The sequence below is a fragment of the Yunchengibacter salinarum genome (assembly GCF_037658235.1).
GTDB classification, from domain to species: Bacteria; Pseudomonadota; Alphaproteobacteria; order Sphingomonadales; family Kordiimonadaceae; genus Yunchengibacter; species Yunchengibacter salinarum.
Genome location: NZ_JBBJLN010000005.1, coordinates 168,266 through 282,160, shown reverse-complemented (window position 1 = coordinate 282,160; position 113,895 = coordinate 168,266). Strand labels below are relative to the sequence as shown.

Annotated in this window: 102 protein-coding genes (2 of these 102 only partly in view); 79 read left to right on the top strand and 23 right to left on the bottom strand. The window is 64.5% G+C overall.

Annotated features, from left to right (window positions below; all coding sequences use genetic code 11):
- Nucleotides 1-280, bottom strand: the 5' end (the start) of a protein-coding gene (locus tag WGH93_RS07735; protein WP_374764297.1) for a TonB-dependent receptor family protein. The gene continues 2,027 nt to the left of window position 1, outside the view; 280 of the gene's 2,307 nt are visible here — the first part of the coding sequence; its start codon is at nt 278-280; its stop codon lies off the left edge, out of view.
- Nucleotides 281-651: 371 nt separating this feature from the next.
- Here WGH93_RS07735 and WGH93_RS07730 point away from each other — a divergent pair, with 371 nt between their 5' ends.
- Nucleotides 652-2,640: a BCCT family transporter gene (locus WGH93_RS07730; RefSeq protein WP_374764296.1), complete on the top strand. Its 1,989-nt coding sequence runs from the start codon at nt 652-654 to the stop codon at nt 2,638-2,640.
- A 179-nt stretch (nt 2,641-2,819) separates the two neighbouring features.
- A complete protein-coding gene (locus WGH93_RS07725; protein WP_374764295.1) occupies nt 2,820-3,602 on the top strand; it encodes an alpha/beta hydrolase family protein in 783 nt (260 codons plus the stop codon).
- Between the two features lie 104 nt (nt 3,603-3,706).
- On the opposite strand, the gene WGH93_RS07720 is transcribed toward WGH93_RS07725, so the two are convergent.
- Nucleotides 3,707-3,832, bottom strand: a complete 126-nt coding sequence (locus WGH93_RS07720) for a hypothetical protein (RefSeq protein ID WP_374764294.1) — start codon at nt 3,830-3,832, stop codon at nt 3,707-3,709.
- 182 nt (nt 3,833-4,014) lie between these two features.
- Here WGH93_RS07720 and WGH93_RS07715 point away from each other — a divergent pair, with 182 nt between their 5' ends.
- On the top strand, nt 4,015-5,199 hold the full coding sequence (locus WGH93_RS07715; RefSeq protein ID WP_374764293.1) for an LL-diaminopimelate aminotransferase: 1,185 nt from the start codon (nt 4,015-4,017) through the stop codon (nt 5,197-5,199).
- Nucleotides 5,200-5,327: 128 nt separating this feature from the next.
- On the opposite strand, the gene WGH93_RS07710 is transcribed toward WGH93_RS07715, so the two are convergent.
- The 6 genes from WGH93_RS07710 to WGH93_RS07685 all read right to left on the bottom strand — a co-directional run bounded on the left by WGH93_RS07710 (nt 5,328) and on the right by WGH93_RS07685 (nt 10,216).
- Nucleotides 5,328-5,873, bottom strand: a complete 546-nt coding sequence (locus WGH93_RS07710) for a carboxymuconolactone decarboxylase family protein (RefSeq protein ID WP_374764292.1) — start codon at nt 5,871-5,873, stop codon at nt 5,328-5,330.
- A gap of 107 nt (nt 5,874-5,980) precedes the next feature.
- On the bottom strand, nt 5,981-6,628 hold the full coding sequence (locus WGH93_RS07705; RefSeq protein WP_374764291.1) for a TetR/AcrR family transcriptional regulator: 648 nt from the start codon (nt 6,626-6,628) through the stop codon (nt 5,981-5,983).
- Between the two features lie 66 nt (nt 6,629-6,694).
- Complete coding sequence (locus WGH93_RS07700) at nt 6,695-7,774, bottom strand: succinylglutamate desuccinylase/aspartoacylase family protein (protein WP_374764290.1); 1,080 nt, start codon at nt 7,772-7,774, stop codon at nt 6,695-6,697.
- Nucleotides 7,775-7,838: 64 nt separating this feature from the next.
- Nucleotides 7,839-8,744, bottom strand: a complete 906-nt coding sequence (rimK, locus tag WGH93_RS07695; protein ID WP_374764289.1) for a 30S ribosomal protein S6--L-glutamate ligase — start codon at nt 8,742-8,744, stop codon at nt 7,839-7,841.
- Complete coding sequence (locus tag WGH93_RS07690; protein WP_374764313.1) at nt 8,741-9,214, bottom strand: ATP-dependent zinc protease family protein; 474 nt, start codon at nt 9,212-9,214, stop codon at nt 8,741-8,743. The genes rimK and WGH93_RS07690 overlap by 4 nt, the downstream gene beginning before the upstream one ends.
- 99 nt (nt 9,215-9,313) lie before the next feature.
- Nucleotides 9,314-10,216, bottom strand: a complete 903-nt coding sequence (locus WGH93_RS07685) for a mechanosensitive ion channel family protein (protein WP_374764288.1) — start codon at nt 10,214-10,216, stop codon at nt 9,314-9,316.
- Nucleotides 10,217-10,407: 191 nt separating this feature from the next.
- On the opposite strand from WGH93_RS07685, the gene WGH93_RS07680 reads away from it, so the two are divergent.
- The 5 genes from WGH93_RS07680 (at nt 10,408) to WGH93_RS07660 (ending at nt 17,332) form a co-directional block, all read left to right on the top strand.
- Complete coding sequence (locus WGH93_RS07680) at nt 10,408-11,688, top strand: NADH:flavin oxidoreductase/NADH oxidase family protein (protein ID WP_374764287.1); 1,281 nt, start codon at nt 10,408-10,410, stop codon at nt 11,686-11,688.
- 56 nt (nt 11,689-11,744) lie between these two features.
- Entirely contained in the window at nt 11,745-12,314 is a 570-nt protein-coding gene (locus WGH93_RS07675; RefSeq protein WP_374764286.1) for a thioredoxin family protein, read from the top strand.
- Nucleotides 12,315-12,750: 436 nt separating this feature from the next.
- Nucleotides 12,751-15,240, top strand: a complete 2,490-nt coding sequence (locus tag WGH93_RS07670; protein ID WP_374764285.1) for a TonB-dependent receptor — start codon at nt 12,751-12,753, stop codon at nt 15,238-15,240.
- A 102-nt stretch (nt 15,241-15,342) separates the two neighbouring features.
- Nucleotides 15,343-16,338, top strand: coding sequence for a calcium-binding protein (locus tag WGH93_RS07665; protein ID WP_374764284.1), 996 nt, complete (start codon nt 15,343-15,345; stop codon nt 16,336-16,338).
- Between the two features lie 40 nt (nt 16,339-16,378).
- Nucleotides 16,379-17,332: an ROK family protein gene (locus tag WGH93_RS07660; RefSeq protein ID WP_374764283.1), complete on the top strand. Its 954-nt coding sequence runs from the start codon at nt 16,379-16,381 to the stop codon at nt 17,330-17,332.
- Here WGH93_RS07660 and WGH93_RS07655 read toward each other — a convergent pair whose 3' ends face one another.
- Nucleotides 17,333-17,641 carry a dATP/dGTP pyrophosphohydrolase domain-containing protein gene (locus WGH93_RS07655; RefSeq protein ID WP_374764282.1) on the bottom strand — a complete coding sequence of 103 codons (309 nt, stop codon included), beginning with the start codon at nt 17,639-17,641 and terminating at the stop codon, nt 17,333-17,335.
- Nucleotides 17,642-17,826: 185 nt separating this feature from the next.
- On the opposite strand from WGH93_RS07655, the gene WGH93_RS07650 reads away from it, so the two are divergent.
- Both WGH93_RS07650 and WGH93_RS07645 read left to right on the top strand, forming a co-directional pair.
- The gene (locus tag WGH93_RS07650; RefSeq protein WP_374764281.1) at nt 17,827-19,458 is read left to right on the top strand and encodes a sodium:solute symporter; all 1,632 of its coding nucleotides are present in this window, start codon (nt 17,827-17,829) and stop codon (nt 19,456-19,458) included.
- Nucleotides 19,459-19,516: 58 nt separating this feature from the next.
- Entirely contained in the window at nt 19,517-19,885 is a 369-nt protein-coding gene (locus tag WGH93_RS07645; protein WP_374764280.1) for a phosphomannose isomerase type II C-terminal cupin domain, read from the top strand.
- 457 nt (nt 19,886-20,342) lie between these two features.
- Here WGH93_RS07645 and WGH93_RS07640 read toward each other — a convergent pair whose 3' ends face one another.
- Entirely contained in the window at nt 20,343-21,083 is a 741-nt protein-coding gene (locus WGH93_RS07640) for an XRE family transcriptional regulator (RefSeq protein WP_374764279.1), read from the bottom strand.
- 98 nt (nt 21,084-21,181) lie between these two features.
- On the opposite strand from WGH93_RS07640, the gene WGH93_RS07635 reads away from it, so the two are divergent.
- The 42 genes from WGH93_RS07635 to WGH93_RS07430 all read left to right on the top strand — a co-directional run bounded on the left by WGH93_RS07635 (nt 21,182) and on the right by WGH93_RS07430 (nt 57,933).
- Nucleotides 21,182-21,763, top strand: a complete 582-nt coding sequence (locus tag WGH93_RS07635) for a hypothetical protein (protein ID WP_374764278.1) — start codon at nt 21,182-21,184, stop codon at nt 21,761-21,763.
- Between the two features lie 152 nt (nt 21,764-21,915).
- Nucleotides 21,916-22,416, top strand: coding sequence for a helix-turn-helix domain-containing protein (locus WGH93_RS07630; protein WP_374764277.1), 501 nt, complete (start codon nt 21,916-21,918; stop codon nt 22,414-22,416).
- Nucleotides 22,373-23,605, top strand: coding sequence for a DNA-packaging protein (locus tag WGH93_RS07625; RefSeq protein WP_374764276.1), 1,233 nt, complete (start codon nt 22,373-22,375; stop codon nt 23,603-23,605). Before WGH93_RS07630 ends, WGH93_RS07625 begins: the two co-directional genes overlap by 44 nt.
- Nucleotides 23,606-24,114: 509 nt before the next feature.
- A complete protein-coding gene (locus WGH93_RS07620) occupies nt 24,115-25,299 on the top strand; it encodes a phage portal protein (RefSeq protein WP_374764275.1) in 1,185 nt (394 codons plus the stop codon).
- Between the two features lie 38 nt (nt 25,300-25,337).
- A complete protein-coding gene (locus tag WGH93_RS07615; RefSeq protein WP_374764274.1) occupies nt 25,338-26,054 on the top strand; it encodes an HK97 family phage prohead protease in 717 nt (238 codons plus the stop codon).
- Nucleotides 26,055-26,195: 141 nt separating this feature from the next.
- On the top strand, nt 26,196-27,329 hold the full coding sequence (locus WGH93_RS07610; protein WP_374764273.1) for a phage major capsid protein: 1,134 nt from the start codon (nt 26,196-26,198) through the stop codon (nt 27,327-27,329).
- Between the two features lie 77 nt (nt 27,330-27,406).
- Nucleotides 27,407-28,999, top strand: coding sequence for a phage head spike fiber domain-containing protein (locus WGH93_RS07605; protein ID WP_374764272.1), 1,593 nt, complete (start codon nt 27,407-27,409; stop codon nt 28,997-28,999).
- Nucleotides 28,999-29,310: a hypothetical protein gene (locus WGH93_RS07600; protein WP_374764271.1), complete on the top strand. Its 312-nt coding sequence runs from the start codon at nt 28,999-29,001 to the stop codon at nt 29,308-29,310. The genes WGH93_RS07605 and WGH93_RS07600 overlap by 1 nt, the downstream gene beginning before the upstream one ends.
- Nucleotides 29,307-29,651, top strand: a complete 345-nt coding sequence (locus tag WGH93_RS07595) for a hypothetical protein (RefSeq protein ID WP_374764270.1) — start codon at nt 29,307-29,309, stop codon at nt 29,649-29,651. The genes WGH93_RS07600 and WGH93_RS07595 overlap by 4 nt, the downstream gene beginning before the upstream one ends.
- Before the next feature lie 83 nt (nt 29,652-29,734).
- Nucleotides 29,735-30,199, top strand: a complete 465-nt coding sequence (locus WGH93_RS07590; protein WP_374764269.1) for a hypothetical protein — start codon at nt 29,735-29,737, stop codon at nt 30,197-30,199.
- On the top strand, nt 30,196-30,480 hold the full coding sequence (locus WGH93_RS07585) for a phage fiber-tail adaptor protein (RefSeq protein ID WP_374764268.1): 285 nt from the start codon (nt 30,196-30,198) through the stop codon (nt 30,478-30,480). Before WGH93_RS07590 ends, WGH93_RS07585 begins: the two co-directional genes overlap by 4 nt.
- Before the next feature lie 4 nt (nt 30,481-30,484).
- Nucleotides 30,485-31,105: a head-tail connector protein gene (locus WGH93_RS07580; protein WP_374764267.1), complete on the top strand. Its 621-nt coding sequence runs from the start codon at nt 30,485-30,487 to the stop codon at nt 31,103-31,105.
- Nucleotides 31,102-31,440, top strand: a complete 339-nt coding sequence (locus WGH93_RS07575) for a phage head completion protein (RefSeq protein WP_374764266.1) — start codon at nt 31,102-31,104, stop codon at nt 31,438-31,440. The genes WGH93_RS07580 and WGH93_RS07575 overlap by 4 nt, the downstream gene beginning before the upstream one ends.
- A gap of 67 nt (nt 31,441-31,507) precedes the next feature.
- Nucleotides 31,508-31,945, top strand: coding sequence for a tail completion protein gp17 (gene gp17, locus WGH93_RS07570; RefSeq protein WP_374764265.1), 438 nt, complete (start codon nt 31,508-31,510; stop codon nt 31,943-31,945).
- 101 nt (nt 31,946-32,046) lie between these two features.
- A complete protein-coding gene (locus WGH93_RS07565) occupies nt 32,047-32,466 on the top strand; it encodes a phage major tail protein, TP901-1 family (protein WP_374764264.1) in 420 nt (139 codons plus the stop codon).
- A gap of 53 nt (nt 32,467-32,519) precedes the next feature.
- Nucleotides 32,520-32,864 carry a hypothetical protein gene (locus WGH93_RS07560; protein WP_374764263.1) on the top strand — a complete coding sequence of 115 codons (345 nt, stop codon included), beginning with the start codon at nt 32,520-32,522 and terminating at the stop codon, nt 32,862-32,864.
- Complete coding sequence (locus WGH93_RS07555) at nt 32,861-33,205, top strand: phage tail assembly chaperone (RefSeq protein ID WP_374764262.1); 345 nt, start codon at nt 32,861-32,863, stop codon at nt 33,203-33,205. Before WGH93_RS07560 ends, WGH93_RS07555 begins: the two co-directional genes overlap by 4 nt.
- Nucleotides 33,102-33,806, top strand: coding sequence for a hypothetical protein (locus WGH93_RS07550; RefSeq protein ID WP_374764261.1), 705 nt, complete (start codon nt 33,102-33,104; stop codon nt 33,804-33,806). Before WGH93_RS07555 ends, WGH93_RS07550 begins: the two co-directional genes overlap by 104 nt.
- A gap of 52 nt (nt 33,807-33,858) precedes the next feature.
- Nucleotides 33,859-34,464 (top strand): hypothetical protein, encoded by a 606-nt coding sequence (locus WGH93_RS07545; protein ID WP_374764260.1) that lies wholly within the window; start codon nt 33,859-33,861, stop codon nt 34,462-34,464.
- Nucleotides 34,461-35,102, top strand: coding sequence for a hypothetical protein (locus WGH93_RS07540; RefSeq protein WP_374764259.1), 642 nt, complete (start codon nt 34,461-34,463; stop codon nt 35,100-35,102). Before WGH93_RS07545 ends, WGH93_RS07540 begins: the two co-directional genes overlap by 4 nt.
- 50 nt (nt 35,103-35,152) lie before the next feature.
- Nucleotides 35,153-35,644 carry a DUF6950 family protein gene (locus tag WGH93_RS07535; protein ID WP_374764258.1) on the top strand — a complete coding sequence of 164 codons (492 nt, stop codon included), beginning with the start codon at nt 35,153-35,155 and terminating at the stop codon, nt 35,642-35,644.
- Nucleotides 35,637-38,018 carry a phage tail protein gene (locus WGH93_RS07530; RefSeq protein WP_374764257.1) on the top strand — a complete coding sequence of 794 codons (2,382 nt, stop codon included), beginning with the start codon at nt 35,637-35,639 and terminating at the stop codon, nt 38,016-38,018. The genes WGH93_RS07535 and WGH93_RS07530 overlap by 8 nt, the downstream gene beginning before the upstream one ends.
- A complete protein-coding gene (locus tag WGH93_RS07525; RefSeq protein WP_374764256.1) occupies nt 38,015-38,422 on the top strand; it encodes a hypothetical protein in 408 nt (135 codons plus the stop codon). The genes WGH93_RS07530 and WGH93_RS07525 overlap by 4 nt, the downstream gene beginning before the upstream one ends.
- An 89-nt stretch (nt 38,423-38,511) precedes the next feature.
- On the top strand, nt 38,512-38,709 hold the full coding sequence (locus WGH93_RS07520) for a hypothetical protein (RefSeq protein WP_374764255.1): 198 nt from the start codon (nt 38,512-38,514) through the stop codon (nt 38,707-38,709).
- Complete coding sequence (locus WGH93_RS07515) at nt 38,706-39,218, top strand: D-Ala-D-Ala carboxypeptidase family metallohydrolase (protein WP_374764254.1); 513 nt, start codon at nt 38,706-38,708, stop codon at nt 39,216-39,218. Before WGH93_RS07520 ends, WGH93_RS07515 begins: the two co-directional genes overlap by 4 nt.
- Nucleotides 39,219-39,278: 60 nt before the next feature.
- Entirely contained in the window at nt 39,279-39,680 is a 402-nt protein-coding gene (locus tag WGH93_RS07510) for a 3TM-type holin (protein WP_374764253.1), read from the top strand.
- Nucleotides 39,681-39,851: 171 nt separating this feature from the next.
- Nucleotides 39,852-40,382, top strand: a complete 531-nt coding sequence (locus tag WGH93_RS07505; RefSeq protein WP_374764252.1) for a hypothetical protein — start codon at nt 39,852-39,854, stop codon at nt 40,380-40,382.
- A 115-nt stretch (nt 40,383-40,497) separates the two neighbouring features.
- A complete protein-coding gene (locus WGH93_RS07500; RefSeq protein ID WP_374764251.1) occupies nt 40,498-41,286 on the top strand; it encodes a 4'-phosphopantetheinyl transferase family protein in 789 nt (262 codons plus the stop codon).
- 59 nt (nt 41,287-41,345) lie between these two features.
- Nucleotides 41,346-42,188, top strand: a complete 843-nt coding sequence (kdsA, locus tag WGH93_RS07495) for a 3-deoxy-8-phosphooctulonate synthase (protein ID WP_374764250.1) — start codon at nt 41,346-41,348, stop codon at nt 42,186-42,188.
- Nucleotides 42,185-42,775 (top strand): KdsC family phosphatase, encoded by a 591-nt coding sequence (locus WGH93_RS07490; protein WP_374764249.1) that lies wholly within the window; start codon nt 42,185-42,187, stop codon nt 42,773-42,775. Before kdsA ends, WGH93_RS07490 begins: the two co-directional genes overlap by 4 nt.
- On the top strand, nt 42,772-43,512 hold the full coding sequence (gene kdsB, locus WGH93_RS07485; RefSeq protein ID WP_374764248.1) for a 3-deoxy-manno-octulosonate cytidylyltransferase: 741 nt from the start codon (nt 42,772-42,774) through the stop codon (nt 43,510-43,512). The genes WGH93_RS07490 and kdsB overlap by 4 nt, the downstream gene beginning before the upstream one ends.
- The gene (locus WGH93_RS07480; protein ID WP_374764247.1) at nt 43,509-45,620 is read left to right on the top strand and encodes a capsule polysaccharide biogenesis protein; all 2,112 of its coding nucleotides are present in this window, start codon (nt 43,509-43,511) and stop codon (nt 45,618-45,620) included. Before kdsB ends, WGH93_RS07480 begins: the two co-directional genes overlap by 4 nt.
- Before the next feature lie 91 nt (nt 45,621-45,711).
- A complete protein-coding gene (gene cysD, locus WGH93_RS07475) occupies nt 45,712-46,614 on the top strand; it encodes a sulfate adenylyltransferase subunit CysD (RefSeq protein WP_374764246.1) in 903 nt (300 codons plus the stop codon).
- The gene (gene cysN / locus WGH93_RS07470) at nt 46,614-48,524 is read left to right on the top strand and encodes a sulfate adenylyltransferase subunit CysN (protein WP_374764245.1); all 1,911 of its coding nucleotides are present in this window, start codon (nt 46,614-46,616) and stop codon (nt 48,522-48,524) included. Before cysD ends, cysN begins: the two co-directional genes overlap by 1 nt.
- Nucleotides 48,521-49,777, top strand: a complete 1,257-nt coding sequence (locus WGH93_RS07465) for a capsular polysaccharide export protein, LipB/KpsS family (RefSeq protein ID WP_374764244.1) — start codon at nt 48,521-48,523, stop codon at nt 49,775-49,777. The genes cysN and WGH93_RS07465 overlap by 4 nt, the downstream gene beginning before the upstream one ends.
- Nucleotides 49,778-50,220: 443 nt before the next feature.
- Nucleotides 50,221-51,237 carry a KpsF/GutQ family sugar-phosphate isomerase gene (locus WGH93_RS07460; RefSeq protein ID WP_374764243.1) on the top strand — a complete coding sequence of 339 codons (1,017 nt, stop codon included), beginning with the start codon at nt 50,221-50,223 and terminating at the stop codon, nt 51,235-51,237.
- 42 nt (nt 51,238-51,279) lie between these two features.
- Nucleotides 51,280-52,062 carry an ABC transporter permease gene (locus WGH93_RS07455; protein ID WP_374764242.1) on the top strand — a complete coding sequence of 261 codons (783 nt, stop codon included), beginning with the start codon at nt 51,280-51,282 and terminating at the stop codon, nt 52,060-52,062.
- On the top strand, nt 52,059-52,709 hold the full coding sequence (locus WGH93_RS07450; RefSeq protein WP_374764241.1) for an ABC transporter ATP-binding protein: 651 nt from the start codon (nt 52,059-52,061) through the stop codon (nt 52,707-52,709). The genes WGH93_RS07455 and WGH93_RS07450 overlap by 4 nt, the downstream gene beginning before the upstream one ends.
- A 96-nt stretch (nt 52,710-52,805) precedes the next feature.
- Nucleotides 52,806-54,008 (top strand): KpsE/RkpR family capsule polysaccharide export protein, encoded by a 1,203-nt coding sequence (locus WGH93_RS07445; protein WP_374764240.1) that lies wholly within the window; start codon nt 52,806-52,808, stop codon nt 54,006-54,008.
- Nucleotides 54,001-55,665, top strand: a complete 1,665-nt coding sequence (locus WGH93_RS07440; protein ID WP_374764239.1) for a polysaccharide biosynthesis/export family protein — start codon at nt 54,001-54,003, stop codon at nt 55,663-55,665. The genes WGH93_RS07445 and WGH93_RS07440 overlap by 8 nt, the downstream gene beginning before the upstream one ends.
- Before the next feature lie 31 nt (nt 55,666-55,696).
- The gene (locus WGH93_RS07435) at nt 55,697-56,722 is read left to right on the top strand and encodes a glycosyltransferase family 2 protein (protein WP_374764238.1); all 1,026 of its coding nucleotides are present in this window, start codon (nt 55,697-55,699) and stop codon (nt 56,720-56,722) included.
- Nucleotides 56,719-57,933, top strand: coding sequence for a hypothetical protein (locus tag WGH93_RS07430; RefSeq protein WP_374764237.1), 1,215 nt, complete (start codon nt 56,719-56,721; stop codon nt 57,931-57,933). The genes WGH93_RS07435 and WGH93_RS07430 overlap by 4 nt, the downstream gene beginning before the upstream one ends.
- A 292-nt stretch (nt 57,934-58,225) precedes the next feature.
- On the opposite strand, the gene WGH93_RS07425 is transcribed toward WGH93_RS07430, so the two are convergent.
- Genes WGH93_RS07425 through WGH93_RS07415 form a run of 3 tightly spaced genes read right to left on the bottom strand, consistent with a single transcriptional unit; the run spans nt 58,226 to nt 62,008 of the window.
- Nucleotides 58,226-58,837, bottom strand: coding sequence for a hypothetical protein (locus WGH93_RS07425; protein ID WP_374764236.1), 612 nt, complete (start codon nt 58,835-58,837; stop codon nt 58,226-58,228).
- A gap of 1 nt (nt 58,838) precedes the next feature.
- The gene (locus tag WGH93_RS07420; protein WP_374764235.1) at nt 58,839-60,842 is read right to left on the bottom strand and encodes a hypothetical protein; all 2,004 of its coding nucleotides are present in this window, start codon (nt 60,840-60,842) and stop codon (nt 58,839-58,841) included.
- Nucleotides 60,839-62,008 (bottom strand): glycosyltransferase, encoded by a 1,170-nt coding sequence (locus tag WGH93_RS07415; RefSeq protein ID WP_374764234.1) that lies wholly within the window; start codon nt 62,006-62,008, stop codon nt 60,839-60,841. The genes WGH93_RS07420 and WGH93_RS07415 overlap by 4 nt, the downstream gene beginning before the upstream one ends.
- A 135-nt stretch (nt 62,009-62,143) precedes the next feature.
- Between WGH93_RS07415 and WGH93_RS07410 the strand changes: the two genes are divergently transcribed.
- Complete coding sequence (locus WGH93_RS07410) at nt 62,144-63,088, top strand: glycosyltransferase family A protein (protein ID WP_374764233.1); 945 nt, start codon at nt 62,144-62,146, stop codon at nt 63,086-63,088.
- Between the two features lie 47 nt (nt 63,089-63,135).
- Here the strand turns inward: WGH93_RS07410 and WGH93_RS07405 are convergent, their stop codons facing one another.
- From WGH93_RS07405 to galE, 3 genes are read right to left on the bottom strand one after another with little or no spacing between them, the layout of a single operon-like run.
- On the bottom strand, nt 63,136-63,963 hold the full coding sequence (locus tag WGH93_RS07405) for a sulfotransferase family protein (RefSeq protein ID WP_374764232.1): 828 nt from the start codon (nt 63,961-63,963) through the stop codon (nt 63,136-63,138).
- Nucleotides 63,960-65,600: a hypothetical protein gene (locus WGH93_RS07400; RefSeq protein ID WP_374764231.1), complete on the bottom strand. Its 1,641-nt coding sequence runs from the start codon at nt 65,598-65,600 to the stop codon at nt 63,960-63,962. The genes WGH93_RS07405 and WGH93_RS07400 overlap by 4 nt, the downstream gene beginning before the upstream one ends.
- A gap of 3 nt (nt 65,601-65,603) precedes the next feature.
- Nucleotides 65,604-66,623 carry a UDP-glucose 4-epimerase GalE gene (galE, locus tag WGH93_RS07395; RefSeq protein WP_374764230.1) on the bottom strand — a complete coding sequence of 340 codons (1,020 nt, stop codon included), beginning with the start codon at nt 66,621-66,623 and terminating at the stop codon, nt 65,604-65,606.
- A 155-nt stretch (nt 66,624-66,778) separates the two neighbouring features.
- Here galE and WGH93_RS07390 point away from each other — a divergent pair, with 155 nt between their 5' ends.
- From WGH93_RS07390 to WGH93_RS07345, 10 genes are all read left to right on the top strand, one after another.
- Nucleotides 66,779-68,419: a hypothetical protein gene (locus tag WGH93_RS07390; protein WP_374764229.1), complete on the top strand. Its 1,641-nt coding sequence runs from the start codon at nt 66,779-66,781 to the stop codon at nt 68,417-68,419.
- Nucleotides 68,416-69,660, top strand: coding sequence for a glycosyltransferase (locus tag WGH93_RS07385; protein WP_374764228.1), 1,245 nt, complete (start codon nt 68,416-68,418; stop codon nt 69,658-69,660). Before WGH93_RS07390 ends, WGH93_RS07385 begins: the two co-directional genes overlap by 4 nt.
- A gap of 238 nt (nt 69,661-69,898) precedes the next feature.
- On the top strand, nt 69,899-72,847 hold the full coding sequence (locus WGH93_RS07380; RefSeq protein ID WP_374764227.1) for a beta strand repeat-containing protein: 2,949 nt from the start codon (nt 69,899-69,901) through the stop codon (nt 72,845-72,847).
- Nucleotides 72,848-73,100: 253 nt separating this feature from the next.
- Nucleotides 73,101-74,984, top strand: a complete 1,884-nt coding sequence (locus WGH93_RS07375; protein ID WP_374764226.1) for a type I secretion system permease/ATPase — start codon at nt 73,101-73,103, stop codon at nt 74,982-74,984.
- A complete protein-coding gene (locus WGH93_RS07370) occupies nt 74,981-76,357 on the top strand; it encodes an HlyD family type I secretion periplasmic adaptor subunit (protein WP_374764225.1) in 1,377 nt (458 codons plus the stop codon). Before WGH93_RS07375 ends, WGH93_RS07370 begins: the two co-directional genes overlap by 4 nt.
- Before the next feature lie 36 nt (nt 76,358-76,393).
- Entirely contained in the window at nt 76,394-77,542 is a 1,149-nt protein-coding gene (locus tag WGH93_RS07365; protein WP_374764224.1) for a DegT/DnrJ/EryC1/StrS family aminotransferase, read from the top strand.
- A gap of 8 nt (nt 77,543-77,550) precedes the next feature.
- Entirely contained in the window at nt 77,551-79,461 is a 1,911-nt protein-coding gene (locus WGH93_RS07360; protein ID WP_374764223.1) for a hypothetical protein, read from the top strand.
- Between the two features lie 29 nt (nt 79,462-79,490).
- Nucleotides 79,491-81,734, top strand: a complete 2,244-nt coding sequence (locus WGH93_RS07355) for a methyltransferase domain-containing protein (protein ID WP_374764222.1) — start codon at nt 79,491-79,493, stop codon at nt 81,732-81,734.
- 6 nt (nt 81,735-81,740) lie between these two features.
- Nucleotides 81,741-83,234, top strand: coding sequence for a class I SAM-dependent methyltransferase (locus tag WGH93_RS07350; RefSeq protein ID WP_374764221.1), 1,494 nt, complete (start codon nt 81,741-81,743; stop codon nt 83,232-83,234).
- Entirely contained in the window at nt 83,227-85,041 is a 1,815-nt protein-coding gene (locus tag WGH93_RS07345; protein WP_374764220.1) for a glycosyltransferase 61 family protein, read from the top strand. Before WGH93_RS07350 ends, WGH93_RS07345 begins: the two co-directional genes overlap by 8 nt.
- Here WGH93_RS07345 and WGH93_RS07340 read toward each other — a convergent pair.
- The 3 genes from WGH93_RS07340 to WGH93_RS07330 form a co-directional block, all read right to left on the bottom strand.
- Nucleotides 85,017-85,640, bottom strand: coding sequence for a sulfotransferase family 2 domain-containing protein (locus WGH93_RS07340; RefSeq protein ID WP_374764219.1), 624 nt, complete (start codon nt 85,638-85,640; stop codon nt 85,017-85,019). The two genes, WGH93_RS07345 and WGH93_RS07340, sit on opposite strands and share 25 nt — an antisense overlap.
- A complete protein-coding gene (locus tag WGH93_RS07335; protein WP_374764218.1) occupies nt 85,640-86,539 on the bottom strand; it encodes a sulfotransferase in 900 nt (299 codons plus the stop codon). Before WGH93_RS07335 ends, WGH93_RS07340 begins: the two co-directional genes overlap by 1 nt.
- An 86-nt stretch (nt 86,540-86,625) precedes the next feature.
- Nucleotides 86,626-88,770 (bottom strand): SAM-dependent methyltransferase, encoded by a 2,145-nt coding sequence (locus WGH93_RS07330; RefSeq protein WP_374764217.1) that lies wholly within the window; start codon nt 88,768-88,770, stop codon nt 86,626-86,628.
- Between the two features lie 207 nt (nt 88,771-88,977).
- Here WGH93_RS07330 and WGH93_RS07325 point away from each other — a divergent pair, with 207 nt between their 5' ends.
- A complete protein-coding gene (locus tag WGH93_RS07325) occupies nt 88,978-90,534 on the top strand; it encodes a methyltransferase regulatory domain-containing protein (protein ID WP_374764216.1) in 1,557 nt (518 codons plus the stop codon).
- A gap of 6 nt (nt 90,535-90,540) precedes the next feature.
- On the opposite strand, the gene WGH93_RS07320 is transcribed toward WGH93_RS07325, so the two are convergent.
- Both WGH93_RS07320 and WGH93_RS07315 read right to left on the bottom strand, forming a co-directional pair.
- Nucleotides 90,541-92,649: a glycosyltransferase gene (locus WGH93_RS07320; protein WP_374764215.1), complete on the bottom strand. Its 2,109-nt coding sequence runs from the start codon at nt 92,647-92,649 to the stop codon at nt 90,541-90,543.
- Nucleotides 92,646-93,278, bottom strand: a complete 633-nt coding sequence (locus WGH93_RS07315) for a TetR/AcrR family transcriptional regulator (RefSeq protein WP_374764214.1) — start codon at nt 93,276-93,278, stop codon at nt 92,646-92,648. Before WGH93_RS07315 ends, WGH93_RS07320 begins: the two co-directional genes overlap by 4 nt.
- 286 nt (nt 93,279-93,564) lie before the next feature.
- Here WGH93_RS07315 and paaZ point away from each other — a divergent pair, with 286 nt between their 5' ends.
- Together paaZ and WGH93_RS07305 are read left to right on the top strand one after the other, a co-directional pair.
- The gene (gene paaZ / locus WGH93_RS07310; protein WP_374764213.1) at nt 93,565-95,607 is read left to right on the top strand and encodes a phenylacetic acid degradation bifunctional protein PaaZ; all 2,043 of its coding nucleotides are present in this window, start codon (nt 93,565-93,567) and stop codon (nt 95,605-95,607) included.
- Between the two features lie 362 nt (nt 95,608-95,969).
- Nucleotides 95,970-97,859: a methyl-accepting chemotaxis protein gene (locus WGH93_RS07305; RefSeq protein WP_374764212.1), complete on the top strand. Its 1,890-nt coding sequence runs from the start codon at nt 95,970-95,972 to the stop codon at nt 97,857-97,859.
- A gap of 99 nt (nt 97,860-97,958) precedes the next feature.
- Here the strand turns inward: WGH93_RS07305 and WGH93_RS07300 are convergent, their stop codons facing one another.
- Both WGH93_RS07300 and WGH93_RS07295 read right to left on the bottom strand, forming a co-directional pair.
- Entirely contained in the window at nt 97,959-100,040 is a 2,082-nt protein-coding gene (locus WGH93_RS07300; protein WP_374764211.1) for a 3-hydroxyacyl-CoA dehydrogenase NAD-binding domain-containing protein, read from the bottom strand.
- A gap of 5 nt (nt 100,041-100,045) precedes the next feature.
- Entirely contained in the window at nt 100,046-100,537 is a 492-nt protein-coding gene (locus WGH93_RS07295) for a PaaI family thioesterase (RefSeq protein ID WP_374764210.1), read from the bottom strand.
- A 234-nt stretch (nt 100,538-100,771) separates the two neighbouring features.
- Between WGH93_RS07295 and WGH93_RS07290 the strand changes: the two genes are divergently transcribed.
- From WGH93_RS07290 to WGH93_RS07230, 13 genes are all read left to right on the top strand, one after another.
- The gene (locus WGH93_RS07290; protein ID WP_374764209.1) at nt 100,772-101,563 is read left to right on the top strand and encodes an enoyl-CoA hydratase-related protein; all 792 of its coding nucleotides are present in this window, start codon (nt 100,772-100,774) and stop codon (nt 101,561-101,563) included.
- A 2-nt stretch (nt 101,564-101,565) separates the two neighbouring features.
- Nucleotides 101,566-102,048 (top strand): hydroxyphenylacetyl-CoA thioesterase PaaI, encoded by a 483-nt coding sequence (gene paaI, locus WGH93_RS07285; RefSeq protein WP_374764208.1) that lies wholly within the window; start codon nt 101,566-101,568, stop codon nt 102,046-102,048.
- On the top strand, nt 102,045-103,250 hold the full coding sequence (pcaF, locus tag WGH93_RS07280) for a 3-oxoadipyl-CoA thiolase (RefSeq protein WP_374764207.1): 1,206 nt from the start codon (nt 102,045-102,047) through the stop codon (nt 103,248-103,250). The genes paaI and pcaF overlap by 4 nt, the downstream gene beginning before the upstream one ends.
- 425 nt (nt 103,251-103,675) lie before the next feature.
- Nucleotides 103,676-104,983 carry a phenylacetate--CoA ligase PaaK gene (paaK, locus tag WGH93_RS07275; protein WP_374764206.1) on the top strand — a complete coding sequence of 436 codons (1,308 nt, stop codon included), beginning with the start codon at nt 103,676-103,678 and terminating at the stop codon, nt 104,981-104,983.
- A gap of 146 nt (nt 104,984-105,129) precedes the next feature.
- Nucleotides 105,130-106,023: a glycoside hydrolase family 16 protein gene (locus tag WGH93_RS07270; RefSeq protein WP_374764205.1), complete on the top strand. Its 894-nt coding sequence runs from the start codon at nt 105,130-105,132 to the stop codon at nt 106,021-106,023.
- Between the two features lie 235 nt (nt 106,024-106,258).
- Entirely contained in the window at nt 106,259-107,257 is a 999-nt protein-coding gene (gene paaA, locus WGH93_RS07265) for a 1,2-phenylacetyl-CoA epoxidase subunit PaaA (RefSeq protein WP_374764204.1), read from the top strand.
- Between the two features lie 53 nt (nt 107,258-107,310).
- Entirely contained in the window at nt 107,311-107,595 is a 285-nt protein-coding gene (gene paaB / locus WGH93_RS07260; protein ID WP_374764203.1) for a 1,2-phenylacetyl-CoA epoxidase subunit PaaB, read from the top strand.
- Nucleotides 107,595-108,380: a 1,2-phenylacetyl-CoA epoxidase subunit PaaC gene (gene paaC / locus WGH93_RS07255; RefSeq protein ID WP_374764202.1), complete on the top strand. Its 786-nt coding sequence runs from the start codon at nt 107,595-107,597 to the stop codon at nt 108,378-108,380. Before paaB ends, paaC begins: the two co-directional genes overlap by 1 nt.
- Nucleotides 108,380-108,916, top strand: a complete 537-nt coding sequence (gene paaD, locus WGH93_RS07250) for a 1,2-phenylacetyl-CoA epoxidase subunit PaaD (RefSeq protein ID WP_374764201.1) — start codon at nt 108,380-108,382, stop codon at nt 108,914-108,916. The genes paaC and paaD overlap by 1 nt, the downstream gene beginning before the upstream one ends.
- Before the next feature lie 37 nt (nt 108,917-108,953).
- Complete coding sequence (gene paaE / locus WGH93_RS07245; protein WP_374764200.1) at nt 108,954-110,027, top strand: 1,2-phenylacetyl-CoA epoxidase subunit PaaE; 1,074 nt, start codon at nt 108,954-108,956, stop codon at nt 110,025-110,027.
- Nucleotides 110,028-110,249: 222 nt separating this feature from the next.
- A complete protein-coding gene (locus WGH93_RS07240; protein ID WP_374764199.1) occupies nt 110,250-112,586 on the top strand; it encodes a TonB-dependent receptor in 2,337 nt (778 codons plus the stop codon).
- A 134-nt stretch (nt 112,587-112,720) separates the two neighbouring features.
- Nucleotides 112,721-113,035 carry a DUF485 domain-containing protein gene (locus tag WGH93_RS07235; protein WP_374764198.1) on the top strand — a complete coding sequence of 105 codons (315 nt, stop codon included), beginning with the start codon at nt 112,721-112,723 and terminating at the stop codon, nt 113,033-113,035.
- A protein-coding gene (locus WGH93_RS07230) for a sodium:solute symporter family transporter (protein WP_374764197.1) crosses the window boundary here: on the top strand, nt 113,032-113,895 show its 5' portion. It continues 789 nt past the right edge of the window; only the first 864 of its 1,653 coding nucleotides appear in the window; the start codon lies at nt 113,032-113,034; its stop codon lies beyond the right edge, outside the window. Before WGH93_RS07235 ends, WGH93_RS07230 begins: the two co-directional genes overlap by 4 nt.

Sequence of the window (113,895 nt, the reverse complement as noted above, 5' to 3'; positions counted from 1 at the left end):
CTTCCTGGATGTTTACGCCGGGCGCCAGCCGCAGGATGCGATGGATGTCGTCATATTCGTACTGGGCCAGCATTTCCTTATCGAGAAAGGTGGCACTGCCGGGGATGGACGCGCGCTCATCCTTCGAGCCGATGATGACGAGACGTTCGATCGGTTGATCGGATTCATAACTGCTGGTCGCTACCGGGGCCACGGCCGAGTCCGCGACGGCAGGCATGGCGGCGACAAGGGCGATCAGGGACGGCGCGAGGGTGAGGGCGGGCGTGCGACGGGGTTTCATTGGTCGTACTTCCTCCTGGTTCTTTTATTAATAGTGATTTGCATTTTCGGTGGTTTATTGGGCACACAGGAGCAAGTCAACCTTGAATTTCAGGATTGGCGATATTTTTGGCTGCGGGCACCGGTTTTCCCTTTTGTCGGGCGCGGTTGCGGCGCATTGCCTCTGCGGGGTGGGCAAACCGTATTTTGTGTTGTTATAGTGCCGCTACTTTCATCATGGGCCCGGACCCGGTTTTCCCCGAAACGTGATATGGCGGCGCGGGGTGCCGCGTGTCTTGCCGGCTCGGTTCCGGCGGTGTTGCCGGGGCCTGTGTTGCCGGTGCCCGCCGGGTTCGTTTGCTCGAAAATAAGGCAAGGCAGTCGTTCGTCCTTATGTTTGTTTCAAAGCCGAAAGCCCCGAAACAGAGCCGTTCGGGCATTTTGCCGCCGGTGTTCTACCCGGCGGCCATTCTCATAGGCGTGGTGGTGATCGTCACCATGCTGTTTCATCAGCGGGCGGATACCTTTTTCAGCGCGTTGCAGGGCTGGGTGGGCCAGACTTTTGGCTGGCTGTATATCCTGTCCGTCGCCCTGTATCTGGTCTTTGCGCTCTGGCTGGCGTTTTCCCGGTTCGGGGATATCAAGCTGGGCCCGGATCATGCCACGCCGGATTACAGCTTCACCGCCTGGTTTGCCATGCTGTTTTCCGCCGGCATGGGCATCGGGCTGATGTTCTATTCGGTGGCCGAGCCCATCATGCACTTCACCAATCCCCCCGTGGGCGAGCCGGAGACCCTGGAAACCGCCGCTGAGGCGATGAAGATCACCTATTTCCACTGGGGCATTCACGCCTGGGCGATCTATGCGGTGGTGGGCATGGCGCTGGCCTATTTCGGGTTCCGTCACAAGATGCCGCTGACCCTGTCGTCCGCGCTTTACCCGCTGGTGGGGGACCGGATTTACGGGCCGCTCGGCCATGTGATCGATGTGTTTGCCGTGCTGGGCACCATGTTCGGCGTGGCCACGTCGCTGGGTGTGGGGGTCACGCAGGTCAATGGCGGTCTCAATTTCCTTTTGGGCGTGCCCATTGATGAAAGCGTGCAGGTTCTGCTGATCGCCCTGATCACCATGGCCGCCACGGCCAGCGTTGTGGCCGGGCTGGATGCGGGCATCCGGCGGCTGTCGGAACTGAACCTGATCCTGGCCGGGTTGCTGCTGCTGTTCGTCATTTCCGTGGGGCCGACCCTGGTGATCCTGGATGCCTATGTGGAAAACACCGGCAATTATCTGAGCGCCATTGTGGAGCGCACGTTCCGCCTGTCCACCTATGACGATGCGGACCAGTGGATGTCGGACTGGACCCTGTTCTATTGGGGCTGGTGGATAAGCTGGTCGCCCTTTGTGGGCATGTTCATCGCGCGAGTGTCCCGCGGGCGGACCATTCGGGAATTCGTGACCGGTGTGCTGGTGGTGCCGCCCGTGCTCACCTTCCTGTGGATGACCACATTCGGCAATTCGGCCCTTCATATGGAGATGTCCGGCATGGGCGCCGGGATCATTGACGCGGTGGATGAAAACGTGGCGCTGGCGCTGTTCCAGTTCCTTGATCAATTGCCGCTCAGCAGCATCACATCCGTTCTCGCCATGATCCTGGTGATGACCTTTTTCGTGACATCCAGCGACAGCGGGTCGCTGGTGATCGATACCATCACATCGGGCGGCGCGCTGCACCCGCCGGTCTGGCAACGGGTATTCTGGGCCGTTTCGGAAGGCGCCGTGGCGGCGGCGCTGCTGCTCGGCGGCGGGCTTGGTGCCTTGCAGGCGGCGGCCATCACCACGGCGCTGCCTTTTACCATTGTGGTGGCCCTGGCCGGGTTTGGTGTGATTCGCGGCCTGAAGATGGAAGCCTATCGGGACCTGGGGGACGAGGTGGCGCCAAGGCTGAATCTGTTCGGCGGTACGGTGTCCTGGCGCCATCGCTTGCGATCGATTCTGGCCCATCCCAAGCGCGCGGATGTGCTGACATTCATGAACGAAACGGTGGAACCGGCCCTGAAGCAGGTGGCGGAAGAAATCCAGCAACATGGCTGGACCACCCGTGTGAACCTGTCGGAAAAAGAGGTGGAACTGGTGGTGGAGCATGGCGGTGAAGTGGATTTCCGCTACGCCATTCTGCTGCGGGCCTGCCTGTCGCCGGATTTCGCCTTTCCTGAGATGGACCCGGACATGGATGACGCGCCCAGCCGCTATTACCGGGCGGAAGTGCATCTGCTCACCGGTGGCCAGCAATACAATATCTATGGCTATACCAAGGAAGAGGTGATCACCGACGTGCTGACCCAGTACAACAAGCACATGCACTTCCTGCATCTGGCACGCTGAGAAAGCGCGCCCGCCATCTGACCGGGCCATGGGCCATGCCGTGCCGGGCAGGTGGCGGGCCTTTCACGATATCCTGATGGCTTGTGGCTGGACAGAACCGCGCCCGGTGCTGTTCCATATGCGGGTATTGGCGCGGTCGCGCCGTCTTTGCATTTTGCTGATGAAAGGGAGTGCGCCGCATGTTCGGACGTGACAGGACTTTGAGCGCGGATTCCGTGCGGATCAATGTGAACGCTGATCACAGCCTTGATGCCATACTGGATCGCCCGGCCAAAGGCACGCCCCGTCATTATGCGGTCTTCGCCCATTGCTTCACCTGCTCCAAAAGCTTCAAGACCACGGCGCATCTGTCAAAGGCGCTGGCGGGGCAGGGGCTGGGTGTATTGCGGCTGGACTTCAGCGGCCTGGGCAAAAGCGACGGCGATTTTGCCGATACCAATTTCACTACCAATGTGCGGGATCTGCTGGCCGCGGTGGATTGGTTGCGCACCCATTATCGGGCACCGGCCCTGATTTTCGGGCACAGCTTTGGCGGCACGGTGGCCATGGCCGCGGCGGCGGATGTGCCCGAAGCAGTGGGCGTGGCCAGCATCAATGCCCCGTTCGAGCCGGAGCATGTGGCCCATGTGTTCGGCGACCGGCTGGATGACATTGTGGAAAAAGGCTCGGCGCAGGTGGACCTGGCGGGCCGATCCTTCCAGATCAAGAAGCAGTTTCTGGAAGATATCGAAAATCAGCGCATGGGTCAGCGCGTGCGTGATCTGGATGCCCATGTGCTGATCTTCCATGCGCCCATGGATGCCACGGTCGGCGTGGAAAATGCCCGCTATATCTATGAGGCGGCAAAGCACCCCAAAAGCTTTCTGTCGCTGGACGGGGCCGATCATTTCCTGCGCGACAGCCGGGATGCCGATTATGTGGGGGAGGTGCTGGGCGCGTGGGTGCGCCGCCATCTGGACTGAGCCGCGCCAGTTACGGGATCACGGAGTCACAGGGTTACGGGCGCCAAAGGATGGGCCGGTCAGCATGAGCCTTGCAGGTCAGCCGGAGCCTGACAGTGTGACCCCTACAGGCCGCCGCCACGGCTGATCAGCGCGATCGCCATGACCAGTGGCGCTATGGCCGCATAGATCATCAGGGATTTCTTCCAGCAGGCTGTGCACGCACCCGTGGCGTTGCCATATTGTCTCATTACTCAGCACCCTTCGTTTCCACCTTTTGTCACCCTAGACGATTTATGTAAAATTTATATTAAAATTATGCCAAGGGTCGGCTGCTGCGTAAAAATGGCCCGGATCGGCCCCTTTGTTGACCCGGCGGGGCTGTCGGGCCAGTGTGTTCCGCCGTCAGTGGCCCGGTTCAGAGGGAACGTCCATGGAAAACGAATTTTACCGCATCAAGCGCCTGCCCCCCTATGTGTTCGCCGAGGTGAACCAGATGCGCCACGAAGCGCGGCAGGCCGGCGCGGACATCATCGATCTGGGCATGGGCAACCCGGACCTGCCCACCCCGCAGCATATTGTGGACAAGCTGAAGGAGGCGGTGGACGACCCCAAGACGCACCGTTATTCCCAGTCAAAAGGCATTCCGGGGCTGCGCAAGGCGCAGGCCGCTTATTATGAGCGGCGCTTCGGCGTGACTCTCGACCCGGATCGGGAGGTGATCGTGACTCTCGGCTCGAAAGAGGGGCTGGCCAATCTGGCGCAGGCGATCACCGCGCCGGGGGATGTGATCCTGTCGCCCAATCCCAGCTATCCGATTCACAGCTTCGGTTTCATGATCGCGGGCGCCAGCGTGCGCAATGTGCCGGTGCTGCCGCTGGATAATTTCCTGAAGGAACTGGATCACGCGGCCCGCCATACGGTGCCCAAGCCGCGCGCCATGATCGTCAATTTTCCGTCCAACCCCACGGCGGAAACCGTATCGCTCGATTTTTACAAGGATCTGGTGGCGCTGGCGAAAAAGCACGATATCTATGTGCTGTCCGATATCGCCTATGCGGAAATCTATTTCGACGGGGAGGCGCCGCCCTCCATCCTTCAGGTGCCGGGCGCCAGGGATGTGGCGGTGGAATTCTCGTCCCTGTCCAAGACCTATTCCATGGCGGGCTGGCGGATCGGATTCGCGGCGGGCAATGAGCGGCTGATCGCGGCACTGGCGCGGGTGAAGAGCTATCTGGATTATGGCGCCTTCACCCCCATTCAGGTGGCGGCCACCGCAGCTCTCAACGGCCCGCAGGACTGTGTGGCCGAACACCGCGCCATTCTGGAAAAGCGCCGCAATGTGCTGATCGACGGCCTGAACGCCGCCGGCTGGCCCGCGCCCAGCCCAAAGGCCACCATGTTCGCCTGGCTGCCGCTGCCGGAAAGTTACCGGAACAAGGGGTCGCTCGCTTTTTCCAAGGATTTGCTCAGCCAGGCCAGGGTGGCGGTGTCGCCGGGCATCGGGTTCGGTGAATATGGCGATGGCCATGTGCGGGTGGCGCTGGTGGAAAACGAGCAGCGCATCCGTCAGGCGGTGCGCAATATCAAGCGCTTCCTGGCCGACAAGGGCGCCTAGGGCCCCCGGTGCGCCGTTTCGGGCGGGCCCTGACATGGCTGGCGCAAAAAAGCGGCGGCGCCTTCCGGGTGGGGCAGAAGGCGCCGCCTATTAAGTCGGCTAGTCCAAGTTGCGTGGGATCCAGGGTGCTATTTGGACCATTCCGCCGACTTAAATGCGCTGTCAACCGGTGTGTGCGCCACATGGTTGGTGTAGTTGGACAGGGTCTTGAACGTGACCCCCAGATTCACTTCCAGAACCTGCTGATTGCCATAGCCGGCATCGAAAAAGGCTTTCACGTCGGCGTCTGACGGGTTGCCGCGGCTTTCCACCACGGCCCGCGTGTAGCGGCGCAGGGCTTCCAGCTTTTCATCCTGAATCGGCGTGTCGTTGCGCAGGGCGTCAACCACGTCATCGGGCACATCCTGCATCCCCGCGATCACGGTGTGGGCGGCCATGCAGTATGTGCACACATTTTCCCGCGAAACCGTCAGCAGCACCACCTGGCGTTCCGTGGGGCTGAAGGATGTCTTGTCGAAGATGCCGCCAAGGGTGGCGTATGCTTCCACCACGGCCGGCGCTTCCGCCATGGTTGCCAGCAGGTTCGGCACGAAGCCGTATTTCTTTTCGGCACCTTCGAGGATGTCCTTCGCCCCTGCGGGAGCGGTGTCCTTGGTGTGCAGCTTGAAATCCATTCGGATATCTCCTTGGCGTTTTCCTGAACGGTTTTGACCGTTCGTTCCATATTCAACAAAATGCGCAACCGGCGCCCGATTTCAAGGGGCGTTGCGATCTGCGATCATCACAACTGCGTGTGTGCCGCTGTTTGCGGCTCGCCTTGCGGCTGTCCCGCGTCCAGCGTCGGCTCCGGCCCCAGAAGGGCAATGGTGCTTTCGGCAATGGTCTCCAGCAGATGCCGCTCCGGGCGGCTTTTCACAAGCACCAGCATACCCAGGAGGCCCGCCAGCAGATGTGCAGCGGTGGTCTCGGCGTCAAGGGCGGGGTCGATGGTTCCTTCCGCCTGGGCTGCCAGAATCATGTGGTGGAAGAAGCGTTCCACTTCCCGCTGGCTGTCGCCCACAATGGCGGCCATGTCCACGTCCCGGCCCGCCAGCTCGGTGGCGGTATTGGTCATGAAGCAGCCGCGCGCGCGGTGGTCGTCCGTCAGTCGGGCGGCGGTGCCGCGCAGCAGCGCCTTGATGCTTTCACGGGGGGAAAGCTGATCGCGCAGCTCGCGCAGATGGCGGGCGCGCACCGACTGATCATACCGGCGCAGGCAGGCCGTGAAGGTGGCCCGCTTGTCGCCAAATGTATCATACAGGCTGGCCCGGTTGATTCCGGCGGCATTGACCAGATCCTGGATCGCGGTGCCATGATAGCCCTGCGCCCAGAACACCGCCATCATGCGGTCCAGCACGTCATTCTGATCGAAGCGTTTTTTCCACGGCATGGTGCATGTCTCCCATGCCCTTCATATGCCTGTTATGGAACGATCGTTCAAGGGGTGGGGTCAAGATCAGTCGGGAAAGCCGCTGTCCGGGTAGTCGCCTTCGCCCAGACCTTCCAGCGTTTCCGAGAAGGTTTCAACAGAGCGTTCGGCCCGTGCCGCATTGCTGAATTCGGCGATGTGGAAGCAGGCGTCACCCTCATTGACCATGGGCATCAGGTTCTGGCCGATCACCACCCCTTCGCGCACCGCTTCCATGGTCACGTCGCCGCTGCCCATCAGATCCCCCAGATGGGCCAGCGTGTCGCCCGGCTGTACGCGTGTGCCCGGCTGCACGCTGGGGCGCAATATGCCGGTCTGCGGTGCCCGCAGCCAATGGCTGCTTCTGGCTTCGATCGGTGCGTGATGGCGGCCCCGCGGCCCCCGGCTGCGTGGCAGCATATCCAGTTCCACCATCACATTGAGCACGCCCCGCACGCCGCCGCGTATGGCCAGTGGATCAAAGCGCAGCGATTCGCCCGCTTCATAGAGCAGGGTGGGAATCTGCCGCTCATTGGCGTAACCCCTGAGAGAGCCGTCCCTGAGCTTGGCATCCACCACCACCGGCGCACCGAAGGCGCGGGCCAGCCGCGCGGCGTCCGCGTCGTCCATATTGGCGCGGATATGGGGCAGGTTGGTCCGGTGGTTGGACCCGGTGTGGAGGTCGATCCCCACATCGGCCCGGTCAACGATGCGGGTGCGGAAGGTATAGGCCATGCGCGAGGCGAGCGACCCGTGCTCGCTGCCCGGAAAAGCGCGGTTCAGGTCGCGCCGGTCAGGCAGATAGCGTTCATGATTGTAAAAGCCGTGCACATTGACCACGGGAATGCAGATCAGCGTGCCGCGCAGCCGCCCCAGCGTTTTCATGCGCAGAAGCTGGCGGATGATGTCGATTCCGTTGATCTCGTCCCCGTGGATGGCGGCGGACACCCACAGCACCGGGCCGTCCTTTCGGCCATGGACCACATGCACGGGCATGGACAGCGGCGTGTGCTGGGACATGCCCGGCAGGTCCAGGGTCAGGCTGCGATGGGTGCCGGGCGGGATGGATTCGCCTTCGATCTCGAACGGCGCACGGGCGCGGCGCCCGCCTTTTCCTGTGTTTGTCATGATGGTCCGGGTGTCTCCCCTGATGGGTGCCGGGGGCCGTCGGCGGATCGATTTGTGGCGCCGGTCACCCCTTGCCGCGGGTGCGTGTTTTCCCCGGCCCCGCGTGTTTCTCGATGAATTCGATGATCTTGCCCGCCACGTCATAGCCGGTGGCGTTCTCGATACCCTCAAGGCCGGGGGATGAGTTCACTTCCATGATGACCGGGCCGTGATTGGACCGCAGCAGGTCCACCCCGGCCACGTTCAGCCCCATGGCCCGCGCCGCGCGCACGGCGGTGGAGCGCTCTTCCGGTGTGATCTTGACCCGCCGGGCATTGCCGCCCCGATGCAGGTTGGAGCGGAAGTCCCCCTCCGCGCCCTGGCGCTTCATGGAAGCCACCACCTTGCCGCCCACCACGAAGCAGCGTATGTCCGATCCGCCGGCTTCCTCGATGAATTCCTGCACCAGAATGTTGGCTTCCAGATTGCCGAACGCCTGAATCATGGACCGGGCCGCGTTGCGGGTGTCCGCCAGCACCACGCCCACGCCCTGGGTGCCTTCCAGCAGCTTGATGATCAGCGGCGGGCCGCCCACCATGTCGATCGCCACATCGGGATCATTGGTGGTGTGGGCAAAGGCCGTCACAGGCAACCCCAGCCCCTTGCGGGAGAAAAGCTGGAAGCTGCGCAGCTTGTCCCGGCTGCGGGATATGGCCACCGATTCGTTCAGCGGATAAACGCCCATCATCTCGAACTGGCGCAGCACCGCCGTGCCGAAAAAGGTGATGGAGGCCCCGATGCGCGGGATCACCGCGTCATAGCCTTGCAGCACCTCCCCCTTATAGCGCATTTCCGGGCGGTGGGCGGCAATGTCGATGACCACCTTCAGGGCGTCGATCACATCCATTTCGTGACCGCGCGCCCTGGCCGCCTCGATCAGGCGCTTGTGGGAATACAGATTGGGGTTCCGGGCCAGCAGGGCGATTTTCATGGGGCCTGTCCTTCCAGCGTGCTCACGTCAACAAACGGGGTTTTGCGAGGCTTTTCCCCAAGCCCGTACGACAGGGCGCTATCCACGATAAAGCGCCGTTTCAGGGCTTCCCGGCCTATCAACATGCGAAAGCCCATTTCATCCCGGTTGGTTAAGGTCAACAGCACCGTCTGCTCCATCGGCCCCAACTTCAGGCGCGTCCGCACAACGGGGCGCTTTTCCACCTTGCCGTTGGAGCTTTTCACCGACCGCCATTCCACCACCGGCGCGGTCACCGCCACTTCGGGTGCGCGGTGCCGCTGCCTAGGGTGCAGGCGAAACGAGACATGTGCCTGCTGTTCGCTATCATACCAGCAATGCAGGTGAAAGGCGTGTATGGCCGATGTGCGCGCGCCGGTGTCGATCTTGGCCTTGATCGCATTGACGCCGAAAGCCGGCAGGCTGGCCCATTCCCGCCAGCCAATGATCATTCTGGATTTCACATGGCCCCCATCGGTCGCCTGTCAGCAGACGGGAACCTTAAACCAAGCCCGCCCCGGCTGAAAGACCTGTAACGCGCCGTCCCGTTCTTATGGTTTCCGGGTGGCGTTGCCGGCGCGTTCAGGAGCCGGGGCCCTGTTGGCATTCCGTCCAAGATCGGATGAGGCGGCGCCGCGCTCCGGGAATGCGGCTTCCGTCACCTTTTGATTGATTTCGTTCTCCAGGTCGGTCATGTCGTCCAGCGGCAGGAAAACCGACGCTCGCAGCACCAGCCAGCCATCCCGCGTGGGCGCTATCCCCGTATAGGGGCGGATCGCGGCCCGCTCGATATCCAGTGACCGTTCCATTCCCTTGTAAAAGCGCTGGAAACGCGGACTGGTGCGGTCCACCACGTCATCGATGGCCTGTTGCAGGGTGGCCTGCGCGGCGCGCCACTGGCAGTCCACCGGCAGGACGAATTCCAGGAAGTGGCGCACATATTCCCCGGTGCCGGTTTCGTTCACCAGTGTGTGCGTCAGCATCATGGCATTGGGCATGAACAGTCGGCGCCCGGTATAGCGTGACCCTTCCAGTTCCTCGATCTCGGTGGTCATGAAGCGGGTTTCCACCACTTCGCCGCGGGTGTCGCCCACGCGTATCCAGTCCCCGGTGTGGAAAGCGCGCCCCGTCACGCGATAGAAGCCGCCCAGCATGTTCAGGATCAGTTCCTTGGAGGCCAGCACGATGGCAACGGCAAAGGCGGCCAGCGACAGGGCGAAGGTCTGCAATTGCGGCGCCCAGAGAAGCACCAGCCCGATCAGGATGATTGCGGTGGCGCTGGCGCGGGTGGTCAGTCGGCTGCGCCGCCGGGCGGCCACGGTGGGTTGAACCCGGTTCACCCATACCCGATGAAACAGGCTGCGGACCAGGATCACCAGAACGATGAGTGCGGCCGATGCGCCAATGGTATCCCAGGGCAGGCGGGTCTGTGTCAGTATGGCAAGCTCCGGCATGGCGCGGCCTCTTTCTCCATCGGTCGTCGGTCGGGCAGTCTCCCTTGACAGCGGGCCTGCCCGCCCCTCTGCTGAACGTGACTGTCGCTTATCATGGCGCGGGGGTCTTGAACAGTCGGCAGTGCTCCCTAGTAGTGTATCGCCGGGGCCGCCCCGTGGCCAACCGCGCCCGTCATTCAGGGAGGTCGTGTATGACCAGAACCGCGCCCGGCTTCGTGCCGTCACCAGACCAGACCGCGCCCGATCATGCGCCCAATCTGTACAGCCCGCTGGACCTGCCCGGCGGCGGGCGATTGGCGAACCGGTTTCTCAAATCCGCCATGAGCGAGGTGCTGGCCGGGCCCGACGGCCTGCCGAACACGGGGCATATGCGCGTCTATGACCGCTGGGCGGCGGGCGGTACGGGCCTGCTGGTGAGCGGCAATGTGATGGTGGACCCGTCGGCGCTGGGGGAGCCGGGCAATCTGATTCTTGAGGCAGACACCGACCTGGACCCTTACAAACGGCTGGTGGCAGCCGTGCGGGACCGCCCCGACGCGCCCGAATTCTGGATGCAGATCAATCATCCGGGCAAGCAGAGCCCCAAATTCCTCACATCCGAGCCCGTGGCCCCCAGCGCGGTGCCGCTCGGCAAGGGGCTGGAAGCCAGCTTCAGGCCACCGCGTGCATTGCGGGGCGATGAAATCCGCGCCCTGGTGGACCGCTTCGCCATCACCGCCGAGCTGGCCGGGCAGGCGGGCTTTACCGGCGTGCAGATTCATGGTGCCCACGGCTATCTGGTCAGCCAGTTCCTGTCCCCGCATCATAACCGACGAGAAGATGAGTGGGGTGGAAGCCGGGAAAACAGGCGCCGTTTCGTTGTCGAAATAGTCCGGGCGGTGCGCCAGCGTCTGGGCGATGACTTTCCGGTCGGGATCAAGATGAACTCGGCTGATTTCCAGCGTGGCGGCTTTGGCGGTGATGAGGCCATCGATCTGATCCGGGTGCTGAGCGCGGAGGGTATCAGCTTGTTCGAGATATCGGGCGGCACCTATGAAGCACCGGCCATGACCGGTGCGAAGCAGTCCACGCGAGAGCGCGAGGCCTATTTTCTCGACTTTGCCGAATCGGCACGCGGTGCCACGGATCGCCCCATCGCCGTGACGGGCGGTTTCCGATCCGTGGCGGCGATGGAACGGGCGGTGGCCAGCGGCGCCACGGACATGGTGGGGTTGGCCCGTGGCCTGTGCATCGACCCGGAACTGCCGCGCCATGCCGCCGAAGACCCGGCCTATTGCATCGATATCGGCCATCCTGGCACGGGGTTCCGCGTGCTTGACAAGATGTTCATGCTGGCCGTGGCCTATTATGAAACGCAGATCGGGCGCATGGCGAAGAACAAGCACCCCGATCCGCGGCTGAGCGCCTGGCGCACCGTGTTGAGCAATGGCCTGGCGCTGGGGCGGGCGGCGTTCCGGCGGCGTCGCGCCTGAAGGGTGCCGCGCCCGGTGCCCGCTATATGTCTGTGATTCCTTGAGGGAGGCTGACCATGGCTCTGACCCAATCGACCCAACCCGCGCTGGGCACGCCGGTGCCGGATTTTGCCCTGCCGGCTCCCGACGGCACCCGGTACAGCCGGGATGACCTGATGGGGCAGGCGGGGTTGCTGGTAATGGTGATCTGCAATCATTGCCCCTTCGTCAAGGCGCTGAAACCGGCCCTGGCGGCCCATGCCCGCACCTATATGGATCAGGGGGTGGGTGTGGTGGCCATCAATGGCAATGATGTGGACAGCCACCCGGATGATGCGCCGGACAGAATGGCCGAAGACGCGGAACGGTTCGATTATCCCTTTCCCTATCTGTTCGACGCCGATCAGCATGTCCTGCGCGCTCTCGGCGCGGCGTGCACGCCCGATTTCTTTCTTTACGATGCTTCGGGAAAGCTTTTCTATCGTGGCCAGTTCGATGCCAGCCGTCCGGGCAACAATATCGCGCCGGATGGCGCCCATATGGATCAGGCCGTGAAGGCCCTCGTGGCCGGGGCGCCGCCCCCTTCGCGGCAAATCCCCTGCATTGGTTGCAATGTGAAATGGCGGCCCGGCACGGCAGTGCAATAAAGCGGGATTCCATTCCTGAATCTGTGCATTTTTTCGGCTCGGTATGCGGAATAAATGGCATGTTTGCACTGCGGAATATAACTTTTTGTTACTTGATGCATTCATGCAACAGGGGCCGGTGGCGTGCTGTGGGGAACCCACTAATCTATTGTTTTCATTGAATTATAAGTTATGACGCCGTGGTTGGATTTGGTCCGATTGCTATTGTGCACCGCAAAATTGTGGACAAATTTTAAGCACATGATGCGGATTTCGCGGGCAGGCCGGGATTCCCCAATTGCAATCGTTTGCACGTTGCAATAAATCTCAGAATGAGGCCGGGTCCGGTGGTGTGGTCAAGGTGTTGCCGCCGGTTTTGGCGCTTCGGTGCGTTTGCCCGTGATCTGGTCGGCGGGCAGACGTTTTTTGAGTAACTTTTTCTTCTTGGGGAGGAACCATGATGAATTCCGTTCGCAAGCGGCTGTTGTGTTCAGTCGCCCTGGGCGCCGTCGCCTCTACCGGCGCGCTCGCTCAGCAGGAAACCAATACGGCTGAAGATTCCGGTGGCAGTCTTCGGCTTGAAGAGGTGGTGGTCACCGGTCGCGTGGGCGGCGCGGAGATCACCAAGCTCGGCTCGTCCGTCGCCATTTCCACCTTTGGCGCACAGGAACTGGATCAGAAAGCGCCGCTCAGCGCCGCGGACCTGATGCAGGACATTCCCGGCTTCTGGGTTGAGGCGTCCGGTGGTGTGGGCGGCAACAACCTGTTCGCCCGTGGCATCCCGGCGGATGGCAGCTTCCGCTATACCGCCCTGCACGTGGATGGCCTGCCGGTGTTCGAAGCACCGGAAATTGCATTCGGCAACGCCGACCAGTTCGTGCGCACCGATGCCATGACCGATCGTGTTGAAGCCGTTCGTGGCGGCACATCCGCCATTTTCGCATCCAACGCACCGGGTGGTATCGTCAACTATATCACCAAGCGCGGCACGCCGGACCCCGAAGGGGAATTCAAGGTCACCTATGGCGACTTCGACCTCTTCCGCACGGATTTTGCCTATAGCGGGCCGGTCAGCGAAAACCTGATGATGTCCTTTGGCGGCTTCTATCGCCGGGACGACGGCGTGCGCGATCCGGGCTTCACCGCCAACCAGGGCGGTCAGTTCCAGATCGGCGCCACCTATCTGCTGGATAAGGGTGAAGTCAGCGTTTATGCCCGTCATCTGAACGACAAGAACGTGTTCTATCTGCCGATCCCGCTTCAGAACCCGGAAAGCCCGGAAGGCATTCCCGGCCTTGATGCCAACACCGGCACGCTGACTTCCGCCGATGTGCGCATTGGCAATTTCGTACGCCCCGGCGGCATCCAGACCGAGGACATGCAGGACGGCATCCACCCGGAAATCACCACCATCGGCGGTACGTTCGATTATGAAATCGGCGGTGGCTGGCGCGTGAAGGACAACTGGCGCTTCGTGGATGGCAACCAGACCTTCAACGCCCTGTTCTCGCTCAGCGCGCCGCAGGATGCGGAAGTGTTCCTGGATGGGGCCGAGCAGCAGCTTCAGGATGCCTTCGGGTCTGACGTGAGCGCCCGGATCAGCTTCGCCAATTCCGGTTCGCCGTTCGATGTTCAGAACGCCAATGGCAACGGTCTGGTGATCAACAGCGGCTGGTGGTCCGTGACCAACCAGTTCGAGAACTTCCAGAACGACCTTCAGTTCTTCAAGGAAGTTGGGAGTCACAACCTGACGCTGGGCGCCTACTTCTCCACCTATTCGCTGGACAGTGAGTGGCTGTTCAACGATGTGCTTCAGGAAGTGCGCGACCAGGCCCGCCTGCTGGATGTGGACGGGGTGGACGCACAGGGCAATGTGGTTGGCTCGCTGACCCAGAACGGCTTTACCCGCTTCGGCTCGCTGTTCGTGAACGCCCAGAACGACGCCACCGTGATTGCGGGCTATGTTTCTGATGAATGGAACGTGACCGACCGCTTGCGGATCGACCTGGGTGCCCGCTGGGAGCGCATGGAAATCGACGGCGCGGTGGAAAACACCACCAACTTCAACCTGTCGGATTCCAATGCTCTGCTGGCGGACGGTGCGGCGCCCACGCTGGCGGACGATGCCGTGGGTGGCGGCACCGGCAGCTTCACGCCCTATGATCAGGAATATGACAGCTTCTCCTGGTCCGTTGGCGCCAACTACTTCGTCAATGATGATCTGGCCGTTTATGCGCGGGTGTCGGATGCATTCCGTATGCCTGACTTCGACCAGTTCTTCTTCGCGCCGGACAGCCGCCCCGAAATCGAGGACGTGCAGCAGGCCGAAGTGGGTGTGAAATACAACAGCGACTGGCTGTCCGTATTTGCCACCGGCTTCTTCTCGAAGTTCAACGATCTGCCGATCACGCAGCTCACCACCGACGGGCGGCAGCTTCAGCTTTTCGCGGACACCGAGACGCTGGGTATCGAATCCGAGATCGTGGCCAAGTTCGGCCATGGCTTCGAGTTCGGCTTCCAGGGCACGCTGCAAAATCCCGAGCTGAAGAGCGTGGCGTCTGATGATGTGCAACTGGCAAGCGACCCCAGCGGCAACCGCATCCGTCGCCTGCCGTCGCTGCTGATGGCCTTCAAGCCGGCTTACAACTTCGAGCTCGACGGCGTGACCGGTCGCCTGTCCGGTGATCTGCGGTTTAACGATGACCGCTGGGTCGATGTGGCCAACACGGTCAGCCTGCCCAGCTACTGGACGCTGGATATCGACCTGACCGTGGACCTGACCAACAACATCACGCTGGCGGCTCATGGTAACAACCTCACCAACGCGGTGGGTCTGACCGAGGGCAACCCGCGTACCGGCGTGGTTGAGGGCGTGCAGGGCGACATCTTCTCCGCCCGCCCGATCCTGGGCCGGTCCTTCATCTTCTCCGCTGCCTACAAGTTCTAGGCCGGGAAGACATGACCTCATGCGACCGGGCGTCTGCCCGGTCGCAGCGACGCCCGGCGACCCCCTTCGCCGGGCGTTCTTTGTTATGATAGTCCGTCGCCCATGCGGGGCGCGGGATACAGGATCGAGGAATGGAAACGCATGGAACAGGCGCTCAGAAAGCGCGGCGGTTCGGGCAATGACACGCTGACCGGCGGCGCCGGCAACGATACCCTGGTGGGCGGCGCGGGCGATGACCTGATGCGCGCGGGCGCCGGGGCGGATCGGCTCTGGGCCGGGCCGGCTGATATGGGCGCTGACCGGCTGTTCGGCGCGGACGGCGCGGATATTCTGGCCGGGGGCGCCGGTAACGACACATTGGTGGGCGGCAATTCCGGGCAATCCGACGGCGCGGCGGATACCCTGTTTGGCGGCGCCGGGGATGATCTGGCCTTTGCCGGTGGCGTGGCCGATCCGGCGACGATGGCGGGGGCTCCATCCCCGCTGGAAGCACCTTCCGCGAGCGGCAATGCGCTCTGGCTGGGGCCGGGGCAGGATACAGGCTATGGCGATTCCGGGCCCGACCGTCTGGGCGGTGGTGCCGGGGATGATACGCTGTTCGGTCTGGGCGGTGACGATATACTCTTTGGCGGCGGCCCGGCGGCGGGCCCCAGTGCGGACAGTATGTGGGGCGGCGCCGGGGATGACACCCTGTTCGGCGGCACCGGAGACGACACCCTTGCGGGCGGCGATGGCAGTGACGTGTTGTTCAATGGCACCGGCAACGACCATGTGTTGGGCGGCGCCGGGGCGGATCGGCTCTGGGCCGGGCCGGGGGATGATACGATCACTGGCGGCGCCGGGGCGGATCGTTTCCTGTTCCCGGCGGGCGGTGGCCGGGACGTGATCACCGACTTTGACCCGGATGCGGACCTTCTGGACCTGGTGATCCTGACGCCCGATCCTTTTCTGATCGAAACCATCGGCCTGGTGGATTATATCGCCATGGACATGACCCAGACCGCCGAGGGTGTTCTTTTCGATTTCGGGAATGACAGTATTTTGCTGTCGGGCACCCGGATCGAGGACTTTAATGAGACCAACATGACAATCAGTTAACCGCGCAAAGCGCCGGTTCGTAATCCGCAGGAGATGCCCCATGCCAGACGACAGCCGGACAGACGCCCCCCTCATGGCCGGGATCGAGGCCGGGGGTACAAAATTTGTCTGCGGGCTTGGTTACGGGCCGGGCCGGGTGGTGGCCGAAACCAGCTTCCCCACCACCACGCCCGATGAGACCCTGGGCCGCGCCATCGCTTTTTTCCGTGAGGCTTTCGCCGCCCATGGCCGCCCCGCAGCCATCGGGGTGGCGGCTTTCGGGCCGGTGGACCTGCATCCCGGTTCCGACACCTGGGGTCATGTAACCTCCACCCCCAAGCCGCACTGGCAGGGCGCGGACATGGCCGGGCCGATCGGCCGGGCGCTGGACCTGCCGGTAGCCTTCGAGACGGATGTGAACGGGGCGGCCTTCGGCGAAGGGCTTTGGGGGGCCGGGCGCGGCCTTGGCACTTTTGTCTATGTGACCATCGGCACCGGTGTGGGTGGCGGCATCATCGTCAACCGGCAAATCCTGCGGGGGCTGGTTCACCCGGAAGTGGGGCACATGACCTTTGCCCGTGAAAGCGACGATACCGGCTTTGACGGCATCTGCCCCTATCACGGGGATTGCCTTGAGGGGCTGGCCAGCGGCCCCGCCCTCGCGCGGCGCTGGGGCGTGGAAGGCAAGGATCTGGACGAAGGCCATGAAGCCTGGACCCTTCAGGCCCGGTATCTGGCGCGCATGTGCACCAATCTGACCCTTGTTCTGTCCCCGGAACGGATCATCCTTGGCGGTGGCGTGATGAAGCAGGCGCATCTGTTCCCCCGTGTGCGCGAGGCGACAAAGGCCATGCTGAACGGCTATGTGGACAGCCCGGACATTCTGGACCGTGTGGACCGGTTCATCGTGCCGCCAGCCCTGGGGGACCATGCCGGGCTGATGGGAGCCATGGCGCTGGGTCAGGCACGGGCCGAGGGGCAGACCCGCTTTCACCTGCCGGAAACGCGCGCCTGATCAGGCCAGGTGTGAGCCGGTGCCATCGCCCGCGGGTACCCACTGGCGCTGGCGGTTGATGGCCATTTTCCGGTCCAGCGCGTCATGCAGGCTGACGCCCGCCTCTTCCGCGATGCGATAGAGCAGGATCAGGCAGTCCGCCGCTTCCAGGGCGACGGCCTCGCTGCTTTCATTCCTGATGGCGGCGTGCAGTTCCCGCACTTCCGTTTCCAGCCGCTTTGCCAGTCGCTCCGGTGGCCGGGCCGGGCCGAAGGTGTCTCGCGCCCATTCGGCGCAGCTTGACTGGGTTTCCGGGTCACGTTCGGTCATGAGGTTTTCCTTTGTCCATGAACGGCGGTCTGGGCTCTTGCAATCCTTTGCAGGGAAGCTACGGTGGACCTTGAGAGGGTTCGGGGCTGTCCCGCGCTCCGGTAACAGACCCATCGAGAGGGCGATGGGTAGCCGGGCCAGTACCGAAGCGGTCGTGCAACCGTCAAGGGGCTTCAGAGGGTATCATGCAACAAGTGGATTTTTCCGTTCACCCCGTGGATATCGGGATCATCGTTCTTTATTTTCTTTTCGCCATCTGGCTCGGCTTTTATTTTTCCAAAAAGCACGACACGGCGGAAGACTATTTCCTGGCCGGGCGATCCATGCTGTGGCCCTTTATCGGTTTTTCGCTTTATGCGTCCAACATGTCGTCCACATCGCTGGTGGGGTTGGCCGGTGCCGCTTATGACAAGGGCATCAGCTTCTTCAACTTCGAATGGATGGCGGCCATTGTCCTGATCTTTTTCGCCATATTCATTCTGCCCTTCATTCTGCGAGCGGGCATCTATACCATGCCGGAATTTCTGGAGAAGCGCTTTGATCGGCGCGCCCGCAACTATTTCTCCGGCCTGACCCTGTTTCTCAATATCGTGGTGGATACGGCGGGCAGCCTGTATGCGGGCGGTCTGCTGCTGCAACTGATCTTTCCCGAAATATCCATGGAGGTCACCATTGCGCTTCTGGCGGTGGCAGCGGGCGCCTATACCATTGCGGGCGGTCTGTCGGCGGTGATCTATACGGATACCGCACAGGCTATCCTGCTCACCATTGGCAGCACGCTGATCGCCATTTTCGCCTATGAGCAGGTGGGCGGTTGGAGCGCCATTACCGATATGGTGCCGGAAGAAAAGCTCAGCCTGATGCAGCCCATTGGCGGCGAGGGCGTGTCCTGGCTCGCCACGATTACCGGCGTGCCGCTGCTCGGCTTCTATTTCTGGTGTACCAACCAGTTCATGGTGCAGCGGGTGCTGTCGGCCAAGAATGCCCATCACGGGCGGCTGGGCAGTCTGTTCGCGGGGCTTTTGAAGCTGCCGCCGCTGTTCATCATGGTGCTGCCGGGGACCATGGCGCTGGTGCTGTACCAGGGGGATATTGCCTCGGTCCTGCCGCCGGAAGCGCTGGAAAGCGGCCTGAACGTGCATGACATGGTGTTCCCGGTGCTGATGTTCGACCTGCTGCCGGTGGGGATTCTGGGCATCGTGCTGGCGGGTTTCGTGGCGGCGCTCATGTCGCAGATCGACAGCACGCTGAACTCCGCCTCCACCCTTGTAACCATGGATTTCGTGCGGGAAGCCCGGCCCGATCTGGACCAGCACCAGCTTATGAAAGTGGGGCGTTTCGTCACCTTCGGCTTCATGCTGCTGGCCGTGCTCTGGGCGCCGCAGATTCAGCATTTCGAAGGTTTGTTCGAATATCTGCAAAAGGTTCTGGCCTATACGGTTTCGCCCGTGGTGGCGCTGTTCATTGTCGGCATTTTCTGGAAGCGGGCCAATGCCTTTGCCGCCTTCGGCACGCTGATGGTGGGGCTTCTGGTGGGCGCGGGGCTGTTCATCAGCATCGAGGTGATGGACGTGGTCAGCCTGAACTTCCTGTATGTGGCGCCGATCCTGTTCCTGCTGGCGGTCTTTACCCTGGTGGTGCTGTCGCTGGTTACCGCCCCTCCGCCGCAGGCCCTTGTGGAAAACACCACCTGGTCGCCCGCCTTCTTCCGGGCGGAGACCATCACACTGCGGGAAGTGCCCTGGTATGCCAATTATCGCATCCTGTCGGTGATGCTGCTGGCATTGACCGCGGTGGTCGTGGGGGCCTTCCTGTAACGGGGTGAAGCCCGTTCCGGTGGGCCAGTGTGTCAGCCCTGCATGAAGGAGAAACGCCATGACGACGGTACAATATGCCGTGGGTGACGCGGACGAGCGGCCCTGGGGCCGCTGGGAAGTGGTCGCCGTGGGGCCGGGGCACGTGGTCAAGCGGATCACGGTCAAGCCCGGACAGATCCTGTCCCTGCAATTGCACCACCACCGGGGGGAGCACTGGGTGATCACGCAGGGCACGGCCCGCGTCACGCTGGGCGGTGACCTGCTGGTGCGCGGTGTGGACGAGGCGGTCTATATCCCCGTGGAAACCCCCCACCGGATCGAGAATGTGGGCGACGGTGACCTTCAGTTCATCGAGGTGCAGACCGGCGCCCATCTGGACGAGAACGATATCGTCCGGCTGGAAGACAAATATGGCCGTCAGGGCTGAGGCTCAGCCCTTGACCCCCGTGTCTTGAAGTCTGATGACTTGCGGGGTCATTCCGCGCCAGTCACAGGGCCGCTCCGCCTCGGCGGGGCGGTTTTTTGTTTGAGCGCCTGTGGCCTCGCCCCACTTGTCAGCCATCCCTGCCCTCTGCTGAAAAACGTAACCATGACAGGGCTTTGTTGGCCGCCCGCATATACTACCCTATATAGTAAGACAATTGACGACCGCTATCTAGGGGTGTATATCCCGGATTGGAAACATGTGGCCCTCACTTGCCCATGGTTCCGCAGTCAGGCTTGTGGCGCGGCGTGTGCCCGGAATATTGGTATGGAGTTTTGGGGATTCAGTATGCGTACCGGGGAATCAGCAGAGCCGCGCCAGTCCACCATCCATGTGGAAGATCAGCCCCCTGGCCGTTCGTATGCCGCGCCGGGCGGAACGGGGTGGCGCCAGACACGCCTTATCCGGGCATGTGCCGATGATGAACCCAAACGACGCCCGCAAAAATGTTCCGGCTGTTTAAGGGCGCGGGTGTCGGCCTTTCCGTGTCCGATTCGGGCCGCGTACCTTCGCCGGATCGGCGCGCCGCCGCCTGCCCGCTGAGCACGAGCCGGTAACTTTCAAATGCCGGATTGGGGCGTTTGGGCGTGGGCACCAGCCAGTCTTCCCCATTGTCCAGCCGCAGATATTGCCGGGGTGCCAGGCGCCCATCCGGCAGGGACATCAGGAAAATTGCGCCCGGCACCATGGGGAAAAAGTGCTGGCGCGGGTCCGCCGCGATGATCAGGCTGCCTTTGGGAATCTCCTGAGCCATGGAATCGTCGCCCATCACATAGCAGAACAGGCCGTCGCGCCCCGGCGCATCGGGCGGGATCGGTACGGTCTGGAAGCCCAGGGCATCATCCAGCGGTTCCACCATTCCGGTACCGGTCAGAATGCCGAGCACCGGGATGGCGGGATAGTCATTCGCGGCGGCGCGCGGCAGATCCACCTTGCGCTGTCGGCTCAGGCTTTCCAGCAGGGCCTGGGCGCTCATGCCCAGCATGTCCGCCAAGGGCAATATTTCGTCGCTTTGCACGTCACGCGCGCCACGCAGGATCTCACTTACCCGCGGGGGTGTGATTCCTAGCCTGTCCGCCACATCCTTGAGCTTGTATCCCCGTTCACGGAGGGCGCCCTTGATCCATTCCTGTGTTTTCATACCCTAATATTACGAAAACCATAAAGAATGTCACTTTCAAAGATCGTAAAAAAGTGCTAGCAAAAATATCGTTTAACGTAATTTTAGAGGAGACATTGATGACGGCAACCCCCCATTCAGGCCGCGAAACCGTAACCGATCGCTTCAGGGTTTTCGCGGATCATCACACCGTGCCATCCCCGGAAACACCCATGGAGGAGCGCGCCCGCGTGATCGAGTCCGCCCTGATCACAGCCGTATGGACCCTGCGCCGTCTGCCCGACAGGGACCGCGCCTTTCTGTTCGCCCGGCAGGTCATGTGGCCGGAAATAGGGGCCGGCGAGACTGGCGCCGAAGCGGGGGGCCGTGCGCCTGTCGGTTCCGTCATACCGCTTGCACCCCAGGGAAAGCGCGGTGTTTATGGCCGTCAGGCGCGCCCCGATGCGAAACAGATTGATGCTATGCAGCCCGCGCTGGATCTGCTGGCGCTGGTGCCGGATCAGGATGATCGCCAGATTCTGTTCTGGGCCGCCTGGCATCAGAACGGCGCACCGCAAAGCCGGATTCCCTGGGCCAGGGTGGCGCAAAGCGTGGGTCTTGACCTCAGCCGCTGGACCTATAAGCGCCGTTATGGTCAGGGGCTGGACTGGCTGGCCCGGCTGTGCGGACGGGCGCCCGCTAAAAAAATACAAAATTCGTAAAAAAAGACTTGCACCCTCTCCCCCTTTCATGCACCTTAGGGACAGTCACGGTAGAGACAGTGCGGGCGCCGCGGACCTGAACAGGGTCGGCGGCGCCTTTTTTCATGAACAGAACCATACGGAACCACGGGGTTTAACGGAGGTGGACAGGCATGACCGCACGCACCACGCAAAAACTCACGTCGCGCCGCCGCCAGCGGTTTCTGGATGCGCTCGCCAATGGCCTGTCGGTCAGCGGCGCGGCGCGCATGGCGGGGGTGTCCCGCCAGGCGCTTTACCGCCTGCGGGCGCGGGACGATGCCTTTCGGGCAGCCTGGGCCGACGGCCTGGCCAGCGGCGCCGACCGGATCGAGGACGAGGCCGTTCGCCGCGCCGTGGACGGGGTGGAAAAGCCGGTGTTCCGGGGCGGCCAGATCGTCGGGCATGTGCGGGATTATTCCGACACCATGCTGATGTTTCTTCTAAAGGCCCGCCGCCCGGATCGGTATCAGGCCAAAGCCGCCGACACGGGCAAGACGGATGCCACCCCCGACCCGCTGGAAGGAAGCCGCGATGCGCTTTACGCCAAACTCGCTGACAGACTTGAGCGCATCAGAACTGAAGCGCCTGATGGCAAGCCTGACGGAGAGGGAGGCGGCCACACTGCTGTATGACTGGCGCTTCTGGGCACGGCCCAACCAGCTTGCCCCGGCGGGTGATTGGGTACACTGGCTGGTGATGGCGGGGCGGGGCTTTGGCAAGACACGCACCGGCGCGGAATGGGTGCGCGATCTGGTTATCAGCGGCCAGGCCCGGCGCATTGCTTTGGTGGCCCCCACCGCCGTTGACGCGCGCCAGACCATGGTGGAGGGCGAAAGCGGCCTGATGGCCATTTCCCCGCCATGGGAAAAACCGGTTTTCAACCCCAGCCGCCGACAGGTTTCGTGGCCCGGCGGCGCCGTGGCGACCCTGTTCAGCGCCGAGGAGCCGGAGCGCCTGCGCGGGCCGCAGCATGACGCCGCCTGGTGCGATGAAGTATGCGTCTGGCGGCGGGACCGGGAAACCTGGGACATGCTGATGTTCGGCCTTCGACTGGGGCGCCAGCCGCGCACCTGCATCACCACAACGCCCCGGCCAACGGCGCTGATCCGAATGCTGCTGGCCCATGAGGGGGTGGCGGTGACCCGTGGCTCCACCTTTGACAATATGGCCAATCTGGCGCCCACATTCCGGCGCGAAATCCTGGCCCGTTATGAGGGCACCCGCCTGGGGCGGCAGGAACTGAACGCCGAACTGCTGGATGATGTGCCCGGCGCGCTCTGGTCCCGCGCTTTGCTGGAAAGCAGCCGCCGCTCGGTGCCCGAACGGCTCGACCGGGTGGTGATCGCGCTGGACCCGCCCGCAAGCGCTGGCGAACAAAGCGATGAAGCGGGGCTGGTGGCGGTGGGCCGTGCCGGTGATCACGCCTTTGTGCTGGCGGACGAGTCCAGCCGGGGCCAATCGCCGCTGGGCTGGGCGAAAAGGGCGGTGGACCTGTATCATGCCCAGGCCGCTGATCGGCTGGTGGTGGAAGTGAATCAGGGCGGCGCCATGGTCACCAGCCTGATTCATCAGGTGGACGGCACCATCCCCGTTTATCCGGTGCACGCTACCCGTGGCAAGGTGGTGCGGGCCGAGCCGGTGGCCGCGCTTTATGAACGCGGCCTTGCGCACCATGTGCGGCCTTTCCCGGAACTGGAGGATCAGATGTGCCGTTATACCGGTGCCGCCGGACAGCCCAGCCCCGACCGGCTGGACGCGCTGGTCTGGGCCATGACCCATCTGATGCTGGCCGCCCGCCCCCCGCGCCTGCGGCGGCTCTGATCCCGCCGCACGAACACGGACTCATCCAACACGGCCCCACCCAAACACAGATCTAACCGACGGGCGCGACCGCGCCCCGCCGCTTATGCGGCGCCCCCGCGGAGCCGGGCCGCGTAAGCGGCCAAGGCGTGAGCGATAAACCACGGGCGCGACCGCGCCCCGCCGCATGTGCGGCGCCCTCGCGGAGCCGGGCCGCGTAAGCGGCCAAGGCGTGAGCGAAAAAGAGCCTCTACCGGTGCTGCCCCACGGCAGCGCCGGAGGTCACAAGCGTGGCCCGCCGCCCCTGCGGCGCCCCCGCGGAGCGCGTGCGAGAGCACGCTTGCGTGAGCGAAAAGGAGTCTCTACCGCCATCCCGCCACCGCGCGGGATGAGCGGAGGGCGCGACCGCGCCCCGCCGCCCATGCGGCGCCCATTTGGAGCGGGGTGCGCAGCACCCAAGCGTGAAATCAAACAAAATCTTGGCGCGACGCGCCAAGGGACATCCCGAACAATCTTGGAAGGATATGCCCATGGGTTGGAAATTCTGGCAGAATGCTGCCCGCGGCCGCTCCGGCGCGCGGCGGGCGACCGGCGGGGCGGAGACCGTCAAGGCTTCGGCCATGCGGCCCGCCATGGCGCGGGTGGGGCCGGATTCGGCGTTGGCCACGCCGCGTCGGCTGGATTCCCTGGCGCGGGAGGGGTTTCAGGGCAATGTGGTGGCGTACCGGGCCGTGATGCTGGTGGCCCGTGGGGTGGCCAGTGTGCCGCTGCGCCTGATGCGCGGTGACCATCCCGTGACTGCTCATCCCCTTCTGGCCCTGCTGGATCAGCCCAATCCGCGCATGGATCGGCAGGCGTTTCTGACCACGCTGGCCGGGCATCACCTGATCGCGGGCAATGGCTATGCGTTGGCCGTGGGGCCGCATCGGGCGCGGCCTCATGAATTGTGGACCCTGCGCCCCGACAGCATGAAGGTCATCCCCGGCGCGGGCGGTATTCCGGCGGGCTATGAGCAGACGGTGGCGGCGGCCCGTCGCCGTTTCGCGCCTGGTGATGTGCTGCATTGGCGCACGTTCAATCCGCTGTCGGACTGGTACGGGCTGGCGCCGCTGGAACCGGCGGCGGGCAGCATTGATGTGCACAATGAAGGCGGGCGCTGGAACCTGGCCCTGATTCAGAATGGCGGCACGCCGTCCGGGGTGCTCTATCAGGCGGGGCAGGAAGCGGGCCTGAGCGCCGAGCAGGTGGCCGATCTGCGCCAGCAGGTGGAAGACAGGGTCAGCGGGCCGGACAATGCGGGCCGTCCGCTTTTGCTGGAAGGCGGGCTGCAATGGCAGGAAACCGGCCTGTCACCCAAGGATATGGACTGGCAGGGCGCCAAGACCATGGCGGCACGGGAAATCGCCATGGCATTCGGTGTGCCGCCGCAGGTGCTGGGCCTGCCCGACAGCCAGACCTTTTCCAATTATGCCCAGGCCCGCCAGAGCCTGTGGGAAGACACCATATTGCCGCTGGCGGGTGATATGGTGAGCCAGTTGAATCGCTGGCTCGTGCCCCGTTTTGACGGCGATCTGCGGCTGGAAGCCGACACCGACGCCATTCCCGCGCTTGAACCGCGCCGGGGCGACCGGTTCAAGCGCATCGCCGAGGCGGATTTCCTGACCGATCGGGAAAAGCGCGTGGCGCTTGGCTATCCGCCAGAGCCGCTGGACTGAACCCTTTTTCATGGCCTTTTACCCCAGGGAGTCCCTTCATGCACGATCAGGAGATGCGGATGGCACCGTATGAGACGATGGATCTGGCGCTGTCATTGGAAACACGCGCGCGCGATGATGGTGCGCGCTGTTTTGAGGGATATGGCGCCGTTTTCGACCGGCAGGATCGGGACGGCGACATCATCCGCCCCGGCGCTTTTTCCCACAGCCTGAAAACCGGCCTGCCGAAACTTTTATGGCAGCATAATATGCGCGACCCCATTGGCCGCTTCGACCGGGTGGCGGAAGATGCCCATGGCCTTGGCGTGCAGGGGCGGCTTGCCCGCTCCGGGCGGGGCGCGGAAGCCTGGGATCTGCTGTGCATGGGCGCGCTGGACGGGCTCAGCGTGGGCTTCATCACCCGTGAGGCCGAGCGGGACAGCGAAACCGGCGCGCGCTGCATCATCAGAGCGGATCTGATGGAAATTTCGCTGGTCACTTTTCCCGCCAATGATCTGGCCCGCGTGGCAGCGCTGAAAGCGGCCCATATGGCGCCGCCTGCCGATGGGGCGGATGCGGTTCCCACGGACCCGCGCGGGCTGGAACGTATTCTGCGCCAGGCCGGATTTTCCCGCCGTCAGGCCCGTGCGGTGACCGCGAAGGGCGCGCGCGGACTTGTGGATATGCCGGACAGGGACGGCACCGCGCTTGCGGGTCTGACCGACCGGCTGCGCACGGAGCGGGACACGCTCCGCCGACGGATTTTCCAGGGCTGACACATTTTTCAGGGCTGACACAGACAGCCCCCGATTTCGGCGCCCGCGTGAGGCGAGGCGCCCGCCGGTGTGATGCCGGTGTGCCGCGCCGCTGCCGAAAAGGACAGCGGCTTTTTCATTACACATCCGAAAGGACATACCATGGATCTGACCGATCTGAAGCAGGCGGTGGATGGCTATGCCGAAACCGCCACCGAAGGGCTGGACAGCCTGAAATCCCGCCTGGACACACTGGAAACCCGCCTGGACCGCCCCGATGCGGCGCCGGAGCGCCCGGCTGGCACGGGCACCGCCGCCGAACACAAGGCCGCCTTCCTTGAAGGTTTTCTGGCCAAGGGGGATGACAGCCGCATTCGCGCGCTGGAACACAAGGCCCTGAGCACCAGTACCGGCGGCGACGGTGGCTATGCGGTGCCGGAGGAGATCGACCACGCCATCGAAAAGCAGCTCGTGGACCTGTCGCCGCTGCGCCGCCATGTGACCGTTCGCACGGTGACCAGCGGCGATTACAAGCGGCTGGTGAACACCGGTGGCGCCGGGTCCGGCTGGGTGGGCGAGGCCGATGGCCGCAGCCAGACCGCCACGCCCAATCTGGAGGAAGTGGCGATCACGCCGGGCGAGTTGTATGCCAATGCCGCCGCCACCCAGCGGGCGCTGGACGACATGCAGTTCGATGCCGAGGGCTGGCTGCTTGAAGAGGTAACGGAAGAGTTCGCCGTGCAGGAAAACGCCGCCATCATCAATGGCGACGGGATCAACAAGCCTCGGGGCATTCTGACGGCCCCGATGTCCACCAGCGGCGACGATACCCGCCCCTTCGGTACCCTGCAGGTGCTGCCCACCGGCGTTGACGGCGGCTTTGCCAGTGCGGACCCGGCGGACATTCTGGTGGATCTGGTGCACAGCCTGAAGCCCCGTTACCGGCAGGGCGCGGTATTTCTGATGAATTCCAAAACCCTGGCCGTGGTGCGCAAGTTCAAGGACGGCGACGGCAACTTCATCTGGCGGCCCGGCCTGGCGGATGGCCAACCCGATCGCCTGCTGGGCCACCCGGTGGTGGAATGCGAGGACATGCCCGATATCGCCAGTGACAGCCTGTCCATCGCCTTTGGCAATCTTGGGCGCGCCTATACGCTGGCGGAACGCACGGGAACCCGCGTGCTGCGCGATCCCTATTCCAACAAGCCCTATGTGCACTTTTACGCCACCCGCCGGGTGGGGGGTGCGCTGGTCAATGATCAGGCGTTGAAACTGGTGCGTTTCTCGCTGGCCTAGGCGGCGACGCGGACCATGAAGGCGGGGCGGCCCACGGGCCGCCCTTTTTTTGATCGTCTTTAATCGGGAGAGCGGCCATGCTGGCCAACCGTTTGCGAGAATATACCGGCACTATCGGCACGGGTGAGCTGGTGCTGACCGGGGCCGTACCGGGACATGCCCGGTTTCAGGCCGCTTATGAGACAGGGCAGCCGGTGCGTTACATGGTGCTGGATGGCGCCGGAAATCATGAAGTGGGCGTGGGAAGGCTGACGGCACCGGATCGGATTGGCCGGGATCGGGTGATCGAGACCTTTCAGGCGGGCGTCTTTCACCGGGATGGCGTGCCCCTGTCGCTGGATGGCTCCGGCGAGGTCATGGTGGCCGCCACCGCCGACCTGATCGATGGCAAGGCGGAAGCGGACCCTGAAACCCTGCTGGGGCCGCTCACTGTTCGGCTGCCGTTCGCGGCGATGGACGGGGTGCGCGCGCCTGCGCCGGGGCTGTCTGGCGGGGTGCCCGCCGGGCTGGCCGTGACCCGACCCACCAGCGCCACCCGGCTGACCGCCGCCGGGCGCCTGCTCAGCGCGCCCGCCGACACGCTCCGGCTGGATTTCGCGCCCCAGCGCGCCGCGCCGGGCGCCCTGTTCGAGCCCCGCCGCACCAATCTGCTGCTCCACAGCGCCGACCTGGCCGCGGCGGACTGGACCAGGATCAACACCACGGTCACAGCCGATGCCACCACCGCACCGGACGGCACCATGACCGCCGATAAGCTGGTGGAGGACACCAGCGATGCCAGCCATGACGTGCGCCAGGCCATGTCCGCCAGCGCGGGTGATGCGATCACCATAAGCGGATGGTTCAAGGCGGCAGGGCGGCGCTTCGCGTTTATTTCCATGGCGGGCGCTGTGCTCACCGCCAGCCAGCGGACTTTCTTCGACCTTGAGGCGGGCGTTGTCAGCAGCCAGACAGGGAATGTAACGAGCGCTACCATCACGGGGCACCCCGGCGGCTGGTATCGGTGCACCATGACTGTCACCATCGATAATACGGGGTCAGGGTCCGCCATTTATGGCATGGATGTGAACGGTTCCGGTGGCACGGCCTATCAGGGCGACGGCGCCAGCGGCCTGTATTTCTGGGGCGCGCAACTGGAAGAGGGGGCACTCGCCACCAGCCATATCCCCACCGATACGGCACAGGTAACCCATGAAGGCGATCTGGCGGTCATCGGCGGCGATGATTTCGCGGCCCAGATCAACCCCCATGAAGGCACGGTTTACATTGAGTTCGACGACACGGATGCGGGGTTGAGTGGCAATCTGTTTCATGTGGATGGCGGGGAATCTTCCAATCGGTTCTGGCTGGCCTTTGTCAGCGATACCACTGTCCGCCTGACATGGACGAGGGACGGCACACCGGAAGCCAGCCTGAACTTCACCCGCACACGGGGCCGCACCCGTATCGCCTTCAGCTATGGCGCCGACCGGCTGGCGCTGGTGAAGGATGGGCAGGCCGCCGTGGTGGAAACCGCCTTCACCCCGTTTCCCGCCCCCACGCAAATGGGAATCGGCGGCCAGAACCTGACCGGTGAGGGCCAGCCCGGCACCACCATCGCGGCGTTCCTCTATGCGCCCCGCGCGGTGGATGACGCCACCCTGCAAACCCTGACCGGGGGAGATTTCTGATGGCCTATACCGACTATTATCTGCACGCCGACAGCGAGGCGGACATGGCCACGGCCTTGCCATGGGCGCGCACGGTGGATGATGAGGGCGCCCCCGTCTGGCGCACACGCGGCCCCGGCTGGGCGCTGGAAGTGGCGGTGCCCGTGGTGGAAACCCCGGCGACCATCGACACCGACACCGGCGAGGTCATCGCCCCGGCTTCGCTGGCGCCGGGCTTTCACGCTAACTTGCGTACTGACGGCACTTTCGCTGAGACCGTGCCCGACACCCTGATCACCACCCCCGCCACGCCGCAACGGGTGTGGGCATGAGCGGCCTTGCGGAACCGCTGGGCGCGGCGGCGCTTGGCAACGCCCTGGCCGCCCCGATGCGCCTGTCCCGCGTGGCCCGTGGCGGGCAACGTTTCGTGCCGCTTCGGTCTGGCCCGGCCACGCCCCATGCGGGGGTGAAGCTGTCCGGGTCCAAAGCTCTGCGCTACCGCTTGTGGCGGCGTCGTGCGGCGGCGCGAACCGGTCAGGCGCCACGTATTGCCACGGGATGGCTGCGTGCCGGTGCCGGGCCGGGCGGGGCGATTGCCGGGCCGGGTGTGCCCATGTCCGTCACACGATTGCACCGCCTGGTGCCGGGGAGGCGCAGCCTGCGCCTTGGCTGATCCGGTCATTTCTGACGGCCATTTTTGTTCGAGACCGGCCCGCTGGCTGACCGCCTGCGGGCTTTTTTCATGGGAGACAGTTCATGTCCACGGAACCCTTTACCCTGTTTGACGGCGCGATCGACGGCCTGATGCGGGGCGCGCTGGGCGATCTGGCCAACCGGCCCATTACCGCCTGCCTGATGGCGGGCACCTATCAACCCGGCCTGGCGACCGATCTGGTCTGGTCCGACATTGCCGACCATGCGTTGACCGATGCCGACTATGCCCCCCGCGCCCTTGGCGGACAGGCCATCATCAGCGGGCCGGACGGGGCCGCCCTTCACAGCGATCCGGTGGATTTCGGCGATCCGGTGACCATCGGCCCGGCCAGTCATCTGGTCTTTGTGCTGGGGCAGGCCGGGGCGCTTGCCGCCGGGGACCGCCTGCTGGGTGTGCAGACGCTGGACCCCGCCGGGGGCGGCCTGAAAGCCATCAATGGCGCCTTTTCCGTGCAGCCCGCCAATGGTGGCTGGTTCGCGCTGGGGCGGGACGGGGTGTCCGCATGACGGCGCTGTTCCACAAGAACCCAGCCGCCACGCTGGATTACAGCCTGGACTGGTCAGGCATGATGGAGGTGGGTGAGGCGATCACAGCCACCCATTGGTCCGTCATGCCCGAAGGGGCGGACCATGTGACCATCGATCGGTTTCTGGAAAATGGCCTGCGGCGCGGGGTCAGTGTGCGCGGCGGGCGTGCCGGGTACCGGTACCGGCTGGTCTGCCGAGTGGAGACGGATCATGGCCGCGTGATGGAACGCGCGCTGACCCTGCGCCTTCAGGAAAGGTAGAGTCATGGATATCAAGACCCTGTCGCCCCCGCTGAACGAGCCGCTTCTGCTGGCCGAGGTGCGGGAACATCTGCGCATCGAGCATGACGGAGAGGACGGTGCCCTGGCCGCGCTTATCCCCGCCGCGCGGGATATGGTGGAGCGCCGCACCGGCCTGATCCTGACCGATCGCAGCCTGGTGATCACGCTGAATGGCTGGTCGCCCCGGTCTTCACCGGCACGGGCATCTTACCGGCTGAGCGGGCGCGGGCCGGTCATTGGCGATGTGCGGCTGCCGGTGCGCCCGGTTTCGGCGGTCAGTCGCCTGCTGGTCACCGACCGGGCGGGCGTGGACCGCACCATCGGCCCCGATCGGTATCGCCTGACGCCGGGTCTTTCCCCGGTGCTGTCCCCCATCGGGGCGGGTTTGCCCCGGCCCGGTGTGCGGCGCGGGGGCATCCGGCTTACCGTTACCGCCGGTTTCGGAGCCGACTGGAACGCCGTGCCCGCGCTGATCCGGCAGGCGCTGCTGATGGTGCTGGCCCGCCTTTACAGTGCGCGGGGGGACGGCGATCCGTGCGGCGATCCGATCCGGGAAAGCGGCGCCGCGGCGCTTCTCGCCCCTTTTGAAAGGCGGACGCTGTGAGCGGCGGGGGCGGCATGACCGCCGGGTTGCTGGTGGCGCGGGTACGGCTTCTGGAACGCCGTCAGGGCAGGGCCAGCGATGGTCGCACGGTGGCGCGGGCTGACCTGATCGGCGAGCGGGCGGCCCATGTGGCGCCCATAGCCCACGGCCCGGAAACCGTGGCCGGGCGCAGCGTACCAAGCCTGGACCTGACCGTGACCATACGCTTCGAGGCGGCGCTTGCCGGCGCTCATCTGCTGGAATGGCAGGGGGCGCGCTATCGGATACGGGCCGTTCGCCCCGATGCCGCGCGGCGCTGGCTGACATTCCATGCCCGGAGTGAAAGTGGCACCTGACCCCGCCTGATTCACCGGGCGGCGCGATTTCACAAGGGCAGGGTACTGCCACAAGGAAAGGCACAGCATGTTTGACTCTTCTTTACGCCGGGCCGGTGCGGCGCTTTCGCTGGAGCCGGTTCTGATGGCCGTCAGGGCGCGCCTGGCCGGGGATGAAACCCTGCGCCGGGCGGGTGTGACGGTTCATGACGACCCGCCCGAAACCGCCACCGCGCCCTTTATCACCTTTGGCGACAGCGCCGTCAGGCCCGTGCCCGGTGCCGGTGTGGTGGCGAGCCGGGCAACCTTCACGCTTGTGCTGTGGTGCCCCGGATCGGGCCAGAGCATGGCGCAGCAGACCATGGCGGCAGTGGCGGCGGCGCTGGCAACACCTTTGGCCCTTGCGGGCGCCACCATGACGGGGCCGGTGTTCGACGGCGCCGCCATTACCACCCGCGACCGGGCGGGCGTGCGGCTGGTGCGTACCGAAATGACCTATCGCACCGTGCTGACCCCCCAACCCTGATTTCTGACGCGATACCTGACGCGACAGCCGACGCGGCCGTGGCCGGACCCTGGCCCATGGCCGTTTCATTCAGACCCTTTTGACCCATACAGGAGACAGACATGACCCCAGCTTTCGGCAAGGACCTGCTTTTCAAGATGGAAGACCCCGCCGGGTCCAGCACGTTCCGCACCATTGGCGGCTTTAGGTCCAACACCTTCACGGTGGGGGGAACCACCATCGATGTGACCGCCAAGGACAGCGGCGCCTTTCGCGCCCTGATGAATGGCGGCGGTGTGCGCAGCCTGTCGGCGGATGCATCCGGCGTGTTCGTGGACAAGGACGGGATGCAGGCCGTGCACGGTGCCATGATGAGCGGCAGCCATCATGTGTGGCGCCTGATCGCCCCCGGCTTTGGCACCTATGAAGGCCCCTTCATCGTGACCAGCCTCAGCTTTGCCGGGGAGCATAATGGCGAGATGACCTACAGTCTGAACCTGGAAAGCGCCGGATCGGTGAGCTTTGCCGCCGAGGCCGCCTGATCCTTTGGGCACGCCGCCCCATCTTCTTTTTTCAATAATCCGGGAGACACGCCATGACCCGCCCCACATGCGGCGAGGCGCGCCTGACCCTGCCTGACGGCAGCAGCGCCACGCTAAGGCTCGACATCGGTACCATGATGGACATTGAAGACTGGTTCGACACGGGGCTGGTGCCCCTTTTGACCCACCGGCTGCCGCAAGGGCGGCTGGGGGATATGGCGGTGTTTCTGGCCGCCATGCTTGGCCGCGATTTCGCCCAAAAACCGGTGCGCCGGGAGATGGCGGCCCTGATCCGGGATATCGGCCTGGTCGCGGTGGCCGATGCCATCGCGCTGTGCCTGGAGCGCACCCTGCTATGCGAAGACCGCGCCTCCGGGTCGGATGCCAGGCAGCCATGAAGCCGGACCCGTCGGGCCGGGCGGTGTCATGGTCAGCGCTGATGGAACTGGCCGGGATGCTCGGCTGGTCGCCGGATACGCTTGCCCGCGCGACCCTGCCGGAACTGCTGGCCCATCTGAGGGGCTGGCAGCGGGCGCACGGCATCGACCCCGATGGAGCCGCGCCCATGGATCGGCCCACCCTGAGCCAGCTTATGCAGCGTTACCCCGATATGATGCCTGATCAGGAGACCCCCGATGACCAGACAGACCGAGATTTTCGACCGGTTGACCCGCACACTGAACCGGCTGGCCGAGCGGCTTTCGCGCCCGGCCACGGCCCCCGCCGCGCCCGGCAATGATCGCCGCCCCCGGCAGGGGCGAACCGGCGACGATGTGGACCGGGCCGGGGCGCGCATGGAGGCCGTTTTCGCCCGGCTCGCCAGTCAGGTGAAGGTGGATTTCACCGATCTGGGCGGCACGCTCAAAGGGGTGATCGGCGGCCTTGCCGACAGCCTGAAAGGCACGCTTGGCCGACTGGTGGGTGATCTGACCCGCGGGCTCACCCGGCAAGTGCTGGCCGGTGGCGGGCTTGCGGGTGGCTCCCAGGGCGGCCTTTTGGGGGGCGGATTGCCCGCCCTGATCCAGACCGGTCTTGGTGGCCTGCTGGGGTTCGCCGGTGGCGGGCGACTGAGCCGGGGCGTGCCCGCGTTGGTGGGGGAAAGGGGGCCTGAACTGGTGGTGCCGGATCGCACGTCCAGCGTGGTTTCCGGTGCTGATACGGCTCGCTTTCTTGGCCGCGGCAACCTGGGGCGCGGCGACCCGGTGCAGGTGGTGCAGAACATTTCCTTCGATCTGGTGCCCGGCCCCACGGTGCGCGCCATGATCGACAATGCCCTGCCCGGACTGCGGGAACAGGCCACGCGCGGCGCCTTGCAGGCGTTGGATCGCGGGCGCCTGTGATCCTGCCGCCCCGATCGCGTTTTCAACCGCATTTCAAGGAAAGGTCAGCCCCGTGACCACGCCATTGACCCTGCCGGCCAGCCCGGCACCAAGCCATGTGCGCCTGCATGTGGTGCGCAATCAGACCAAGGTGGAAAACCACAGCCGGATCGCGCAGATCCAGCGGGCGCCCGGTGATCGCTGGGAAGGCACGGTGACCCTGCCGCCCATGTCCGCTGATATGGCGGCGGACTGGCTGGGTTTCTTCGATGCGCTTGATGGCTATCGCGGCCAGTTCCGCATGGGCCATCCCGACCATACGCACATCCGTGGCAGCGCGCCGGATGGGGTGGGGCAGGTGGACGGCGACGGCCAGCGCGGGCCGCTGATTGCCACGCGCGGATGGCCCGCCGACCGGGTGGCCCTGTTCCGGCGCGGCGATCTGGTGGAAATCGATGGCCGTCTGAAGCGCATCACGGCTGACGTGGCATCCGACGGTGCGGGCCGGGCGGTGGTGCCGCTGGCCCCCGGTTTCATGCTGTCACCCCCGGATGGTGGCGCGGTGATCACCACCGGGGCCACCGGCCTGTTTCGCCTGGCCGACGGCGGGGTGCAGCCGGAAAGCGACGCGCTGCGCCATGTGCGCGTGACCATTGCCGTGGAAGAGGTGCTGCCATGATCCGTCAGGACCTGACCCCCGCCGTGCAGGATGCCCTGGGCGCCGACAGTCTTCAGGCGCTGCCGCTGGTGCATCTGGATATTCAGGGTGATCCGGTGTTCGCATGGGGCGGCACCGGCACGCTGCACTGGGACGGCATGGCCTTTGAGGGTGTGGGCCGCATGGGGGAAATCGCCGCTGTCAGGGCCGATGCCCGTGGCGGCGTGCCCAACCTGTCCATGGCCCTGAGCGGCCTTGAGCCGGACTTGCTGCAAGCGGTTCATGGCCGCGCCTATCAGGGGCGACGGGGGCGGCTGTGGCTGGCCTGTTTCCGCGATGACATGGCCCTGATCGGTCAACCGCTGCTGCAATTCGCGGGCGAGATTTCCGCCATGCGCCTGGTGGACGGGGGCACGGATCGGCGGGTGCAGGTGACCATTGAAAGTCGTCTGCGCTTGTTGCAGCGGGTTCTGCCCCGTTTCCGCACCCATGAGGATCATCAGCGCGACGCGCCGGGCGACCGCTTTTTTGAATTCGTCACCGATGTGACCTCCAAAACCGTCTATTGGGGGTTGCGGGCACCCAGCGGCCCCGGCTCGGTCAATGCGCCCGGCCCCGGTGCGCGGGGCGCGGACCCCCGCACCCTGCGCCGCTTCTGAGGCTGGCGTTCATTCCCCCATTCCCCCCTATTGGTCCCGGAGAGTGCACCATGACCCGATACCCCTTGACCGGGGTGGCGGCGGGCGATTTGCCCGTGCGCCGCCCCGTGGGCTGGCAGGCAGCCTTGTTTCGCGCCGTGTCCGCGCGGCAGGGCGCGGCTTTCGCTTATGGCCGGTTCGATTGCTGCACCGCCGCCGCCGACTGTGTGGACGCGATGACCGGCATTGATCTGATGGCGGGGCTGCGTGGCCGTTATCGCAGCGCCGCCGGGGCCTGTCGCCTGATCCGGGAGGGCGGCGCCCGTGATCTGTTCGATCTGGTCCATCAGCGCGCCGCTTCGGCGGGCTTTCCCCCCATATCGCCATTACATGCGGGCCAGGGCGATCTGCTGCTGGCCCGTGTGGCCATACCGGATGCCTGCCGGGGACAGGCGGTGGGCATCTGCATGGGGCGGGTCGGGTTTTTTGCCGGGCAGACCGGCTGGACCGGCGTGCCGGTCAGTCAGTGCAATCACGCATTCAGGGTGCAGAAAAATGGGTAAAGTGGTCAAACAGGCCGTTCTGGTGGGCGGCGTGGCGGCGTTGACGGTGGCAACCGGCGGCAGTTTTCTGGGGCTTGGCGGAGCCGTGTCCGCCGGGCTTGGTGTCAGCACCGTGGTGGGCGGGGCCATTGCGGGCTCGTTGGTGGGGCTGGGGCTGGGCGTTGCCAGTGAACTGATCACCCCGGCGCTTGGCGATACGGATGAACAGGCGGGCCAGAAGCTGCCGGTGGCCAACAGCGTGGAAACGCGCCGCATCGTTTATGGTCGGGCGCGGCTGGGTGGCAGCGAAATCTTCATCGAGGAATTCGACAGCACGGGCGCGGACGACGTGCCCAATGATACCGTGGTTTTCGCCCGGCTGGTGGCGGATCACCCGATCACCGGCTTTGATGCCTTTCGCCTGGGAGACGAGGTGATCCCCCTGACGGACGGCGCGGCGGGCGGCGATTTCGACGGTCGGCTGTTCGTGTCCTATCAGACCGGCCACCAGACGACCGCCGATCCGCTGCTGCTGGCGGCGCCGGGCTGGACAGACGATCATGTGGGGGTGGGCCTTGCCTATTACGCGGTGCGTGCCGTGTTCGACCCGGCTGTGTTCCCCTATGGCATTGGTGAGGTGCGCCGCGCTTCGGTGGAGGTGCGCGGCAAACCGGTCTATGATCCCCGCGCCGATGGCAGCCAGCCGGGCGGCAGTGGTTCGCAGCGTCTGGATGACCCGGATAGCTGGGCTTACAGCACCAATCCGGCGCTCTGCATTCTGGACTTTCTGAAGGATGGACGGTTGGGCAACCCGGTGCCGGTGGATGAAATCCACATGGCATCGGTGATTACGGCGGCCAATGTGTGTGATGAATGGGTGCCCACCCGCGAGGGCGGCCAGATCCGCCGTTACAGCCTTGGCGGCGTGGTGGATTCCGGGCGCAGCAAATACGACCAGACCAAAGCGCTGCTGACGGCCATGGGTGGGCGCATGATGTGGCTGGGCGGGCAAGTGCACCTGTTTGCCGCCGCGCCGGTGCCGCTGGGCTTTCATCTGGATGAGCAAAGCGTGGTCAGCCTGGCCTTTGATACCCTGCCGGAGGCGGATGCCCGCTTCAATCTGGTGCGCGGCACCTATGTGGACCCTGACGAGGGGTTCGAGGCACAGGACTATCCCGCCGCCGAGGATACGGCGGCGCGGGCCGGTGAAGGGGACCGGCCACTGGCCCTGAACCTGCCGTTCACCCAGGATCATCGCATCGCCCAGCGGCTGGCCCGTATCGCACTGATGGAATCGCGCCAGAGCGTGGCCGAACTCACCGCCATGCCTGCCGCTGCCGCATTGGCGCCGATGGACGGCGTGGCGCTGAGCTGGGCCAATTTCGGCCTGGTCGGGGAGGGGTTCCGCATTGTGGATCAGACGCTGGAAAGCGGCGAACAGGGTATGCGCGTCAGCCTTGGCCTGCGCCGGGAAGACCCGGCCATTTACCACTGGGACCCGGGCATGGATGAACGCCCGCGCGGCGCCGGGGCGCGAACCGTGCGTGCCACGGGGCGGGAGACCGTGTCGGCCAGCGGCGTGACCGTTGCGCCCTTGACGCTGGATGCGGCGGACGGGCGGCAGATGGCCGCGCTGGAGGTGAGCTGGTCGCCGCCGTCCCGCCTGGTGGCAAGCACGCTGGTGGATTTTCGCCGCGAGGGCGAGAACGACTGGCGCCCCGGCGGGTCCGCCTTTCGCGGCGATCACACGGTGTTGCTGATGCTGCCGGAAACCGCGCGCGTGGATGTTCGGGTCCGTCATGTGCTGGCGGACGGGCAGGTGGGCCCGGCGACGGAGGTACTGGGCGCGCAGGCGCCGGACGTGGACGGGCTGGGCGTGGTCCGATGGTCGCACATCGTGGATGATGGTGCCCGGCCACAGGACAATGCCACCTTCAATATCGGCCTGCTGGCGGATCGGGACCGGGTGGATACGCCGGAAATCGCGCCGGGCGCCGTGAGCCGCCTGGCCAGCACGGTGATCAATGCCCGCCTTCCCCTGCCGTTCGACCTGTGGACGCAGGTGGCCGCCCTGACCGTCACCAAGCAACTGGACGGCTCCGCCCTTGTGGTCCGCTTCACGCTGGACCTTCAGGGCTTTGCCGGGGACGAGCGTGTTACCTGGCGCATTCTTCAGGACGGCCAGACCATGCGCCAGCGCACCATGTATCTGCGCTTCCGGCGGGATGCGGACAGCACCAGCGGCACCGCGCATGAAAGCCTGATGTTCGAGGATGTGCGCCCCGATCTGGCCGCTGGCGGGCACAGCTATGTGCTTCAGGTGCGGCCCCTGTCCACGCCGAGCGACCTGGAGCGCGTGTTTGCCCAGATCAACATACAGGAGATGCTGCGATGACCGCCCCGCATATCGTTTATGACACACAGACCGGCCTGATCCAGCGGCAGATTCTGGCGGACCCGGAGACCGTGACACTGAATCTGGCGGATGATGAGGCAGCCCTTGTCGGAACCGCCTCGCCGGGCGCGGATTATGTGGACCTTGCGGACCCGCCGGTGATCCGCCCGCGCCGGGTGGTGGACCTGATGCCCGACCGGCGCGCCTTTGTGGCGGATGGTAACGATCAGGTGGTGTTCGCGAACCTGCCGGACCCGTGCCGCCTTGTGGTGGACGGTGTGCAAAAAACCATCACCGGGGGCAGTTTTGCCTTCACGACGGATCGGGTCGGGCTGCACCGCGTATTGATCGATCAGCCCCCTTTCGAGCGGCATTTCTGGCTGCTGGACGCCGTTACCCCCTGATCATGCCAGCCTGCACCCCACCGTTCCCGATCGGGCGCCGCCACAGGGCGGCGCCCTTTTTTCGTTTTGATGTGAAAAGGAGCCGTGTCATGGCCAATCCCGTAGCTTCCGAGACGGCGCAATCCGCGCTGGTGAAGTCGTCTCTCGCCCTCGATCGTATCGAACGGCACGAAGAAACCTGTGGCCGCCGCTGGGGGCATGTGTTGCGCCTGATCTGGCTGATGCTGGTGAAGCTGTCCGCATTGCTCAGCTTTCTGCTGGCCGACAAGCTGGGGTGGGCCGGATGATGCATGACATACAGTTAAGCCCGCATTTCCGGCTGGAAGAGTTTACCCGCAGCAGCACGGCGCGCCGCCGGGGGATCGTCAATCGCGTCAGCGAACCCTATCAGGTTGCCAATCTGCGCCAGTTATGCAGGGCCGTTCTCGAACCCCTGCGTGCCCTGTATCGCCGACCCATCGTGATCACATCCGGCTTCCGCAGCCCGGCATTGAACCGGGCGCTTGGCGGCGTGCCGGAAAGCCAGCACCTGCTGGGAGAGGCGGCGGACCTGGTGATGCCGGGGGTGGACGTGGCCGACCTGGCCCGCGTTCTGGCGGCGAGCGATCTGCCCTTCGACCAGATGATCCTGGACAGCCGCGCCCCCGTTGGCGACCGGCCAGGGGCGCGGTGGCTGCACATATCCCATCGCCGCGTCACGGATAATCGCGGGGATGTGCTGCGCCTGCATCAACCCGCCGAAGGCCCGGCGCGGATTCAGGCCGGGCTGGGGCCGCTGGCCGCCGACACCCCCTGAGCCTGCAATGCGCCGCCGTGCGGTGGGCGCGAAACCCTTTCAACCGGAAACCGGGAGACGATGATGGGACTGCCCTTTGTGGATAGCGTTCTGGAATTGATCCGCGAACCGCTGGATCGCCTGATTCCCGATACCAATGCCCGCCGGGAACTAGAACATGAACTGAAGCTCAAGGCGCTGGAATCGGGCCTTGGCCAGATCGACATCAACCGATTGGAGGCACGCCACGCCTCGCTCTGGGTATCCGGCTGGCGGCCCTTTATCGGCTGGGTGTGCGGCGTGGCCCTGTTCTGGCATTTTGTGGGCGTGGATCTGGTGCGCTGGGTGCAGGCGGTGTGGTTTCCCGCCGCGCCGCCACCCCCGGCACTTTCGGGAACGGAGGCGCTGGTGACCGTGCTTCTGTCCATGCTGGGGCTGGGCGGTTTGCGAACGGTGGAGAAGCTGAAAGGCGTGTCGCGCTGATTCTGACAGGGACGTGATCGCAAGTGATCTTTTGATTGATTGATCAAGATTTCATAAAGTTTTATGTACGCGCGCAGCCGGGGCGTATCACATGCTGATTGCCCCATGGGCGGGCTGCCTGCCGGGTGAGGGGCGGCCCGCCTCAATCATGTATGGGTGAGTTCAGTAATCATGATCATGAAACGTTTCCAGTGGCAGGACCACTTCGGCTCGATCTGTGACAGTCCTTTGGAGGCCATGTCGCCCGATAACCTGCCGGAGCGCCACCCCGCGGGTGATTTCTATCGCTACTGGATGGGCCTGAACGATGGCGCCATGCCGTCGCGTTCGGCCTTTCGCCCGCAGGCGGCGGCCCGCAATCTGCGCTGGATGATGGTGTTCGACGTGAACATGGATGCGCCCCATGTGGATTTCCAGCTTGTGTTGCACGGCACCTCCGCCACCCAGCTTACCCATGGCAATTTCACCGGCCAGAAGCTGGAACAGTTCACGGCGCGGGACTGCTATCACAGCCGCTATCAGGCTATGGTTAACAGTATGTATACCGGTCAGCCGGTATTCGGGCGGGTATCCGTGGGGACGCACTCGGAATTCCGGGTGGACGTGCTGACCGGCATGTTCCCTTTCGCCGCCGATGACGGTCTGGCCCGTCTGATCATGATTGGTGCCCCGGAAGAAGCCATGAAGCGGCGTTTCTTCTGAGCAGGGGGTTGGCGCCGCATCGCTCTGGCGGCTCCCTTTTTACTGCTTTCCGCGCCATGGCACGCGGCGGGTGCCGTCTGGTGCGCGGCACCGTGCCGTGCTAGCGCTGTGACCCATGGACAGCATCCCTTTTACATTGCCCGCCCCCCATGGCGGCACAGGGACCATCGCGGTGATCGCGCCGGGGGGCGAACTGGACGGCGCGTGTCTTGCGGCGCTTTCAGTCGCGGAGCAGGCGCGGGCCAATGCCGCCACCCCCGCCTTTCGGCTCGCCTTTGTTACCGGGCGCGGCTTGTTGCGTATGGCCCTGTCCCGCTGGTTTCATCAGCAGACGGGCCATCTTCCCGCCCCTTCCCGCATTCCCCTGTATCAGGCCCCCGGTGGTCCGCCGTTGGTGGATCAGGACCGGCTTCCCGCTGCCCTGCGTGGGGGGGCTTTCCCCTTTTTTTCCGTGTCCCACACCATAACAACCGGCGCGGATGGCCTGCCGTACGGCCTTGCCGTGGTGCTGGTTTCGGATTCGGGCCCGGTGGGGATCGATCTGGAACTGGCCGACCGGCCCGTGATCTGGCGCCGCCTGGCGGAACGTCGCTTTGCCCCCGCCGAGGCCGCATGGCTGCGCGAGGCGCCAGACCGGGCCGCCCGGCGATTCCTGCATTTGTGGACCATCAAGGAAGCGGCCGCCAAGGCGCTGGGGCTTGGGCTTGGCCGGGCCTTGCGAACGGTGACCCCCGCCCTGCCACTGCCGACCCCCGGTACGCTTGAAACCCCTGTTTCCCTTGATTTTCCCCCTGAAGCCGCATCCGTCACGGCGGGGTGTGACCTGTTCACCGCGCGGCTTGACGGGGCGTGCGGGCTGCCCGATGCGTGGTTGGCCCTTGCCCTTGCCGATACAAGCCGCTAGCCCTTAAGCAACATCCTGGAACAGGGATGGTGGCACGGCAGAAACAACACAGGTGGCGCATGGGGCAGACCGTTCAGGTTTCCGATCAGATCATATTGGGCAATGACCGGCCCTTTGTCCTGATGGCCGGTATGAATGTGCTGGAAAGCCGTTCGCTGGCCATGACGGTCTGCGAAACATTCTGCACCATTACGGCGGAACTGGATATTCCCTTTGTTTTCAAGGCCAGTTTCGACAAGGCCAACCGGTCCAGCATCCATTCCTTTCGCGGGCCGGGGCTGGAAGAGGGCCTGCGGCTGCTGGAAGAGGTGCGCCGCACGTTCGATGTGCCGGTGTTGACCGATATTCACGAACCCGAACAGGCGGCGCCGGTGGCGGACGTGGCCGATATCATCCAGATCCCGGCCTTCCTGGCCCGGCAGACGGACCTGGTGGTGGCGGCTGCACGCACGGGCAGGCCGGTCAATGTGAAAAAGCCCCAGTTCCTGGCCCCGGACGAAATGCGGCACATTCTGAAAAAGCTGACCGAAAGCGGCAATGACAAGGGGATGCTGTGCGAGCGCGGAAGCTGTTTCGGCTATAACAATCTGGTGGTGGACATGCTGGGCATGGACCGGATGCGGACCTTGGCGCCCGTGGTGTTCGACGTGACCCACGCCCTGCAAAAGCCCGGCGGGCTTTCCAGCGGCGCCGATGGCCGGGGCGGTCAGGCGCTGGCGCTGGCCCGTTCCGGCATGGCGCTGGGGCTGGCGGGCCTGTTTCTGGAGGCCCATCCCAAGCCGGACGAGGCAAGGTGCGATGGCCCGTGCGCGCTGCCACTGGATCGGGTGGCCCCCTTTCTGCGACAGGTCAAGGCGGTGGATCAACTGATCAAGAGCCAGCCGCCGCTGGACCTTTCATGACGGCGGCGACCGGCCATATGCGCGAAGGTGCGGGGCGCCCCGAGGCCGTGGCCGCCATCCGGCTGCTGGTGCTGGATGTGGACGGCGTGATGACCGACGGCCTGATCTATTACAGTGCCGAGGGTGAGACCCTGAAAGCCTTTTCCGCGCAGGATGGCATGGCCATCAAGCATGGCCGGGCGCTCGGTCTGGAATGTGCGGTGGTGTCCGGGCGCCAGTCGGCGCCGCTGGAACGGCGCCTGGCCGATCTGGGCATTACGGCGGTGCATCTGTCGGTGGATAACAAGCTGGAAGCGGTGCGGATGCTGGCGCGGGAACGCGGTTTGACGGCGGCTGAGGTGGCCATGATGGGGGATGATCTGATTGATTATGGCGCCATGTGCTGGGCCGGTCTGGCGCTTGCGCCCGCCGATGCGGCGGCGGATATCCGGGACCTGGCCGACCATGTGACCCCGCGTGGCGGTGGTCGGGGTGCGGTGCGCGATGCGGTGGAATATATTCTGGCCGCGCAGGGCCGCCGTTTGATCGAAGCGCTGGACGAGGCGCAATTGGGCACGGTGCATATGTCAGGAGGAACAGAGCCATGAGGATCGTTATTCCCGCGCGCTTCGGGTCCACGCGTCTTGAGGGCAAGCCGCTGCGTGAACTGGCCGGGCGGCCCCTGGTGGAACATGTATGGCGCCGGGCGCTGGAGGCGGTGGGCCATCCGGGCAGCATTGTGGTTACATCGGAAGACAGCGAGGTTCTGCGCGCCGCCAAGGGGTTCGGGGCAAGCACGGCACGCACGGACGAATCGCATCAGTCGGGCACGGATCGGGTGGCCGAGGTGGCCCGCGAACTGGGCTGGGCCGACGACGAGGTGGTGGTCAATCTTCAGGGGGACGAACCCTTCATGCCCGCTTACATGATTCGGGCGGTGGCGGAAGGGGTGACGGCGGAAACGCCGATGGCCACCATCGCCGTGCCGATGGCCGATCCGGCGCGGGCCACGGATGCCGGCACGGTGAAGGTGGTGATGGATGCCAGGGGCCGGGCCGCCTGGTTTTCCCGCCTTGGTATTCCGATTGATCGGGACGGCGCGGGCGGCGTTTCCTGGTTCCAGCATGTGGGGCTGTATGCCTATCGGGTGTCCACCCTGTCCCGGCTGACGACCCTGCCGCCATCCCCCGCGGAACAGGCGGAAAAACTGGAACAGTTGCGGGCCCTGCATCACGGCATTCCGATTCAGGTGGTGGTGGCCCGTGGCCCCGCACCTCTGGGTGTGGACACGCCCGCGGACCTGGCCGAGGCCGAGCGCCTGATGCAGGAATCGGGAAGCCGATGACCCCGCCCGCCGCCATCGCCGCGGGGGATGCCGACGCGGGCAGGGTGCTGACCACCTCCGCGGGTATTGCGCGGGATGCCATGATACCGGCCATGCTGGGGCGCACCGTACACCGGGTTGCCCGCTATGCTGGCGGATGGACGGGCGATGCCGGGGCCGAGGCCGTGGTGGCATGGGGCCGCAAGCCCAACAGCCGTCGCGCCCACCGGCTGGCGGCGCGGCTGAACCTGCCCCTGTGGCGGCTGGAAGACGGCTTTTATGCCTATCTGTCCCATCCGAGTATGGACCGGCGGCGCCTGTCTCTGGTGGTGGATGATCTGGGCATCTATTATGACGCCACCCGCCCGTCCCGGCTGGAAGCCATGCTGAACGACCCGGACGACGCCCCCACGGCGGACGAGCGCCGCCGCGCCGCCGATGCCATGGCCCGCATCCGCCGCTGGCGTCTCAGCAAATACAATGTCAGCCCCTATGATCTGCCCGATACGGTGGCGGATCGGCTGGCCCCCGCGCCGGAGCACAATATTCTGGTGGTGGACCAGACGCTGGGCGACATGTCGGTCACGCTGGGGCTGGCCGACGGGGATGTGTTTGACCGCCTGCTGGAAACCGCCCGCAGCCGCCATCCGGGCGGGCGGGTGTTTCTGAAGGTGCATCCCGATGTGGCGCTGGGCCGCAAAAAGGGCCATTTCGATCTGGCGGCCCTGCCGGATGATGTGACCGTGCTCGCCGAGCCGGTCAATGCACAGGCGCTTCTGGCACGTATAGGCACGGTCTATGTGGCCACCAGCCAGATGGGGTTCGAGGCGCTGATCGCCGGCTGTCATGTGATCTGCGGCGGTATGCCCTTCTATGCCGGCTGGGGGCTGACGGAAGACTGGCAGCATCTGGACCGTCGCAACCGCCGCCGCACGCTGGTGGACCTGGTGGCATATACCCTGCTGCGCTATGCCCGCTATGGTGACCCCTTTAACGGCGATGCCGCGACGCTGGAAAGCGTGCTGGATTATCTGACCGTGCGCCAGCAAATGCCCCGCCTTAATGCCCGGCGCGTGGTGGCTGCCGGGTTTTCGCTGTGGAAGCGCGGCTTCGTGCCTGCCTTTCTGGCCGAGGCGGCGGCGCCGGTGCACTTCATTCCGGGGCGGGCGCTGAGGTCTTTCCGCTTCAGGAAGGGGGATGCGCTGCTTGTGTGGGGGCGCGGGCAGGACCACCGCCTGAAGGCGGCGGCGAAGGGCGTGCCGGTCTGGCGCATGGAGGATGGTTTCATCCGGTCGGTGGGGCTTGGCAGTGATCTGTCGCGGCCTGCATCTCTGGTGCTGGACAGCAGTGGAATTTATTATGATGGCGGTTGCCCCAGTGATCTGGAAACCTTTTTGGCGCGCCATGATTTCCACGACCGGGAAGTGGCGCGCGGGGCCGCGCTCGCCCGCCTGATCCGCGCCGAAAAGGTAAGCAAATACAATGTGGGCCGCCGCGCGCCGCTGGATTTTCGCCCGGCGGCTGCGGGGCGGACGGTGATTCTGGTGCCGGGGCAGGTGGCGGGTGATGCTTCGCTGAGATATGGCGCGCCGGAGATCGGCAATGACGGTGCGCTGCTGGCGGCGGTGCGGGACAGGGAGCCGGATGCCTTCATCGTGTACAAGCCCCACCCGGATGTGGTCAGCGGCAACCGGGCGGACGGCACCACGCCGGAACAGGTGGAACGGCTTGCTGATCAGGTGGTCGTGGATGCGGACATACTGGATTGCCTGATGGCCGTGGACGTGGTGCACACCATGACCAGCCTGACCGGCTTCGAAGCGCTGCTGCGCGATGTGCCGGTGTTCACATATGGTCGCCCCTTTTATGCCGGCTGGGGGCTGACCACGGACGGAATGACCATGCCGCGCCGGGGCCGTCATTTGCCGCTTGGCGCCCTTGTCTACGGGTTGCTGGTGGTGTATGCCCGCAACGTTGCGTGGCCGGAGGGGGTGATGACCAGCCCGGAAGCGCTGGTGCGGCGCCTGTCGCGGGAGGCGGCCGCAGCGGATCGGTCCACGGGGCGGTTCGGGAAACTATCCCGCCTGAATAGAAAAATTCGCTTTCTTCTGGCGGCACTTGCGCGCTAGGGGACGCGGGCGATGAATGGTGACGGTCCCCGTGCATCGGGCCTGCGTGTTCGGGGCCGGTATGTATCGGGCAAGTGCGAGGCTTCAAGCTATGACAACCCTGACCCACCTGGAAAGGCTGGAGGCGGAGAGCATCCACATCATCCGGGAAGTGGCCGCGGAAGCGGAAAACCCGGTGATGCTCTATTCCATCGGCAAGGACAGCAGCGTTATGCTGCATCTGGCCCTGAAGGCGTTTTATCCGGCCCTGCCGCCGTTTCCGCTGCTGCATGTGGATACCACCTGGAAATTCCGGGAAATGACCCAGTTCCGGGATGCCCTGGCCAAGGACCTGGGCCTGGACCTGATCGTTCACATCAATGAAGAGGGTGTGAAGCAGGGGATCGGCCCCTTCACCCATGGCAGCGCGCTGCATACGGACGTGATGAAAACCCAGTCGCTCAAGCAGGCGCTGGACAAGTACGGTTTCGATGCCGCCTTTGGCGGCGCCCGGCGGGATGAGGAAAAATCCCGCGCAAAGGAACGGGTGTTTTCCTTCCGCACCACCAATCATCGCTGGGACCCCAAGAATCAGCGGCCCGAACTGTGGAACATCTTCAATACCCGCAAGCACCAGGGCGAAAGCATCCGCGTTTTCCCGCTGTCCAACTGGACGGAACTGGATATCTGGCAATATATCCATCAGGAGAACATTCCCATCGTGCCGCTTTATTATGCCGCCGAGCGCCCGGTGGTGGAGCGGGACGGCACGCTGATCATGGTGGATGACGACCGGATGCCGCTGGCGGACGGCGAGACCCCGATGATGAAGAAGGTGCGGTTCCGCACGCTGGGCTGCTATCCTCTGACCGGTGCGGTGGAAAGCCAGGCGGACACGCTGGAGGAAATCATCCAGGAAATGTTGCTGGCCAAGACTTCGGAACGGGAAGGCCGGGTGATCGACCATGATTCCGCGGCCAGCATGGAAAAGAAAAAACAGGAAGGCTATTTCTGATGACCCATCAGTCCGACCTGATCGCCACCGACATCTCCGCCTATCTCAAGATGCACGGCGAAAAATCCATGTTGCGCTTCATCACATGCGGCAGCGTGGATGACGGCAAGTCCACCCTGATCGGGCGCCTGCTGTATGACAGCAAACTGATCTTCGAGGATCAGCTTGATGCGCTGGAAAGCGACAGCCGCAAGGTGGGCACACAGGGCGAAAAGATCGATTTCGCCCTGCTGGTGGACGGCCTCGCCGCCGAGCGGGAGCAGGGCATCACCATCGATGTGGCCTATCGCTTCTTCGCCACCGACAAGCGCAAGTTCATTGTCGCCGACACGCCGGGGCATGAGCAATACACCCGCAACATGGCCACGGGGGCGTCCACCGCCGATCTGGCGGTGCTGCTGGTGGATGCCCGCCAGGGTGTGCTGACCCAGACCCGGCGCCACAGCTTCATCACGTCGCTTTTGGGCATTCGCAATGTGGTGCTGGCGGTGAACAAGATGGATCTGGTGGACTATGATCAGACCCGCTTTGACGAGATTGAGGCGGATTACCGCGCCTTTGCCCACACGCTTGGCTTTACGGATATCACCTGCATTCCCATTTCCGCGCTGGAAGGGGACAATATCGTCACGCCCAGCGCCAATATGCCCTGGTATCAGGGGCCGACCCTGATGCACCATCTGGAAAGCGTGCAGGTGGCCACGGATCGTACCGACAAGCCGTTCCGTATGCCTGTGCAGTGGGTCAACCGGCCCAATCTGGATTTCCGCGGGTTTGCCGGCACCATCGCCAGCGGCACCGTCGCGCCCGGCTCGCGGGTGAAGGTTGTGCCTGGCGGTCAGGAAAGCACGGTGGAACGTATTGTCACCTATGACGGGGACAAGGACAGCGCCATTCAGGATCAGGCCGTGACCCTGACACTGACGGACGAGATCGATGTGTCCCGCGGCGATGTGCTGTGCGACGCAGGCGCCCCCTGTGAGACCGCCGATCAGTTCGAAGCACGGCTGATCTGGATGTCGGACGATGCGCTGCTGCCGGGGCGCCCCTATATCATCAAGACAGCGAACCGGCAGGTTTCCGGGGTTGTTTCGGATCTGAAATACAAGATCAATGTGAACACGCTGGAACATTCCGCGGCCAAGCATCTGGATCTCAACGAGATCGGCGTGTGCAATCTGGCGCTTGGGGCGGATATTGCGTTCGACCCCTATGACGACAGCCCGGTCACCGGGGCGTTCATCGTCATCGACCGGATGACCAACAATACGGTGGGCGCGGGCATGATCGATTTCGCGCTGCGCCGGGCCAGCAATATTCACTGGCAGGCGCTGGACGTGAACAAGTCCGAACGTGCCAGGGCCAAGCATCAGTATCCGGCGGTGCTGTGGTTCACGGGGCTGTCCGGGTCCGGCAAGTCCACCCTAGCCAATCTGCTTGAGAAGCGCCTGCACGCCAGCGGCAAGCACACCTATGTGCTGGACGGCGACAATGTGCGCCACGGCCTGAACAACGATCTGGGCTTCACCGATGCGGATCGGGTGGAGAACATCCGCCGCGTGGGCGAGGTGGCCAGGCTCATGGTGGATGCGGGCCTGATCGTGATGACCAGCTTCATTTCCCCCTTCCGGGCGGAGCGGCGCATGGTCCGCGAAATGATGGGCGAGCAGGAGTTCGTGGAGGTCTTTGTGGACACGCCGATCGAAGTGTGCGCCGAGCGTGATCCCAAGGGGCTGTACAAGAAGGCCAAAGAAGGCAAGATCAAGAACTTCACCGGCTATGATTCGCCCTATGAGGCGCCGGAACAGCCCGATCTGCATATCCGCACGGACGGGCGGGACCCGGAGGCGTGCGTGGATGAGGTGCTCGATTGGCTGGAAAGCAGGGGCTATCTGAGGGCGCAGGATTGATCGACCCGGCCAGGACCATCGCCACCGCCCATGACGGGCGCCCCGTGGTGGTCCTGTTGCAGGGGCCGCTTGGCCCCTTTTTCGCCGATCTGGCCCGCGCCATGCGCAGCCAGGGCTGGCGCACCGTGCGGGTCTTTTTCAATGCCGGGGATGCCTATTATGGCTGGGCCGAGCAGGAAGTACCATATCAGGGCCGCCCGGAAAGCTGGGCGGCCTTTTTTGATCAGTTGATCGCGGATCAGGCGCCCCATGCCGTTCTGGCCTATGGCGACAGCCGCTTTTATCACCGCGAGGCCCGGCAGGTGTGCGCCGAGGCGGACGTGCCCTTTTTCGCGCTGGAGGAAGCCTATGTGCGGCCCGGCTATGTGGCCATGGAGCCGGGCGGCAACAATGCCAATTCCCGTTTTCCCGACCGCTTTCTGGCCGACCCGGACAGCCCGCCCGCCGTGCCGCCCCCGGCGCCGCTGGATCATCCGCCAAGTTTTTCCCGGCAGGGTTGGTTTGCGTTTCTGTATTATATCGCCAAGGACTGGAATCCGGCGGGGTACAGGGCTTATCGCCACCACCGGCCCGGCTCCTGGTTCAGCGAAATGATGGCCTGGCTGAACGGGGCGCGGCGCAAACAGGTATGGCGCTTCCGGGATCGGCGGCTGGCCCGCCGTCTTGAGCGCATCGGGCAAACGGCGCCGCTGTTCCTGCTGCCCCTTCAGGTGGCGGTGGACAGCCAGATCCGCCATCACAGCCCCTATGACGGCATGGAGCCGGTGATCGCGGATGTGCTGGCGTCTTTCCGGGATCATGCGCCGCCCGGCGCCCATCTGGCCATCAAGCACCATCCGATGGACCGGGGGTTTCGCCATTATGGCCGCCTGATCCGCCGCACCGCGCGGCGGCTGGGGCTGGAAGGCCGGGTGCATCACGGCACGGATTGGCCGTTGGCCCCGCTGCTGGCCGTGTGTCGCGGCGTGGTAACGGTGAACAGCACGGTGGCGCTGGAAGCGCTGTGGGCAGGCGTGCCGGTCTGCTGCCTTGGGCAGGCCATGGTGGCGCGGGCGGGGTTGACGAGTTCGCGGCCGCTGGACCGGTTCTGGGCTGATCCCGGCACGGTGGATCGGGGCCGGGTGGCCCGGTATCGGGCGCGCCTGATCGCGGAAACCCTGGTGCCCGGCAGCTTTTATGTGTACCGCCGGGAAACCGCGCATCGGCTCGCCCGCTATCTGGCCGGCGCCCTGATGGCAAGCGACCGGGCCTGATCCGGCCTGCCCTGCAATGCGCGCTTTCAGGGTGCGGGATCACCGGATATGTTTTGAACCGAATTGTCGCCATATCTTGGCTGGGGCAGGCCGGGCGGTTAAATTGATCCGGTCTGGTAGGGCGATGCCCGCCATATATGTTGCGTTGTTTCAAATTTCGGTGTAGCGCTTTGATTGTATTGTTATCTTGGTCGGGGTTTATCGGAACTGTGTTCGGTTCGGGGGATGGCGCGGGTAGGGCGTATCTGGATTTCGCCATATTGATCGGGCAGGATATACAACATTGATGCGGATGCTTCCGGCGAGCCGGGGTGCCCCGTTTGTGGCCGGGGCGGCCACGGGTCGGGATGTGGCCGGCGGGCAGGATCAGGCGGGGGCCATATGGGTTCTGCCATGCCGGGGTGGCAAATGGGGCGGCAAGAGACAGAAAGGTCAGGGGTTCTATGAAAAACGCCAGCGAGGAACAGGCGGACGCCAATGTGTTGGAGCTGCCCGGCAAGATAAAGGCGGACTTCGGGCAGACGCTGGAAAATATCGGCACCACCTTCCTCAAGCAGGGTCAGGCGCTGGAGCGGCTGGCCCAGAGCTATGACGAGGATGCCTATTCCAGGGCCATTCGCCTGCTGCTCGAAACGACAGGGCATCTGATCGTGATCGGCATGGGAAAGTCCGGCCATGTGGGGCGCAAGATTTCCGCCACGCTGGCATCCACCGGCACACCCAGCTTTTTCCTGCACCCGGCGGAGGCATCGCACGGCGACCTTGGCATGGTCACCAGGGACGATACCCTGCTGCTGATTTCCTATAGCGGTGAGACGGAAGAGATCTGCCAGCTTCTGCCCTCGTTGAAGGAATTCGGCAACCGCATCGTGGCCATCACCGGCCAGCGCACGTCCACGCTGGGCCGCGCGGCGGATGTGGTGCTGGAAATCCCCGTCACGGAAGAGGTGTGCCCCAACAATCTCACCCCCACCACGTCCATCGTGGTAACGGCGGTGATCGGCGATGCGCTCGCCATTTCCCTGATGTCGCTCAGGAATTTCCACCCGCGGGATTTCGCCCGCTACCATCCGGGGGGGTCGCTTGGCCGTCGGCTGCTGAAAAAGGTGGCGGATGTGATGCTGACCAAGGCCGTGCCCGCCGTGCCGCCGGGCATGGTGTTGCTGGAACTGGCGGCTGAAATGGCCGGGGGCACGGCGGGCGCCGCCGTGGTGCTGGACGAGGGCGGCTATCCGCTGGGCGTGGTGACAAAGGGTCAGCTTGCCGTGGCACTCAGGGTGACTCGCCGCATCCGGGAAGTGACGGCCCGTCAGTGCATGAGCGAGGATTTCCACACCATCCGGCAGTCCCAGATTGTCGATGACGCGGAAAACCTGATGCGGTACAAGGATGCGCAATTGCTCGTCGTGGTGGACGATGATGGCCGGTATGTGGGTCTTTACAAGCACGAAGATCATTAATCCCCGGCGTGGTTCGGCGCGCCCGCCGGGCGGGGGCGGACCATGAAGGAACGATCCGCCCTGGGCATCCAGCGGGATGTGATCTTCGCCGTCTTCCTGCGCGAGATGAACAGCCGCTTTTCCGGCTATACCTTTGGCAATATCTGGATATTGCTGGAGCCGATCATGATGGCGGTGGTGTTCGTGCTGCTGTTCGGCCTGCGCGGTCGGGGGGAGTTCGGCTTTACCGAGCCTGCCGTCTTCATTCTGGTGGGGGTGCTGTCCCACCGGCGCCTGTGGAATGTGACCATGAAGGAGTCCATGGGCGCCATGCGCGGCAGTGGCGGGCTGACTCAGTTCCGGCAGGTGCGGCTGTTCGATATTTTCCTGGCCCGCTGGCTTCTTGAGGCGGTGATCTTTCTGGTGGTGTCCGCGCTGATGGTGGCGGGCTTTGCCTGGTTCGGCATGGACGCGGTGCCCGCCGACCCCCTTCTTGTTCTGCTGTATGCCACTGTCACCTGGTTCTTTGCCGGGTTTTTCGGCCTGCTCATGGGTATTCTTGCCTTTTTCGCGCGGGAGATCGAGAAAGTCATCAATCTGACCCAGATGCCGCTGCTGTTTCTGTCGGCGGTCTTTTACCCCATGACCATCATCCCCGAACCCTACCGAACATGGCTGGCCTGGAATCCGCTGGTGCATGTGAACGAGCTGATCCGCGAAGCCTGGCTGAAGTTGTATGTGAGCCCGGTGGCGGACCTTGGCTATCTGATGGACTGGACCGTGCTCAGCATGGTGTTCGCCATGGCCGCCTACCGGCTGCGCTGGCGCCGCATGGTGGCCACATGATCCATCTGGACAAGGTGACCAAATTCTACCCCACGCGCTATGGCCCGCATTTCGTGCTGCGCCAGCTTGATCTGGTGATTCCCGATGACCGGGACGTGGCCATTCTGGGCCCCAACGGCGCGGGCAAGTCCACCCTGGTGCGGCTGATCGGCGGCATTGATTTCCCCAATGCGGGCAAGGTGCGCTCGGATCGCTTCATCTCCTGGCCGCTGGGGCTTGCCAGCGGTTTCAATGGCAGCATGACCGGGCGGGAGAATGTGCGCTTCATCTGCCGCATCCACGGTGTTTCCGACACCTATCCGGTGGAGGAATACGTCAAGGATTTCTCCGAGCTTGGCGACCAGTTCGAACTGCCGGTGGGCGGCTATAGTTCGGGTATGCGGTCACGCTATAATTTCGCCGTTTCCATGGGGTTCGATTTCGACACCTATCTGCTGGACGAGATCATGTCGGTGGGGGATGCGGCTTTCCAGCGCAAGTGCAGCGAGACCCTGACCGCCAAGCGCGGACGGGCCAATATCATTCTGGTTTCGCACCAGATGGCGAAGGTAAGGGAGCATTGTAATGCGGCAATTTTGCTTGCATATGGCCGGGCAGACTTCTACGAGAGTGTGGAGCGGGCCATTGCCCGCTATGAACGCCTGTAAGCCGTGCGCGCCGGTCTTTCACACGGCCTCTGGCCGGGCAGGATATACCGGCCTGGAGCCTGTGGGCATCCGGCGTCGCCGAAACATTGAGCGAGCATGACGCTGAACGCCCCCCTCAATACACTGAAGCGTGCCCTGGCCCGCCGCGAACCATCGCAGGCGGCACCGGCGAACGACACCCCCGCGCCGGTCAGCGTGAACCGGGCGGATGATGTGCGCACCGGCCTGTTTTCCGGCCATTTCAAGTGGGTGCTGGTGATCTTCGCCCTGGCGGCCATTTATTATGTGCTGGTGGCGGCGCCGCGCTATGCCACGATCGCCGAAGTCTATGTGAAGGCGGCGGACAGTCAGGCATCCATGAACCCGCAGCTTGGCATGTTGTCCATGAACCCGCCGGGCCGGCAGGATGCGCTGCTGGTGCAGACCTTTATCCAGTCGCGGGACATGCTGCGCCATCTGCAGGAAGAGCTGGACCTGATCGCCCATTATTCCGCGCCCCGCTTCGATCTGGTCTGGCGGCTGTCCGACAGCCCGTCGGACGAGGATTTTCTCGGCTATTATCAGGATCGGGTCACCGTTGATGTGGACCCGGACAGCGCCATCCTGTCCATCGAGGTGCAGGCTTTCGATCCGGCCTTTGCCCGCACGCTGGCGCAGGCCATCATCGACCGGGCGGAAGACTATATCAACGAGATCAGCCAGTCCATCGCGCGGGAGGATGTGGCCTTTGTGGAACAGGAACTGATCCGCGCCAATGACAAGTTGATGACCGCGCAGGAAAACCTGACCCGTTTCCAGGACGACAACAACCTGCTGAACGCGGAAGCATCCGGCAGCGCGCTTCAGGGCGTGGTGAACGAGCTTCAGGGCGAACTGGTGCGCGCGCAGGCGGAAGAAAAGCGCCTGTCCAGCTATCTGAACGAGGATGCGGCGGAACTGGTGGCCGTGCGCGACCGGATCGATGCCCTGCAATCCCAGATCGATCAGGAAAAGGCCAAGATGTCCGGCGCTGAGGGCGGCGCCATGAACCAGGTATGGCTGCGCTTCAAGCGCCTGGAACTGGAACTGAAATTGGCCACCGACCTGTACACCACCGCGCTGACCAGCCTGGAGCAGACCCGCGTGGAAAGCTATCGCAAGCTGAAGCATCTGGTGGTGGTGCAGGCGCCCAGCCGCCCGCAGGACGCGCGCTACCCTGAAACCCTGTATGATCTTGTTACCCTTCTGATCGGCCTGATTCTGGCGTATTGGATCGGTGTGATGATCGTGGCCACCATTCGGGAGCATCGTGATGTCTGACCATGCCTCCTTTCTTGCATCCGGCTTTTGGCGGCGGTTTGCGGCGTTCTGGTTTCTGGCGCTTGCCCTGATCGCCGTGCCCGTGGCGGCACAGAACCAGAATGTGACCCAGGATGCCGCGCCGGTGCCGGAAGCGCGCCAGGATACGGTCAGGGAAGACAAGGTGTTCGGCCATTTCCTGTTCAGCGGGGAGTTCGCCAATCAGAGCTTTCAGGGCTTCAACCCGGCCTATCAGGTGAGTGTTGGCGACACGGTGCGCCTGCAACTGTGGGGCGGTTTTGAGTTTTCCGGCGAGGTGCCGGTGGATGCCCAGGGCAATATCTTCATTCCCTCCGTTGGCCCGGTGCCGGTGGAAGGGGTGGCCAATGGCGACCTGAACCGGGTGGTCACGGCGGCCATCAAGGGTGTATTCAAGCGCAATGTGGGTGTTTATGCCAGCCTGAACGGCGCCAAGCCCGTCAAGGTGTTCGTGACCGGTTTTGTGCGCCAGCCCGGCCTGTATGCCGGCCATGCGGCGGATTCGGTGCTGTTTTTCCTGGACCGGGCGGGCGGCATCGATCCGCGCCGCGGCTCCTTTCTGACAGTGAAGCTGCTGCGCGACGGCGAGGCGGTCAGCACCATCAATCTGTATGATTTCATTCTCACGGGCAAGATGCCCAGCTTTCAGATTCATGACGGCGATACCATCATCGTGGAAAAGTTGCGGTCGCAAGCGGGTGTGAAGGGGGAGGTGCAGAACCCCGGGCTGTTCGAGTTCAAGGGCAACAGCGCCGATCTGGGCCGCCTGCTGGATCTGGCCGGGCCCTATCCCCATGCCACCCATGTGCGGATCAACCGCAACTCGTTGCGCAAATCACGGGTGGAATATCTGTCTATCAGCGCGGCCAGAAAAGCCAGTCTCAGTCCGGGAGACATGGTGCATGTGGTCTCGGACAAGATGCCCGGTACCATTTCCGTGCGGGTGGAAGGGGAGCACCGCTCGCCGCAGGAATTCATCCTGCCCTATGGCGCCCGGCTCGGTGATCTGTTGGAACAGGTGGAATTCGGCCAGAATGCGGAAAAGGATGCCATTCAGTTGATCCGGCAGAGCGTGAAGCGCCGCCAGAAAGACATGTTGAACGCCCAGCTCCGGGCACTGGAAAGCAGTGTGCTCACCGCCCGCTCCCGCTCCAAGGGGGAAGCGGAACTGCGCGCGGCGGAGGCGGAAATGATCCTGCAATGGGTCAAGCGCGCGCAGGAGGTGGAGCCGGAAGGGCGCATCTCGCTGGCCCGCGCCAGCAGTCGCATGAACATTCTGCTGGAACCGGGGGACGTGGTGCGCATTCCGCGTTCCAGCAATCTTGTGATGGTGCACGGCGATGTGCTGTTCCCCAATGCCACCGCCTATCAGAAGGGCCATACCATTGAGGACTATATCGAGCAAGCGGGCGGCTTCACTCAGGACCGGGACCGGGCGCACATTCTGCTGCTGCATACGGACGGCACTTTCGAGAAGGTGGACGAGGACGATATTGACGACAAGGATCTGGTGATCGCGCCGGGGGATGAGATCTTTGTCATGCCCAAGGTGCAGGTGAAGTCCTTCCAACTCGCCACAGAGATCATTTCCATCTTCTATCAGCTTGCCCTGTCCGCCGGGGTGGTGCTGGGCATATAATCCGGGTCATCCGGTGGAGGCGACGGCGATCATGGCGCGGTTCGGGGCAACGATAGCGGCCAAGTCGGGCAAGTTCAGACGGGACCCTATCGGGTTCTGTCTGGATTCCCGCGTGCCCGGCCTGCCGCCGCTGGGCCAGGCGCTGCAACGGCGGGAGGCCCGCGCGCTGGAGCGCCGTGCCGCCGCCGCGCATGATGTGCCCGTTAGTGTGATCATGACCGTCTGGCGTACCGGCGATCTGGCGGTGCGTGCACTCAAATCCCTGATGGCGCAGACTCACCCGGCGCTGGAGATTCTGGTGATTGACGACGCGGGCGGCGACGATACCGCCCGCAGGCTGGTGGATGCCGCCGCCGGGGACCCGCGCGTGCGCCTGTTCCAAAGCCCCCGCAATCGCGGCACCTATTGGTGCAAGAACTGGTGCCTGGCCCGCGCCACGGGGCGCTATGTGGCCTTTCACGACAGCGATGATATCAGCAGGCCGCAGCGCATCGCCCTGCAACTGGCCGCCATGGAGAAAAACCCCACCCTGATGGGCTGTACCTGCAAATGGCGCCGCCGCACGGAAGATGGTGAAACCGTGGTGATCAATGGCCGTGCGGAGCAGATGGCCGCCATCAGCCTGATGATCCGGCGTGAACCCGTGCTGGCCAGGGCGGGTTATTTCGACTGCGTGCGCATCTCGGCGGATACGGAATATCTTCACCGCTTGCGGCGCCTGTTCGGTCGCGGCGCGATCCGCCATCTGCGCCAGCCCCTGTATGAAGGGTTGTACCGGGCCGGATCGCTCACCACGGGGCCGGATTCCGGCTTTCGCTGGCAGCCCTCGGCGTCTGGCATGGCCCGCACGCTGACCGGGGACCGGGCGCGCTATGATGCGGCCTTTCGGGCCTGGCACGCGGCCACGGCGGCGGACGATCTGTACCTGCCCTTCCCGCCCGCGGCGCGGCCCTTTGATGTGCCGGATGCCCTGATCCGTGACACGCAGGAAGTCGATACCAGCGATGTAAGGGAACTTACCGCGCCCGCGCCCCGGCGGGAAAGGGTGACTGCATGAGCGACCACAGCCCCCTTGATGCCGCCATGACCCCGCTTCTGTTCCCTCAAAGCCCATCGGAACTGGCGCACCGCCTGGTTTTCGATTTCCAGGTCTTCAACCTGCCCGGTTTTCTCAAAAAGCGGTTTACGTCGCGGGATGCCGTGGTGATGGACCATTCGGTGGCGGATGCCTTCGTTGCCCGTTATGGCACGCCCGATGCCGCCATCGTCACCCCGGACGGGCTTGACCGCATACCCGCCGGGCAGGGGCGGATTCTGGTGCTGCTGACACAGGGCGAACTGGCCGCTGTCAGCACGCTCAGGCAGCGCTTTCCCAACCGGCCAGTGGTGGCTGGTTTCCATGATCTTGCCGTGCGCACGGCACCGGGCTTCGATGTGCGCTTCAACGAAAACCGGCTGGACCCCGCCATCGTTGGCCCCGCCGAGCCCATGGACCCGCCGCCCGCGCCGCTGGTGCTGCTGACCACGCCAGGAACGGACGCCGAATATGTGGCCATGGTGATGGCCGCCGCCGGGCTGGGTCAGCCTTTTGAGTATCTTCAGCGCCCCCATGCCCTGGCGGCGCTGATGGGGGGTGATCTGGACGTGCGCGCCGTGCTGGACAGCGCCGCCCGCCAGTTCGGCCAGCACCGCCGCTTTGCCATGGTGCTGCAAAGCGATGTGATGGATGTGATGGCGGAAACCGGCCTGTTTGACTGGGATGCCCTGGCTCAGTGGGCGCGTGCCAGCAAGGCCCGGCTTATCCATGTGCAGCGCCGGGACAAGCTCGTGCAGGCGGGCCTGGCCGCCGTGCTGGCGCCGTCCCCGTTCCGCTCGTTGTTTTTCATGCGTGAAGCCCAACGCCGAAATTTCGACCCCACGCCGCCGGATTTTCGCACCGTCAATCCCATGTTGCAGGCGCTGGTCAACCGGGAAGCCGCACTGGAAGACTGGTTCAGCGACGAAGACCTGCCCGTGACCCAGATCACGCTGGAAGAAACCGTGGAAAGCGCCCATGCGGTGATGGCTCATCTGGGCAATCTGATGGGAACGCGGACTCCCCGCCGCTTCGATGTGCCGGATTATGGCCGCTTCTATCGGGAAATGCCGGCCCTGATGACCGCCAGTGACAATTACCGCCGCGAGCTGATAGACAGGCTCGGCCTGCATGTGAACGCCCATGGGTCACTGGTTTCCATGACGGATAAAGTGCTCAAATCGGAGATTTGAGGTTTTTTGTCGCTCACGCCTTGGCCGCTTGCGCGGCCCGGCATTGTTTCCGCTCACGCAAGCGCGCTATCGTGCGCGCTCCGCGGGGCGCCGCACTGGCGGCGGGCCACGGTCGTGGCCTCCGCTCATCCCGCGCAGTAGCGGGATGGCGGTAGGGGCTCCTTTTCGCTCGCGCTCTGTTCCGCTCACGCTTGGGTGCTGCGCACCCCGCTCCGCGGGGCGCCGCACTGGCGGCGGGCCACGGTCGTGGCCGTCGGAGGGGCTGTGTTTTGGGGCGTGGGGGTTTTGAAGGTCAGCCGATGCGGATGTCGCTCAGGGCCAGGCTGGCGAAGCCATCTTCTTCCGATTTGTCCACGCGGGTAACGCCCGGCATCTTGATGCGCAGAATGTGATAATGCCGCCCGGTGCGGGGCAGGCGCGGTACCTGGCCGGAAAAGGACCAGCCGCCGCCCAGATGGCGCCGGGCCTTGCCGGTGACCTGATGGGCGTCGATCCACACGGTCATGTCTTTCAGCCAGGCGCGCTTTGGTATTTTCGGACCCGAAATGATCAAGGGTGCGCCCGTGGAAAGTTCCGCCGCCAGCAAGACAGCGCCCAGTCGCCGCATCCAGCGATAGTGCCGCCCGGTCAGGGTGCGTTTCAGGGCCGACCAGCCGCCCCCGGCGAATTCATCCGATTCGGCCATGATATGCAGGGCGCCGCCCGGATTGGCCAGTACCTGCGCCCGATCCGTTCCCACCAGGCCCATATGCTCCAGCCCGCCCAGTTCCGCTTCCATCTGGCGGCGCTGGATCGCCAGCAAGGCATCCACATAGGCCACGGCCGCCTTGGGAAAACCGGGCTCCCCCTGGCCTTCCTCCGGGCCGAGGGCGGGGGGTATGAAGCTGTCCTGCCGCTGTGCCATGTCAGTCCCTTTCCATGATGAAGCCGGTGGCGCCCAGCGCTTCAAGCAATGTGTCCACGGGGGCGAGCCCACCGCTTTCCGTGTTCAGCAGCGCCATGGAGACGCGCAATATGCCGCCGCTGTCCGCCGTCAGCGTGATCTGGCCGTCCGGCCCCAGCGGGCCGGTGGCATAATCGCTGGAAAACACAAGCCTGCCCGCGTCGGGCGGCGTTGTCAGCCGCAATCGGTAACGCCCCGAAAGCCCGGTAAGCATCACCAGCCGAACCACCCGGCGGGTGCGGATCAGGCTGATGATGCGGCCCCCCGCCGGGTCCAGCACCACGGGCGTGCCCCCACCCGTCCCTTGCAGGCCGAGCGCCGCCCGTTCCCGGCGCGGCGGGGCGAGAAGCCGGGTCACATCCAGTTGGAAGGTCCAGCGCGGGGGCTGTGGCGCGGTGGCCCAGTCGGTAAACCAGAGCGTGTCCTCCACCGGGCTGCGGCCAAAGGTGATGGCCCCTTCCACCGGTTGAAGCCCGGCGGCCAGGTCTTCCAGCGGGGGCCGGCTCAGGCCCAGTTCGGCGGCGCGGCGGTCGGCATCCGGCCTGTCCCCGGCGGCCTGGGCCAGCGGGCTTTCAAAGCCCATGCGGTCCAGCGCGATCGGGGCGGGCAGGCCGGTTTCGCGGGCCAGTGTTTCCGCCACCCAGAGCGTGGCAAACCGGGGGCTGGTGGCCACCGCCATGTCCGGGAAGGCGGCTTGCAGGATGTCGGCGCCGGGCGGAGCGCCGAACAGCGCCATGCGCCCGGCCACCGGCGCGCCCTCGAAGCGTCGGGAAATGGTATAGCTGGCGGGCGGTTCCGGCGGCGGCGGCATCAGTTCTTCCAGCCGGTTCACCGGCAGCAGGGGCGCCCGGTCGATCAGTTCCGTCAGCTCATCGGCCTGGGCGTGGATGGTCAGCGTCTCGGCGGCGAAGGTGCGCGCCGTTGCCTGAACCCGCTGGCGCAGGGCGGGCTGGGTGATCAGCGCCCCCAGTGCCACGGCCAGTTCCTCGCCATAACCGGGCGCCACATGCAGGGTGGCATTGCCGGGCAGGTCCTGCCCCCATCCCAGTGCCGGGGTGATGGTGGCGGTGCCCAGCATCATGGCCCGGTGCACCAGCACCGACCCGGCCTTGCCCAGCGGCGCTTCCAGATCCACCACGCAGTCGGCGGCGCGGATCAGGCTGTCCAGCGTGGGCACCCCCTTACTGGCCGTGACAAGGTGTACGGGCTTGTCCTGCCGCTTCAGGTCGGTGATTACCTGACCCAGCCGGTCCCGATCCGCCGGGCTGTCGGGCCGCCGGGCAACAATGATGAAATCCGTCCTGGGCAGATCAAGCTGCGCGCGCGCCGCGTCCCGGCCCAGGCCGTCCGCGGGCCCCGGCGCGGGAACCAGCGGGCGCAGGAACCGCAGGGGGCTGAGGCTCGCGGCCAGCGCCAGGCGGGCGGATAGCACGGAGCCCACGACGGTTTCCGTGCGCTCGCTGGCGTGCAGGTCCAGCACCCGTACCAGATCAGGCAGATGGTCCGGGCGCCGTGCGGGCCGCATATTGAAGCCCCGCACCACGGGGCGGGCGGCTTCCCCTTCCTGGTCGATCAGGTGTTCCAGAAAGGCGGCGGGCCAGTCCCCGTCCAGGCTCAGCCGCTCCTGCATCAGGTTGAAAAGGCTGTTTTCCGCCAGAAACACCGCCCCCGGCGCGCGGGCCAGCAGGTCCAGCCCATGGGCGCAGTCACCGCTGTCCCCCAGCACATACAGGCGCTGGCTGGCGCGAAAGCCGCCGGTGTTGCGCAGCAGGTCGCTCAGCCGGACCACGGTGATGCCGGTGGCCAGGCCGGTGGGCTGGGGCATCAGGTCGTCGATCACGCAGGTCACCTGATAGCGTTCGCTCAGGGCCTCGGCCAGCGCCTGGGTCATTTCCGCGGCAAGGGACGGGCTGGGCGGCAGGGGGCCTACCACATGCACGGGCCGGGTGGTCGCGGAAGCGGTCATGGGGCCTCCTCCTCGTGCGTCACGTCCCCGGTATCGGCCAGCATGGCCTTTTCCGCGCCGGTCGGAAACAGCCGGTCCAGCATGGTCTGTTGGGTGGCTTCATAGGCCGTGAACACCGCCCGGCCCTGTTCCGCCAGCATTTCCAGCGCCCCCGCATTGCCCGCAAGCTGACCCAGATAATCGAGAAATTCCTTCAGGTTGGTCGCCTGATGGCAGGGATGGTCGCTGGCGATGCCGGTCATGCTGTCGGCGGTGGCCAGCAGCGCCTTGCCATAGCCCAGCGCCTCCACGCACTTGATCTTCAGCCCGGTGCCGCCAAAGGTGGGATTGATGATCAGGTCCATCTCGTCATAAAAGGCCGCCACGTCCGGCACGAAGCCCCGCGCCTCGAACGGGCTGGCTTCCGCCGCCGCGGTGGCGCCCAGCGCCCCGGCCAGATGCAGGCTGACCCGGTTTTGCAGGTCTCCGGCGCGGCTGAACGCCTTGGACAGGCGGGTCAGCGCGTTCTGATTGACTGGATTGTCGCTGGATACATAGCCCACTTTCAGCCGCTCCCCCGGTGGCCGGAAGGGCAGGAAGGCGGGTTCCGCCAGATGGCCCAGAACACGCACCGGGGTTCGGGTGCGCGCGGAAAGGGTGGCGGCCTCCACTTCCTGAATGGCGAGCACGAGATCCGCCCGGTCCAGCCCGATGCCCTCTTCGCGCGGGGTGGTGTAGAACCAGCTTGGGCTCATGCCGTCCCGTTTCAGGGTCTTGTGACGGTCGCCGAACACGTCATGGGTGTCGATCAGTTTCGGGATGCCTGCGGGAATCGCGTTCAGCCAGCCGGAACACCATACATAATTGGCGATGGCCGCGCCGATCGACCAGATGGTGCATATGCGCGCCGCCGCATCAGAGATGGCTTCCCGGTGCCAGTCGTCGATCCGGTAATGGCGGCGGCCCGTCATGGGCGGCGGGTTTTCGGGCGGTGGCAGCACATGAACGAAATCCCATGCGCGCCGCATGGCCAGTTCCTGATCCTCCCGAAGGGGATACAGCCCGGCATAGAGAAAATGCACCTTGTGCCCGCGCTGTTGCAGGGCGCGGGCAATGGCATGGGTGCGCGACCGGTTGCCATGGTCCTGCGGATGCGTGGGGATCGGTGACGTGATGAGAACGTGCATGATGTTCGGGCCACGGCCAGTCCCGCATGAAGCGGCGGGGAATTTGTGTGTCGCGCCGCAATGTAATGTGCAATAGCATGGCTTTGCAAAACCTTTGTGCGTCATAGCTTTGTGCATTCGGGGGCGACGCCTGCCATGCGTGACTTTGCGGTCATCATTCCCACCCGCAACCGGGCGGACCTTCTGGCCGAAACCGTGGCCAGCGTTCTGGCCCAGAGCCTGCCCCCCGCCGAAGTGGTGGTGGTGGACGACGGCTCCGATGACCATACGGTGGCGCGCATGGCCGCCTTTGCCCCGCGGGTCCGGCTGGTCCGCCGCGCGGGTGGCGGCGGCGCGCTGGCACGGCGGGCGGAAATTCCCCGCACGGAAAGCCCATGGATCGCCTTTCAGGACGATGACGACATCTGGCAGCCGAACCATCTGGCCGCGCTGGATCGCGCGCTTGCCTTCGCGGAAGCAGCGGGGACACCTGCCGGGCTGGCCTTTGCCAATTTTGACCATATCGGCCCGGCGGCCAAGCTGGACCATGATCATTTCGCCGCCGCGCCAAAAGGCTGGTGGGCGCGGGCCACGGCGCTGGAAGACGGGCCGCACCGCCTGTTGCGGGCCGAAGCCTATCTTGATTTTCTGCGCTATAATCCGGTCTTTCCAAGCGCCATGGCCTTTTCCCGCACCGCTTATGAGGCGGCGGGCGGCATTGATCCGGCCTTCAACCGCACCCCGTCCGGGGACAGCGACCTGACGCGCCGCCTGACACTGGTGACACGGGCGGTCTGCACCTGTGAGCGCACCGTGCACATCCGCAAGCATGGCGGCAATTTTTCCCGCAGTTCTGCCCATAACACGCTGGGCCGGGCGCGCATTCTGGAAAGCCATGTGGCGGGCGCGCTTGTGCCGCGTGCATGGCGGGCGCAGGTGGCCGGTGCGGCGCGCGACGCGCGGGCGCAGGCGGTCAGCGAGCTGTTATGGGCCGGGGATGTGGCTGGTGCCCGCGCGGCGGCGGCGGGTCTGCCCGCCGGGCTGTTGCGCTGGCAGGACCGGATCAAGCTGCTGGCCGCCCGCCTGACGGGGCGGGGCTGAGGCGGGCCGGATCGGTCACAGGGCAGATGCGCCATGGACGCGCCGGATCAGAAATCGAAGCGCACCTGCGGTTGCGGGCAGTTTTCCAGGATATAGCGCTCTTCCGCCTCTGACAGGCGAAGTTTGTGGGTTTCGGTCTGAACCAGGCTTTTGGCGCGCGCATCGGGCGGCAGGCTGGCCAGATAGGCTTCCTTGGACAGGCTTTCCACCGGTGCCGACAGGCCCAGCCGCTCCCCGATCACCGTGTCCTGCACATGATCCAGAAAGCCCGCCGTGTCTTTGGCCACATGTTCATAGCGTACCAGATGAAGGCTGTCCTGCTCCGCTTCCAATATGCGGTGATAGGCGGCCCATCGGTTTTCCGCGAAACTTTTCAGCATGGCCCGGCGCCGGTGAAAGGCCGGATCTTCAAAGGCCGGGTCCCGGTGGTCCCGCATATGGCGCATCAGGGACCGGAACACGGCTTTCGGCTCCCGGTATACCACCATGATGTGCGCTTCGGGGAAGATGAAGCGGATTGCATCCAGGTGAAATATGTTGCGCGGGCTCTTTTCCACCAGCAGGCGCAGCCCCGACGGGGCGGGCCGGTTGTTGAAATACAGATGGGCGAACATCTTGCGATGCAGAGCCCGCGCCGACGCGCGGGTCACGGGTTCCAGCGTGCCGAAGCCGTCATAGACTTCCCGGTTCACCACCTGGATATTGTCATTATAGTTTTGCAGGCGCTCGTTCATGGTGCCGGTGAAAATGCGGAAATAATCCAGTTCCCCCCGCGCCAGCGCGTGATTGAGAATGCCGAGCGCCCGGCCAACAAAGGTGGTGCCGCTTTTGGTATAGCCGCCAATGAAAATCTTGTGCAGCGGGGCAGTGGTCATGATCGGGCCTGTGTGTCCTGGGGGTTGGATGAAGCGGCGCGCACGCGCGCCAGCGCCTGTTTCTGAAACCGGGTGCGGGCGGCGATCTTGCCTTCCGGCCCTTCGCCGCCTTGAAGGAAAATGGCCGGGCCGGGCCGGAAATGGTCGGAGCCCCAGCGGTGCCACGCATGGGCAAGCGCCATCTGATCGGCGAAGAACAGCCGTTCGCCGGTCTCACCGGTCACGGCGATCCGGCGGAGCAGCCAGTGCCGGATATCCAGCGCAATGGCCCGCGCCGTATCCAAAGCGGGCCAGACCGTGCGCCCCGCCGCGATCATGTTCCACACCGGTTGCAGATGGCCGGGCCTGTCCAGATCGGCCCGGATCAGGATTCGGTCGGTTTCCTCAATGGTGGCCCAGTCGGGCGCATCCAGGCTGAGCACGCCATCGATATCGCTGACGATCACCCGGTCATAGCGGTCCAGCAGGTCCGGCAGCAGCAGATAGCGGGACAGGCTGGCCAGATCCCCCCGGCGCACGGGCCGGTGGCTGCCTGCCGCCGGTTCGGTGGTCACATCCAGGGTCAGTTCCCGTGGGGCGTCGGCGGGGTCGGGGTTGAAGCCCACGCCGTGCAGATGCAGCCGCGCCGGTGCGGGGTTTGCCCGATTAGCCTGGACCACGGAGTCCATGAAGCCCGCGCCGTAGCGGTCATAATAGTCTTCGGTGGCGGACACCAGCACGGCCACGCCGCCACGGGGAAGGCGGTCCAGCCCGGCAAAGGCGGGCACCGGCGCCGGGGCGATGGCCCCATCCGGCGTTTTCCAGTGGCGCACAGGGGTGAAATAGGCGCTGAACGGTTCGTCCAGCCGGGCCGCCACCCGCACCCGCCGCATGGCCCTGCCGATCTGGCCGGACCAGCTCGCCACCAGCGAGCCATAGGCCGCCCAGCGCGCCGCCCTGATATCCCGCCTGGGGCGCAGGGCGGCAAGGGCGATCCGCAGGCTGTCGCGCAGGGGTCGTTCCGCCAGCGGGCTCTGGCGGCGGATCTGGGCCACCATGTGCCCCGCCACCATCAGATCGCTCAGGAACAGGCGCCCGCGCCGTGTGGTGGCGGGGCCGTCCGCCCCCACACGGGCGGGGTCCAAACGGTTGATGTCCAGGCAGGCCGCGCAAAAGGCATGGAGCGGCGGGAAAATCTTCATGGCGAACAGGGCGGCGGCGATTTCCAGGCGCCGTGCTTCGTCCAGATCCGCTGGCCCGGCATGGTCCCGCCAGTTCAGCAGGCTGATCCGGGCCGCATCATCGACGCCAAAGAATTTGTGACGCAGGCAGGCGAGCGCCAGCCGGTCCGGCCCCTGAAGGGGGGCAAGGTGGCGGTCCAGCGCCGCCCTGATCGCCGCGCGGCGGGGGTGCTGATCCAGCCGCCAGGACCAGAAGAAATGCGGCGCGGTAAAACTTTCCCTGATGCGGTCAGCGTCCAGCGCGCGCACGGTGGCCGCCGCATCCAGCAGGCTGCGGCGATCCGGCCCCGCTTCAGATGAACTCGTTTCGGATGAGCCCGCTTCATCGGGGTGTCCCGCATTGCAGGCTCGGCCCAGTGCGGCGAGCACATCCCCGGCCCGGTCTGCGGCGGTGTTATGGGCGTGGGTGTGCGCCATGGCTCAGGTGCCGCCCGCCCCGTGTGCCCGATCCGCCCCATGGGAAAGGGCGAAGCGCCAGGCATCCGCCACCATGTGGTTCAGGGCGGGGCGGTTCGGCACCCAGCCCAGCACCTGCCGGGCCTTTTCGGCGCTCGCCACCAGAAAGGCGGGATCGCCGGGGCGGCGGGGGGCTTCTTCCACCGGGAAGTCCCGGCCCGTCACCTGTCTTGCCGCGTCCACCACCTGCCGCACGGAATAGCCCTGCCCGTTGCCCAGATTGCAGGCATCGAAAAAGCCGCCTTCGCCGGTCTGCCCGTTCAGATGGGCCAGTGCCCGCACATGCGCGTCCGCCAGGTCCGCCACATGGATATAGTCGCGTACGCAGGTGCCATCCGGCGTGGGATAGTCCTGCCCGAAAATCTTGATGGAAGGCCGGGTGCCGGCGGCGGCCTGCAAGACCAGTGGGATCAGGTGGGTTTCCGGGTCGTGCCGTTCGCCCAGCCGGCCTTCCGGGTCCGCCCCCGCCGCATTGAAATAGCGCAGCGCCATGGCCTTCAGGCCGTGGGCGCGGGCGGCATCGGCCAACATGCATTCCACCGCCCATTTGGTCTGGCCATAAGGGTTGATGGGGGCCTTGGGCAGGTCTTCGGTCAGCGGGGCGCTGTCGTCCCGGTCGCCGTACACCGCCGCCGTGCTGGAAAAGACCAGCCGGTCCACGCCGAAATCCCGCATGGTTTCCAGCAGGGTGAGCGTGCCGCCCACATTGTTGTCATAAAAGGCGAGGGGGTGGGTAACGCTTTCCCCCGCCTCGATATAGGCGGCGAAATGGATCACCGCGTCGATGGCATGGTCGGTGAAGACCTGCCGCAGCAATGCCCGGTCGCGGGTGTCGCCGGCGATCAGCGTGGCGCCCGATACGGCATCGGCATGGCCGTTTTCCAGGCTGTCCAGCACCAGCGGCGTATGCCCGGCGGCCTGAAGCGCCAGCACGGTGTGCGATCCGATGAAGCCCGCCCCGCCGGGCACCAAAATCGTGGCCATAAATCCCCCTGATGGTCGATCGGGTCAGATACAATCGCTTGTGCGGTGCCGGGGCGGCGCTGTCAAGCGCGGGCGCTTGACCCCGGCTGCCGGGCTGGCATAGTGCCCGGTGAAAGGCAGTGGGGCCATGCTGAAAACAGCCCCAGGGGGTGGTCATGTCAGGCGCCGGGCACAGCCAGCATACCAGCGTGATCGCCGCGCTCCATGCCCTTGCGGCGCCCGGCGCGGCGGCGGACCCGGCGTGCTGGCACGCGCTGGCAGAGGCCGCCAGGGCCGTTGAGCGCGCATCCCTGTTCGGGCAGGGTTTCTTCTTCACCCGCTATTACTGGTATGCCGCCGGGCGCGCCGTGCTTCCCGGCCCTGTGGAAGCGGCATTGCTGGCCGCCCTGCGCGGGCAGCGGGGCGATGCAGCCTTTCTGGACGGTATGGGAATCCTGTATCGTTTCGCAAGCGAAATACCCGATGACCTGCTGGACCGGCTGGCTGCGCTGGCCCGCGCCGCGCCGCTGGATGCGCCCCCCGGCGGCCTGTGGGACGGGCTGATAACGCTGTATTTCATGCACCGGCTGAAGGCGGTGAGCGCGCTGGCGGATGCCTGTATGGCCAGCCCGGCGGCGCTGTTGCGGTTGACCCATGCCATGGGGTCGGTGGCGCGGGTTTCGCTGGCCGATATTTCCGTGATGGCCTGTTATATCCCCATTCGCCGCCGCATTCATCATGACGAACCGGCCACTGATGACCCGGATCACCTAGCCGCGGCGGTGGCGCGGGCGGCCACCCTGCTTGGCCCCGATCAGGTGCGCAGCCGCCTGATCCACCGTTCGCTGCTGGCCGCGCTCACCGGTGATCCGCTGGGCGGCGCTCATCTGCTGGCGGAGGCAGCGGCGGCGCCGGGCACACCCATTTTCGCCTTTCGCGCGGTGGATCAGATGGTGCCGCTGGCGGACCTTGGCACCGTTCAGACCCGTGCGGATGCCCCGCCCCGTGGCTGGTGTGGCCGGGCGGACGGGCTGCCGCATATGCAACTCACCCACGATCCGGCGGGGGAAGTGCCGCTTCTGGTGGCGGCGGACCAGGCATATTATGACCGCTTCATGGCGGGCTTTCTGGAAAGCGTGGGGGTGCAGGCGCCGGGCCAGCTTGTGCACTGCCACCTGATCGATGCCACCACAGGCGCCGATGAGGTGGCCGCGCTGGCCGATCGCGCGCGCGTACGCGTGAATATAACGTGGGATACCCCGCCCCGATCCGTGCGCGCCAGCCAGGACCTGTACCGTGGCTATGCCGCCGCCGCGCGCTTTCTGTATCTGCCCCACCTGCTGGGCCTGTATGACGGCGTGGTGACCAGCGATGTGGACGGCGTGGTGCTGTATCCGCCCGCTGCCGTGCTGGCGGATCATGGGGCGGATGTGGTGCTGCGCTCAAGCTGGCTGAAGCCCGCGCCCACCAGCTACCCGGCCTTGTGGGCGTCCGTTTCCGCCGGTCATGCGGGGTTTCGCGCCAATGCCCCCGCGCGGGCCTGTGCCCGGCTGCTGGCCCGCCTGCTGTGGGACGGGCTGGACCGTGCCGTCACACGGGGCGCGCGCTTTTTCTTTGCCGATCAGCTTGCCATGGCGCTGGCTTATCTGCATCACCGGGGCCAGTGCCGCTTTGCCTATCTGGATCGCTTGCTGTTTTCGCAAAGTGCCGATATCGGTCTCAAGGGCAGGGAGGCGGGCAAGCAGGCCGCGCAGGCCCGCGCCGTGCAGATCGTCAAACGCCGGAAGGCCGACCGCAGGGATGGAAACGCTCAATGACAATGAACATTCTGTTTATTCATAACAATTTTCCGGGCCAGTACCGGCGCATTTATACTTATCTGAAGGAAAACACCGATTACCGCATGGCCGCCGCCACGCTGGCCAGCAATGAACAAAGGGTGAGCATCCCCCGCATCAACTACACCCCGCACCGGGAGCCGAACCGAAAGATCCACCCCAGCCTGATCAGCACGGAACGGGCCGTGATCACCGGCCAGGCCGCTTATAAGGCGCTGCTGGCGATGAAGGAGCGGGGGGAGCGCCCGGATGTCGTGCTGTCCCATTCCGGCTGGGGCAATGGCATGTTCATCAAGGACATATTCCCCGATGCCAAACTGCTGAATTACTATGAGTGGTATTATCACTGCCACGGCGGCGACGGCGAATTCCTGATGGACGAACCCTACGGCCCCAATGACGAAATCCGCATCCGCATGAAGAACACGCCCATCCTGCACGATATGGTGGCGCAGGACTGGGGCCAGTGCCCCACCCGGTTCCAGCACGGCCAGTTGCCGGATATGGTGCGGGACCGGATCAGCATATTGCACGACGGGGTGGACACGGACTTCTTCAAGCCGGTGGACGAACCGCGCCTGAAGCTGCCGGACGGGCGGGAACTGACCCGCAATGACGAGGTGATCACCTATATCGCCCGCGGGATGGAGGAATATCGCGGTTTCCCCCAGTTCATGGAGATGGTCTCCCGCCTGCAAAAGCGTCGGCCCCGGCTGCAAACCGTGATCATCGCCCATGACCGCATCGCCTACGGCGCTCAGCGCCCGGACGGCAAGGGGCTGAAGCAATGGGCGCTGGACAGATTCGCCTTTGACGAAAGCCGACTCCACTTTACCGGGCTTCAGCCGCTGTCTTTTTTGCGTGATGCGGTGCGCGTGGCGCGTGCCCATGTGTATCTGACCGCGCCTTTCGTGCTGTCCTGGTCGCTGCTCGAATCCATGGCCGCCGGGGCGCTCATTGTGGGTTCCGATACCGAGCCGGTGCGGGAGGTGATCGGCCACGGCGATACCGGCTGGCTGGCGGATTTCTTCGATGTGGATGCCCTGATGGACAGGGTGGACCACGCCATCGACCATCAGGCCGAATCCGAACCCTTGCGCCGTGCCGCCCGCGCCCTGATTCTCGACCGGTATGACGCGAAACATCTGGTTCCAAGGCATAAACGCCTGATAGAAGCGGTCGCTGAGGGTAAATCTGTTGCAGAGATGCAACAGATTTAAGGGTGAACGCCTAAAGTTTTGTGCGATGCTTCCCTAGCGGCAAACACTGCGGTAGCATCGCGGCTCGAAATTCGTGGGGAATGGGTAACCCGTCCGTGGGCTAAGGCGTTGATTAGGCGCCCGTGCGCCTGCGATATGCGGTTGACATTCGAAGCGGATTATCTGTACGTACGAGGTTCGGGGGGCTCTCTGTACTCGCGCCTCTTTGCGTAGAAGAAGCTTTTTTAGGAGGAAAGCTATGGCTAATTCAACAACAGGTGCCGGGGGCGATGATGGCCTCTTTGGTGGCCTGGGTTTTGACAGTATCGATGGCGGTGGTGGCAATGACACCATTACCGGCGGTGCTGATAACGACCGTCTGACCGGCGGTGCTGGCAATGACGTAATTGAAGGCGGCGGCTCCGGTGGGACCCAGAATGATGGCGATTTCACAACTGGTAGCGGCGACGGCGTCTTCTCTGGCCTGACCAACGATGGCGGTGACACGCTTGATGGCGGCAAAGGCGATGACACGCTGACAGCCGGTGATGGTGGCTCCAACAACACTGACTCTGGCGATCTGGTATTCGGCGGTGCGGGTGATGATCTGATCACCGGTTCCAATGCTGACGATGCCGGTACGGCGCCGAGCGCTCTGTCCGGCGGCGTTGCCGATGACGATGCGATCGGTCAGGCGGCTCGCCTGTTCGGGCAAGAAGGCAACGACACCATCGATGGCGGCGCTGGCGCCGACATTATCGCCGGTGGTGCCAATGCCGACATGATCATGGGTAACACCGATGGCGACACCATCGCCGGTGAAGCCGGTGATGACGATCTGTACGGCCAGAACGGCGATGACCTGCTCAGCGGCGGTAACGGCGATGACACGCTGACCGGCGGTGACGGCAATGACTCCCTGACTGGCGGTAACGATGCCGACGTTCTCAGCGGTGGTGATGGCGACGATGACCTTTATGGCAACGCCGGCAACGACACGCTGACCGCTGGTAAGGGTGATGATGCCCTGAACGGCGGTTCCGGTAATGATGACATCTTTATCGGTGCTGGCGACAACAACGTTGATGGCGGCGCCGGTACGGATACGCTGACCTTTGATGGTGTATTGAATGTTGGTGAGCTGTCCAAGGGTTCTAACGATATCTTCAAGGTCACCGATCAAGGCGCAGACGGCTTCACTGATGTTGAAACGGTTGTGTTCGACAACGTGACCCTTAGTGACCTTGGTTCGAATCAAGACCTCTTGGCGTTCAATGGCGATACTGGCAGCGGTGGTCACGCTTCGTTCAATGAAGATACCAACCGGTTTGAAACGGAAGGTTCCGATGCTGTTGAAGGCATCAATGTGGTGTCTTCCGTGGCGACTTTCTTGGGTGGCAAGGACGGCAGTGTTGTTGGCGCCAATGATGATCAGGTTACGATCGTGTCGCTTGATAGCGAAACCGATGGTTCTGTTACATTGGATAGCGGCTCGACTGTCTCCATCAATGAAAACGGCAATATCGACTATACACCGAGTGCCGAAGCCGTGAACTTCACGGAAGATCTCTCTGAGTCCGTAAAAGTGACTATTGACACGGACGGCGACACCGAGACTACTGGCGACCAGTTTGATGCCAACATCAACTTCTTCATTGGAGTGGATGACAAGGTTCAGGCTCTGAATCCGGGTGACGATGTTACTGGTGGTTCCGGTGACGATGAACTGATCGGCAATACCGGTAACGAGCGTCTCGAAGGCGGCAACGGCGATGACACCCTTGATGGTGGTGCCGGTGCTGACCGGAATCTTGGCGGTCGCGGTAATGACAAGATCACTGGCGGTTCCGGTAACGACACCATTACCGGCGGTAATGGCGACGATATTGGCGAGGGCGGCAACGACGACGACGTCTTCTTCGCTGGCGCTGACGACAAGGGTAACGACTCCCTGCAAGGCGATGCCGGTAACGACACCATCGGCGGCGGCGCAGGCGATGACTTCCTGATCGGCGGCGGCCGCACCAGCGGCTTCATCAACTCGAAAGCTGACAGCACCGGTAATGACGGCGCCAACACCCTGTTTGGTGGTGACGGCAATGACCGGATCATCCTTGGTGACTTCGACGTGACCAACGACATCGCGCTCGGAAGCTCCGATGATGCGGGCAGCGTCGGCTGGGCTGGCACCGGCAAAGACACCATTTCCGGCACTGGCGGCGGCGATATCGTCGGCGGCGGCGCAGGCAATGATGACATTTCCGGCGGCGGCGGCGCAGACGTGCTGTTCGGCGGCAAGGAAACTGCCGGTACCGGCCTTGACACCATCGCTGGCGGCAATGGTGACGACGAACTGCTTGGCGGTGCTGGCGATGACAGCCTCGACGGCGGTGCCGACGACGACGTCGTGTTCGCAGGTACTGGCGACGACAAAGTGACTGGCGACGCTGGTATCGATCAGCTCTTCGGCGGTGACGGTGACGACAACATCTCCGGCGGTGCTGGCGGTGACAGCCTGTTCGGTGGTGATGGTTGTGATGACCTTAATGGTGGTGATGGCGACGACGTCCTGCGCGGCGGCGACGGCATCGACACCATCGTGGGCGGCAAAGGTGCCGACACCATCCTTGGCCAGGCTGGCAATGACGTCATCGACGGCGGTGCCGGTAATGACGACATCGACGGCGGTGCCGGCGACGATGATATCAACAACGTCAATGACGGGGACACGGTTCTCGGCGGTGACGGCAACGATACCATCGACGACAGTACCACGGCCTCCGGTGCCTTCAGCATCGACGGTGGTGCCGGTGACGATACCATCGGTATCCAGGGCAGCGGCAACGTTGACATCGACGGCGGTGCCGGTCGTGACACGGTGACCATCACCGGTGATGGCAATACGACCATCGACGGTGGTGCCGGGAACGACACGTTCACCCTGGGTAGCGACAGCAGCGACACGCTGGTGTTCGGTACGGACAGCGGTAACGATACGGTCACCGGCCTCTTCTGCAACGACGAGGATGTCCTCGACCTGCGGGGCACCGAGACCGACTTCACCAACCTCAGCGATCTGCTGAACGCCACGACGGTGGCTGGTGATGATGTCCTGATCGATCTGGGTGACGGCAACTTCGTGACCCTGAAAGGCACGACAGTCACGGATCTGTCCGCCGCGGACGCGGAAGGCAACATCCTCTTCTAATCGCTGGCAACAGCGATCCGGAAACGGATGATCCAATCGGGAGGGGGCCTTCGGGCCCTCTCCTTTTTTTGTGGGATACGCGTATCTTGCCCGGCCCTTTGCCCGCATGGGTGGCAGGCGGGCGGCGCCGCTCGCGCGCTATAGACAGCGTGAAACGGCCCATGCTATACCGCCGAAGTTCCGCCCTTTGCCCCGGCATACCGGGGGGCGCGGCCCGGCATTCAGCCGGTCGATCCACAAAGTGGGAGAGTGCATGACCCCCTTAGAGGCATACGAGACTGAAAAGGCCGCCTTCAAAAAGAAGATGCGGATCATTTTCGTCTATTCGCTGTTCATCAATATCAGCATGTTGGCCATGCCCATGTTCATGTTCAACACCTACCGGGTGGTGCTGCCGTCCGAAAACATGAGCACGCTGTGGGCGCTTTTCCTCGCTGCTTTTGTCATTCTGTCCGTCATGGGCCTGTTGATGGCGGCGCGGTCCATCATGCTGTCCCGCGCCGCGACCCGGCTGGAATCCAACATGGCGGGCGTGATCATGGCGGGGGAGTTGAACCGGCAGCACGACCCCAACCCCCAGACCATGGGGGATTTGACCGCGTTGAAGAACATGCTGGGCGGCAGCGGCCTTATCGCCATATTCGACTTTCCCATGCTGCCCATGTTTCTGGTGGTGCTGTTGATCATTCACCCCCTGCTGGCTCTGACCGTGGTGATCGGCGGCCTGTTTCTGCTGGCGCTGGCCTATTGGGGTGAGATCAAGGGCGCCCGCGACATGGAAGAACAGCAGGCCGCCCAGCAGGCGGCGCAGCGCGCCATGGCCATGCATTTCCGCAATCAGGAATATGTGCGCGCGCAGGGGCTGTTTCACCAGTCGGTTCAGGATTGGGGGCAGCACCAGAAAGTGAACAGCACCGCCAATATGCGGCTGGCGGCCAATGGCGGCCTGCATCAGGGCATCGCCAAGTCCGCCCGCCAGATTCTGCAGATCGTTCTGCTGCTGGTGGGGGCGCTGCTGGTGCTGTCCGGCAATGCGGATTTCATCGTGGTTTTCGCCGCCGCCATCATCGGGGGCCGCGCGCTTCAGCCCATCGATATGCTGGTGGGCGGCTGGAAGGGCCTGAAGCAGGGCTGGGAGGCGGACAAGCGCCTGACCGCCCGGCTGGGCGAACTGTCCCTGCCGGATCACGCCACCCCGCTGCCCCGGCCCGAAGGCCACCTTCAGGCCGCGCGGATCACCTATGTGCCCCAGCCCGGTCAGCCGCCCATTCTGCGCGGTGTTTACATCAATGCCGAACCGGGGGAAACGGTTGCCATTATCGGCCCCAATGGCGCGGGCAAGTCCACGCTGGCCAAGCTGCTGGTGGGCTATCTGGAACCAAGCGTGGGGCAGGTGAAGCTGGATGGGCAGGATCTCTCCGTGTGGGACCCGGTAACCCGTGGCTGGCATGTGGGCTATGTGCCGCAGAAGGTGGACTTCTTCGAGGCCACCGTGCGGGAGAACATTGCCCGCCTGCGCCGGGAAGACCCGCCGGAACTGGCCGTCAAGGCAGCGCAGCGCGCGGGCGTGCATGATTTCATCCTGTCCCTGCCGGAAGGGTATGACACCCCGATCCAGCTTGGCAAATTCTGGCCGTCCGGCGGTCAGGCCCAGTTGATCGCACTGGCCCGCGCCTTTTATGGCGACCCCCGTATCCTTGTGCTGGACGAACCCAACGCCGCACTGGATTCGCAGGGGGAGGAAATCCTCCATGCCGCCATGCACCGGGCAAAACAGGAAGGCATCACCTGCATTATCGTGTCCCAGCGGCCCAGCGTGTTGCAGCATACGGACAAGGTGCTGATCCTGAAAAAAGGCCAGGTGGACAAATTCGGCCCCACGCGGGAGGTGCTTCAGGGCGATCGGGTGCAGGCCGTATCCAGCACCAGGGCGCAGGCACAGCCCGCTTCGGGCGCAAAGGCACCCCAACAGGGCCAGCAGGCTCAAAAGGGCCAGCAGGGTCAGCAACCCGGACAGGATCGGAAAGCCACAGAAGCAGACGCCGCCACGAGCGCCGCCCCGGCGCGTGCCGCGGGCCACGGCGGCCCCTCGGCGGGATCTGCCACGCCTGGCGGTGAAGGGAAAACCGGCTCATGAGCAGTCAGACATTGCCCGCAACGGGGGACAGCCGGGAGGTCACACTCGGCGCCCCCACCAGTTTCAAGCCCGCCGAATTGCAGCGTTGGCACGAAGGGGTGGAAACATCCCGCAGCGGCGTGCTGCGCAAGGCCAAGATCGTTGCCATCCTGGTGTTCCTGTTCGGCGGCGTATGGGCCGCCGTGGCCGAAGTGGGCGGGGCCATTCAGGTGCCGGGCCGCGTGGTGGCGGCGGGCAACAACCGCGTGGTCCAGCACCTTGAAGGCGGTATTCTGGATGCCCTTCTGGTGGAGGAGGGCGACATGGTGGAAAAAGGCCAGCCCGTCGCCCGGATCGACGTGACCCAGGCGGCCAGCCAGTTGCGCAGCGCCCGCATCCGCCGCGCCATTCTGCGCGTTCAGCTCGCCCGGCGCCGCGCCGAGGTGATGGGGGCCAAAACCATCGACTTCCCCGATGACATACCGGAGGACGTGCTGGCCCAGCGGCGTGTGCAGGAAACGCTGGAAAGTCAGCGCGGTGAGTTTCGCGCCCTTCAGGAAGTGCTGCAAAATCAGGTCAAGCTGATCGAAAACCAGATCAAGGGCGAGCGCGGCACAATCGAGGGGCAGAAGGCGGTGATCACGTCGCTGGAAAAGCAGGCCGATCTGTTCAATCGGGAACTGGCGGATTTTCAGTCCCTGCTGGAAAAGGGCCTGATCCGGCGCACGCAGGTGTTCGCCACCGAGCGGAATCTGGCCTCGCTGGAAGCGCGCATTGCGGAAGCCCGCCTTCAGATCGAGCGGGCCGAGAACAATATTTCCAGCCTGCGCACCGAAAAGGAAAAGGCGCGGCTGGAGCGGGTCAAGGAAGCCGAGAACGTCGCCGTCGAAATTCAGAAACAGCTCAATGAAACCGCGGATGTGATCGAGCGGCTGGAGGACCGGGTGAACCGCTCCGCCATGCGCTCGCCCGTGGACGGCGTGGTTTTCCTGATCGAGCAGAAGTCCATCGGCGCCGTGCTGCGCCCCGGCGACACGGTGATGGAGATTTTCCCCACCCATTCCCGGCTGGAACTGGAGGTGCGGATCAGCCCCGGCTCCATTGAGGATGTGGAAGCCGGTCAGGATGTGACCGTGAAGTTCGGTCGTGGCCGCACGGCGGAGCCGCTGGATGGCACGCTCACCTATGTGTCCAAGGATTCGGTGGTGGATGAACGCAGCCAGGAAAGCTATTTCATTGGCCGTGTTCAAGTGGACCCGAATGAGGCCGAAGCCTCGGAACACATGCTGCCGGGCAATATGGGCACGGTGTTGATCAAGATCGAACCGAAAACATTTTTGCAGGTGTTGTCCGGCCCGATCGGCATGTTCACCGACCAGGCTTTCAATGAATAGCGGGGTCTGTATCATACTGGCCTTGAAGGGGGCGCCATGACCACGCGCGCGCATCCCGATACCGGGCAAAGCTGGCGTATTCCGTGTCTGGTACCGGACTTGCCCGGTGCGGCGGATGTGCATCCCTATCTTGCGGAAATGCACGCGGCCCGCTGGTACAGCAATTTCGGCCCGCTGGTCACCCGCTTCGAAGCGGCCATGGGAGCGTTTCTGGCCGCAAGCCGGGTGGATGGCGACGCGCCGCTGCATGTGGTCAGCGTGGCGTCCGCCACCGGGGGGCTGGATCTGGCGGTGCTGGCCGCCGATCTGCCGCCGCGCAGCCGTATTCTGGTGCCCGCCGTGACATTCCCGGCCACGCTTCTGGCCGTGCACCGGGCCGGGCATGTGCCGGTGATCGCCGATGTGGACCCGCAGTGCTGGGCGCTGACCCCCACTATTGCGCGGCAGGCCTTGTCCGGCGCGGATATTGCGGCGGTCATGCCCGTGGCCCCGTTCGGCTATCCCCTGCCCACGGCGGACTGGGCCGCCTTTCAGGCCGAAACCGGCGCGCCCGTGTTGATGGATGTGGCGGCAAGCCTTGGCCAGCAACTGGTGCACGGGGATGTGCCGGCGGTGTTCTCGCTCCATGCCACCAAGCCGTTCGGTGTGGGGGAAGGCGGGCTGGTGGTCACCGGCTCGGCCTCACTGGCGGATCGTGTGCGCCGCCAGTCCAATTTCGGCTTTTCCCGCGGGGTCATCGTGGAACCGGGGACCAATGCCAAGATGGCCGAGGTGCTGGCCGCCTATGGGCTGGCCCAGTTGGATCGCTGGCAGGATGTGCGCGCGGCACGCCTGGCGCTGGCGGCCCGTTACCGCGCGGCCCTGGATCGGGCCGGGCTTGCGGATCGCCTGGGGTTGGGGCCGTTATGCGAAGGTATCAGCCCCGCCACCTTCCCCGTGGACACGGGCGAACGGGCCGGGCCCGTCATGGCGGCGCTGGCCGCGGCGGGCATTCAGACACGGCAATGGTATCTGCCGCCCCTGCACCATCACCCCGCCTTTGCGGACTGCGCGCGCGTCAGCGGGGATCTGCCAGTGGCGGATCGTCTGCACCGAAGCCTTGTGGGACTGCCATTTCATGTCTTTCTTTCGGACGGGGAACTGGATAGTGTCTGTGCCACTTTGAAGGATGCGTTGGACGGGTGAGTTGATTCATGGCGGAGGCTGGCGAAAAAACGGCTCTTGAAGCCTGCATGGAGACCTCTCGCGCTTTCGAGCGCAGTGTGCGCACCAGCGATTACGAGGCCGGGGCCGAGCATCTGGTGACTCTGCTGGAAAAGCTGGAAGGCGGGGTCTGGACATTGGGCACCCATGCGGGCAAGGCGCATGAGGCGGGGGAGGCGCACGCCACCCGGATCGCCAGCAGCCTGACCAGCATGTTGCTGGACCCGGATTACGGGATGCCCACGCGGTTGTTCCACCTGCTGGGCCGTTTCAAGCGCACCATGGTCCAGATTTTCGAGACGAGCGGCTATCGTGGCACCGGCCATCTGATCGAACTGGGCAGCGAGCGGGACGCGCAGGGCCGTCGCCGCGTGCCGGGCAAGCTGCTGCCGCGCATCCTGCTGGGCCTGTCCATCAATGCGCTGAGCCAGGACCTGCTTAATGCCATGTTCCGGCTGAACAAGGGCGTCAGTTTCACGCTGACGCTGGCTTTCCTGTCCGAGCAGGGGCTGTTCAACGCGCGGGCGGAAGCCATGCGCGGCAAGCTGCTGGCCGCATCCGACCATTGGCTGGACTATACGCCCAACCGCTATCAGCTCAACAGCCTGGGCCCCGCCTATATGGGCTGTTCCTATGCGCTGAGCCCGGAAAAGCACGATATCAAGCGCTGCTTCAATGCGGTGGTGCAGAACTGGCTGGATCAGGAAATCAGCGACCTGCCGGATGCAAGCGCGCGCCGGGCACAGCTCAAGGATCGGCCCACGGTCGTGATCGTGGCGGAGCTGTACAGCTCTTTTCATGCCATGCACCGCTGTTACGGCCAGTCCATCGCTTCCCTGCGGGAACGGTTCCACACCATCCTTTATCTGCCGCGGGAAGGCATTGACGACGAGATGCGCGCGCTGGCAGATGAGGTGCGCCCGCTGGATTTCCGGCTGTCCACCGTGGCCGATGTGGTCAAAAAGGTGGCGGACGACGCGCCGGACATCCTCTATCTGCCCAGCGTGGGGATGCGCATGTCGTCCATCGTGTTTTCCAATCTGCGCCTGGCGCCCATACAGGTGATGACATTCGGCCACCCCGCCACCACCAAGGCGCCTCATGTGGATTATGCGGTGCTGGCGGACAGCCAGCTTGGCGACCCCGCCACCATTGATGAAACCATCCTGCTGCGGCCCGACAGGGCGCGCCATCTGGATCGCAACGACGCCAACCATGTGAAGCCCACCGTGCGGCTCAAGCCGGATGTGGTGAAGATCGCCGTGCCCGCATGGTCGCGCAAGGTGGTTCCCGCCTTTCTCGACATGTGCGAGGGCGTGCGCCGCCACAGCCCCCGCCCGGTGGAATTCGTATTCTTCCCCAACAGCGTGGGCGCCCTGCATCAGGCCCTGTCGCGGCGACTGGGCACGATGCTGGATGCCACCGTGCTGCCGCGCAAGTCCTATGCGGATTATATGAGCCAACTGGCGGACTGTGACATCTTCCTGTCGTCGTTTCCCTTTGGCGCCACCAATGGCATTCTGGATGCGGCCTCGCTCGGCCTGCCCATCGTCAATCTTCAAGGGCCGGAAGTGCACAGCCACAGCGACAGCCACCTGGTGGCCAAGCTGGACCAGCCTGAATGGCTGACCACCCGATCCGTGGCCGAATACCGGGATGCGGTGCTGCGGCTGGTGGCGGATGACGGCCTGCGCGTGCAGATCAGCCGCAACATACTGGACGGCGACCCCAAATCCGCCTTCTACCCGCAGGACGACAGCCCCAACACGGACATGTGCACCCTGCTGGACGCCATCTATCACCTGCACGAGGAAGTGCAGAAACGGGATCGCCATGTCTGGCACATGGACGACCTGGTGCGGGGCCTGAAGCGGTACAGGCGGATGGGAGTGTCCGCCTGAGCCGGGCGGCATAAGGGGACGGTACCGGTATGCGGACTTTATGCGCGATCCTGTGTGTTCGGAACGAAGCGGCCTATCTGCCGACCACGCTGACCCATCTGGCGCGGCAGGGGGTGGATGCGTTCGTCATCGATCACGGCTCCACCGATGAAACACCGGCGATCATTGAGCGCTTTCATGGCCGCCCCGTGATCGGTCGTGGCACCATGCCCTGGCGGGGTGTGTTTTCTCTTTCCGAGCAGATGAAGGCCAAGCAGGCTGTGGCTGACCGGTTGTCCCATGATTGGCTGCTGCACATGGATGCGGACGAGTTTCCACATTCCCGCGCGGCGGGGGAAAGCCTGTCCGCGCTGGCCGCACGCGCCCAGGCAGCGGGCGCCACGGTGGTCAATTTCGAGGAATTCGTGTTTCTTCCCAGGCCTCATGAGGCTTTCGAGGGCCGGGATTTCGTGGCGGGTATGGACCGCTATTATTATTTCGCGCCCAGGCCAAAGCGCCTTATGCGGCTGTGGCGCAACGGTCAGGGGCTTTCCGTCGCCGGGCGGGGCGGGCATTATGTGAGTGGGGACGGGGTGCGCCTGTTCGATGAACCACAGGTGCTGCGCCATTATCCGGTCCTCAGTGAGGCTCATGCGCGCGCCAAATATGTGGGGCGCCCGTTCGATCCCCAGGAAGTGGCGGCAGGGTATCATCGCAACCGCCTGAAAATCACACCGGAAGCCGTGCGGTTTCCCGCTGAGGCGCCTGCCCTGAGGGTGCTGCCGCATCAGGATGCGCCGTTTGATCGTTCTGCTCCGCAGGCCCGGCATTACTGGCACTGGCCGGCCAATTCCAGCCGGAATGGGGCCGTGGCCGACGGGGAAGGGGCGCGTGCATATTATGCGGGCCTGAACACGGAACTGCTGAACCGCGTTCCCCAATCGGCGCAGCGCGTTCTGGAAGTGGGGTGCGGCGCGGGGCGCCTTGGTGCTGCCGTGCGGGCGCGTACCGGGGCCGAGGTGATCGGCGTGGAGCGGGAGCCGGATGCAGTCGCGGCTGCTCGCCAGCGGCTTGACCGCGTGGTCAGGGCAGACCTGTCCCGGTCCTTTCCAAGGCTGACGCCCGGCAGTTTCGACTGTGTTCTTTTCGGCGACGTTCTGGAGCATCTAGACGATCCGGTGATGGCCCTGCGATGGGCCTGGCAATTGCTGAAGCCGGATGGCGTGGTGCTGGCTTCCATTCCCAATGTGGCCCATGCCAGCGTTGTGCGGGATCTGCTGCGCGGGGATTTTCAGTATCATGACTCCGGCCTGCTGGACCGGGATCACAGTCACCTGTTCAGTTACGCCACGGTGCAAAAGACATTTCTTGAAGCGGGATTGTGGGTGGAAAAGCTGGATCAGACCAATACGCCGGATCGGGATGGCAGCTTGGCGCGCCTGATCGCCGCGCTTGAACCCGCTCTTGCTGAAACCGGGGCTGCCACGGAGCGGCTGCCCGATACGGCGGGCCATCATCTGGCCGCTTATCAGTTTCTTGTTCAGGCCCGCAAAATGCCTTTTGCGGAGCGTGACCGCCACAGCAGCATGACTGTGATTACGCCCAAAGAGCCACAAGAACCATCGATCACCTTTGTGGTGGCCGCCAATGACCGGGCGCAATTGCGCAATAATTTCCTGCGTTCGCCTTTTCTGGATGCCGCACCCGCCCGCTATCCGGTGTTTATGCGGTACGGCGTTTCCAGCGCGGCGGCGTTGTTCAATGCCGTCCTTGCCAAGGCCCGCACCCCCTGGGTCGTCTGGGTGCATCAGGATGTCTATTTACCGTCTTACTGGCCTGCCCGGTTTCTTGACCAGATCGTGGCGGCGGAAGCGCAGGGCCACTCACCTGATGTTGCGGGCGTTTTCGGTGCGCGTACCGGGGCCAGGGGGCGGATCGATATTGGCCGGGTTCAGGATGGGCAGGGCTGTTTCGCAGGCCACGCGTCGCTTCCCGCGGCGGCGGACACACTGGATGAAGTATTGCTGGCGGTGCGACGGGATGCGGGGCTCCGTTTCGATCCCGCGTTGGGCTGGCATTCCTATGGCGCGGACATCTCGCTGGCGTCCGAGGCGGCGGGGCACCCGCCTCTCGTGGTGGATGCGCCGCTTTATCACAACACCATTGGCAATCGTCGGCAGGCCAATCTGCCCGCGGCCTTTCATGAAAGCCGCCGGCATCTGGCGCGCAAGTGGCGGCATCGGCTCCCGGTGGACACCCCTTGCGGACGGCTGACAGAGCCTGAGCGTGGTTGATCGGCCATGCATGTAAATCTCTGCCAGATTACCCATCGCAATGTTTATAATATTTTCGCCGATTCCGCGGCGGCGCTGGCCTGGGGGCTGGCGCGCGGGGGCCATTCGGTGCAGTGGGGCTATAATCGCATTCGGCCCGGTGCGCTGAATATCCTGTTCAATGCCAACCGTCTGAGCGATGCCGAATTGGCGGCCTTGCCGGGCGATGTGGTAATTTATAATTTCGAGCAACTGGATAATCGGGACACCGGTGCCTTCACCCCCGTTTATCTGGAAACGCTCGCCCGCGTTGGCTATCTGGATTATCAGCAGGTCAATCTGGATTTCATGGCCCGCAAGGTGGGGCGCCCGGTTGGGCAATGGCTTCCCCTTGGGGATGCGCCCACCCTGCGGGGGCGTTTCGAGCATCGGGCCGAAGCGGAAAAAGACATTGATGTTCTCTTTTTCGGATCACCGAATCCGCGTCGGCGCAAGGTGCTGGCGGCGCTGGAAAAGAGCGACCTCAATCTGGTGGCGCGCAAGGCGTATGGGCCCGACCTGGAAGCCCTTCTGGCGCGTACCCGGCTGGTGTTGAACCTGCACTATTACCCAAGCGGCCTTCTGGAAGTAGTGCGGCTTCAGCCTTTGCTGGCCAATGGCATAGCCGTGCTTACGGAAGTCAGCCCCCATACCCGGCTGACTGGTTATGAGGACTGGCTTGATGGGCTGGCTAGCGCCCCGTATGAGGCGTTGGCGGATCAGGCAATCGCGCTGGTGCACGACAAGGCCGCCCGTACCGCTCTTTCCCGGAAGGCGCGCCGTGTCATTGCCGCGCGGCCCATGGATCGCCTGGTGCCGCGGCTTTCACATGCTGCGGCAGGAAAGCCCTGGCCCTTGCCCGATACGCTGGCGTTCGGCGCGCCGCAGGGGTTTCGGTTCGACCGTGTGAACCTTCACCCGGACATGCGACAGACCCCGGATATTGCCGGGGAACCGGGCGCCCTGACCCTGCCCGCCACGGTGGATGCGGGCCGTTTCGGGCGGTGTCGATTGCGGCCCGGCCAGTTCCGACGCATTCTGGTCGGCGATGTGCTGGCGGATGTGCCCGATCTGATCGCCACCATGGCCGTGTGTCGGGACTTGCTGGCGGATGGCGGTGAGATGGAAATTACCGTGCCCCATGAATTATCGCTGGCGGCATGGTCCGGGCCGCAGCGGAAGCGTGTTTTCAATGAACACAGTTTCCGGCCATTCGGTGTGGATAGCTGGACCATTGGCTGGCTGGATCAGCATTTGCGGCAACAGGGTCTTGTTTTCAATCTCAGCGATCTGGGAAAGCGCATGAAGGCGGAAGGGGCGGACGGCGAAACTATCGCCCGCACGCCCCGCGCAGTGGATAGCCTGACCGTTCGGCTGGTGAAATCAGCCGCTTTCTTTCCTCGGCATTCCCGCGAACTGGATCGCATCTTGACCCGCTTTCAGGAACAGCGCCGGGGTGGGGGAAACAATTCCCATGAATGAAGACGGCGGCCCGAACGGGGTAACGGATACCCTGACCGAAAATGCCCTTCTCTGTCCCGTTACGGGGGCGGAACGGGGGCCGCTTTTGCCGGGCGCGCGGGGTGGTGTGCTGGATGCGGACGGGGCGCCGGTAGCGGCGTCCGCCTTGCTGCGCCGTTATCGGCCCGTGCATTTCGATGCGTCAGGCCGCCCCGCCGGGCATCTGAAACGGCGGGAAGGCACCGAAACCGCCCTGATAACGCCGCCGGACAGTGCGGGCGATGCGCGGGATCATCTGCCCGGCACGGCGCTGTTCGCCGGTTATCTGTTTCCCCATTTCGGCCATTTCCTGCTGGAAAGCCTGGCCATGCTGGCGACTATCCGGGCCCATCCGCACATGCCGCTGGTATGGCTGCCCGTTCATGGCACGGGGGAGGTTCTTCCCTGGCAGCGGGCGATTCTGGACGCGCTCGCCGTCCACAATCCCGTGCACCTGATCAGCACGCCGACGCGGGTGGACCGGCTGCTGGTGGCCACCCCCGGTTATCGCATTCAGGAAAAGTGCACGCCCCACCATGTGGCGGCCATGGCGGTGCTGCCCGCGAAAGAGCCTTTGCTGGGCAAGCGGTTATGGCTGTCCCGCAGCCGGCTGGATGGTGCCCGCCTGCTGAACGAACAGGCGCTGGAAAACCGCTTGCGCGAAGCGGGCTGGACCATTATTCACCCCGAAACGCTCAGCGTGCCGGATCAGCTTGCCATGCTGGCGGACGCGGAACGGATCGCCGGGGTGGAAGGGTCCGCCTTTCACCTGCTGATGCTGTTTTCGGGCCTGAAAGCGCGGCTGGACCTGTTCGCCCGCGGCCCCACCATCAGCGCCAATTACCGCACCATTGCGCGGGCTTACGGCTGGAACCAGCAGGAACACGGTGTGCCGGTGCGGCAGGTGGATGGTCGGCCACAATGGAAGGCGGATTATGTGTGGCCCGACACAGCGCCGGTTCTCGCCGCGCTGGATGTGCCGCCGCACCCGGCCCGGCCCGCCCGTGTGAATGCACCCACCATAAAGCGCCTGCAAACGCTGGCCGACGCCCTGGGCGCCGAGCGCTATCTGGAGATCGGCGCCATGGACGGGCGCACCGGGCTGGGGCTGACCATACCCACCCGCCACCTGGTGGACCCCAATCCGCGCGTAACCCCTGAGGGCGAGGGGGTGAGCCTCTTCCACATGACCAGCGATCAGTTCTTCGCCGCCGGGATTGGCGCCGGGGAATATGACCTGATCTTCCTGTCCGGGCGGCCCGGTTTTCAGGCTCTCCTGCGGGATTTTCAGTGGGCCGTCAGCCGATCCCATGCCCGTACGGTGATCCTGATGGATGGCACCTGGCCCCCGTCCCCCGCCGCCGCACAGCCCACCTCGGCGCCGGCTTTCCGCCGTCACGGCCCACCGGGTGACGGGCCGTTCGCCTGGGCCGCCGACGGGTTCAAGACGGTGCTTTTCCTGCACGATCACATGCCCGGCTGGCAATATGCCACGATCCGCAGCGGTCTTGTGGGGCAAACGCTGGTCTGGCGGGAACCGCGCCTGCCGCAGCCGCAAAGCGCCCTGCCGCTCGGTGAACTGGAAGGGGTGGTCTATAAGGATCTGGGCCGCCTGCGGGACCGGTTTCACATTCTGCCGGAAGCACAGGCCCTTGCCCGTTGCCTGAAGGGGGCAGGCCCTGCGGGAGCGACGGAGGCGGGCGCCCGGAACGCCTCAGATCAGAACGCCTCAGATCAGAACGGTTCAGATCAGAACGGATCGGGTCAGGACGAACCGGGCCGGTCATAGCCGAACAGCGCATAGTCCCGGCCATACAAGGTGGCCACGCGGGCCAGCAGGTCCGCTGACAGGTTGTCCCGGTCGGGCCGAGGGGCGTGGCTGTCCTTGCCGGGGCCCCGGCGGCGCGGCACGGTGCGCACGGCAAAGGGAATATCGAGCGTGGTTTCCAGATGCCGGGTCAGGTTTTCGCCAAGGCCCGCTTCCTGGCGCATAACGGTGATGCCGCGCATGGCGAAATCCGCCTGCGGGCGCAGGTGATTGTCCAGATGGCGCGGGTCCTTCTCGAACCTGTCCAGCGCTTCCTGCGCCCAGGTCTCGAATGGGGTGTCGCCATCGGGCACGCGCATCAGATATTCGCTGATCAGCCGGTCCAGCGGGTCGCGCACGGTCATGAATACATGGTCGAAGGCGGTCATGTCGAACAGTGCCGCCAGCAGCCGGGCATGATAATGCTGGGGTGAGATCATCTCCGCCGGTTTGTCGCGCCGGGGCTTCCAGAAGGAAAGCTGAAAATCATTGGCGCGGAACAGGTCTTCCACATAGGTGCCGCCGGTCTTGGGCACATGAACGAACAGCACCCGGCGGCCATGGCCGGTCATGACGGGCATCAGCGCGCCTCCTGGGCCTGTTGTGGCCGGGGCAGGTCGCCAAAGCGGCGCATCTGGTTCAGCCAGTGCACCGGCAAGCGGCCCCGCGTGCGCTTGTACAGGGCGTGATAGACGGGGCGCAGCCGATCATAGGCGGTGGCCAGATGCTCTTCCGGCAGCGGCACTTCCGGGCTTTTGAACACGCGCTTTTCCAGGTCCGGCTGGTGCGTGTCCACCCCCATCCAGCGGCACAGCCGGGCGATGGTGCTTTCCTCGAACAGGGTCTCGTAAAACAGGAACAGACATTTTCCCCGCGGGATACCGGCCTGTTCCAGCCGGGTGATGGTGCCTTCATAATCGGTGCGGCCCATAATGGCCCGGTCTTTCAGGCTGGGCAGATATTGTTCCTTGGCGTCAAACCCGGTCAGCAGCCCCTGATAGAAGCGCAGATTGGACCAGTATCGGTCCAGCGGGTCTCGCATGATGAACAGGAAGCGCACATCGTCCAGCAATTCATACACTTCCCGATAGGTGGCGGCGGGCAACAGGGCATAGCCGGGGGAAATCTCCGTAAAGACTTTTTCATCCCCGATGCGCCGGTGGAAAAAGCGAAGATAGTCATCCGTGGAGCGCATGTTGAACCGCTCCACATAATTGTTCAGGCCCCGCCAGGCACCGCGCCCGGCGCGAATCTGGTCGAAATCCGGCACCTGGCTGGCCAGTGTCTTCATGCGTTTCAGGAAATAGGCTTCCTGAATGGGCCGCACATCCGGCACATCGCGCAGGTCGAAATAGTGCAGTTCCTTGATCGGCGACATGAACACCTGCGGATGGGTGGACAGATAGTCCGCCAGCCAGGTGGTGCCGGCCTTCTGGGCGCCCAGGCCGAATATGAAGGTCTTGTCCTGCAAGCGTGTCATGTTACCTCTTCAGGCCAGATTGATCGGGCCGAGTGTCGCGGTGCCGGGGTCCGGCGCTCATATACGGGTTCAAACCGGGGCCGGGCTCAGAATGTGCGTTTCCGGCACTGTAATTCCATCACGTCGCTGCGGGCATGGGGCAGGTTGCGGCGCACGCGGCGCTCTTCCACCATCAGGCCCATTGCTTCCAGCGTGCCCACCAGTTCCCGCACATGGCCGTGCTGTTCCTTGCGCCCCAGCACGCGCCCTTCCGATACCGGCTGGAGCCAGTTGGTGCCGGGCACCAGCCGCACCGTGGCCAGCAGAACGGCGCCCGGTGCCATCAGTTCCGCCACATGGGCCAGCGCGCGGCGGCGGCTGATCAGGTCCATCTGGTGCAACATGCCCAGCATCAGAACCGTGTCATAGCCCGCTGCCCGATCCGCCGGGGGCTGGAAATCGGTGATGTCCTGATGAAAGGCCCTGAGGCCGGAATGCAGGCGGCCATAATCCACGAAGCCGTTTTCCGACCAGCTATCGCGGTCAGCCTTGTCATACTGGCGGCTGTGGCGATCCACACAGTCAACCGTTGCGCCGCCTTCCGCCAGATAGAGCGGCAGCGGGGAAATGCCGGCGCCCGCATCCAGAATAACGCGGCCCTGAGGCCCGTTGGGCATATGGCTGAGCGCCCAGGGCAGTTCCACCGCCCGCTCGAACGCGCGGGTGAAAAAGCCGAACCGGTTGCGGGCCATGTCCACCAACAGGCGCAGCCGGGCCGGGTTGGCGGACTGGATCGCGGCTTCGGCCAGCACGGAAACGGTGTCCGGCCCGGCGGTGTCGTCCCGATCCGCGATCACCACGGCCCGTTCCCGCATGTGGCCGCCCAGGATCACGTCGCTCCAGCCGCCCAGGCCCTGAACATGCTCGCTGAGCGGGCCGAAAAAGGTCATGCCGTCGTCCCGGAGCGGGAAATATTCCAGCCCCACCAGGATAAGCCGCCGTGTCGCCTTGGCCGCCAGGGTTTTCAGCGTGGCCACATAGGCATCCCGGCTGGGTGCATCCCACAGGCCGGTTTGCGCGATGATCACGGGCACCGGGCGCAGCCGGTCCAGGCTGTCGGGACCGCCGCGATGAATGCGGGCGGTGGGGTCGGCTTCCCGGATGGCGCGGGCCACGTCTTCGTGCTGGGTCAGATAATGGCTGCCGGGGATCAGCGGGTTTTCCGTCACATCTTCCACCCGGTTCAGGATGGACAGGCAGTCACTCCCCTTGATGCCATACACCATATGGCGCATCAGCGCGCGCGGGCCGTCCACCGTTACCGGCACGGTCAGGGCGGGCGCGGGAGTATCCCTTTCGGGTGCGGGCGCCTGTTCGGGGCGCGGCGCGTCCGCCAGATGGGTGTTCAGCGTGGCCAGCCGCCTGTCCAGCGCATCGCGCCCGGTCATGCCCAGTGTGGGGCCGGGCTGGCGCAGCGGTTCCACATGCATCATGCGCGGGGTCAGGCTGTTCGGCACACGCTTCAAAAGGCGACCCGGCACGCTCCATTCCAGATCCAGCGGGCGCATGGACTGGCCCAGTTCCCCCATGGCCAGCGCAAATCCCAGTTGCAGCACATTGACCGGCGGGTCTCCCAGCAGGTCCGTCTGGTCCAGCAGCCAGCGCACCCATTTGCGCCAGAACGGGGCCAGGGTGGGCAGAAAGGCCCGACGGATGCCATAAAGCCGCTGATTGGCATTGTTCCAGGCGGTGGTTTCGTCGGCGCCTTCGGTGGCGAAACTGGGCCGACCCGCGCGGGGGGCGTCAAGACCGGCCCGATCGAACAGCGCCCGGACCACGCGGGATGCGGGCCGCGCCATGTCCACCGGCTTGGCGGCCACCAGCGCGGGCCCCAGATCGGGCAGGCCGTCTTCCAGTGGCAGCAGGGTGTGGTCCATCAGCCAGACCGTCTCCCCTTCGGGGGCATCCGCCTGGGTGAAAGTATCCAACTGATAAAGCGCGGAAAGCCCGCGCAGGCGATCGTTCATCACCGGCACGCGGTGCAGGTGGGCGCCGAATGCCTGCGCCTGACGGGCCAATGCGCGGGCGGTTGCCGGGTTCGCGCCGTCGTCCGCGATCAGATGAACATGACAGCGCCCGCCATCCACCCCGGCCATGCGGGTGACGGCGGTGAGCCACAGGATCAGCCGGTCGGACGCGGCCTCGTCGGCGCTGTCCAGGGTGCAACTGAAAAGCGGTTGTGCGGTATCCATCTTGCGTGCCCCAATGGTTACGGTGCTGCGATCACCAGATCGGTTTGGTGTAGCCAAGTTGTGCGCCCCTGTCCACGCCCCCAATCCCTTACCTGTATGGTGAACCAGTACCGGGCGATCTTGCCAGTGTGGCGCGGATCGCTATGCTGCGGTTTCAAAGGGCGCGGAACGGATGGCCGGGCGCCGAAATGTGAAAAAGGGGTTGGCATGAACGACTGGTCCGGCGGCTATATGACGCAAACCGAATACACGCATGGCGTTTACGCCATGACGGCGCCGCTTTCCATTGCCTATTCCGCCCAGAATGCGCGCCACAGGGTGTCGCCCGGCGCGCCGATTCGCTATCTGGAACTGGGGTTCGGGCAGGGGCTTGGGCTCAATGTTCATGCCGCGGCCAATCCGGGCGTTTTCTGGGGCAATGATTTCAATCCGGCCCATGTGGCGGGCGCCCGCCGCCTGCAACAGACCAGCGGCGCCGATCTGACCCTGCTCGAAGACAGCTTTGAAGACCTGGCCGAGCGGGACGATCTGCCCCGGTTCGACATGATCGCGCTGCATGGCATTTTTTCCTGGATCAATGCCGCCAATCAACATGCCATCGTGCGCATCCTGCGCCGGGCGCTGAGACCGGGCGGGCTGGTATATATCAGCTATAATACCCAGCCCGGCTGGGCGCCCATGGTGCCGGTGCGTGGCCTGATGGAAGCCCATTACCGGCTGGAACAGCCTGAAAGCGCCCCCGTGACGGAGGGGGTGGCCGCCGCCGCCGATTTCATGGACCGGCTGGCCCGAACCGGCATGGGACATTTCCGCAATGCGCCCAGACTGGCGGAGCAGGTGCGCGCCCTGATGGCCAAGGACCGCAGCTATCTGGCGCACGAGTTTTTCAATCGCAATTGGCACGCTTTTCACTTCCACGATCTGGCCGAACAGATGAGCGCCGCCAAGCTGGACTTTCTGATCGGCGCACGCCCCGGCGAGGAGCAGCCCACCTTTCAACTGCCCAAAGGCGGCATGGACCTGGTCGATAGCGTGCGAGACCCCTGGCTGAAGGAAAGCGTGAAGGACTTTTTGAGCGGTCAGCAGTTCCGCGCCGACCTGTTCGTGCGCGGCGCGGAAAAGTGCAGTGCGCTGGAGCAACGAACCGCGCTGGGCGGCTGGCATTTCGTGCTGGTCCGGGAGGTGGAGGCCATCGGCAAAACGCTGACCGTGGGGCGGTACACGGTGAAGCCGAACGCCGCCCTGTATGAGGGATTGCTGGCCTTTCTGGCCGACGATCGATACCGGCCTAAACCGTTTGATGATCTTCTGGCCTGGGGCGAAAGAAAGGGCCTGTCCGCATCCGGCCTGATTCGCCTGCTGAACCAGATGCGCGCGGGCGGGGTGCTGATGCCCGCGCGCGGGCTGGACGAGGCCGCCCCGCTGGTGGCGCGGTGCCGGGCGCTCAACCGCGCCGGGCTGGACAGTGCCCTGCCCGCCGGGCGCAAGGTGAATCTCGCCAGCCCGGTGCTGGGCACGGCGCGCAGCACCAAGGCGGTGGACGGTCTGTTCCTGCGGGTGTTGCTGGATGGGCCGGTGCGCCGATCGGACCTGCTGGACCGCGCCGTGGCCCATGCCGGAAAGTTGGGCCTGCGGCTCAAGTCCCGGCAGGGCGGGGCGGCGCAATCCCCCGCGGAAATGAGGGCCGCGCTGGCGGACAAGCTGCCCGATTTCCTGAACAAGCGGCTGGCGCTGCATCAGGCGCTGCTGATCGCGCCCCGCTGACGGGGTTCAGGCATTGCCCGACGGTTTCGGGCGCGGCGGCAGGCGGGTCAGCGCGGCGCGCATCTGCACCACGCCCGCGTCAAAGCTGTAGCGCGCCCTGATGGTTTCCAGCCCGGCGGCCTGCTGCGCCTGCCAGCGCGCCGGGTCTTCATACAGGGCCACAATGGCGGCCACCAGCGCGTCCGCGTCCGGCTTGATGGCGGCGTCCAGCCCGTCGCTCAGGCCGGTGCCCTCGGCGGCCAGCGGTGTCATCACACAGGGCAGGCCGCGCGCGATGGCGCCGATCACCTTGCCCTTGATGCCCGCGCCGGACAGCAGCGGGGCGATGAACAGCCGGTGCCGGTCATAGGCATCCTCCACCCGGTCGATCTGGCCGTGTATGTGGATGTCATCGTCCGCCAGCGCCGACACCGCCGCCGTCATGCCGCTGCCATAAAGGTGCAGGGCCACCCCAGGCAGCGCCTGTCTCAGCAAGGGCATGATCGTTTCGGAAAGGTAATGAGCCGCCTCCACATTGGGCGGATGGCCATATCCGCCCAGAAAGCACAGACCCGCGCGATCCGCCATTGCGGGCACGTCTTCGCCCGTGACCGGGTTCACCACCCAGGGCGTGCGTACCACATCCGTGGCCCCCATCAGATGGCTGTGGATCACCGCATGTTCCACATCCGTATAGCTGAACACCAGATCGCTGGCGCGCATCACCGCCAGTTCCGAGCGCCGCGTGGCCGCCGCCTGTTGCATCGCCCTGTCGCGTTCCTTCCTGTCGCGCTCATTGTCTGCGGGCAGGCGCAGGGCGGCGCGCAGTTCGCGCAGGAAATGCAGGTCCGCATTGTTGAACAGCACCCGTGCGTCGGGGGCGAAGCGCCGGATCAGGCCGATGAAATGGCGGGCCACATAATGCCGGGTCAGAAAGATCAGGTCCTGTTCCGGGCCGATCGTGCGCAGCATGGTTTCCCGGTCGCTCACATGGGGGGCGTATAGCACCTCCACCCCTTCCGCCTGAAGGTCGGCGGTGTAGTGCCCAAGCCAGGCCCGGTTGGCGGGATGGAAGGTCACCTTGTAGCCAAGCGCCTGAAACAGCCGCGCTTCCTGCACGGCGGCATAGCTGCCCGCGTTGTAATCGGGCCGGGGCACTTCATAATCGATGAACAATACGCGCTTCCGGTCGCTTCCGTCGCGCATGGGGTGCAGGGCGGCATTGGCGCGGGCCGCGGCATCCGGGGTAAGGCGCCCGGTTTCCGGCCCCGTCCACAGGGCCTGCATGAAGGGGCTGTAGGCCATGCGGGTATCGGTGGCGTCCGCCGCGCCGTCCGCCGAGCCGGTCTCCGCCCAGGCAATGGCGAAGGCATGGGTCATCACCAGCGGCCCGCCAAGCGGTGCGGGTATGGTGCGGGCATAGCCATAGCAGGGGGCGAAGGGCGTATCGTCCCGGCCATAGGGCTGGATCGCGCCGCCTGCATCGCGCACCGTGCCGGCGCCGTACAGGCGGCCATCGCGGTACAGAATCCGGGGCGCGGCCAACCCCACGTCCCCCAGCGGTCTGGCGGGGCTTTCCGGCCACAGCAGGGCGAGGGCAGCGGTGTCCCAGTCCGCAAGGGGCAGGCATTCAGGATCGATCAGGGCTATATATGCGCCCCTTGCCGCTTTCAGGGCCGCCTTCAGGGCGGTGGCGGAGTCGGTCGCACCCGCGCCGGTGAGCAGCCGCGCCGCGCCGGTGCGGCCATCCAGCGCGGCGGCGTCCGCCCCGGATTCGGTCAGAATCAGCAGTTCCGCCTGCGTGCCCGACCCGCGTGTGTCCGGCCAGGCAAGAAACAGGCTGTCCAGCAGCGGGGTGGCATCCAGGCTGCGTGGCAGCGGCAATACCACGCTCAGGCGCGGCGTGTCGCATTCGGGAAAGGGCCAGTCGGTGGTGGCTTCGGTAGCGGCCTCGGTGGGGGTGCCCGTCAGTCGGTCATGGGCGGCCAGCAGGGCCGCCGCGTCGTGACGGGCCGCTTCCCCGTCCGCGCCGGTGGCGAGCGCGGCCATCCGGGTTTCCAGCGCTTTGTAGAGCGCGGCCATGGGTGCGGTCAGCCGGTAGCTGTGCCGGGTGGGGGGAAAGACCGCCCCGGTCACGCCGTATCACCGTCTGCCGGGGTGAGTGCCGCCGTGTCCAACTGTTTCAGGCCGTTGAGGAACAGGGTCATGATGATGCGGGGCAGGGCATCCCGGTCCACCGCGCCGCCGGGCTTGAACCAGGTGTAGGTCCAGTTGATCATGCCCATCAGCAGCATGGCGATGGCGGATTTGGCCCGGTATTCACCCAGCGGCGCGGGCGAGATGGCATCCGCCAGATCGGCGAAAATGTGCACCACATCGTCTTGCAGCGTGATGACTTCCTGTTTCTCGGTGTCGGTCAGGCTGTCCAGTTCATTGAGCAGCACGATGTGCCGACTGGCGCTGTGCTCATAGATTTCCAGGAAATCGGTGACGATGGCGGTCAGCTTTTCCTCCGCCGTGCCGCGCGCCTGCATACGCTTTTTCGCAACCTCGCGCAGCAGTGTCACATAATCGATCATGGCGTGATACAGGATCGCCTGCTTGCTGGGATAATAGTGATATATCAGCGATTTGGATATGTGACAGGCGCGCGCGATCTGATTGATGGAAGCGCCGTGAAAGCCAGCGTCCGCGAAAATGCGGGCGCTGGTATCCAGAATGCGTTCCTTACGGGCGTCATATTCTTCCGACTGCGGACGGGCCATGGGATATGCTTTCACTCTCGCGCATTGGGGCCGGACAGGTTGATCGTTCTTAGCCTGCCCGGCCCGCCCTTCGCAAGGGGTGCGCGGGCCGGGCCCGGATTTCGCGCCGCTTGCGCCGGAAGGCCGATCACCTGACAGGGCCATTTTAATAATTGACTGTCCGGTCGGACAATGAAAAAATCGCGCCAGTGGAATTCGGCGGCCCGGCACGGGTCCGGGTGGTCTGCTGAACAGCGCAATGCTGGGCGCCGCACAGGATGCGCGCCCCAATCGGGGGAGATCACACATGCAACTGCAATCCTATGCCCTTGGCCAATGGCACACGTCGAACGAGGAAGGGCAGTCCTTGAAGGATGCCACCACTGGCGAGGTGGTCGCCACCTGTTCCAGCGCCGGGCTGGATTTCAAGGCCATGGCCGATTATGCCCGCACCACCGGCGGGCCCAATCTGGCCACCATGACGTTCCATGAACGCTCCCTGATGATCAAGGCGCTGGCGCTGGCCTTGAACGAGCACAAGGAAGAATTCTACGAGTTGTCCTATCGCACCGGCGCCACCAGATCCGACACCTGGATCGACGTGGATGGCGGTATCGGCACCATGTTCGTCTATTCCAGCAAGGGCCGCATCGAGCTGCCGGATGAAACCTTTCTGATCGATGGCGAATTGCAGCAGATTTCCCGCAAGGGCACCTTTCTCGGCCAGCATATCATGGTGCCGCGCACCGGCGTGGCGGTGCATATCAATGCCTTCAACTTCCCGGTCTGGGGGATGCTGGAAAAGCTGGCGCCCACCCTGCTGGCGGGTATGCCCGCCATCGTCAAACCGGCCAGCGCCACCGCCTATCTGACCGAACAGGTGGTGCGCCGCATGGTGGAAAGCGGCCATCTGCCGGACGGCGCCGTGCAGTTGATCTGTGGCGGCACCGGCGATCTGCTGGACCAGTTGGGGCCGCAGGACATCGTGTCCTTCACCGGGTCCGCCAGCACCGCGAGAAAATTGCAGAGCCACCCCCGCATCACCGAGCAGTCGGTGCCCTTCATCGCCGAATGCGACAGCCTGAACAGTTCCGTTCTCGGCCCCGATGCCACGCCCGACAGCCCGGAGTTCGACCTGTTCATCAAGGAAGTGGTGAAGGAGGTCACCGCCAAGGCCGGGCAGAAATGCACCGCCATCCGCCGCGCGCTGGTGCCCGACCATCTGGCGGATGACGCGGAGCAGGCGCTGAAGGACGCGCTGGGCAATATCATTGTGGGCGATCCGCGCAATGAAAAGGTGAAGATGGGCGCACTTGCCAGCCGCGCCCAGCGGGATGAGGTGAAAGACCGCATCGATGAGCTGCGTTCGGAATGTCGCGTGGTGCTGGATGGCATGGTGGAAACGGCGCTGGAGGGGGCGGACTATGCCTGCGGCGCCTTTGTCAAACCCACCCTGTTGCGCTGCGACGATGCCTTGAACGCCCGCAAGGTGCACAGCGTGGAAGCCTTCGGGCCGGTGGTCACCCTGCTGGGCTACAAGGATCTGGATGAAGCCGTGACCATCGCCAATATGGGTGAGGGCAGCCTGGTGGCCTCCATCTTCGCCTATGACAAGGATGTGGTGCGCAAGCTGGTGATGGGGCTCGGCCCCTGGCATGGCCGACTGGCGGTAATCGACCGGGATTCCGGCAGGGAAAACACCGGTCACGGCTCTCCCCTGCCGCACCTGAAACATGGTGGCCCCGGTCGCGCCGGGGGCGGCGAGGAACTGGGCGGCATTTCCGGCATGAAGCATTATATGCAGCGGCTGGCCGTGCAGGGCTCGCCGGATGCCCTGACCGCGGTGACCAATCGCTGGATCACGGGCGCGCGGGAAAATGTGCTGGACCGGCACCCCTTCCGCCTGAACTATGATGAAATTCAGGTGGGGGACACGCTCCACACCAAAGAGCGCACCGTGACGCTGGAGGATATCGAGCATTTCGCCCATTTCACCGGCGACACCTTCTATGCCCATATGGATCAGGCCGCGGCGGAGGCCAATCCCTTCTTCGAGGGGCGGGTGGCGCACGGCTATCTGCTGTTGTCCTTCGCGGCGGGCCTGTTCGTGGACCCGGCGCCCGGCCCGGTGCTGGCCAATTACGGGCTGGACGGGCTCACCTTCATGCAGCCGGTCAATCCGGGGGACACCATGCGCGTGCGTCTTGTCTGCCGGGACAAGAAGCCCCGCCACGGCAAGGACTATGGCGAGGTGCACTGGGACGTGACCATCTTCAACCAGAATGACGAAACCTGCGCCAATTATATCCTCACCACCATGAATGCGCGCGCGGGCACCGAGCACGGATAAGGGCCGCGGTCCCTCAACAGCGCGAAAAGGCGCCGGGGCGATTCATATGGCGCCGTCACCATCGTGGCGGCGCCATTGATTTTGCGCATCCGCCACGGGGCGGTTTCTCCAGTTTTCTAGTAAAGATAATATAATTTCACGCAAAAATTTATTTTATATTCTGATAAGAAGGTAATTTCACCCTGATGAAAAAGAACCTCAGAAAGATTCAAATTACAGTAATGACTTTTCTATTTTTGTTTCTGCCATACCATTATCATCACAATGCCGTGATCGTCTTCTCGATTGATCCATTGGGGATGGTGCCGCGTATCACGACCAGATCCGCAAAGTGCGCAACATATCTATGAGGATTTTGGACCATGACCACACCTTTGCCCGCCCTTGTGCGGGGTATTCGGGGCCAGGCCGTCCGGGCCAAGGCTGAATGTGACGCGCTGGATCAGGTTCTTGCCACCATCCGCTTTTCGCCTGATGGCACGATTCTGGGCGCCAATGATAATTTTCTGAAACTGATGGGTTACCGGGCCGGGGAACTGGCGGGCAAACATCACCGCCTGATGATGCCCGCGGGCAGGGCGGATTCACCCGACTATCGTGTCTTTTGGCAGGCGCTGGCGGCGGGCGAGGCGAAGAGCGACACGTTTGAACGGATGGACAGCGCCGGGCGGCCGGTCTGGCTGGAAGCCACCTATATGCCGATCCGCGATCGTCAGGGCCGGGTATCGGAGATCATGAAGCTGGCCTTTGACGTGACGGGGCGCGTGCGGGCGCAGATGGCGCAGAAGGCCCAGCTCGATGCGCTGGATCGCTCTCAGGCGGTGATCCAGTTCGCGCCGGACGGCTCGATCCTGACCGCCAATGACAATTTCCTGAGCGCCATGGGCTATGACCTTGACCAGATCACGGGCCAGCATCACCGGCTTTTCATGCCGCCGGGTGAGGCTGACGGCGCGGAGTATGCCCGTTTCTGGTCCGATCTGGCGGGCGGCGTGTTCAAGCAGGGCCTGTTCCGGCGTCGGCATCGGGACAGTCGGGATATTTATTTGCAGGCCAGTTATAACCCGGTTCTGGACCCGGACGGCACCGTCACCAAAGTGATCAAGACCGCGCAAAACGTGACGGAAGCGGTTCTGAAGGGCGCGGAAAACGAGGGCCAGGTGGAGGCGATCAACAGGTCCCAGGCGGTGGTGCATTTCGATCTGGACCGCACCATAATCGATGCCAATGATCATTTTTGCGCCGCCGTGGGCTATGAGCGGGAGGCGCTGATCGGTACGGATCACGCCCGGCTTGTCCCTGACGAAGCCCGCCGATCCGGCGATTATCAGTCATTCTGGGACGATCTGCGGGCAGGGCGGTTCAAGGCCGGCAGTTTCGAGCGTGTTGGCAAGGACGGTTCATCCATTTTCATTCGCGCCACCTATAACCCGATTCTCTACCCGGATGGCCGGGTGTTCAAGGTGGTCAAATTCGCCCATGACGTGACAGAGGATGTGATCCATCGCCGTCAGCAGGCGGAGGCCAGTGCCAGGATGGACGAGCAACTGGAATCGCTTCTGGATACCGTGAAGGGCCTGTCCGGCGAGACCCGCAAGGCGCGTTCCAAGGGCAGCGACACCGCCGACATGATGCAGAGCGTGGCCGCCGCGGCGGAGGAATTGTCCGCATCCATCGAGGAAATCGCCGCCAGTATGGATGCCGCCAAGACCAGGGTGGAGCAAAGCGCGGCATCCTGTGCGGAATCCGCTGAGGCGGGGCGGTCGCTGAGCGCCTCCGCCAAGGCCATGACCGGCATTGTCAGCATGATCGATGACATTGCCGGTCAGATCAATCTTCTGGCGCTGAATGCCACCATCGAGTCCGCGCGGGCGGGCGAGGCGGGCAAGGGCTTTGCCGTGGTCGCGGGCGAGGTGAAAAATCTGGCCAGCCAGGTGGGCCGGGCCACGGAGCAGATTTCCGCGGAAATCCATAAGATGCAGACCGTCTCGGACGATGTGGTCAACCGGCTGGACACCATCCGGGAGTCGGTGGGCAGCGTGGAAAGCGAGATCACCGGTGTGTCCGGCGCGGTGGAGGAACAGACGGCCTCCACCAATGAGATTTCCAGCACGATTCAGCGCGCGTCCACCGCCATGACGGATGTGGGAGACGGGCTTGAGGAGATCGCGGACGCCGCCGAGGGCGCCGAGGCCGAAGCCCGCGAGGGTATGCGTATTTATCGGGAAATGAACCGGCGGGATGTGTCCTGAGCGATTGAATCCCGGACTGGAAAAGAAAATCAGGCCCCGCCGGATGTGGTCCGCCGGGGCCTGATTATATGATGCCCGCTTGCAAGAAGGTGGCGGGTCCTAGCGCACCGTGCCGGGGTCTTTGGCCGCTTTTTCCAGCAGGGGGGAGGGCTGCCACCAGCGCTCGCCGCCGATCACGCTGTCTTGGAAGGTGGTCACCCGGTCCAGTATGGTGTCGAAGCCGCGCTCGGCGGCATCGAACAGCGGGCCGCCGCGCCAGCGCGGGAAGCCATAGCCATTGGCATAGACCACATCGATGTCGCTGGCGCGTTGGGCGATGCCTTCGCTGAGAATATCCAGCCCTTCGTTCACCAGCGCCAGAATGCAGCGATCGACGATCTCGGCGTCGCTGATCCGCCGCCGCTCAATGCCCAGATCGGCGCTGGTCTGCTCGATCAGGCGGGCCACTTCCGGGTCCGGCTCGCCGCGGCGGGCGCCTTCGGGATAATTATACAGGCCCGCGCCGGTTTTCTGGCCCTTGCGGCCCATTTCCACCAGCCGGTCATGCACCCGGAAGGCGCGTGGCTCGATCTCGCTCTCGTCGCGGCTCTGGCGCATGAAATAGCCGATATCCAGCCCGGCCAGATCGGCCACCGCCAGCGGCCCCATGGCCATGCCATAGTCGGTCAGCGCCTTGTCCACCTGCTCCGGCTGGGCGCCTTCCACCAGCAGCAGGCCCGCTTCGCGCTGATAGCCTTCGAACATGCGGTTGCCGATAAAGCCATGACAGACCCCGGCCACAACGCCGATCTTGCCGATGCGCCGGGCCAGCGTGGTGGCGGTCTTGAGCACGTCCGGCGCGGTTTTGTGGCCGCGCACGATTTCCAGCAGCTTCATGATATTGGCCGGGCTGAAGAAATGCAGGCCCAGCACGTCCGCCGGGCGGCTGGTGCCGTCGGCGATGGCGTTCACGTCCAGATAGCTGGTATTGGTGGCGAGCACGGCGCCCTTTTTGCACACCCGGTCCAGTTCGGTGAAAATCTCTTGTTTGACGGCCATTTTCTCGAACGCGGCCTCAATCACCAGATCGGCGTCCTGCAATGCGTCATAGTCCAGCGTGGCGGTGATGCGGCCCATGCGGGCCTCCATTTCCGCCTGTGTGATGCGGCCCTTGGTGGCCTGTTGTTCATACAGCTTGCGGATGCGCCCCAGCCCGGCATCCAGCGCGTCCTGATTCACTTCCTTCAGCAGCACGCTCAGCCCCGAATCGGCCAGCGCCATGGCAATGCCGCCGCCCATGGTGCCCGCGCCGATCACGGCGATCCGGTCCAGCGGGCGGGCTTTGGTTTCCTTCGGGATGTCGTCGATCTTGGCCGATTCGCGTTCGGCGAAGAACAGGTGGCGCTGGGCGCGGGACTGGCTGGAGGCGCGTAGTTTTTCAAACAGCTTGCGTTCGGTGGCCATGCCATCGGCGAAGGGCAGGCTGACCGCCGCTTCCACCGCATCCACGCAGGCTTGCGGCGCCTCGAATCCCCGGCGCTTTTTCGCCAGCGTCTGGCGGGCTTCCTGAAAAAAGGTCTCGCCGGGATTGGTGGCGTTGCGGGTGGACAGCCGCCGGTCGGTCACATCGGTGCCCGCCTTGGCGCGGGCGAAGGCCAGCGCGGCATCCACCACATCGCCGCCCGTGACCTCATCCACCAGCCCCAGTTCGCGGGCCAGTCCCATGTCCACCGGCTTTCCTTCGGTGATCATGCGCAGGGCCGCCTGAGCGCCGATCAGGCGGGGCAGGCGCTGGGTGCCGCCCGCACCCGGCAGCAGGCCCAGATGCACTTCCGGCAGGCCCGCCCTGGCGTGCTGGTCGGCCACGCGCCAGTGGCAGCCGAGCGCCACTTCCAGCCCGCCGCCGAGCGCGGTGCCGTGCAGAGCCGCCACCACCGGTTTTTCGCAGTCTTCAATGGCCTGGCACAGATCGGGCAGATGGGGCGGCTGCGGCGGCTTGCCGAATTCGGATATGTCCGCGCCCGCGATGAAGGTGCGGCCCGCGCAGGCGATCACCACCGCCTTTACCGTTTCGTCCGCGCCCGCTTTTTCGATGGCGTCCATCAGCCCGGCGCGCACGGCGGCGGACAGGGCGTTCACCGGCGGGTTGTTCACCGTTACCAGCAGCACGTCGCCTTGCTTGTCCTGTGTTACCACGCTCATGATCTTCAGTCCCCCTTGTCAGATTGTTCCGGGGCCGCCGATGCCGGGGGCACCACGAGATTCGTGGTGGTCCCGACCGCCAGCACCTTGTCACTATCGTTGCACAACTCCGCGCGGGAAAACACCAGCCGTTTGCCCGTGCGCGTCAGCCGGGCATGGCAGGTGAAATCTCCCGGAAAGGCGGGCCGCCAGAATTCCACGCTCAGATTGCTGGTGCCCACGCTTTGTCCCGTCGGTGTGCGGGCCAGCGCCGCCATGGCCATGGTGAAGTCCAGCATGGTGGCCATCAACCCGCCCTGAATGCTGTTGCCGCCGTGCAGGAAACCATCCCCCAGCGTGAAGCCGATGCTGGCGGTGGCCGCATGGCGATCCGCCCGGATCAGCCGCGCCCCCAGTGTGGCGGCCACGGCGCAGCGGGCCGAATTGAAGCGTTCCAGCCGGTCATCCAGAATATCGGCCAGCGCCGTGCCGGAAAGATGGAACGGGTCTTTGGTCATGATGTCTCCCCCCTTTTTGTGCCGCTGGCCCCGTCTGATGCTGGCCCCGTCTGCCGCCACCCCCGATTGTTCCCGCATATGCGGTCCCGCTTGTTTGCGTGCCGGGCCGGGATATCATGCTTGGCCCCGGAGTGATGAATGCGGGAAATCATTATTGACAGGGAGGGCTTGAGGTCAATAATAGATTGACCGGTCGTTCAATGAATTGGTACCGGTGTGGGGAGGGGAACCGACATGAGCCATGAGACCCTATTGGTGGATGAGGCGGACGGCGTGGTCACGGTCACGCTGAACCGGCCCGACAAGCTGAACGCGGTCACAAGCCGGATGCTGGAAGACCTGGCCGCCGTGCTGGACCGGGTGGAGCGGGAAGACAGCCTGCGCTGCCTGGTGATCACGGGCGCGGGAAAGGGCTTCTGCGCCGGGCAGGACCTGAATGACCGCATGAGCGGCGAGGGCGACAGCCGCCCCGACTTGGGGAAAACGGTGGGGGAAGGCTATAACCCCGTGCTGACCCGGCTGTATCACCTGCCGGTGCCCACCATTGCCGCCGTCAATGGCACCGCCGCGGGGGCGGGGGCCAATATGGCGCTGGCCTGTGATTTGGTCTATGCGGCGGAAAGTGCGAAATTCGTGCAGGTTTATGCCAATCTGGGGCTGGTTCCCGATGCGGGCGGCACCTTCATTCTGCCCCGCCTTGTGGGCATGGCGCGGGCCAAGGAAATGGCCTTTACCGCGCGCCCGGTCAGGGCGGATGAGGCATTGTCCATCGGCATGATCGCGGGTGTGGAGCCGGATGGCGCCCTGATGCAGGAAGTGTCGGCCCTGGCCAGAAAGATGGCGAAAAGCCCCACAATGGGCTTTGCCCTGACCAAGGACGCCTTTCACAAGAGCTTTTCCAACAGCCTTGAGGATCAACTCGCGCTGGAGCGGGATTACATGCAGAAGGCCGGCTTCAGCGATGACTATGCCGAGGGCGTGAAAGCCTTTCTGGAAAAGCGCAAACCCGTGTTCAAGGGGCATTAGGCATGGCGGAAGCGCCTGAAACAAGCGGGCCGGAGGGGGCGGCGCTGGCACGGGCCTGTGCCCGGTATCTCGCCAGCCGCAAGACCTTTGATGAACGGCTGGAAGCGCGGCTGGACGCTGTGGGGCCGGGCACGTCCCGCATGAGCATGACGCTCAGCGATACCCACACCAATTTCTATGGCACGGCCCATGGCGGCGCGCTGTTCGCGCTGGCGGATTCCGCCTTTGCCTATGCCTGTAACAGTTTCGGCAAGGTGACCGTGGCGGCGGGGGCCAGCATCGATTTTCTGCGCCCCGGCCATGTGGGCGACCGGCTGACGGCGGAAGCCGCGCTGGTGCACCGCGTGGGGCGCACCGGGCTGTATGACATCACCATCACCAATCAGGCGGGCGATCTGGTGGCCCGCTTCAATGGCAAGGCCCATGAAACGCGGGAGGATCTGCCGCTGGACCATGGGCCTGCAAGTGAGGGAGCTTCTTCATGACGCACGCATTCATCTGTGATGGCATCCGCACCCCGGTGGGCCGCTATGCGGGCGCGCTCAGGACCGTGCGGGCGGATGATCTGGCCGCCCTGCCGCTTGGCGAATTGAAGGCCCGCAACACGGGCGTGGACTGGGACAGCGTGGACGATGTGATCCTGGGCTGTGCCAATCAGGCGGGGGAAGACAACCGCAATATCGCCCGCATGGCCGGCCTGCTGGCCGGGCTGGGGGAACATGTGCCGGGCACCACCATCAACCGGCTGTGCGGGTCGGGCATGGATGCCATCGCCATGGCGGCGCGCGCCATTGCCTTTGGCGACGGGGGCCTGATGGTGGCGGGCGGCTCGGAAAGCATGTCCCGCGCGCCCTTTGTCATGCCCAAGGCGGAAGCGGCCTTTTCCCGTGCCAGTGCGGTGTATGACACCACCATTGGCTGGCGCTTCGTCAATCCGCTGATGGAACAGCAGTATGGCATCCATTCCATGCCGGAAACGGCGGAGAATGTGGCCGAGGATTATGCCGTCAGTCGGGAGGATCAGGACGCCTTCGCCGTGCGCAGCCAGCAGCGCGCCGCCGCCGCCATCGAGCGGGGCTTCTTCAGGGACGAGATCATGCCGGTAACGGTAAAGGTCAGCCGCAAGGAAACCGCCACGGTGGATGCGGACGAGCACCCCCGCCCCGGCACCAGCCTGGACAAGCTGGCGAGCCTGCCCACGCCGTTCCGGGAAAATGGCTGTGTGACGGCGGGCAATGCCTCCGGCGTCAATGATGGCGCGGCGGCGGTGATCGTGGCCAGCGAAGAGGCGGCAAAGAAAAACGGCCTGACCCCGAAAGCCCGCGTGGTGGGCTGCGCCGTGGCCGGGGTGCCGCCACGCATCATGGGCATGGGCCCGGCGCCCGCTACGCGCAAGCTGCTGGAACGCACGGGCATCGGGCTGGATCAGATCGGCGTGGTGGAACTGAACGAAGCGTTCGCGGCGCAGGCGCTGGCGGTGTTGCGTGATCTGGGCCTGCCCGATGACGCCCCCCATGTGAACGCCAATGGCGGCGCCATCGCCATCGGCCACCCGCTGGGCATGAGCGGCGCGCGGCTGGCCCTGACAGCGACCCGCAGCCTGCACGAGACGGGGGAGCGTTACGCGCTCGCCACCATGTGCATCGGTGTGGGCCAGGGCATCGCCATGCTGCTGGAGCGCGTGTGAGCGCCCCGCTTGAGCGCGCGGCGGGAAGCCGCCGTCTTGTTGAAGAAAGAGGTGCGGGCTCAGGGCCCGGGCTCGCGGTATCACCAGGGCGCGACTGCGCCCCGCGCACGTTTGCGCGAGGCTGCGCGCCGCTTGAGCGCACAGCAAAAACGGCGCGCACAGCGGAAAGCCGCCGAAAGAGGCCAACCGGTATCAGCCGGGCGGCGGAGTTGAACCAGGGCGCGACCGCGCCCCGCCGACGTTTCGGCGAGGCTGCGCGCCGCTTGAGCGCACGGCAAAAACGGCGCGCACGGCGAAGATCCGCCGGAAGAGGCCAACCGGTATCAGCCGGGCGGCGGAGTTGAACCAGGGCGCGACCGCGCCCCGCCGACGTTTCGGCGAGGCTGCGCGCCGCTTGAGCGCACAGCAAAAACGGAGGACCCCCGATGAGTAACGCCACAACAGATCGTAACGGGCTGGAGCCCATCGAGACCGCCAGCCGGGACGAATTGACGGCGTTGCAGCTTCGGCGGCTGAAATGGAGCCTGAAGCACGCCTATGACAATGTGCCCTTGTACCGGCAGCGGTTCGATGCGGCGGGGGTGCACCCGGACGACGTGACCGATCTGAAAGACCTGGCCAGGTTTCCTTTTCTTGAGAAAAAGGACCTTCGGGACAACTATCCCTATGGCCTGATCGCCACACCGATGGAGGACGTGGTGCGGGTTCATGCCTCAAGCGGGACCACGGGCAAGCCCACCGTGGTGGCCTATACGCAGAACGATATCGATGTCTGGGCCAATGTGGTGGCCCGGTCTATCCGCGCGGCGGGCGGCAGCAATCGGGATGTGGTGCATGTGGCCTATGGCTATGGCCTGTTCACTGGCGGGCTGGGCGCCCATTACGGCGCCGAGCGGCTGGGCGCCACGGTGGTGCCCATGTCCGGCGGGGCGACGGAAAAGCAGGTGCAGCTCATTCAGGATTTCGGCGCCACCATGATCATGGTCACGCCCAGCTATATGCTGGCGCTGGCGGACGGGTTCGAGAAATACGGCGTGGACCCGAAAAGCACCAGGCTGCGCGTGGGCATTCACGGCGCCGAGCCCTGGACCGAGGAAATGCGCCGGGAGATCGAAGACCGTTTCGCCATCGATGCGGTGGACATTTACGGCCTGTCGGAGGTGATGGGGCCGGGTGTGGGCCAGGAATGCCTGGAAACCAAGGATGGCCCCACCTTGTGGGAGGATCATTTCTATCCCGAAATCATCAACCCGCAGACCGGGGAACCGGTGGCGGAGGGCGAGGAGGGGGAGCTTGTCTTCACCTCACTGACCAAGGAAGCCTTTCCGGTGATTCGCTATCGCACCCGCGATTTGACCCGGCTGCTGCCCGGTACGGCGCGCACCATGCGGCGCATGGACCGGATCAAGGGCCGCAGCGACGACATGATGATCATTCGCGGGGTCAATGTGTTCCCCACACAGGTGGAGGATCTGATCTGCCGCGATGCCCGGCTGACGCCGCATTATTACTGCGAAATCACCCGCGACGGCCATATGGACCGACTGACCATCGTGGCCGAGGCCACCCCGGAGCACGCGGCGGACGAGGCGCGCGCCGCCGCCGCAAAGGAACTGGCAGGCCATGTGAAGGGCATGATCGGCATTTCCGCCACCATTGACGTGCGCACCCCCGGCGGCGTGCCCCGATCAGAGGGCAAGGCCCGGCGGGTGATCGATCATCGCAAGGGCTGATCCGGCCTGATCATGCCTTTATGGCTGTGGGGCGTACGATTTTCCCGCGTGCTGGCGCCGTGGTGCTTTTTTGGCTATAATGAAAGCGCTTACAATAGCATGTGGCAACCGAACAGGACGGTGGCCGCCGGAAAGGGCAGGGGATCATGAAGCATGATGGCGGTGTTTGGGGCATGGCCGGAATTTCCCGGTTGTGGCGGGGCCTGGCGGCGCGGTGGTGCGCGCTGGGCCTGATGCTGGTCGCCGTCGGGGCGTTGAGCGTGCTGGCCGGGCCACAGCCTGCCAGCGAGGCGCCGGAGCGGCGCCATGCTGAAAAGCTGCGCCTGATCCTGTGGGACGACTTCACCGGCGAACGGCTGGACCCCGCCGTGTGGCGGGCGGAGACGGGGGATGGCTGCCCGGACCTGTGCGGCTTTGGCAATGATGAAGCGCAGACCTATGCCGACACCGCTGACACCCTGCGCCTTGATGGCGGGCATCTGGTGCTGGAAGCCCATGACGGCCCGGTGATTCGATCCGCCAAGGTGACGACGGCGGGCCGCCTTTCGGTGCGCTATGGCCGCATCGCCGTGCGGGCGAAGCTGCCCACGGGGCGGGGCACATGGCCCGCCATATGGATGCTGCCGGAAAAGAACACCTATGGCCCCTGGCCGCGTTCCGGCGAAATCGACATCATGGAGCATGTGGGGTTCGATCCGGGCCGCGTGCACGGCACCATCCACACGGCGGCCTATAATCACAAGCGCGGTACTGAAAAGGGCGCCAGTGTTCTGGTGCCCGATGCGGCACGGGCATTCCATACCTACAGCGTGGACTGGACCCCGCAAGCGATCGTCTGGAAGGTGGACGGCACCCCCTATCACCGCTTTGAAAAACAGCCGGGGGATGGACCCGATCAGTGGCCTTTCGACCGGCGCTTTCACCTGATTCTCAATCTGGCCATTGGCGGGCAATGGGGTGGCCGGGAAGGGGTGGACCGCACGGCGCTTCCCGCCCGCATGGTGATCGACTGGGTGAAGGTCTGGCAGCGGACGGACTGATTCGCCCCTGAACCGCGCCATGACCTGCGCCATGGGGCGCGCGCTTCACCCGCCCGCAAGCCCGTTTGCAGCCGTGGCGGCCTTTTTTGTCGCAGGCCGCCAAAATGCTCTCAAATTAGTTGACCGACCGGACGGTTAATTATACAGTCTCCCCATATTGTCTGATCGGCCCCTGATGCTGGGGCGCGTGCGGCGGGTGCCGCCACAGGATCATATCGGGCAGGAGGGAGAGACCATGTACACCACCGACCTTAGGAATGCCGACGAGAAAGCCCGCGACAAGCGGGAGGACATTGCCGAGGCATCCGACGCGGATGCCGCCTTTCAGGCCCGCATCGACGCCGACGAGATGATCGAGCCGAAGGATCATATGCCGGAAGCCTATCGCAAGACGCTGACGCGCCAGATCGCCCAGCACGCCCATAGCGAGATCGTGGGGATGCACCCGGAAGGCAACTGGGTCACCCGCGCGCCGGACCTGCGCCGCAAGTTGATTCTGATTGCCAAGATTCAGGACGAGGCGGGCCACGGCCTGTACCTGTACAGCGCGGGCGAGACGCTGGGCAAAAGCCGTGAGGCCATGGTGGACGAACTGCTGGAAGGCAAGGCGAAATATTCCACCATCTTCAACTATCCCTCGCTCACCTGGGCGGACATCGGCGCCATTGGCTGGCTGGTGGACGGCGCGGCCATCACCAACCAGATTCCGCTGTGCCGCTGTTCTTACGGCCCCTATGCCCGCGCCATGCAGCGCGTGTGTAAGGAAGAGAGCTTCCACCAGCGCCAGGGCTACGAGATCATGCTTTCCCTTGTGCGCGGCACGGAGGAGCAAAAGGCCATGGCGCAGGACGCGCTGAACCGCTGGTGGTGGCCGTCCCTGATGATGTTCGGCCCGCCGGACGCGGAAAGCACCCACAGCGACCAGAGCATGAAGTGGAAGATCAAGCGCTTCTCCAATGATGAGCTGCGCCAGCGCTTCATCGACGCCACCGTGCCGCAGGCCGAATTCCTGGGCCTGACCGTGCCGGACCCGGACCTGAAATGGAACGAGGAGCGCCAGTCCTATGATGTGGGCCCCATTGACTGGGACGAGTTCTGGGCCGTGGTGAAGGGTGACGGCATCTGCAATGTGGACCGCATCGAGGCCCGCCGCGAGGCCCATGACGATGGCGCCTGGGTGCGGGAAGCCGCCGCGGCCTATGCCGACAGGCAGAAAGCGGAAAAGGCCGCCTGAAGCGGCCCGTGCCAAAACTGGCGGCCCGCGCCAATACAGAAGGGGTGAGAGCAATGAATCAGGACTGGGAACTTTTCGAGATTTTCGTGCGCTCCAAGCGGGGCATGTCCCACAAGCATGTGGGCAGCGTTCACGCGGCGGATGCCCATATGGCGATCGAGAATGCGCGGGATCTTTATACCCGCCGCAGCGAGGGCGAGAGCATCTGGGCGGTGCCGTCGCGGGCCATCGTGGCCTCCGATCCGGCGGAGGGCGATGCCCTGTTCGAGCCCGCCGCGGACAAGGTTTATCGCCATCCCACCTTTTACGACATCCCTGAAGAAGTGGGGAAAATGTGATGACCCATATCAAGACCGACATTTACCGCGACACCATGCCCGCCGAGGCGCTTTATGTGCTGGGCCTGGGCGATGACAGCCTTGTGCTGGGCCAGCGCTGGTCCGAATGGCTGTCCAAGGCGCCGGCGCTGGAACTGGATATCGCATCCAGCAATCTGTCGCTGGACCTGATCGGGCAGGCGCAGCTTCTGCTGGGGCTGGCCGGGGAGCGCGAAGGCGCGGGCCGGGATGCCGACATGCTGGCCTATAAGCGCGATGCCATGCAGTTCCGCAACCATCTGCTGGTGGAACAGCCCAATATCGACTGGGGCGTGACCATCGCCCGCCAGGTGCTGTTTTCCTGCTATCAGTATCTGCTGTTCGAGCGCCTGGCCGAAAGCCCGGATGAACGGCTTGCCGAGATCGCCGCCAAAAGCCTGAAGGAGATCGCCTATCACCGGCGCTTTTCCGCCGACTGGCTGGTGCGGCTCGGTCAGGGCACGGAAGAAAGCGCCCGCCGCGTGCAGAAGGGGCTGGACCGTCTGTGGCGCTTTTCCGGGGAGCTGTTCGAGACCACCAGTATTGAAGAGGACCTGGCCCCGAAAGGCAAGGCCGTGCGTGCCGAAGACCTGAAATCCGATTGGGATGCGGACATTGATGCCATTCTCAGCCGCGCCGGTCTCCGCCGCCCGGAATCCAAACAGATGATCACGGGCCGCATGGCGGGCCACCATACCGAGCATCTGGGCCATATGCTGGCGGAGATGCAGTTTCTGCAACGCGCCTATCCGGGAGCCAAATGGTAATGAGCGCCGTCGCCGATCTTGCCCGCGAAGTGCAGGCCACGCCGCCCGAAACGGCGGCGGAGGAAAACGTCTGGGAAATCCTGGACGATGTTCTGGACCCGGAAGTGCCCGCCGTCAGCGTGGTGGATCTAGGCGTGGTGCGTGCCGTACGTGTGGAGGGCAAGGCCGTGACCATCGACCTGACCCCCACCTATACTGGCTGCCCGGCAACCATATTGATCGGGGAACTGGTCAAGGCAGCGGTGGAAAGCGGCGGTTATGGCCCGGTCACGGTGAACACCGTGCTGTCCCCCGCCTGGACCACGGACTGGATCACGGCGCGCGGGCGCCAGCGGCTGAAGGATTATGGCATCGCTCCGCCGGTGGGGCAGTCGGGCGGTCGGGCCGCGCTGTTCGGCGGCGATGTGCATGTGACCTGCCCGCATTGCGGCAGCCAGGCCACCGAACGGGTAAGCGAGTTCGGCTCCACCGCCTGCAAGGCGATGTATCGCTGCACCGATTGCCGTGAGCCGTTCGAATATTTCAAGTGCATTTGATCGCGCCCGCTCGGGGCGGGCCAAGGGGAGGGGTTCCATGCGCCATTTTCATCCGATCGAGATCAAGGACGTTACGCGCGAAACACCGGATGCGGTGAGCATCGGGTTCAACATACCCGACGCGCTGAAAGACAGCTTCAAATATGAACCGGGCCAGCATCTGACCCTGAAGGCCACGGTAAATGGCGAGGAACTGCGCCGCACCTATTCCATCTATCGCAGCGTGGATGACGACGAGCCGCGCGTGGCCGTGCGCCGCGTGCAGGATGGCCGCTTTTCCAACTTCGCCAATGATGTTCTGAAGGCGGGCGACGTGATCGACGTGATGCCGCCCAGCGGCCATTTCAATGTACCGCTGGGCGCCCACGGGCCGCGCCTGTTCGCCGCCTTTGCCGCGGGCAGCGGGATCACGCCCGTGCTGTCCATCATCAAGACCACCCTGGAGCGGGAGCCGGATGCCCATGTGATGCTGTTCTATGGCAACCGTAGCAGCACATCCACCCTGTTCCGGCGCGAGATCGCGGACCTGAAAAACCGATTCATGTCCCGCTTCAGCTATTTCTTCTTCATGACCGGGGAAAAGCTGGAAATGGACTTCTTCAATGGTCGCATTGACGGCGACAAGGTGGCGCAGATGGACCACAAGCTGATGGACTTGTCGGCCATTGATCATGCGTTCGTCTGCGGCCCCGGCGCCATGATCGACAGCGTGTGCGAGGCCCTGACCCAGGCCGGGCTGGACAGGAAGCAGGTTCATTATGAGCGCTTCAACACCACCGACCAGCAGGCCCGCCCGCCCAAGCGGGTGAAAACCGACGGCGTGGCAAGCGATACCGCCCGTCTGGCCATCATTATCGACGGCGAGGAAAAGCTGGTGGAAAGCGCCAGCCGCGACGTGACCGTGCTGGACACGGCGACGGAGGCGGGGCTGGACGTACCGTTTTCCTGCAAGGGCGGGGTGTGCTGCACCTGCCGCGCCAAAGTCATGAGCGGCGATGTGGAAATGGTGCGCAATCAAGGGCTTGAGGAGGAAGAAGTGGAGGCGGGCTATGTGCTCACCTGCCAGAGCTTCCCCACCAGCGATTCGGTGACGGTCAGCTTCGATGCCTGACCCCGCCGCCGGGCCGCGCGCCCGGTGTCAATGCTGTCATCCGCCGTCGCCCCACCTGTCCCCTGCCTGTCCTATGTTGGGGGGACAGCGGCGGCGCCATCCGGGCGGCACAGTGCAGAGTTGCGAGTGATCGGCATTTTTTTGCCAGGTTATTGAACGACCGTCCGGTCAATGAATGTCTCGGGAGGGACAGCCGGGCACACAACCTTGGGAGGGGACATCATGAATAAAGCAGCCTATCTGGCTGGCGTAAGTGGGCTGGCCGTTATCATGGCCGCACCCGTCGGCGTCGCCGCACAGGAAACCGCAACACAGGAATCCGGTGCGGGGAAAGACCTTTACAGCCTTGAGGAAATCACCGTTACCGCGCAAAAGCGGGAGGAGAGCCTTCAGGATATCGCCGTCTCGGTCAGTGCCTTTTCCGGCGACACGCTGCGCAAGGACGGCATCGACAATCTTCAGGACATCGGCAACCGCACGCCGGGCATGGTATTCGCCGCCTTCGCCCCCGGCCAGCCGGAAATCGCCATTCGCGGCATCGGCACCAAGGAGGACGGCGCATCCGCCAGCGACAGCACCGTGGTCTCGGTGGACGGCGTGTACATTGCCGCGCGCACGGCGCAGGTGTTCGACATTTTCGATCTGGAACGGGTGGAAGTGCTGCGCGGGCCGCAGGGCACGCTGTACGGCAAGAATGCCATTGCCGGCACGGTGAATTTTGTCACCCACAAGCCCACGGCGGAAACCGAGATGCGGTTCCGGCAGACCGTGGGCAATTACGACAAGTTCGACACCGGCGGTCTGATCTCCGGCGCGGTGACGGACAATCTGTTCGCCAAGGTGTCCTTTTCCCGGCGCAAGCATGACGGCTTCCTGACCAATGTGCTGCCGGGCGAGAATTTCGGCGAGCAATGGGGCGAAAAGAACACCTTTTCATGGCGCAATCAGTGGCGCTGGGTGCCCAGCCCGGACCTTGAGGTGATCCTGTCCCTGGACGGGGCCGATGACAGCATGGGCGCCACCAACCGGGAGGCGGTGGGCGCCGTGGGCCCGCTGCATGATTGCGGCTGTGCGTCCGACCCGCTGGCGGTCAATGAAGCGCTGGGCGGGGACGGTGATCCCTTTACCACGCTGGCCGACGAGGAAGGCTTCACCGAGCGGGATATCTGGGGCGGCTATCTGAAGGTGAACTATGACTTTTCCGGCATGACGCTCACCTCCATCACGGCGGTCAGGGAGAGCGATTACGACTATCTGGAAGACAGCACCGGGCTGCCCGCCTTTGACAGCCAGGTCGACCTGACCCAGCCCAGCGCCGGGCCGCTTCTGACCGGCGCGGCGGATCGCGGCTTCACCTTCGATATTTCCGATGCGGTTCAGGAAGACGCCGAGCAGTTCACCCAGGAAGTCCGGCTGGCATCCAATTCCGCCGGGCCGCTGGAATGGCTGGCGGGCGTGTTCTATTCGGAGGAAGAGATCGAGCGCACGGAAGAGTTCATCTTCCCCCGTCTCGGCGGGCCGGACGGCAATGACATCAACACCTCCAACCAGTTCAATGACGGTACCAGCTTCTCCGTTTTCGGGCAGGCCACCTATGATCTGACCGCGGACCTGTCGTTGACCGGGGGCCTGCGCTATTCCTATGACAAGAAGGAAGGCTGGGCCGAAGGTCTGGTGCCGCAGGGACTCGGCCTGCTGATCAAGCCGTTCGAGCGGGTCGATTTCTCCGAAAGCTGGGAGAATGTGGACTGGCGCCTGGCAGTGGATTACCGGCTCAATGACGAAGTGCTGCTGTTCGCCAATGCGTCCACCGGCTTCAAGTCGGGCGGCTTTGTGGGGTCCGCCTCCACCGCCGAGCGGGCGTCCACCGCCTTTGACGAGGAAAACGCCACCAACTATGAGGCGGGCTTCAAGTCGGACCTGTTCAATCGTCGGCTGCGGCTGAATGTGACGGCCTTCTTCACCGATTATAACGATCTTCAGGTAACGCGCTTCTTCCAGCCCATCACCAGCGGGTTCGGCGAGTTCATCACCGAAAATGCGGGCGAGGCCGAAAGCAAGGGCGTGGAAGTGGAATTCACCGGCCTGATCACGCGCGAACTGGAAGTGGGCGGCTCCTATGCCTATCTGGATGCCACCTTCACCAACTTCCAGGGCACGCCGTCCGTCACGGCGGACGGGACCATCACCGACAGCGGCGATTTCGACGGCAACCGCCTGCGGCAGGCGCCTGAGCACATGGTGCATCTGTTCGGCCAGTACACCCACACGCTTGCCGATGACAGCAGCATCTATGCCCGGCTGAACTATCGCTATCAGAGCCGGTCGTTCTTCGACCCGAACAACAACCCGATCACCGACATTCCGGGTTATGAAATCTGGGATGGCCGTGTGGCGTGGCAGTCCCCGGATCAGGTCTGGGAAGTGGCCGCCTGGATGAAGAATATCGGCGATGAAGAGTATCGCACGCATATTTTCTCCCAGCGGGGCAGCCGGATCGCCTTTGCACTGTTCGGTGATCCGCGCACCTATGGCCTGTCGGTGACCTGGAATTACTGACCGACCCGTTCGCCGCCCCCTCGTGGGGCGGCGGCCGGTACAGGCGTCGGCCCCGATGGCGGGGCCGGCGCTTTTGTGACACAGTTGTACCGGGCGGCGGCCCCCGTTCAGACCGCCGCGCGAGGGGAGGGACCATGACGGATCAAGCTGCCATCAATGCCATTATTCGCCGCCGCCTGCGGGTGGCCGTTCGGGCCACACTGGGCCTGCTGGGCCTGCTGGCCCTGTATGTCTATGCGCTGGCCGGTCAGCCGGGCTGGGCCATGTCGCCGCTTATGCTGGGCCTGAACGGCACGGTCTGGCTGTCCATCCTGATCGTGCTGGCGGGGGCCGGAACGGCGGGTTTTTACAGTTGGTGGTCCATCAACCGGCTGGACCCGGAAATCCGCCGCCTGAAGGATCGCGCCAACGCGGCGGATCGCGCAGCAAACGGGGAGGCGGGGCAATGATGCAGCGTCTGGGTCTGATTCTCGCCGCTTTTCTCGCCAGTCCCGCCGCGATGGCCGTGGGTGCGGTTACCGCCGGGGGGCGGAGCGACACCAACTGGACCGCAATCACCATCTTCATCGCTTTTGTGGCCTCAACGCTCGGCATCACCTGGTGGGCGGCCCGGCAGGTGAAGTCGCGGCAGGATTTCCTGGTGGCCTCAGGCGGCATCACGCCCTTGCAGAACGGCATGGCCATCGCCGGGGATTTCATGTCCGCCGCCACCTTTCTGGGCATTACCGGGGCGCTGTATTTTCGTGGCGTGGATGCCTTCGTGCTGGCCATCGGCATCATGGTGGGCTGGCCCATCATGTTGATGCTGATTGCCGAACGGTTCCGCAATCTGGGCCGCTTCACCTTTATTGATGTGGTGTCCTTCCGGCTGGACAAGAAGCCGCTCCGGCTGATGGCGTCACTGGTGTCGCTGTCCATCGTGCTTTTTTACCTGATCGCGCAGATGGTGGGTGCGGGCACGCTGGTGCAATTGCTGTTCGGGCTGGATTATGGCGTGGCCGTGGTGCTGGTGGGCGTGCTCATGGTGATCTATGTGGCCTTTGGCGGCATGGTGGCCACCACCTGGGTGCAGCTTATCAAGGCGGCGCTGCTGCTGCTTGGCGGTACCTGGCTGGCGGCCTTGTTGCTGGCCACCAGCGATTTTTCCGTCGCCGCGCTTTTCGCCCGCAGCCGGGAAACGCCCGGCGCGCCGGATGCCTTTCTGGTGCCGGGGGGCTGGTTCGGCGGTGATCCGGTGGCGGTGATCACCACGGCGCTGACCATGGCGTTCGGCGTGATGGGCCTGCCCCATGTGCTGATGCGCTTCTTT

What these genes read in the sequence shown, in the direction of transcription:
- WGH93_RS07375 (WP_374764226.1), top strand. Translation starts at nt 73,101, where the DNA reads ATGACCCCCTTAGAGGCATACGAGACTGAAAAGGCCGCCTTCAAAAAG.
- WGH93_RS07420 (WP_374764235.1), bottom strand. Translation starts at nt 60,842, where the DNA reads ATGACCGCTTCCGCGACCACCCGGCCCGTGCATGTGGTAGGCCCCCTG.
- WGH93_RS07535 (WP_374764258.1), top strand. Translation starts at nt 35,153, where the DNA reads ATGACCCGATACCCCTTGACCGGGGTGGCGGCGGGCGATTTGCCCGTG.
- WGH93_RS07660 (WP_374764283.1), top strand. Translation starts at nt 16,379, where the DNA reads ATGCCAGACGACAGCCGGACAGACGCCCCCCTCATGGCCGGGATCGAG.
- paaK (WP_374764206.1), top strand. Translation starts at nt 103,676, where the DNA reads ATGAGTAACGCCACAACAGATCGTAACGGGCTGGAGCCCATCGAGACC.
- paaZ (WP_374764213.1), top strand. Translation starts at nt 93,565, where the DNA reads ATGCAACTGCAATCCTATGCCCTTGGCCAATGGCACACGTCGAACGAG.
- WGH93_RS07645 (WP_374764280.1), top strand. Translation starts at nt 19,517, where the DNA reads ATGACGACGGTACAATATGCCGTGGGTGACGCGGACGAGCGGCCCTGG.
- WGH93_RS07620 (WP_374764275.1), top strand. Translation starts at nt 24,115, where the DNA reads ATGGGTTGGAAATTCTGGCAGAATGCTGCCCGCGGCCGCTCCGGCGCG.
- WGH93_RS07610 (WP_374764273.1), top strand. Translation starts at nt 26,196, where the DNA reads ATGGATCTGACCGATCTGAAGCAGGCGGTGGATGGCTATGCCGAAACC.
- WGH93_RS07700 (WP_374764290.1), bottom strand. Translation starts at nt 7,774, where the DNA reads ATGACAAACACAGGAAAAGGCGGGCGCCGCGCCCGTGCGCCGTTCGAG.
- gp17 (WP_374764265.1), top strand. Translation starts at nt 31,508, where the DNA reads ATGTTTGACTCTTCTTTACGCCGGGCCGGTGCGGCGCTTTCGCTGGAG.
- WGH93_RS07240 (WP_374764199.1), top strand. Translation starts at nt 110,250, where the DNA reads ATGAATAAAGCAGCCTATCTGGCTGGCGTAAGTGGGCTGGCCGTTATC.
- WGH93_RS07630 (WP_374764277.1), top strand. Translation starts at nt 21,916, where the DNA reads ATGACCGCACGCACCACGCAAAAACTCACGTCGCGCCGCCGCCAGCGG.
- WGH93_RS07580 (WP_374764267.1), top strand. Translation starts at nt 30,485, where the DNA reads ATGGATATCAAGACCCTGTCGCCCCCGCTGAACGAGCCGCTTCTGCTG.
- WGH93_RS07685 (WP_374764288.1), bottom strand. Translation starts at nt 10,216, where the DNA reads ATGCCGGAGCTTGCCATACTGACACAGACCCGCCTGCCCTGGGATACC.
- WGH93_RS07600 (WP_374764271.1), top strand. Translation starts at nt 28,999, where the DNA reads ATGGCCTATACCGACTATTATCTGCACGCCGACAGCGAGGCGGACATG.
- paaA (WP_374764204.1), top strand. Translation starts at nt 106,259, where the DNA reads ATGTACACCACCGACCTTAGGAATGCCGACGAGAAAGCCCGCGACAAG.
- WGH93_RS07325 (WP_374764216.1), top strand. Translation starts at nt 88,978, where the DNA reads ATGAACGACTGGTCCGGCGGCTATATGACGCAAACCGAATACACGCAT.
- WGH93_RS07715 (WP_374764293.1), top strand. Translation starts at nt 4,015, where the DNA reads ATGGAAAACGAATTTTACCGCATCAAGCGCCTGCCCCCCTATGTGTTC.
- WGH93_RS07315 (WP_374764214.1), bottom strand. Translation starts at nt 93,278, where the DNA reads ATGGCCCGTCCGCAGTCGGAAGAATATGACGCCCGTAAGGAACGCATT.
- paaD (WP_374764201.1), top strand. Translation starts at nt 108,380, where the DNA reads ATGAGCGCCGTCGCCGATCTTGCCCGCGAAGTGCAGGCCACGCCGCCC.
- WGH93_RS07350 (WP_374764221.1), top strand. Translation starts at nt 81,741, where the DNA reads ATGCATGTAAATCTCTGCCAGATTACCCATCGCAATGTTTATAATATT.
- WGH93_RS07290 (WP_374764209.1), top strand. Translation starts at nt 100,772, where the DNA reads ATGAGCCATGAGACCCTATTGGTGGATGAGGCGGACGGCGTGGTCACG.
- WGH93_RS07520 (WP_374764255.1), top strand. Translation starts at nt 38,512, where the DNA reads ATGGCCAATCCCGTAGCTTCCGAGACGGCGCAATCCGCGCTGGTGAAG.
- WGH93_RS07595 (WP_374764270.1), top strand. Translation starts at nt 29,307, where the DNA reads ATGAGCGGCCTTGCGGAACCGCTGGGCGCGGCGGCGCTTGGCAACGCC.
- WGH93_RS07295 (WP_374764210.1), bottom strand. Translation starts at nt 100,537, where the DNA reads ATGACCAAAGACCCGTTCCATCTTTCCGGCACGGCGCTGGCCGATATT.
- WGH93_RS07615 (WP_374764274.1), top strand. Translation starts at nt 25,338, where the DNA reads ATGCACGATCAGGAGATGCGGATGGCACCGTATGAGACGATGGATCTG.
- WGH93_RS07235 (WP_374764198.1), top strand. Translation starts at nt 112,721, where the DNA reads ATGACGGATCAAGCTGCCATCAATGCCATTATTCGCCGCCGCCTGCGG.
- rimK (WP_374764289.1), bottom strand. Translation starts at nt 8,744, where the DNA reads ATGAAAATCGCCCTGCTGGCCCGGAACCCCAATCTGTATTCCCACAAG.
- WGH93_RS07355 (WP_374764222.1), top strand. Translation starts at nt 79,491, where the DNA reads ATGCGGACTTTATGCGCGATCCTGTGTGTTCGGAACGAAGCGGCCTAT.
- WGH93_RS07305 (WP_374764212.1), top strand. Translation starts at nt 95,970, where the DNA reads ATGACCACACCTTTGCCCGCCCTTGTGCGGGGTATTCGGGGCCAGGCC.
- paaI (WP_374764208.1), top strand. Translation starts at nt 101,566, where the DNA reads ATGGCGGAAGCGCCTGAAACAAGCGGGCCGGAGGGGGCGGCGCTGGCA.
- WGH93_RS07540 (WP_374764259.1), top strand. Translation starts at nt 34,461, where the DNA reads ATGATCCGTCAGGACCTGACCCCCGCCGTGCAGGATGCCCTGGGCGCC.
- cysD (WP_374764246.1), top strand. Translation starts at nt 45,712, where the DNA reads ATGACAACCCTGACCCACCTGGAAAGGCTGGAGGCGGAGAGCATCCAC.
- kdsA (WP_374764250.1), top strand. Translation starts at nt 41,346, where the DNA reads ATGGGGCAGACCGTTCAGGTTTCCGATCAGATCATATTGGGCAATGAC.
- cysN (WP_374764245.1), top strand. Translation starts at nt 46,614, where the DNA reads ATGACCCATCAGTCCGACCTGATCGCCACCGACATCTCCGCCTATCTC.
- WGH93_RS07725 (WP_374764295.1), top strand. Translation starts at nt 2,820, where the DNA reads ATGTTCGGACGTGACAGGACTTTGAGCGCGGATTCCGTGCGGATCAAT.
- WGH93_RS07515 (WP_374764254.1), top strand. Translation starts at nt 38,706, where the DNA reads ATGATGCATGACATACAGTTAAGCCCGCATTTCCGGCTGGAAGAGTTT.
- paaB (WP_374764203.1), top strand. Translation starts at nt 107,311, where the DNA reads ATGAATCAGGACTGGGAACTTTTCGAGATTTTCGTGCGCTCCAAGCGG.
- WGH93_RS07585 (WP_374764268.1), top strand. Translation starts at nt 30,196, where the DNA reads ATGACGGCGCTGTTCCACAAGAACCCAGCCGCCACGCTGGATTACAGC.
- WGH93_RS07270 (WP_374764205.1), top strand. Translation starts at nt 105,130, where the DNA reads ATGAAGCATGATGGCGGTGTTTGGGGCATGGCCGGAATTTCCCGGTTG.
- WGH93_RS07670 (WP_374764285.1), top strand. Translation starts at nt 12,751, where the DNA reads ATGATGAATTCCGTTCGCAAGCGGCTGTTGTGTTCAGTCGCCCTGGGC.
- WGH93_RS07455 (WP_374764242.1), top strand. Translation starts at nt 51,280, where the DNA reads ATGAAGGAACGATCCGCCCTGGGCATCCAGCGGGATGTGATCTTCGCC.
- WGH93_RS07560 (WP_374764263.1), top strand. Translation starts at nt 32,520, where the DNA reads ATGACCCGCCCCACATGCGGCGAGGCGCGCCTGACCCTGCCTGACGGC.
- WGH93_RS07460 (WP_374764243.1), top strand. Translation starts at nt 50,221, where the DNA reads ATGAAAAACGCCAGCGAGGAACAGGCGGACGCCAATGTGTTGGAGCTG.
- WGH93_RS07565 (WP_374764264.1), top strand. Translation starts at nt 32,047, where the DNA reads ATGACCCCAGCTTTCGGCAAGGACCTGCTTTTCAAGATGGAAGACCCC.
- WGH93_RS07390 (WP_374764229.1), top strand. Translation starts at nt 66,779, where the DNA reads ATGTCAGGCGCCGGGCACAGCCAGCATACCAGCGTGATCGCCGCGCTC.
- WGH93_RS07425 (WP_374764236.1), bottom strand. Translation starts at nt 58,837, where the DNA reads ATGGCACAGCGGCAGGACAGCTTCATACCCCCCGCCCTCGGCCCGGAG.
- WGH93_RS07385 (WP_374764228.1), top strand. Translation starts at nt 68,416, where the DNA reads ATGACAATGAACATTCTGTTTATTCATAACAATTTTCCGGGCCAGTAC.
- WGH93_RS07410 (WP_374764233.1), top strand. Translation starts at nt 62,144, where the DNA reads ATGCGTGACTTTGCGGTCATCATTCCCACCCGCAACCGGGCGGACCTT.
- WGH93_RS07450 (WP_374764241.1), top strand. Translation starts at nt 52,059, where the DNA reads ATGATCCATCTGGACAAGGTGACCAAATTCTACCCCACGCGCTATGGC.
- WGH93_RS07605 (WP_374764272.1), top strand. Translation starts at nt 27,407, where the DNA reads ATGCTGGCCAACCGTTTGCGAGAATATACCGGCACTATCGGCACGGGT.
- WGH93_RS07345 (WP_374764220.1), top strand. Translation starts at nt 83,227, where the DNA reads ATGAATGAAGACGGCGGCCCGAACGGGGTAACGGATACCCTGACCGAA.
- WGH93_RS07400 (WP_374764231.1), bottom strand. Translation starts at nt 65,600, where the DNA reads ATGGCGCACACCCACGCCCATAACACCGCCGCAGACCGGGCCGGGGAT.
- WGH93_RS07435 (WP_374764238.1), top strand. Translation starts at nt 55,697, where the DNA reads ATGGCGCGGTTCGGGGCAACGATAGCGGCCAAGTCGGGCAAGTTCAGA.
- paaC (WP_374764202.1), top strand. Translation starts at nt 107,595, where the DNA reads ATGACCCATATCAAGACCGACATTTACCGCGACACCATGCCCGCCGAG.
- WGH93_RS07710 (WP_374764292.1), bottom strand. Translation starts at nt 5,873, where the DNA reads ATGGATTTCAAGCTGCACACCAAGGACACCGCTCCCGCAGGGGCGAAG.
- WGH93_RS07655 (WP_374764282.1), bottom strand. Translation starts at nt 17,641, where the DNA reads ATGACCGAACGTGACCCGGAAACCCAGTCAAGCTGCGCCGAATGGGCG.
- WGH93_RS07440 (WP_374764239.1), top strand. Translation starts at nt 54,001, where the DNA reads ATGTCTGACCATGCCTCCTTTCTTGCATCCGGCTTTTGGCGGCGGTTT.
- galE (WP_374764230.1), bottom strand. Translation starts at nt 66,623, where the DNA reads ATGGCCACGATTTTGGTGCCCGGCGGGGCGGGCTTCATCGGATCGCAC.
- WGH93_RS07370 (WP_374764225.1), top strand. Translation starts at nt 74,981, where the DNA reads ATGAGCAGTCAGACATTGCCCGCAACGGGGGACAGCCGGGAGGTCACA.
- WGH93_RS07555 (WP_374764262.1), top strand. Translation starts at nt 32,861, where the DNA reads ATGAAGCCGGACCCGTCGGGCCGGGCGGTGTCATGGTCAGCGCTGATG.
- WGH93_RS07380 (WP_374764227.1), top strand. Translation starts at nt 69,899, where the DNA reads ATGGCTAATTCAACAACAGGTGCCGGGGGCGATGATGGCCTCTTTGGT.
- WGH93_RS07335 (WP_374764218.1), bottom strand. Translation starts at nt 86,539, where the DNA reads ATGACACGCTTGCAGGACAAGACCTTCATATTCGGCCTGGGCGCCCAG.
- WGH93_RS07415 (WP_374764234.1), bottom strand. Translation starts at nt 62,008, where the DNA reads ATGCACGTTCTCATCACGTCACCGATCCCCACGCATCCGCAGGACCAT.
- WGH93_RS07445 (WP_374764240.1), top strand. Translation starts at nt 52,806, where the DNA reads ATGACGCTGAACGCCCCCCTCAATACACTGAAGCGTGCCCTGGCCCGC.
- WGH93_RS07530 (WP_374764257.1), top strand. Translation starts at nt 35,637, where the DNA reads ATGGGTAAAGTGGTCAAACAGGCCGTTCTGGTGGGCGGCGTGGCGGCG.
- WGH93_RS07640 (WP_374764279.1), bottom strand. Translation starts at nt 21,083, where the DNA reads ATGAAAACACAGGAATGGATCAAGGGCGCCCTCCGTGAACGGGGATAC.
- WGH93_RS07330 (WP_374764217.1), bottom strand. Translation starts at nt 88,770, where the DNA reads ATGGATACCGCACAACCGCTTTTCAGTTGCACCCTGGACAGCGCCGAC.
- WGH93_RS07720 (WP_374764294.1), bottom strand. Translation starts at nt 3,832, where the DNA reads ATGAGACAATATGGCAACGCCACGGGTGCGTGCACAGCCTGCTGGAAG.
- WGH93_RS07590 (WP_374764269.1), top strand. Translation starts at nt 29,735, where the DNA reads ATGTCCACGGAACCCTTTACCCTGTTTGACGGCGCGATCGACGGCCTG.
- WGH93_RS07430 (WP_374764237.1), top strand. Translation starts at nt 56,719, where the DNA reads ATGAGCGACCACAGCCCCCTTGATGCCGCCATGACCCCGCTTCTGTTC.
- kdsB (WP_374764248.1), top strand. Translation starts at nt 42,772, where the DNA reads ATGAGGATCGTTATTCCCGCGCGCTTCGGGTCCACGCGTCTTGAGGGC.
- WGH93_RS07625 (WP_374764276.1), top strand. Translation starts at nt 22,373, where the DNA reads ATGGCAAGCCTGACGGAGAGGGAGGCGGCCACACTGCTGTATGACTGG.
- paaE (WP_374764200.1), top strand. Translation starts at nt 108,954, where the DNA reads ATGCGCCATTTTCATCCGATCGAGATCAAGGACGTTACGCGCGAAACA.
- WGH93_RS07405 (WP_374764232.1), bottom strand. Translation starts at nt 63,963, where the DNA reads ATGACCACTGCCCCGCTGCACAAGATTTTCATTGGCGGCTATACCAAA.
- WGH93_RS07490 (WP_374764249.1), top strand. Translation starts at nt 42,185, where the DNA reads ATGACGGCGGCGACCGGCCATATGCGCGAAGGTGCGGGGCGCCCCGAG.
- WGH93_RS07730 (WP_374764296.1), top strand. Translation starts at nt 652, where the DNA reads ATGTTTGTTTCAAAGCCGAAAGCCCCGAAACAGAGCCGTTCGGGCATT.
- WGH93_RS07360 (WP_374764223.1), top strand. Translation starts at nt 77,551, where the DNA reads ATGGCGGAGGCTGGCGAAAAAACGGCTCTTGAAGCCTGCATGGAGACC.
- WGH93_RS07505 (WP_374764252.1), top strand. Translation starts at nt 39,852, where the DNA reads ATGATCATGAAACGTTTCCAGTGGCAGGACCACTTCGGCTCGATCTGT.
- WGH93_RS07690 (WP_374764313.1), bottom strand. Translation starts at nt 9,214, where the DNA reads ATGATCATTGGCTGGCGGGAATGGGCCAGCCTGCCGGCTTTCGGCGTC.
- WGH93_RS07635 (WP_374764278.1), top strand. Translation starts at nt 21,182, where the DNA reads ATGACGGCAACCCCCCATTCAGGCCGCGAAACCGTAACCGATCGCTTC.
- WGH93_RS07665 (WP_374764284.1), top strand. Translation starts at nt 15,343, where the DNA reads ATGCGGGGCGCGGGATACAGGATCGAGGAATGGAAACGCATGGAACAG.
- WGH93_RS07675 (WP_374764286.1), top strand. Translation starts at nt 11,745, where the DNA reads ATGGCTCTGACCCAATCGACCCAACCCGCGCTGGGCACGCCGGTGCCG.
- WGH93_RS07340 (WP_374764219.1), bottom strand. Translation starts at nt 85,640, where the DNA reads ATGCCCGTCATGACCGGCCATGGCCGCCGGGTGCTGTTCGTTCATGTG.
- WGH93_RS07680 (WP_374764287.1), top strand. Translation starts at nt 10,408, where the DNA reads ATGACCAGAACCGCGCCCGGCTTCGTGCCGTCACCAGACCAGACCGCG.
- WGH93_RS07550 (WP_374764261.1), top strand. Translation starts at nt 33,102, where the DNA reads ATGACCAGACAGACCGAGATTTTCGACCGGTTGACCCGCACACTGAAC.
- WGH93_RS07525 (WP_374764256.1), top strand. Translation starts at nt 38,015, where the DNA reads ATGACCGCCCCGCATATCGTTTATGACACACAGACCGGCCTGATCCAG.
- WGH93_RS07705 (WP_374764291.1), bottom strand. Translation starts at nt 6,628, where the DNA reads ATGCCGTGGAAAAAACGCTTCGATCAGAATGACGTGCTGGACCGCATG.
- WGH93_RS07510 (WP_374764253.1), top strand. Translation starts at nt 39,279, where the DNA reads ATGATGGGACTGCCCTTTGTGGATAGCGTTCTGGAATTGATCCGCGAA.
- pcaF (WP_374764207.1), top strand. Translation starts at nt 102,045, where the DNA reads ATGACGCACGCATTCATCTGTGATGGCATCCGCACCCCGGTGGGCCGC.
- WGH93_RS07300 (WP_374764211.1), bottom strand. Translation starts at nt 100,040, where the DNA reads ATGAGCGTGGTAACACAGGACAAGCAAGGCGACGTGCTGCTGGTAACG.
- WGH93_RS07365 (WP_374764224.1), top strand. Translation starts at nt 76,394, where the DNA reads ATGACCACGCGCGCGCATCCCGATACCGGGCAAAGCTGGCGTATTCCG.
- WGH93_RS07500 (WP_374764251.1), top strand. Translation starts at nt 40,498, where the DNA reads ATGGACAGCATCCCTTTTACATTGCCCGCCCCCCATGGCGGCACAGGG.
- WGH93_RS07480 (WP_374764247.1), top strand. Translation starts at nt 43,509, where the DNA reads ATGACCCCGCCCGCCGCCATCGCCGCGGGGGATGCCGACGCGGGCAGG.
- WGH93_RS07650 (WP_374764281.1), top strand. Translation starts at nt 17,827, where the DNA reads ATGCAACAAGTGGATTTTTCCGTTCACCCCGTGGATATCGGGATCATC.